The sequence below is a fragment of the Fluviicola sp. genome, assembly GCF_039596395.1.
GTDB lineage: Bacteria > Bacteroidota > Bacteroidia > Flavobacteriales_D > Crocinitomicaceae > Fluviicola.
On sequence record NZ_JBCNJT010000001.1, the window covers coordinates 1,439,912 to 1,555,254 of the forward strand.

Here is a 115,343-nt window from a genome sequence, read left to right on the forward strand (position 1 = left end):
GGTTTACAACTCCCCGGGAAGGATCTTACATTCAATCGCTGATTGAAAAGGGATTGTCTAAGATTGCTCAGAAAGTAGGTGAAGAAGGAGTGGAAGTGGTGATTGAAGCGATGCGGAACGAACCGGAACTATTCAAAGAAGAAGCTGCTGATTTGTTGTTTCACTATTTGGTTTTGTTGCGGGCGAAGGAGGTGGATTTTAGAGAGGTGCTGGGTGTTTTGGATGGAAGACAAAAGTAATCATACTTTTATTTCCCGCAGACCCCGAATGTTAAGGACAGGCGAGTACGGAGAAAACGGAAGCTCATTTTTTATTGATCACAAGGCTCTTCCGCCCACAAATCATGGATCAATTCCAGTTCGTCAAGAGTTTCGATAGATTCGCAGCAGGTTCTCATTTTGGAACGCCAGTCGTTTGTGTCAAATGAACTCACATCCGCATTTTCCCAGGTTTGTTTGTCGGGCCACTGAGCGATACCGATGTAAGAAGTTTCAGAGGATTTATAAAGGCGTGAGCCCAGACTGCCGCAGCGCCGGTAAATGAGTTTAGTGACTTCTTTCCAGGATTCTTCGAAAGCCTCGTTTTGATGTGGATGGATGATGAAGCGGTAACTGATGGTGAACATATCAATAGATTATTAATAATTAGCTGAGATCAGTATTCTCTTTATAACTGATTCGTACATCCCAAATATTTCTTAGATCTCTGTAGAATAGGTTATCTTCTTTATCAATCCAGACGATACCATGATCCTTTATAATTTCCTGTTCGATCAATTCATCAATGATACGATCTGTTACTTCTGTAAAATCCCTTAAATATTCAAAGCTAAATTCCTCTCCACAAATGATTTCGGGAACATCCGGCAAGGAAATATCACTAATAAATCCGATCCTGTCCCCGGCGTTTTTTATTAGATAATAAGTAACAATGGTTGACGCAATGACCGTTCCGGGGATTTCCCTGAAATGAGTTCCTGTATCCACGCCGTAAAAATCAATAATCTCTTTTTTATCAACGTTTACCAATGAATAATCCAGGCCCATTTGTGGAATGTTTAGATGAATATCTACCAGTGCTTTTCAAAATAAGCCTTATCGAATACTTTTTCGTTGTGTTTGAACAACGTAGAAGCGGTGTTTTTCAGATGCATGGGGTCTTTCTTTCCGAACAGGCGTGTAAGCATGGCAATCGGGAAGAGGAAGAGGTAGAAAATGAGGCTCAGAACGATATTCGGAACAATGTAACTCAGAACAAGCGTTAGTTTCATCCAGGCAAAATCGATCCACTTTGCAATGAAATCAGAAAGTACGCCCGCCAAACCAACAAAGAATGCCACGGACAAACTCCATTTCCATTTGGTCATCAAATAGATCAGCACAAAGCCAACTACGATCGTCAGGACTGTTTTAGCCGGGTTGGAAGCTTTTTGTTTCGGAGCACTCATGCGGACAAGAACTTAGAACAAGGAATAAATAAAAGGTGCAATGGCACTGGTACCACCGAAAACAATCAGGATCCCGATCAATAGCAGGATGATGATAACAGGTGCTAACCAAAATTTCTTTCGCTCTTTCATAAAGCGCCATAAGTCGCGTAAAAATTCCATTTAGTTATTTTAAATTTTAATTCTTCTTTTCCTTTATCTGTCCGTCTTTCCAGAGGGAACTTCTGTCTTTTTCGTAAGGTGGACTATCACTGTCCGTAATGCTTAGCTTTTTGCGAAAGCTGCATTCCGTCTTCAGTAGCTTCGCTACTTCTTCTGAAGAAGGTATTTTGCCATTAATTTGTTTGTTTCCGAATTCGGATGGGAATCACCGTCAAGCGTATATTTCCCGTAATACTTAATCGTATGGGACAAATCTATAAACTTAATCTTCTTCTTGTTCAAATAAGATTTAAAAATGCGCATTTCTTCAGGAGTATATGCGATGTAATTCGGGTAGAAGACCAGGTAGAACTTGTCATTCCCGAATTGTTTCTGATAGGCTTTCTTGCTTTCCAGGATCATTTCCGTAACCAGGTCGAAATGGGAATCATTCAGTTTCAAAGGAAGATCTGCTTCGAAATATTTCACAATATTGGTTTGATACAAACGCTCATACCACCCGGAAACAAACGGCCGGCCGTCTTTAAACAACTTGTTGCGGACCAGTTTTCCACCTTTCATTTCGTAATAAGGAGCTAAGTGCAGCCATTCCGTATAGCGGTGCATGGTACCGATAGCTCGGTAAATGTGGTCCCAAAAGAAAATGTAGTAGGCACACCCGTCTTTTTCGGCAACCTGTTTTGATAAATCGCGGTATTGGAACTGTGCCAGCATGTGGTTTGTTCCGGTGGCAGAAATACAAAAGTTATAGGAATTTGCTTCCGGAGATTGTTCCTGTACGTGATAAGCCAGCGTTTGATTGTCTTCCAACCCGTAACCGAACCCGATGGAACAACCGAAGAACAGGTTGTATTTTGTTTTCGTGGAATCGAAGCCAGGAGTGATGCGCTTATTCATGCTGTCTATGGCAAAATGCACATCAAATACCGTATCATTATTACCGATGACTTTCACTTCGTGGTAAACGCTGTCCGGGTAGTAAGTAGCACCAACCTGGCGCGCGATGTGATTTTCCGGCAAATTCGGAATACTGAAGTCTTTTTTAAATGCAGAAGGCATTCCCAAAACAAAGAACAAAATAGTCTCGAGCAGGAACAGGAGCAAGGCTATCAGGGTAATATTCGCCAGGATTACTTTTTTTCCTTTCAGGAAGAGCAGGTAAAAACATGTCAGGATGAATAACAGGGACAGGTATTTCCACAATCTCAACCAGCCGAAGATCTCATAACCGATCCCGTTTTTGGTGACGTTGTATGCGAACAAGCTGATAATCGCCAGGACCAAAACAATGCATGTCCGTTTATTTGCTTTGACGAAGGATTTGAATTTCTGCATCATTTCGCTTAGTCCATTTTAAATTTGACCATCCATTTCTCCTTGTTTTCCCAATCTTCCTGTTCGGTTTTGGTATATACAAAATCACCGACCACCAGGTAATCCATTTCCGTACTCATGAAGCAACGGAACGCATCGTAAGGAGTACAAACAATGGGTTCGCCTCTCACGTTGAAGCTCGTATTTACTACCAATCCGTATGAAGTCTGGTTTTTAAATTCCTGAATAAGCGCGTGATATCTCGGGTTTGTTTCCTTGTAAACAGATTGAACACGTGCGGAAAAATCTAAATGAGTGATGGACTGCAGGTCGCTTCTTTGATGGTACAAGCGTTCCCAAAGCGGCAAATCGTTGTAATTATCAGGCAATTTCAGCCTCCTGCTTTCTTTCACAGGCGCAACTACAAGCATATACGGAGAATCTGCCTGTAAATCGAAGTATTCGCGTGCATCTTCAGCCAGAACAGAAGGAGCAAAAGGCCGGAAGCCTTCGCGGTACTTGATCTTCAGGTTTAATTTTTTCTGCATTTCCGGGTTGCGGGCATCGCCCAGGATACTCCTGTTACCAAGTGCACGCGGACCGAATTCCATTCTTCCCTGGAACCAGCCGACTACATTTCCTTCAGCCAGTTTCGAAGCCACGAAAGTCGTTAGCTCATTGAAATCATCGTACTTTTTATAACGGGCATTCGTGCGTTTGTTCATCGACTGGATTTCCTTTTCCGAATAATCCGGACCTAAATAGGTTCCGTTCATCTGGTCGTAGGAATAATCAATCACACGCGCTTCTTCGAAATACATGTGTGAAACCGCCAATGCGGCTCCCAAAGCTCCTCCGGCATCACCGGAAGCAGCCTGGATATAGATTTCTTTGAAAAGATGCTCTTCCAGCAGTTTCCCGTTTGCCACACAATTCAGCGCAACACCTCCTGCCATGCACAAGTAATCCGAATTGGTCAGTCTTTTGGCCTCCTTCGCCATGAGGATGACAATTTCTTCGGTTACTTTCTGAATAGCAATTGCCAGGTTACAATGCACCTGTTCCAATTCAGATTCACCTTCGCGGCGCGCTACTCCAAACAATTCCTTCCATTTCTGGTCGTGAACCATGCGAAGTCCGGTTGCGTAGTTGAAGTACTTTTGGTTTAACCAAACAGACCCATCTGATTTAATATCAACCAGTTCTGATTTAATTTTCTGGATAAATTCTTTGGTTTGATCGGCATGTTCGTTCCCGTAAGGAGCAAGGCCCATCAATTTATATTCCCCGGAGTTTACGGTGAATCCCAAATAATAGGTGAACGCACTATAGAGCAATCCAACGGAATGCGGGAACTCCATTTCACGGACCAATTCAATTTTTTCACCTTTCCCCAAACCGATGGAGGCCGTACACCATTCTCCCACACCGTCAATCGTCAGGATCGCTGATTCCGGGAATGAAGAAGGGTAGAAGGCACTTGCGGCATGTGACAAATGGTGCTCCGGGAAAAGCATTTTCACCTTTTTCTTATCGTACTTGCCCACCTCTTTTAATCCGTCATGGATCATTTTCTTGAGAAACATTTTCTCGTTGATCCAAACGGGAATTGCTTTTAAGAAGGAGACCAATCCTTTCGGTGAAAAGGAATAATAGGTTTGCAGGAGGCGTTCAAATTTCAGAAGCGGTTTATCGTAGAATACGATTGCGTCCAGGTCATCAATTTCAAGTCCGGCTTCTTCCAGGCAGTATTTCACTGCTTCTACCGGAAAATCCGGAGTATGTTTATCGCGCGTAAATCGTTCTTCCTGTGCTGCGGCAATAATTCTGCCTCCAATAACCAGGGCAGCAGCCGAATCGTGATAGAAGGCAGAAATCCCTAAAACTTTTTTCATTCGCGCAATTTATTCTGTTTCATTAACGTCAAAAATGGTTGTTCATTTTGACGAGGAACAAAAATAATCCATTAATCGCAGGAAGCAAGAGTAGATGAATAATATTCATTAAGAATAGAATGTTAGGAAATACTAGTGTGATGATCAATTACTCTTACACACAGAAGCCTTTCTATTATTCTACTTTTTCCAAAGTAAAAAAAGTAGGCAAAAATGCTTTTGAAATTACACCCGTCAAGCAGTCCTCCCACAATAAGATAGTCCTTAAAACAACAGCTTCATGCTTGTAATTTGAATGTACAAACAAGAAGAATATTCTGCACGCATAAATATTTTGTAACTTTGGTAAAAAAATTGAGCATGGAATTGTTTAACAAAGTAGTATCAATCCGTTGGTCGGACCTGGATCCGAATTACCATGTCAGACACAGCGCATATTACGATTGGGGAGCACAACAGCGTGTAGAAGTATTGAATAATCTGGGGCTTTCACTGAAAGTGATGCAGGAAAATCATTTCGGCCCGATTTTATTCCGTGAAGAATGTGTGTTCCGGAAAGAAATTCACATGCACGATGAAATAACGATCAGTCTGGCTATCAAAACGATTGCAGCAGACGGATCGCGCTGGACGATGCAACACGTATTGACGAACCAGCGAGGAGAATTGTGTGCAACCATTACAATTGACGGAGCGTGGATCGATACTCAAAAGCGCAAATTGGCAAATCCGACACCGGAGATGGTGATTGAAACGATGAGTAAATTCCCGCAATTAGCTTCCAACTAATTACAAGTTCAATAGTTTAAAAGTTCAAAAAGTTTAAACCTTTGAACCTTTTGAACTTTGGAACAATTCATCTGGCGAAGCCGATCTTTTGTTTTTTGCCTTTGATTTTCTTGTCGCGCAATTCCGGAACGACTTCTTCTGCAATATCGCTGCTGATCGCAACGAAAGAGCTGTAATCCATTACGGTAATCAGTCCTATTTCGTCGGGTCTTAATCCGCCGGTTTTGTGTAAAAAACCCACGATATCTACTTTATTGACCTTGTCTTTCTTTCCTGCGCTGATGTAAATCGTTTTCCATTTCGGGCGCTCAGGAAGCGGCTCGTTGGGAATGACTTCGTAGTTGTGATGTTCCGGGATGAAATCCGGAATGGTTTTCTTCGGGTCTAGGAACATGAATACCACTCCGTCGGCGTCTTGCCGGCCGGTACGACCGCTTCTATGAATAAATTCCGCTTCTTTCAGCGACAATTGGTAATGAATCACGTGTTCCACGGCAGGAATATCCAATCCTCGGGCAGCCAGGTCGGTTGAAACCAGGAAATCAGCACTTCCATTCCTGAAGCGAATGAGTGCACGCTCCCGGTCATCCTGTTCCATTCCACCGTGGTAAGCAACTGCGATCACCCCGTTTTCCTTTAAAAAATCGACAATCTCAACAACCGGTTCGCGGTGATTGCAAAAGATGATCGTTTTCCCTTCCGGAAGATTGCACAATAGTTCCAGCAATAATCCCAATTTATCCGCTTCTGTTGTTTGTACCGCAAAGTAATTGATCTGGTGGCTTTTTTCTACCAGGAAATCGATTACCACCGGGTTTTTGATTCCTGTAAATGCCGGAATCGTTTGCAGTTTAGTGGCTGAAACGAGGTATTTGTTCTGAAGTGCGTATAATTCGTTGATAATTTCCGTCATATCCGACTCGAATCCCATTTGAAGCGACTTATCGAATTCATCCAAAACGAGGGTATGTACTCCTGATAAATCCAGGTTATTTCTCCGGATATGATCCGCAAGCCTTCCGGGAGTTCCGATCAATACTGCAGGCGGAACAGACAGATTATTTTCCTCCACGCGCATGGAATGCCCACCGTAGCAGGTGTTTACTTTAAAGCCGGTACCCAGCTTTTTGAATACTTCTTCGATTTGAATGGAAAGTTCACGGGTAGGAGAGATGATCAACAATTGAACACCTGATTGTTCCTTATTCAATTTCCCCAGTGCCGTCAACAAAAACGCTACTGTTTTCCCGGAACCTGTAGGGGAATGCAGGATGATCTCGGAATTTGCAGCAGAAGATTCGAGCATTTGCTGCTGCATTTCATTCAGGGAAGAAATACCGAGTTTTTCGAGGGAGAAATTGGGGTGAGAACTGTTCATTTGCCAAAGATAACCGTAATTCCGCAATATTACGTCCGATAAAATCCGATACACAAATTAGCAAAATTGCCAATATCCAAATTTGCCTGTTTGCCAAATTACGAACCGTAGTAAAACCAAAGGTTAGCGCTCGATTTTCTGGTAACTCGTTACGATTCCTTTGATCAATGCAGAACTGAATCCGCTGTGTTCCATCTCGTTCAGTCCAACGATGGTACATCCTTTCGGGGTGGTTACTTTATCAATTTCCTCTTCCGGGTGCAATCCGTTTTGGATCAGAAGCTGCGCTGCACCTTTTACGGTCTGGCTCACAATTTTATTGGCTGTTTTCGCATCAAATCCCACTTCAATTCCGCCCTGGATCATGGCGCGGATAAAACGAAGCACATAAGCGATACCGCAAGCTCCCAGGATGGTAGCCGATTCCATTAATTGCTCATCGATCCAGACAATATCGCCAATTGCCCGGAAGAGGCCGCTTACATGGTCTTTCCGGTTTAAAGGATCCGGTAAACCGCTCAAAGCCGTCATACTTTCCTGTACATCTGCTGCCGTATTGGGCATTCCGCGGTAAATGGATAGCTCTGAAAGAGCCAGAGCATTCTTAATTTCCTCCAAAGTGATTCCTGTAGCAACAGAAATAATGGTGTGTTTTTTGGAGTCGAAAAACTCCTTGTGCTCTTCGAGAAAAGATAAAATGGTATATGGTTTCAGAGCTATGATCAAATAATCGCACTGCCGGATCACTTCCCGGTTATTCGCTGTAAAATGCGTTTTGTCATCTTCATAACCAGCCAATTCCGATACATTTCTCCTGGTACCATATAATTGAGCATCGGGGTATTGTTTGCGAAATCCTTTCAATAATGACAATCCCAAATTTCCGCATCCAATAATTCCGATCTTTTCCATTTTAACAATTTTGGCGTAAAAATAAAATTTATTTAACAAGGCGACTTCGACTCCCGCAGCCACCTTTGTTAAATTTCGTAGAAACTACTCTCAAGTTTTTGAATGTGGTAACAGAATTTGTATCTTTAAAATGTTATTCGTCGGCAGAGGCCGAGTGTAAATAACTGTTCGATTTATTCGAACTAAACCCATGCAGTGAGATTGTTGACGTCTAACATTTTTTACTACGAACGGGGAGTCTTAGTTTTTTAATGGCGGGCTGCAACCTTCGGGTTTCGCATGACGCGATCGGCAGATTACAAAGAAAAACAGCGAACCAAATCGTGCTTTCTGAGGCGTTCAGAATTTTCCCGTCATTGGCGGGACGCTGTATGGGTTTTTAATTGGGAAAATCAAAAAAATAATAATTTGAAACACGTAGGCCCGCGATAATCGCGGGCCTACGTGTTTTATTTTTTTCCGTAAGTTCTGTAGACGGTTTTTTTCTTGTTGGAGCGTTCTGTAACCAGTTCGTTCCCGTCACAACGGATTACTTTGAAATCTTCTGCAAAAGATGTGTCTTTGTCCTCATGCATCATGGTGAGAAGCGAATCCTGCAATTTCCATTGTCCGGAAGTTCTTTCCTGGATTAATGGCAATCCTTTTTTGCGCCATTTCGGATCAACCAGCGTATCGTAGACAATAAAGAACCCGTTTTTTTGAATATTCAGAATAACATCGGAAGGCTGATTCTGATGATCTGTTTTCCTTGAATCCGAATCTTCTGATTTGATTAATACCCATCTTCCGATGATAGACATCTCTTTTTGTTCTGTAGCATTTTCAACCTCTTGTGTATCTGTTGAACAGGATGCAAAAAGTAGTAGTATGGAAAATGATAAAAGATTAAATACCGATCGCTTCATGTTCTAAATATAAACGAATATTTCAAACAATCCGCATTAACTGAACTTAAAGTGACTTTCTGTAAATTTTACAGTGAACCGCCCGGTGGTCGGAAAACGGCACCGATTGAATGTCAAAGTCGTAAGCTCCCAACTCCCCGGAATGAAAAATATAGTCGATCCTTCCTGCTGGAACACGCCCCACGTAAGTCACCCCGATACCAGTAGTAGTTTCCCGGTAAGAATCCACTAAAAGGGTGTTGAACTGGTTGTACACATAAGACATCGGGGTGTCATTGAAATCTCCGCACACCACAACCGGGTAGGGCGAGGTCTTCATGTGTTCCACGACTTTTTCAGCTTGTTCGGCCCTTGCAGGATATGCGATCAGCAATTTATCTATCAAAAGGCGAACGGTCGATTTTTTCGATCCGGCCTGTTTGTTCTTTTCGCCGAATAATTCATAATCCTGCTGCTGCAGTTTAATGGATTGCAGGTGAATGTCGTAGAAGCGGATCGTATCCTTTCCTTTCACGATGTCCGCGTAAATACAGTAATTATCCGTTGTTTTAAAATTCTCGAACATCACATCTCCCTTGGCAATGATCGGGTATTTCGATAACATGCAGATCCCGAAATTTTGCCGGTTCCGGATACGGTGCGAGTACCGTTCGTGATAATTACTGTAGCCCATCAAACTAATCAGCGTATCCTTCGTGGAAAACGCAGAAGGTTTATCCTGGTGGAAAAATTCCTGGAAACAAACCACATCCGGGTTCACGCGCTGAATATAACTGACAATGCTGTCGCGCGACTTATTGCGTTCTTCAATCGATTCGTTGTATACATCAAAGAGTCGCACGTTGTAACTCATGACACTCCAGGAAGAAACTTCGTTTCCGGGTTTCGGATCGGAAAATGTCACGGAAAGTGTCCTGAAATGCAGGTTCCCACCGAATAAAATAGCGATCAGGATATAGAAGAACCACCTTGACCGGGCAAATGCCCAATAGATCATCAGGATTAAAGCCAGGCAAATAAAAATGGGATACATCAACCCGAAAAAGGGCAGAATGCGTATGGAGGAAGGGTGTACGTAAGGAGTTAAGTAGGCCAGTAGAAGGCAGCAGATAGACGTGACAGAGAGAATCTTTATCACGGTGGAAAATCGCGCTATCTTTTTAAACCAACTCACTTGTTACTTTGCGAAAATAAAAAGTCTTTTTCGGCTTTGGTCAATGATTCGTAACCGGATTTTGAAATTTTATCCAAAATCTTATCAATGCGTTCCTGTTTTGCCTTCGCATCCATGTTGTATTCTTCGTCGGATTTCACGACTCTTCCGCCACCTTTCTGAGCTTTCATTCTCGGCTTACGGTTCCTGTTCCCGAAGAAACCTAAGATCCGCTGATGAATGGATTCCGTCCAGTTGATGATATTGGAAGAAGCATAGATATGCTGCACGGAAAGGAACCCGATCAAAGCTCCACCCAAATGCGCGAAATGCGCAACACCATCGTTGTTAATCGTTTGAGCCAAATCACTTACGACATAAATAAGTGCCAACACGTAAATTTTCACCGGAAAAATCCCGAAGAGGCTGATCGTAATATTCGGGCGGTATACGGAAATAGCGATAAACAATGCCATGATCGAACCCGAAGCACCCAAAACAACCGACCCTTTTCCCATAAACTGGTGAGCTATCAATTCACAGAGTCCTCCTACAATTCCGCCTACTACATACACATGCAGCATTCTTCTGTCGGAAAAGAACTGTTTGAACAAACTTCCCGCGAAATACAGGAAGATCATATTGAACAAAAAGTGGAGGAATTCAAAATGAGTAAAAATACTCGTGATCAATCCCAACGGAGCAAACAGAAACCTGTCGGGGTTTGTTTGCAGTGTAAAAAGATTGATCTGTACCCATTCAATCCATTCACTGTGCGAAGCGTTCCAGGCTATTCCCAGGAAAAGCATTGCGAGGAATACCAACGAGTTGATAAAGATCAAACGGATGTGCATTCCCCCGAATTTGAACTGGAATTTCAGTTCTTCTGATAATGTTCTGTCGTTCATCTTAATAAAAGTTTTTACCGGTTCTACGCCAGATCAGGACAATGATTGCCCCAACAATAGCACCTCCGACATGCGCCAGGTGTGCTACGTGGTCTCCCTGATTTTTCTGAAAACTATAATATACTTCAAATAAGAAATACCCACCGATCAACCATTTTGCTTTGATCGGAATCGGCGGGAATATCAGCATGAGCTGCGTATTCGGGAACAGGATTGCGAATGCCGCCATCAACCCGAAAATAGCCCCGGATGCACCCACCATCGGAACGAAACTCTTATTCAAATACGAATGAATAGCTGCTGTCTGAACATCATTGATATTTTGATCGGATAAGAAACGGTTCAGTGCCGCAATACACTCTTCCGATCTTCCGTATTCTTTCAAAATACTGTTCATTCCGCTGATAATGTGTTCGTCACCGATCAGTCTTTTCAATTCCATGACCTGGAAAGCTCCAATACCGCTATACAAGAGATAAGCCCCCAATGCAGAAGCCACATACAGCATGAAAAAGCGTTTTGGTCCCCACAAGCGCTCTAAAAAGCTTCCGAATACCACCAGCACATACATATTCATGAAAATATGCAGGAATCCTCCATTCGGATCAAGGATGCTTTGGTGCATGAAGAAGTGGCTCACCAATTGATAAGGCTCAAAAAGCGGCGTATTAAAATAGTGTGCCCCGAGTAAACTTCCCAAATCAATGGTTCCCTGGGAATCAAAAAAAGCGGTCAATAAAGCCATGGCAATATTGAGCAATAATAAATTCTTGGTTACCGGCTGTATATTTCCAAACATCTTAAAACAGTTGAATTAATTGTTCATTTGTAATCTGTGCAATAATCCGTTTTCCCGAAGGAGAAAACGTGTGTTCATCCGCTTCAAACAGGCGGGCAATGAAATCGGTAATCGCTTCCTGGTTATTTGGTAGTTTAAAAGACATACTTCCACCGAAAGCAATCTGTGACAAAACCGTATGTGCAATCTCTCCCTTATCCAGGGTTCCCATTTGCAGCTGTTCCAGGATTTTATCCACGCATGAAAGCACCGTCGATTCATCCAGAATTTGCGGAATACCGTCAATGTGTAATTCCTGGTCGGACCAGGACCAGTTGAAACCGATACGGGAAAGTGTTTTTTCGTGTTCGTTCCAGGCCAATTGTTCCTGTTTGGACATCACTTTTTCCATCGGGAAGATCAATTGCTGGGACGCCAGCGGATTGATGAAGAATCCGCGCATCAGATCATCGTAGAGCATCCGTTCGTAAGCCCGGCGGTAATGCACCACCAGTAATCCTTCCGGAATAGAACCCACAACAAAAGATCCCTTCAAAATAAAAACCCCGATTGATTTAACGGTTTCCACATCCAGTTCAAGCTGCAGGGATTTTTCTTCATGCTGCGGACTGCTCACTTCCTCACTGATTGCTTCCGAATTCCACAATTCATCCAAACTAGCAGATTGGAATTGCGAACCGAATCCGGCTTTATTCAGCGCATTGGAAAATGCCTTATCTTTTGTTGCGGAAGAGCCTGAGGAGGAATTCCCTCCTGAAAACTGTCCTTCACGCGTGTTTTGCACATGAAAAGGATTGTACGATTTATCCACCCGGATTTCAGGTACAACCGGAGTTTGACTTAACATCGATACCGGCAGGTCAAATTCGGGTTCACGGTCGAAATCCAAAGTAGGAGTGATGTTGAACTTTCCTAAGCCCAAACGCACTGCACTTCTGAGAATACTGTATATGGCTTTGTCTTCCTCGAATTTAATCTCCGTTTTAGTCGGATGGACATTCACATCGATCTGTTTCGGATCTACCTCAAGGAAGAGGAAATAACCCGGGAACAATTTGGATGGAAGCAAATGTTCGAATGCCGTTGCAATGGCGTGATTGAAATACGTATCCTTGAAGAAGCGGTTATTGACAAATAAAAACTGTTCGCCGCGAGATTTTTTGGCAACTTCAGGTTTTCCAACAAAACCATCCAGCGCGACAATATCGGTATGTTCCGTCACCGGCACCAGGTTGTCACCGAATTTCTTCCCGAACACATCTACAATACGTTTTCTCAAAGGAGCGGGTACCAGGTGGTAAATTTCCTGGTCATTATGTACCAGGCGGAAAGCGATATCGTGATGGGGAAGAACTACGCGCTCAAACTCATCAATAATGTGCTTGAATTCCACATTGTCGGACTTCAGGAAATTGCGGCGGGCAGGAACATTGAAAAACAGGTTCTTGATCTCAAAGTTACATCCCACCGGGCATTGAGTCGGTTCCTGGCTCACCACTTCCGTTCCTTCGATCTGGATTTTCGTTCCCAATTCATCTCCGGCGCGTTTCGTTTGAAGCGTTACGTGTGCAATCGCAGCGATGGAGGCCAGTGCTTCCCCTCTGAACCCTTTTGTCTTCAAGGCAAAAAGATCATCCGCATGCGCAATTTTACTGGTTGCGTGCCGTTCGAAACACATTCTTGCATCCATTGGCGACATTCCTTTTCCGTTATCAACGATCTGGATCAGGGTACGGCCGGCATCTTTGATATATAGTTCAATTTTCGTTGCTCCCGCATCGATGCTGTTTTCAACTAATTCCTTCACAACAGAAGCCGGTCTTTGAACCACTTCACCTGCTGCAATCTGGTTAGCGACATGATCGGGAAGTAAACGAATGATATCTGACATAGCAACAAAAATAAGAAAAAGCCTCAGTTTTTAATCCGGCAACCCGCAGTGTTTGCCATTATTTTTCAAAATAATTTACTGGCTTTTTAACAATTCCTGTTCCATTTTTCAAAGGCTGACAGGCTGTCAGTTAATTACCGGTAGGGACGTAAAATTTTATATCCCTACCGATTCGGGTAAATGGCAGACCTACATTTTTACGTAATTTTGTTCTATGAACAAAAAGACATTCCGCAAAGCTTCTTTTATTCTGATCCTGGTTATCGGATCGGGATTGATCACTTCGGCACTTTTAAAGACTCCGGCTCACAAACCGTTGAAAAAACAGTCTAAAAGCCTGACCACTGATAAAGATGAAGACCAATGGATCTCAGCCGAATTGGCCAAACTTTCCACGAAAGAACGCATTGCGCAATCCTTCATGGTGGCTTGCTGGTCGAACAAAGGAAAAGAACATTTGGCAGAAACAGAAATGCTGGTCCGCGAGCAGAAAATCGGTGGTTTGATCTTTTTCCAGGGCGAGCGCGACAACCTGCAGGAAGCCATTCAGCAAATGCAATCCAGCGCGGCACTTCCTCTGTTAATCGGGATGGATGCCGAATGGGGTGTGGCAATGCGCCTTTCCGGAGAACCGCGTTTTCCTTACCAGCAAACGATCGGAGCGGCAAATGACCTTGAACTGATAGAAAAAATCGGATACCACATGGGAGTTGAATGCGACATGCTTGGAATCCACATGAATTTCTCACCGGTTGCAGACGTGAACCTGAACCCGCAAAACCCGGTAATTGGTTTCAGGGCATTTGGCTCGAATCCACAGCAAGTTGCCAGACAAACAGCAGCAATGGTCAAAGGAATTGAAAATGCAGGAGTTATTTCCTGCGTGAAGCATTTTCCAGGACATGGCGATACGGACAAAGATTCCCACAAAGAACTTCCTTCCGTTTCACACAGCGTAAACGAATTCGAATCGAAAGATTTCCTGCCGTTCAAAAGCGGAATTGAAGCAGGGACCCGCTCCGTGATGGTAGCACATTTGAATGTTCCATCGCTGGACCCAAGCGGAACACCCAGCAGTTTATCCAAAGTTGTTATCGAAACTTATCTGCGCAAAAAACTCGGTTTTAAAGGCCTGGTAATTTCCGATGCATTGAATATGAAAGCAGTTTCCGAGAAATACGGAAAATCCGAAGTGGTTGCAAAAGCCTATTTGGCAGGTTGTGACATTTTGTTGTTCCCTGAAAATGTTTCGGACGCCATCAACCTGATCTACAGCAAAGTGGAAAGCGGTGAATTGAGCAAAGAAACTGTCAATGAACATTGCAAACGCATCCTGAAAGCCAAATACGAAGCAATCGTTCACAAACCGATGATCAAACGCAGGGATCCTGCACCTGAACGCAAACTGATCATCAACCAAACCTACGAAAAAGCCTTGCTTTGTATCAAAAACGAAGAAGACCATTTGCCGGTTGACCGGGTAGATAAACCGATCATTCGCATTGCGGTGGGCACACATACTTCTGCTTTCAGAGATCGTTTAAATGATTATGCTAAAATCACTCATTACAAATACTTTACAGCAGAAGAAGCTGTTAAACGATTGAAGACCATCAAACTCGATCCGAATGCAGAATACATCCTGGATTTTCACTCCGATGCACAGCGCGCACGTAACAATTACGGTTTTGGTCCCTGGAAACAAGTATTGGATCTGCTTCCTGAACAGGCAAAAGCAACCCTGGTGTTATTCGGAAATCCCCTGACACTTCAGAATGAAACCGAATTTCCTAAAACTGTAAAATCGGTGTTATGCGGTTATGAAAATACAGCAGCAGCGCAGGAGCGAACCGCACAAGCAATCATGGGAGCATTCGATATCGAAGGAAAACTGGCAACAGACATCAACACCCAATGGAAATCCGGGTTTGGTATCCAGGTGAAGAATAACGGCCGGTTGAAATATTCCCAACCGGAAGAATTGGGCCTGAATCCCGACAAACTGAAAGAAGTAGACGATATCGTGGCAAAAGCCATTGAAGCGAAAGCATTTCCGGGTTGCCAGATCGTTGTGGCTATCGACGGAAAAATTGTCATTCAAAAATCCTATGGAACAACCATCTATGAGAATGGTGACAGCATTACCAACGATCATATTTACGACATTGCATCCATTACCAAAATCGCTTCTTCGACAACTGCTTTGATGCGTTTGAAAACCCTGAACAAGTTTGATGAGAAAACGGACCTGAACGAATTGGTCCCGGAATACGTAAAAGATACGCCTTATGCAGATTTGAAAGCAATCGACCTATTGACGCACCAGGCAGGTTTGACTCCGTGGATCGCCTTCTACAAGCGCACCATGGAAAACGGGGAATTAAATCCGTCGATTTATCAAAAAGAAGACAAAGGAGTTTACAACAGAGCCGTTGCAGACAACATTTTCATCAAAGACGATTACTGGAAAACGATGCTGAAAATCATTGTTGAAACGCCGCTGACAGGAAAGAAATCGTATGAATATTCGGATCTGAGCTACTACTTCTTCAATAAATACATTGAGAAGACAAGTGGAATGGGGCAGAATGAATTTGTAGATAAAGAGATTTATCAGCCTTTGGGATTACAAACTATGACGTATTTACCGTTGAAGAAATTCAACAAGAAACGCATTGTTCCTACGGAATACGATAAAGAATTCCGTAAGCAACTGATCCACGGATACGTACATGATCCGGGCGCAGCCATGATGGGCGGAGTTGCCGGCCACGCGGGATTATTCTCCAACGCAACAGACCTGGCAGCTTTGATGCAGTTCTTATTGAATAAAGGCCAGATAGGAGACCAATCGATCATTAAAAAAGAAATTGTAGATCAGTTTACAGCGTGCCAATTTTGCCCCGGAAACAGAAGGGGAATTGGTTTCGACAAGCCGACCGTAAGCATTAAAAACGGTCCGACCTGTGACCTGGTATCGCCGTCCACATTCGGGCATTCCGGATTTACAGGAACGATTACCTGGGCAGACCCTGAAAACAAGGTAAACTTCGTGTTTTTATCGAACCGCGTTTACCCGGATGCAGACAATTGGAAAATTACAAAGATGAGCGTGCGCACAGAGATCCAGCGAGTAATCTACGAAGCACTTTTTGAAGCACGCCGGAAAAAGACAGACAACAAATGAAAATCGGAATTGTACTATATCCCACATTCGGAGGGAGTGGAGTGGTAGCCACAGAACTTGGAAAAGCCTTAGCTCAAAAAGGGCATTTGGTCCATTTTATCACGTATTCCCAGCCTGTTCGTTTGGGAAGTTTTCGTGAGAATATTTTTTACCACGAAGTACAGCTTTCGGATTACCCACTTTTTGAGTACCAGCCTTACGAAACAGAATTGGCCAGTAAAGTAGTGGACGTTGTAAAATACGAAGGTTTGGACCTGTTGCACGTGCATTACGCCATTCCGCATGCATCTGCGGCTTTTATGGCACAACAAATCCTGAAAGCACAGGGAATCAACATTCCGTTTATCACGACACTTCACGGAACAGATATTACACTAGTCGGAAAAGACCCTTCATTCGAACCGGTTATTTCCTTTTGTATCAATGCATCAGACGCCGTGACAGCCGTTTCGGAGAGCTTAAAGAAAGATACATATACACATTTCGAGACCAGGCGCGAAATTCACGTAATCCCGAATTTCATTCAACCGAAAGCAGAATTACCGGTGATTAATATGGAAAAACGCCGGCATTATGCCAAAGACGAAGAATTGATCCTGTGTCACATTTCAAATTTCCGACCAGTGAAACGCATTACAGACGTGGTTCGCATCTTTGAAAAAGTACAGGAAAAACTTCCGGCTAAATTATTGTTGGCAGGAGATGGCCCAGACCGCGCCATTGTAGAGCGTTTGGCCCGCGACCTTGGAATTTGCAACAAAATCCTTTTCATCGGGAAAGTGCGCGAAACAGGCCCGATCCTAGAGTTGAGTGATTTATTCCTGTTACCATCCGAAACGGAAAGCTTCGGTTTGGCAGCTTTGGAAGCCATGGCAGAAGGAGTTCCGGTGGTTTCATCCAATACCGGTGGAATTCCGGAAGTAAACATCGACGGCTATTCCGGGTTCACATCCGATGTGGGCGATGTGGAATCGATGGCACAAAATGCTATTCGCATCCTGGAAAATAAAGAAACACATCAGATTTTCCGGAAAAATGCACTGGAACAGGCGAAACGCTTCGAATTGTCGGAAGTCCTTCCGTTGTATGAAGAATTGTACGAATCGGTATTAAAAGGACATCCGGATACCATCAAAGCTTAGTTTTTTCAATAGAAAAGAGATCGATCGCCGGAAAATTACCGGCGATTTTTGTTTCATTTATTTGGTTTTCATACTTTTCAAAAACGAAACCCAATTATACGAATGATGAAACAGACCTTTGCCACAGCTTTATTATCCATTTTCTCAGCCCTGAACAGCTATTCACAAACAAGTAAGTCGGTCGATCATTTTTACATCAATGATGAAATCGCCGAAGGCAATTTGTTTAATCCTGTGGATAGTAAAATGATTGACACCAACTCCATACGTTTTTTAGCTGCAAAAGAAAATGTCCTGGATTATTGTAATAAACATCTGTCATTCCGGATGGATTCCGCAGCAAGCTATTATTCCTGCAGGGAATACTTTCAGGCAAATCCATACACTAGTGAAAGCAACCGAAAGCGGATGCAAAAAAAGCAATTGAAATATGAATTCTTCATCACCTTCAGTGTCAATCCTACAATTGATTATCACCTCTATTTTTATCTGGACAGCTTAATGCAAGTAAAGGATGCATCGGAAGACCTTTTCAAGATCAAAAAAGAGCGTATCCAGAACATCCTTCCATGGAACCAGATATCAGATCAGGTGTTGGAAAAAGAAAAGGATTACATTATTCCGCTCGGAGAAATCGATCTGGAATATGATCCAACATATAAACGGTTCGTGTATATGCTGATTCAGCTAAAAACAGAAAAGACCAACATTCACAAAACATCTGACTATACTGGTGATTATGATTTAAATATGCTGATTGTCGATTCAGAGACCGGAACCGTTTTGGAAAAGACAAAAGCACACTATAGTTACATTTCTGAACCTTCCTGGTAATTTTTTTGTTTTCCAATAATTAATTCGATAACTTGGGTATCTCTGCCACTCACGAAAACTGACTTACTATGAGATATCTGGTCCGACAAAATATTGTCTTCTTCATCGTTTCACTGATTATTTACTACTACAATCCTTCACTGGGATTAGTACTGATTTCGCTTTCTGCAGGCTTGTTTATTTGGGAAATCACCCGTAAAAAAGTCCGGTTTTCTCCCATCATTGCTGCTCTTTCGTGCATTTCACTGTTTTTGTTACTGGAAGATTATTCTACCAAAAGACAGGCTAAGATCATTGTAGCGGAAGTATTTGATTATTACAGGCATAACCACACCACTCCCAAAGACCTGGACCAGGTTTTTGTATCGACAACCATGATGCGGACCGCCGTTTTCGGAGGGTTCAATTACGGAATGAAAATCCTTTCTAGCCATCGCTGCGAGTGGAAACTGGAGTTTTCCAATATGTGGGGAACCCGTTACTTTTACAATGATCGCCGGGGAATTTTCGAGCAAACAGAGCATTTGCAGGGAACCAATAAGCACTGGAACCTGTTTTGGAAAGTGGAGCCTCATTTGGAAGTGAAAGATCATCACCTGATGCCCGAATAACTGATATTGGTTGCAGAAAGGCATGCTTTACCGATCGAAATCAAAAAGGATAAACAGGTTTCCGGATTGTGAATACATTGTTACCTTTTTTTCTTAACCGGCCTTCACGGTATTTTTACTGCATTTTTTCTTGTTTTCGGTCATTATAAGTACTACCTTCATTACATGCTTATGAAGACTATTTTTGATGAGTCAACTCGCAATGAGTTGATTGACCGCATTCACGCCATTCCAGATAATGCGCAGGCTCAATGGGGGAAAATGAATCTTTACCAAATGCTAACTCATTGCACCACGTGGGAAGAATGGATGCAGGGAAAGAACAATCCGGTTTACAAACAGGTTTTTATCGGCAAGATCTTCGGTAAAATGGGATTGAGACGCATGATCCGCGACGACAAGCCGATCGATAAAGGAGTTCCGACCTCAGAACCCTTCAAAATCAAAGAAACAAGCGGAGATATCCAGGAAAAGAAAGCATACTGGGTTCAGCTGATCCGATCTTATGAAACTTATTCGAATCCGGCATTTATTCATGATTTCTTTGGAAAAATGACCGAAGAGCAAATTGGTTTATTGGCCTACAAACACACCGATCATCATTTAAGACAATTTAATAGTTAAGTTATGAAAAAGAGCGCTACCCTTTTTTTAGTCTTGATGGTGTTTACATCGTCCTCACTATTCAGTCAAACAAGAAAAGAAACCATCGTCAAACTGGAATGGCGGGAACAGGGTTTCGTCCATTTTTACAGCCCGGAATATTCCGTATATGTGAGTAAACCGGAATTTCTCAACATCCAGAACGAACTCTTGATCGGACTTTTTGATGAGTACGCTCAAAACCTCGATTCAATCAGCCTGGAAAACCCGTTTTCTGCGTTTAAATCGGACCAGCAAGACCTTCTTTGGGCACAGTTAAAGGAATGTGCTACAGACGGACAAATGCTTATTCTGCCCACTGTTTCCAAAAAGAAATTGAAAAACGTAGTAATCGTAGATGAAACAAAGGTTTATGGAAACGGAACAGAAGTTTGGGAATGCCGTGATCCTAAAACAGACCGTGTCATTTTTGCGCGTTATCAGAAAACACATGTGGCTCCGGATTTTTAACAGGCAACTTATTGGATAACAGTTAAATTTGTTCCATGAATAAATTATTAGCCTGGTTTACACCTGAAAATGATCGAAAAAGGAAATTCATCGCAATTGCTTTTACGCTTGTTATTTCCTTATTATTTACCGTCATGTGCATTTATTGGTGGGGAGATTATGGATTTGCCTTATTCGTAATCACTCCTCTTTTCATGGGAATTTGCCCCGTAATCATTTATGGTAAAAAGAAATCCATTACCAGGGCACAAGCCTTCAATGTTGCTGCCTTAACGCTTTTATTTTACTGTTTAACACTGGTTTTCCTGGCTATAGAAGGAGTCATTTGCATCATTATGGCTCTTCCTTTGGGATTAATCGTAGTTTGGCTCGGATCTGTTATCGGATATGAGATAATCAAGCGGAAACCAAACAGCGGAACTCCTACACTCATTACCTTGTTATTCATTATTCCCATTTTCAGCTTTGTAGAAAAAGATTCCAGGCCATCCGTTACTTCTGTAACGACGAGTATAGACATTGATGCCAATCCTTCGGTAGTTTGGAAAAATGTTGTGGAATTTCCGCAATTAAACGAGCCTACTGAATTCATTTTCAAAACCGGGATTGCTTATCCAATCAATGCAAAGATTCATGGAAACGGGGTAGGAGCTATTCGTTATTGTAATTTCACGACCGGAAGCTTTGTGGAACCGATTACTGTTTGGGATCAACCAAAACTCCTGTCTTTCGACGTGCTTGAACAGCCCGAACCTATGAAGGAAATTAGTTTTTGGGACATTGATGCGCCTCACCTGCACGATTATTTTGTTTCCAAAAAGGGACAATTCCGGTTAATTCCTCTTCCGAATGGAAAAACGCGCCTGGAAGGAACAACGTGGTATTACCACCGGATAAAACCGGAATTTTATTGGAGAATGTGGAGTAATTACATTGTTCATTCGATTCATAACAGAGTCCTGGAGCACATTAAAACCAACTCTGAAAAGAATTAACCAATTAGTACTGAACTGATAAGAATTATGAAAGCTGTTGAAATCATTATGATTCCCGTTGCCGACCAGCAAAAAGCAAAAGCATTTTATTTGAAGCTGGGATTTGAATTATTGATGGAAGCTCCTGCAGAGCATGGTGAAACCTGGATTCAAATGGGATTACCCGGTCAGAATGTAACGATCTCATTGGCGAAATTTCATGGAATTATCATCGAAACAGAAGATATCACTGCAAAGATGGAAGCCTTGAAGGAAGAAAACATACTGGTTGAACAAATGCATGAAACTCCCTGGGGGAAATTTGCATGGCTGAAAGATCCGGACGGAAACAGTTTATGCCTCCATCAGAAATAAACCGGATCATTAACATCATTTACCACAATCCGCCGGGAAAACTAAACAGTGATCCTTAACTTTGAGTCACTTAATTTCCTGTCCGTTGAACAGGCGGGAATAATTGATTTATTATGGCATCTTTTTCTGAAATCATCAACTCCGAAAAACCCGTTCTGGTCGACTTCTTTGCAACCTGGTGCGGCCCTTGTAAAACCATGCAGCCAATCCTGGATGACCTGAAATCCAAAGTCGGGAATTCAGCTTCCGTGCTGAAAGTAGATGTGGATAAAAATCCGCACGCTGCCGAAAAATACCAGGTGAGGAGTGTTCCGACTTTGATCTTGTTTAAAAATGGGAAAGTAGTGTGGAGACAATCAGGCGTGATGCAGGCAGGCCAATTGGCACAAATCATCAAACAGCATCAATAAGCAAAAAATGCATTTCTATTTGACGTAAATATTACGTCAAGTATTCGAAAAAAAAGAGCCCGCCGTGCCGCAACGGACTCTTTTCTTTGAGTTGAGTTGGTTATTGCAGGCTAGTTTAAAGTAATAGTCAATTCGTCCAAAGGAACACGTACTTTCTTCGCTTTTGCAAGGAAATCCGCTTCTTCATCCCTGTATCCCAAAGCAAGGATCACAGCAGACTGAAGTCCTTTTTCTTTCAATCCCAAAATTTCATCGAAAGCAGCATTGTCAAAACCTTCCATCGGTGTAGAATCCACTTTCAGGTTTGCAGCCGCAACAATAGCAGTTCCCAAGGCAATGTAAGCCTGTCTTGCTGCCCAGTTCTTTACAAATTCTTCCGGCATGCTTGCAAATCCTGACAATTTCTCTTTAAAGTCGTTTAAGCTTTCTACCGGAATGCCACGAGTTTTTGCAACCAGTTCAATATATTCGTCTACGTGAGTTTGTGAAACGTGTGTATAGGAAGCAAAAACCAATAGGTGAGAAGATTCCTTCACCTGCGGGTTAAATGATGCCGCCTGTAATTTTTCCTTGATCTCCGGATTGGAAACAACCAATACTCTGAAAGGCTGCATTCCTGCAGAAGTTGCTGTTAAATTGATTGCTTCCAGGATCTCTGTTACTTTCTCGTCTGATACTTTCTCAGATGTCATGCGTTTTACGGCGTATCGCCAGTTTAATGTGTCTATTAAATTCATCTTTCTGTGTTTTGAGGCAAAGGTACAATCGAATAGTTTCAAAAAGATATCGATATACTAAACGAAACTAGTTTCCACGGGTAAACCACCTTGTTTGTAATATGGCAAATTTGCGAATTTGAAATATCGAAGCAGGATTTGTTTTAGGCTAAATAGAATCGAAACAAATGTAAAGTATCCATCCGATTCGGTTTCATTGCTTAAATTTGAAAGAATAAAGACCTGGAATTGCGGGAAAATCCAAGTCTTGAAATCTTGCAGTCTTAATGTGCTAATATCCAAAACATGAAACTCCACGAAGGAAAAACATTCAATAAAGTTAATTACGCGAACAAACAGCTGATCAACAACGAGTTCAGCAATTGCCGGTTTGTGGATTGTGATTTCACCAAAAGCAACTTCAGCAGTATTGATTTCATTGACTGTGAATTTGTAAGCTGTAATTTCTCCCTAACCATTTTGAAACATTCCGGGATCAAAGACATTCATTTCAAGGATTGCAAGATCGTAGGAGTAGATTTCAGTGCCTGCAACGACTTTTTATTCTCCGTGAAATTCACAGACTGCAGCCTGGATTACGCCACTTTTCATTCCCGGAAGATGAAAAGCACCCAGTTTACCAACTGCGTGATCAAAGAAGTTGATTTTTCGGAAGCAGATCTGACACAAGCCGTATTCCGGAATTGTGATCTTACCAGAAGCATTTTCGACCGCAGCATCCTGGATAAAGCAGATTTCAGTTCGGCAATCAATTTTGAGATCAATCCGGAGCGCAACAGGTTGAAGAAGGCGATTTTCTCTTCCAATGGATTACTGGGATTGCTTACGAAATATGATTTGGTAGTGAAAGATTGACTCAGATTTCATTCATTATTCTTTCTCCCACAGAGGACACAGAGAGGTTCGCAGATATTCATTTTTATGAATAAATTAAAGTCTTGAAGATAGAGTAAGTTTTATTAGCTTCAAATACACCTAATTGTTCAAATATTTAAAATAACTCTTTTGATTCCATCGCCTGAAGGAACTTACAATAAAATAAGTTCCTCCTAATAAGAGAAATATTGAAAAAAACATATCAATCAGATCTGAATCCCACACTCGCCTATAAAAAACATCAATTCGTATTTCTTTTTTTGATTTAATATCTCTACAAACTAACTTATATGTTTTTGATTTTGAAAAGAACAGCTTATACCCTATATAATCATCATTAAGTTTTTCAAGAATAGAGTCATTGCATTCTGAGTGAATAATTTCGACACTACTAATTTTATTTCCAGTTCTTGAATTAAACATTTCTGAGTTATATGCTGTCATTTCGGGACCGTCATAAAATGTAAAAAGTCCAAACAACATAGTAAATGATCCCATTACTAAACGGCTGATAATATCCTTTGTCTTTGATTTATCAAATTCGGTAATTTTTGGCAGGTTAGGAATACGATGGAAAAAACTTAGTTTAATGTCATCTCTTTTTTGACCAACAAAAGAATTGTTATTGTTGATGATTCCCTCGAATTCAACCCATTCTTTGTCTTTTAATAATCCAAATTCAAGTATTACCTTTTCTTTTTTTATAGTACTTGTAATTTCAACGCCCTTACTAGTATTTGTTATCTTAAAATCCAACCAGATAATTTCATCAGCAGAAATCTCAATTTTATTTACTTTTTCAGTCAGATCTTTGTTGCCAAGACATAACACATGTCCTTTTATAAAAGTAATCTTATCATTTATCTCTACATCATTGTATTTAATTGTAAGATTTTCAAAATTTTTAAGTAAGTCATCTTGAAGGTTGATTTGCTTATCCTTTATGAAATAAAGTTTAGTTTTTTTACTCCTAACAAAAATAATAACACCAGGAATTCCAAGTAGTACAGTAATTATTAACGTGATTATCTCCATCTGATTAGTTTCTGATTTTCAATGAATTTAGTGCCACAAACTTAATGATCAATTTTACCAGTAACAAGTGACAAAGAACAGTAATTATTAACAAAAGCAAACAATTATGATCTTCTGCGAAATCTGTGCCCTCTGCGGGGAAACAAAAATTTCAGAGCGGGCCGCCCACTAACTAATAGCACATCACTCTCAAATCTCAGTTCTCACACTGAAAGAAAAGATGAGGCAAGAGTGAGTTTGAGTGTGAGAGAAGAGGGAAAAGAAAAAGGTGTAAACACTACCGCGTTTACACCTTTTCTTTTTGTAGCGAGACCGAGAGTTGAACTCGGGACCTCAGGGTTATGAATCCTGCGCTCTAACCAACTGAGCTATCTCGCCAGGTTTTCTTTTGCGCCTATTCCTGAAAGGCGAGTGCAAAGATAGTTACTTTTTTCATCTGTGCAAGCCTATGAACGGTCTTCTTCGTATAAAACTTTTGTGTTATGTTTTAGGAGCTTGAAAATCAAGCTAAAAAGCAATGCACCAACAATCCAATAAACATAACAAAGCCAGTTTTCAAGGGTCTTAGTCATGAAATATTCACGGATTCCGGCTACAAAAACAAAGCCCAATACCGTTGCAGAGATACCTGAATATTCCCGGCGAAGGATGGTTTTCATGGAAAAAGGAATAGTTCCTTTGATGTAATTCTTCATGCTTGGCCAGAAAGCCGGAACGGAGTTCGACCAGTTTACATAGCTCTCACCGAATTTACGCTCCAGGAAACGTTCTTCTGCAAACATGATACGCTCGTAATAGATCCAGAATAGCAAGCTCACGATGATAATAAAGTAAATATTGAATGTGAAGCATACGATCCCGATCCACATGAAATAATTCCCCAGATAAAGCGGGTGACGAACCGTTGAGTAGATTCCTTTTGTATTCAAAGCCTCGGCAACCTGTTCCTGTGTATTTCTTCCGGAAGTGTTCTTATTACTCGTTCCGATAGCAATAGCGCGGATTACCTGTCCTAAGATTGACATAGCAATAGCCGCTCCGGTACAAATGTAATACCAGCGCGCATCGTCCATAATGCATTGAACGTCTGTAAAATAAATTACAGGAACTGCTAAAACGAATAAAATAACTGGAATTTGTCCTCTGTACTTGAAGAGCTTGTTTCCGTTTTTTTCAAATGAATGTACTAACGCCATGAAAGAAATGTGTATATTTCGAAAATGATTTTTCGGCGCGAAGTTAACATTATTAAACTACTATGACAAATAAGGAACAATTCGAATTAGAATATGTATTAAAAACCTCACCACGGGTGCTGGATAAATTACTGTCAACACCTGACGGATTGAGCGAATGGTTTGCCGATGATGTTATTGTAAAAGACGATATGTACACCTTCCATTGGGATGGGAGTGAAGAACAAGCGCGATTAATTTCCAAAAAAGCAGGGGAGTCCATTAAATGGCAATGGCTGAATGACGAAGAAGACGAACTCGAAACGTACTTCGAAATGAAATACACCATTGATCCGATGACGAAAGTGGTAATCCTTACTGTTTCCGATTTTGCAGAACGCACTGAAAAAGATGAGATTGTCCGTCTCTGGGAATCACAAATCAGTGATTTACGCAGAGTAATCGGAGCATAACAAAACGTAGGCGCGCGATTAATCGCGCGCCTACGTTTTGTTTTTTATTTTATTTGACTTTTAATTCAATGCATTAATCGAATCCATCAGGTTCTTACTGATATCTTCCAGTGCAGCCTGTGAAAAATCAAATTTCAATCCGGCTGTTTCGTAAATTTCAGGAATGGATTTCGTATATCCCAGTGAAAGCGCGTTCTTGTAATCAGTCAATGCTTTCGCCGGATTCTTCTTGTAGTTGCTCCAAACACCCAGAGCACCCAACTGTGCAATTCCGTATTCAATATAGTAGAACGGCACTTCGAACAAGTGCAACTGTTTTTGCCAGGAACTTTCCAGAACAGCTTCGTATCCGTCGTAATCAACCAACCCTGTTCCGAAACGCTTACTCAATCTCAGCCATTCCTGCGTTCTTTCTGCTGTGGAATGGTTCGGATGCGTATAGATCCAATGCTGGAAAGCATCAATGGTAGCAATCCACGGCAATACTTTCACAACCGATTCCAATTGCTCCAGTTTGGCGCGTCTCAAATCATTTTCATCGGTGTAGAATTCGTTCCACAACTCCATGGTCAGTAATTCCATGGACATGGAAGCCAATTCCGCTACTTCAGAAGGTAAGGATTTAAATCCGGTCAATTCCAGGTCGCGGCTCAGGAATGAATGAACAGCGTGCCCGCCTTCGTGCACCATCGTTGTTAAATCGCGTTGCGCTCCGGCAGCATTCATGAAAATAAACGGAATACCGGATTCGTAAAGCGGGTAGTTGTATCCTCCCGGAGCTTTCCCGGCTTTCGAATCCAAGTCCAGGAACCCGCCCGTTTTCATGGTTTTCAGGCAATCTCCGAAATAAATATCCAGCTTTTGGAAAACTGCAATGGATTTATCCAGTAATTCTTCCCCGTTTTGGAACGGTTTCAAAGGAGCCAATCCATCCGGATCTACTTCCGAATCCCATGGCTTCAATTTGGACTTGCCTAATTTCTCCAGCTTTTTCAGGTTCAATTGTCTTACGATCGGAACTATCAGTTTCTCAATTGCTTCATGGAAAGCCAAACAATCTTCCACCGTATAATCGAACCGGCCCAATGCTTTGAACTTGTATTCGCGGTAATCTTTGCAATCTGCATTCTTCGCAACCTGGTTCCGTAATTGGATCAACTGATTGAATAAATCATCCAATGCATCTCGGTCCTGCAGTCTGCGGGCTGAAATCAATTCATAAACTTCTTTTCTGACGCTTTCATCCGGATCTTTCAGGAAATTGGCTGCCTGTGGCATGGTCCATTCTTTCCCTTTGTAAGTAATCATCTGCTTACCTGAAATAGCGCCAAACTGCTGGCTCAAGGTGCTCAATTCGGTTTCCAATGCAATATTCTCTTCACGGAACAATTCCAGTGCAGACTGAACTCCTCTGAAATAAATGGCATATGCTTTATCTTCGGCCAATTCCTTCACAAAAGGAGAAGCCATCATTTTTTGGTTCAACGAATCCTCGAAAGGAGCCAGGTTCGGCTGGATCTCAGTCACGAAAAACTGGTACGATTCCGTTAATTTTTCATCCAGCGTATTGATCGTCATTTTGATATAGCGCCAGGCCATATTTTCTTCCAGTACAGCTTCCAGTTCGCTCTTGTCGGAAAGCCAGCGCTTAAATGATTCTTTGGAAGATATATCCCTGTTTTGAAGGTCTAAAAGATAAGATTCTACGGATTTCCAACTTTCGCAGGTGAAGTCGGCTGAAACAAATTTTCTCATAACACAAAAATAAAAAAAGGGATAAAAAAAAGTAGGGACACGAAGCTTCGCGTCCCTACTTTTTGTGAATATTTTGGAATAATTACTTTCCTCTGGAAGAACCTGTTTTAGGCGCAGCCACTTTTTTAGCGCTGGTAGCTTTAGCAGACGCTTTTGCCGGAGCCTTTGCAGCAGGAGTTTTAGCAGTAGTTGCTGCTTTTGGGGCTGCTTTCTTGGCTGGAGCTTTTTTCGCAGGTGCTTTTTCTTCTTTTGCTTCTTTAGCTTCTCCGTCTTCTTTCTTAGCTGCTGTTTTTGGTGCTTTTTTCTCTTTTGCAGGAGCCGCTTCTTTTTCTTCTTCTTTTTCCTCAGGTACCAATGCACCTGCTTTCAATAACAAGTTATACCACTGGAAGATTTTCTTGATATCGGAAGCATAAACACGCTCCTGGTCGAAATTAGGAAGAACTTCAATCAAATAAGCCTTCAACTTATTTTGATCTTCTTTGTGAGAAATGGTTTCCTTTCCTTTCTCTTTTTCAAAAATCGAAGTGAAGATTTCTTTCAACGGTTTGTCATCATCGTATGTGTAGATAGAAATGTCATCCAAAGCGGAAATTCTGTCTGAAGCATACGCAGGAACGCGTTTTTTATCTTCCAGCGATTCTACAATGATGTTGTTTTTACCTTGTGCCAACACTTTATAAAGTCCTGGTTTTCCTGAAATAGCAATGATACCTGTTAAATTCATTCGATTAATTTATTTGCGCCAAAAATACGGCTTCTTTTTAATTCTTCACAATTTTCACCTGAAAGTATTGAACATCGGTGTGGATAACTAAATAATATGTTCCATTTTTCAACTCCGAAATGGAAATTTCGTGCTTTGCTTCAGAAATTGTTTTTACCACTCTTCCCTGAACATCAATCACTTGCAATCCCGTTACGGGAACAGTTGCATCAATTGTGAGGTTACCCGCTGTAGGATTCGGGTATACCTGAATTTGATTCGCCAGTTCTTCAATTCCTAACGAAGGATTGTAAGGTTGTGAAAAAACTTCACATCCGTCGGTGCTTGTACGGGAAACCGTGAAGTTGGAAGAAGTCGGTAAAGTGATTGTATAAATGGTGTTTGTCGCCCCGGGAATCGCAACTCCGTTTTCATACCACTGCAGGCTCGGGTAAGGATCTGTTGAAAGCAAAGTTCCGTTCACATAAACTACCGGAGCGGGTGGAGCAGAAAGGGCTACAACGGAAAGCGTATCGGAGTAGGAAACACATCCGTTTTGATCGTAAGCCATAAAATATACATCTCCGGAAGCTGTTAAGGCGGAACTCAAAGTGGTATCTCCATTCATCCATTCAATCGAGTATCCCGGAATAGAAGCCGTTGAAACAGCCAGGTCTCCCGGACAAAACAGCGAATCTGCAGTAATTGTAGTAGTAAAGTTTGATTGCAACATCGTATTTAAAGCGTGAATTTTACCATATCCATAAGCATTGTTCGGAATGGTTCCGGTGAATGCATCGGTAAATGCGGTTGAATGAATCGCATCCAGGAAGCTCTGGTAATTTCCTTTCGAACATTTTTCCAGGTAAAGTGCCGCAATTCCCGCTACCATCGGAGAAGCCATGGAAGTTCCACCGTTACGCACGTGCAAACCGTCATCAGACATGGAAGCGTTCCATCCCGGATCGTTCAGCAACCAAAACGGACCTGCACTCAAAGTCACGTCGCCGCAAGCCACCAAATCCGGCTTGATGTGTCCGCGTCTGGTAGGCCCTTTCGAAGAATTCGGGGATAATTCACCCACTGCCGCCGTGTAGGAAGGAGCAGGAGTGTAGTAGTTCCCGTTTTTGTCCAAATGCCCGAAGCGGTTGCGGATATTTCCCACGGTCACCACTTTCGGGGAACAGTTCCAGGAAGAAACGATTGTTTGCAACGTATCTGCCATATTATAATGTACAATATTCGGATAAACCGCCGCTGAAGGAAGCCCCGTTGTCAGCATGTCGTTCAGGGAAATGGAAACGGAACCGCTCCATGCATCGTAATTCCCTGTACCGGTTGTTTTCAGTGCATATAAATAGCTGGTAGAATCGACGTTATTGAGGTAAAACTCCAGATGCAGGTTCGGACCTACAATTTCCGGGTAAATTTCCATGGTTGCAATGCGATTCGATCCATTCCACAAGGTGTCGCGGATCACTGTTCCAATTCCGGTATTTGCTGCCCGGTAGATGGTTTGAGCCCGCTGCTGGAAACTTCCGCTTCCCTGGTTTGCTGCCCAGGCATAGTTCCATCCGGCATCCGAAAGGTCTGTCCATAAATCCAGGTAAACGGTATTCGCTCCCAGCTGGCTTGCCGGATTCGGTTTTACCCAAACGAAGGAAGTGTCCGCATCGATATCGTCGTGAACGTGGTATTTTCCCCAGGAACCCGAGTTTCCGGCTGCACAGACAATGATTCGCCCGCTTTTTTCATCCAGTAAATTATCCATCAAAACTGCAGCTGGGTCTGTTCCGTCATGACTTCCCAAATAGCTTCCTACCGATAGATTCACTACAGCAGGAAGTCCAAGCTGGTCTGCTGTCTTGAATACAAAATCACAGGCATCTGCCACGGTCATGGTCCAGTTGGGTAAATTAAAGTTCGTTTCAATAACAATAATCTTTGCTTCGGGAGCCATTCCGGTTTCCCGTCCGCTTGCCAGTCCGTTGGAAACACCCGCTCCTGCAACGGATGTACCGTGAGCCGAAGATTCTTCCATACTTCCGCAGGTTCCGGCCTGGATCTGGGCTCCGGTCCATAATTGCCCGTATCCGTAAGGCTGCGGTGTATTTGAAGCAACCGGTAAAGTGTGGTCCCAATAATAAAGTACACGTGTATTTCCGTTTGCATCTCTGAAATCCGGGTGATTGTAATCCAATCCCTGATCCACAAATGCCACAATGACATCTTTTCCTTTAAAGGATGTTTGCAATCCTCCCAATCCCTGGTGAACGGGTTTTACATAATGCTTCACCAAACTGGAATCGTTTAGCGGTTTCGGCATGGAAAATTCCAGGTAAAAGGATTTGATGAGTTTGGAATCCATTGCCTGGCGGATCCATTCCGGCGTTGCCTGAATATAAATCCATTCGCGGGTGACCTGTTTCACAGAAATTTCCTTCACAGCCAGCAAAGCATCCAGGTTACCTGTATTCGTAACAGCAAAGGCAGCAGGAACAGTCCCTTGTTCGGCCACTAATTTCTTAAACCGGAAATTATCTGTTTGTGCAAAACCTTGTGCCGAATTAATCAAAATTAATCCTGCTATGAATAATATTTTATTTATTTTCACCGCTTGTCGTAGTAGTTTTCCTATGAACATATTTTTAAACCTTTAATAAAGAATACTCAGAATATCTTTTCGCAAATTAAGATATTTGTTTAAAAGGAATTGTATTCCTCTCAAAAAAAGAATTATATAGTCATGAAGAAAAGAATCCTCACATTGTCATTGGCCCTGTTCTCCGTAGGTGTAATGAACTTTATTTACGGTCAGAAATCAGAAGAAGTTAAAAACTGGTACAATGGCCCGACTCCAGGGATGAATACGGAAAAAGCTTATTCAGCGTTGAAAAAGCAGCAATCTACAACCGTTATTGTAGCGGTAATTGATTCAGGAATTGATATTGAGCACAAAGACTTACAGGGAAAGATCTGGACCAATGAAGATGAAATTCCGAACAACGGAATTGACGATGATAAGAACGGATACATTGATGACGTTCACGGATGGAATTTCCTTGGAAACCCGAACGGACAGAACCAGAACTATGCACGTTTGGAAAAAACACGTATCTGTGCCGAACTGCATGCAAAATTCAAAGATAAGTCAGAAGCGGATATCGCCGCAGCAGATAAAGCAGATTACGCTCAATACCAGAAGCTTTTAAAAGAGATCGAAGCAGAGCGCCAGGAAAACCTGGGAGCTTTGGAGCAATATACGCAGTTGGCAGAAATGTTCCCGACTTTGAAAGCAAAACTGATCGAGAAATTAGGTGCTAATTTTACAGAGAAAGACGTAGATGCATGGAAACCGGAATCTCCGCAGGATATGCAATTAAAGCAAATCGGTAAGTACATTGCAAACGGCCAGTTGTCTGAAGATGCTATTAAAGAAGGCATTCAGCATTTGAACGGAAGTGCTAACTACCAATTGAATATGGAATACAACGACCGCGAGTTTATCGGTGACAACCCAGATGATTTCAGTGATGTTCATTACGGAAACAGCGACGTGGAAGGGCCGGATGCTTTGCACGGTACACACGTTGGGGGTATCATCGGTGCTACACGACACAATGACCTGGGAGGTGACGGTGTTGCTGAAAATGTTCGTTTGATGTCAGTTCGCGCAGTTCCGGATGGAGATGAGCAGGATAAAGATGTGGCTTTGGCCATTCGCTATGCAGTAGATAACGGAGCTTCCGTGATCAACATGTCATTCGGTAAAGCTTATTCCAAGCACCAGAAAGAAGTTTACGATGCATTGGCATATGCCGATTCAAAAGGAGTTTTGTTGGTTCACGCAGCAGGAAACGACGGGGTGAACTTAGACGAGAACCCGAATTTCCCAACGAATGAATATTCATTCCAATCCAAGCCATTGGATATGTACATCTGTGTAGGAGCATCTACGAGAGATAAAAAACATTTGGCTGCTGATTTCTCCAACTACAGCTCCCGCCAGGTAAATATCTTTGCTCCGGGATTTGAGATCTACAACACCGTTCCGCAAAGCGATTATAAAATCCTTCAGGGAACTTCCATGGCTGCGCCGATGGTTTCCGGTGTTGCTGCATTGCTGAAGTCTTATTTCCCTTCTTTAAGTATGAAGGAAATTAAAGACATTATGCTGGCTTCAGCGAAACAATACAAAGGAACAATGATCCCTGCACCGGGAACAGGTTCTTCCGTAGATTTCGGAACACTTTCTTCAACGGGCGGAGTTATTGACATCTCTGCTGCTGTGAAAATGTGCCAGGCAAAAGTTAAAAAGTAACTCGATTACACAATTATTATAAGTTATGCCGTCTGAACAAGCGTTTGGACGGCTTTTTTTATCGCTTATGAAAACACTGAAATTCATTCCGGTTTTACTGATGGGGCTTTATTTCCTTACAGGCTTCACCGGTCCGAAACCGACGGAGAAAGAAACGATCGATCGCCTGATGGACGAATGGCATTCGGCTGCGGCACAGGCAAACTACGCCAACTACTTCGCGTTTATGTCCGACAATTTCATCTACCTGGGAACAGACCCGGGCGAACGTTGGGATAAAGACGCATTCGGCAGATTCTGCAAACCGTATTTCGATAAAGGAAAAGGCTGGGATTTCCGGAAAATCGAACGCCACATTGAAATTTCCAAAGACGGGAAATTTGCCTGGTTTGATGAAAAGATCAGCACCTGGATGAAAGATTGCCGGGGAAGCGGTGTGCTAATGAAAGTAGGAAAAGAATGGAAGATCTGCCAGTACAACCTGGCTGTTCTGATCGAAAACGATAAAATCCAAGACTTTATTCGACTCCGTGAGTTGATAAAGGAATAAAGATTAGATACTTACATTAACTTTTTTTAGCTCAGATAAAATTAATCCTCGTACGGTTTTTGGTATCTTAAAGAAAACCAAAGTCATGAAACGATTAGTTTATTTGGGGTTGATCATGTTGGCCGGGCCAACATTCAGCACATTCGCTCAGGAAAGTGACAGTACCGGCATGCCGGGAGATAATTTCGATTTACAGGGAGCCTTAAACCTTTTTAAAGAATCCAAAAACCTGGAAGACTTCGAGAAGAAGTTAAATACAGAGGCGAACCATGTAAACAACCTGGATTTGGACGGAGATAACAAGATTGATTACATCCGTGTCATCGATAAAAAAGATGGGAATAGCCACGCCGTTTTGCTCCAAATCCCTGTCAACAAAAAAGAAAACCAGGATATCGCAGCCATTGCGATTGAGAAACGCTCCGATAAGGAAGCGCAGCTTCAGATTATCGGGAACGAAACGATCTACGGGGAAGAAACCATCATGGAGCCGATTGATGAAAAGGAAATCAAACGGTCAAGCGGTCCTGCAACACTTTCAGCGCCGGTAGTTGTTTTCGTCAATGTTTGGTATTGGCCTTGTGTGCAATACATGTACGATCCTTTTTACGATCCGTGGTATTCACCGTATTACTGGGACTATTATCCTTCCTGGTGGTATCCGTGGAGACCGGTTTATTACACCGTTTATTACCAGCAAATGTATTACTACCACGGTTGGTGCCAATACACTCCGTATTATCACGTTCCGCAAGCACATGCTATTTACGTATCGAATCATTCCAACAGTAACACTGTTCGAAAAAGATATGAACCGCAGCGTACCGCATACCGGGGAAGATCAGTTTACAATCAGTCGGCTAACGGGTCCAAAGGACGTGTAGAAACCGGAACACCGCAAACAACAAACGGAAGGGTAAACGGAACCAAAGCAGAACCGGTTCGTCCGACAGCAAATCCGGAACGTCAGACCATCAATAGGGATGCTCCGAGACCGATGCGTGAAAACGGAAACAACGGCGGAACGATACGAAATGAAAATAACGGGAATCAAAGAACCATTGATCCTCCGAGAAGAAATCCAACTACAGCGCCGCAGCCGCGACCTGTAGAAAGACCACAACGGATAGAACCGCAGCCAAGACCCATTGAAAGAAGTCCGCAGCGGGTAAATCCTCAGCCACAACGACAAACACAACCTGCTCCAGTAAGACAGGCTCCGGTAAACAGACCGGTGATCAGACCTGGCGGTGGAGGCGGAAGACGTTAAAATAGTAGTAACATAAAACAAGCAGGGCCGTCCCGGATAATCCGGGACGGCCCATTTTATTGAAAGCAATGCTTATGACCGCGCTAACGCTTGTCTTATCGAAAGCAGTGCTTTCTCTTATTTTTTCTTTCTATTCTTAGCTTGCTCCAACTGAGCTTTTTGCGCATCTTCCAAACGCTGCATGAAGCTCGATTTCTTTTTAGGGGCTGCTGCTCCTTTTTTAGCAGAATTCACCTGCGCTTCAGCCATTTTCGCTTTCAATTTCTCTTCGTCTACGAAGAAACGCTTGATCACAAACATCAGGATGATGGTCATCAACGTAGAAATGAAGTAATAATAACTCAAACCGGAAGAGTAATTGTTGAAGAAGAAGATCATCATAATCGGGAACATGTACATAATGATTTTCATGTTCGGCATTCCCGGCTGTTGCTGCTGCGTCATGTTTGACGAATTCAAATGCGTATATGCCAGCGTTGTTACCGCCATCAATAAGGTAAACAAAGAGATGTGATTACCATATAGCGGAATGTACGTTCCGAAATCCCAGATCGAGTCGAATGAAGACAAATCTTCCGCCCAAAGGAATCCGCGTTGTCTCAGATCAAAAGTTGCAGGGAAGAAACGGAATACTGCCAGCAAAATCGGCATCTGGAATAACATCGGAACACAACCGGCAAGGGGAGAAGCTCCCGAAGCACGGTAAAGCGCCATCATATCCATTTGCTTTTTCATAGCATCTTCCTTATTCGGATACTTCGCATTGATCTCGTCGATTTGCGGTTTCAGAATACGCATCTTGGCAGATGAGACGAACATCTTCCACTGAACCGGCATCAACACCAATTTCAGGATAATCGTCAGCAATAAGATCGCCAAACCTGCATTTACACCTAAATTCAGGAAGAAAGTAAACACCGGCTGAACTGCATACAGGTTGATCCATCGGAAAACACCCCAACCTAAGTTCAGGATATCGTCGTAATCTTTATCGTAAGCAGCTAACGTATGGTAATCGTTTGGCCCGAAATACCAGGAGAAACTGGCTTTTCCGTCTTTCACGGACTGCATTCCCAGGTTCAAACGTGAACGGTATTTGCGAATGTGTGTAAAGAAATGGTCGGAACCTTCTTTGTAATTGGTCGATGTAAATTTCGTTCCTTTTACTTTGAATCCATTATCTGCATCCAGGATAGAGGAGAAGTAGCTTTGTTTGTAAGCCACCCATTTTTTATCGGTTTCAGCTACTTTGTAGCTTTCTGCCACTTCGCTGTTCCAATCCAGCTTGCCATCCATTCCTTCGTAACAAATCGTGGAAACTTTACGCTGCTCGGAAAGCAAACGCTCTGAACGAAGCATTTCCATTTGCCAGTCAAGCATCACCGAATTCGGCAACACTTTTCCGTTCAGGTCTTTCATTTCGATCGTATAACCTACATCGTATCCGCCTTTCAGGTTGTACGTATAAATGATCGATCCGTCGGCAACGTCGTGTTTCAAAACAACTTTGGTCTTTGATTTCGAAACGATCTCAAACTCCTTGTTTCCTGTTACGTATTTGTTTCCTGCAATGTTGAAGATCAATTGGTTGGTATGGTCTCCGTCTTTGAACAGGTAAAGCGGTGTAATCTTGTTGTCTTTTTTCGCGAAGTTTACGTACGATTCGTATTCTTTCAACTGCACGGCAGAAACAATTCCACCTCTGGTAGAAAGGTCAACGATCAGCTTTTCGGACTCCAACCGAACGATTTCCCCTTTAACCAGGACATTCGAAGGAACTTTTGCTTTAGCAGCAATGATCGTATCTTTCTTTGTCTTTTCATTGACATACACCAAACCTCCTTTTTCGTCCTTGATCTGGTTTCCATCTTTGTCTTTCTTAGCAACCAGAACCGGTTTGTTCTTGTTTGCCTTCTCTGTAGAATCAGCATCTTTCTTTGCTTGTTCTGCTAATTCTCTTTGCTCTTTTTGCTTGGCTTTAACCTCTTTTTCACTTGGCTGGCTCATGTATGTGAACACCACCAATAAGGCACCGATAAGCGTAAGACCAATAACTGTATTCCTATCCATTCGTGTTTATTTGTTTTAAATTAATCGACCAGTGTTCGATTAATTATTTTTCAGTTTAACATCTTGTTATCCGCCACCGCGGATGTATTTTCGATAAATGCTCATGACTGCACTACCGTTTTCTCATTATTCGCTACCGCGAATATCTTTTTCGATAAAGTGCTCATGACTGCACTACCATTTTCTCATTATTCGCTACCGCGAATATCTTTTTCGATAAGCCCACCGGGCTTATCTCTTATTCTCAATAGCCGCTTTTACAAACGCTACAAATAACGGGTGCGGATTATCCACGGTACTCTTGTATTCCGGGTGGTATTGCGCACCAACGAACCAAGGATGTTCCGGGATTTCAACCACTTCCACCAATCCTGTTTCCGGGTTTTTTCCCGTAGCGATCATTCCCGCTTTTTCGAAAGCCTCCAAATATTCGTTATTGAATTCATAACGGTGACGGTGTCTCTCTTCGATAGATTCGGTGTTGTATGCGGAAGCAACTTGTGTATCCGGTTTCAACTGGCATTTGTACGAACCTAAACGCATGGTTCCGCCCATGTTGGAAATACTTTTTTGTTCAGCCATCATGGAAATTACCGGGTATTTGGAATCTTCGGCGATCTCCGTTGTATGCGCATCTTCGTATTTCAGGACGTGACGGGCAAATTCAATCACTGCGCACTGCATTCCCAGACAAATTCCGAAGAACGGAACTTTGTTCTCACGTGCATAGCGAACGGCTTCGATCTTTCCGCTGATTCCTCTTGAACCAAATCCCGGAGCAACCAAAATCCCGTCCAAACCATCCAATTCGGATGCAATGTTTTGTTTGGTCAATGATTCCGAATGAATCCATTTCAGGTTTACGCGAGCTTCGTTCGCCACTCCACCATGAATAAATGCTTCAGAAATGGATTTGTAGGAATCTTTCAATTCCACATATTTCCCTACCAAACCGATATTTACTTCCTGGATCGGGTTTTTCAAACGCGTTAAGAACTCTTTCCATTTGGACAATTCCGGAGAATTTTTGGAAGGCAATCCCAATTTCTCCAGGACTACTTTATCCAACTCTTCTGCCTGCATCAATAAAGGAACGTCGTAAATGGATTCCGCATCACGCGATTCAATTACCGCATTCATACTAACGTTACAGAACTTCGCAATTTTCTTACGGATCGTTAAATCCAGTTCATGCTCTGTTCTGCAGCATAAAATATCCGGCTGAACTCCCAATTCAAGCAATTGCTTTACGGAGTGTTGTGTCGGTTTTGTTTTTAATTCACCAGCAGCGGATAAATAAGGAATCAATGTCAGGTGAACCACCAAACAATCGCTTTCAAATTCCCACATCATCTGGCGAACAGCCTCCACGAAAGGCAATGATTCGATATCACCGACCGTTCCACCGATCTCCGTAATTACGATGTCAAATTTCCCTGTTTTTCCAAGGATCTGAATGCGTTCTTTGATTTCATCTGTGATGTGAGGAATAATCTGAACCGTTTTCCCCAAATATTCTCCTTTGCGTTCTTTTTCGATTACGCTTTGGTAAATTCTTCCGGTAGTTACGTTGTTTGCCTGAGAAGTAGGAACATTCAGGAAACGTTCGTAATGTCCCAAATCCAAATCTGTTTCTGCACCATCGTCCGTCACGAAACACTCCCCATGTTCATAAGGATTCAATGTTCCCGGATCAATATTGATGTATGGATCTAATTTTTGGATTGTCGTAGAGTAACCGCGTGCCTGAAGCAATTTTGCCAAAGAAGCTGAGATAATTCCTTTACCCAAGGATGATGTTACCCCCCCGGTTACAAATACGTATTTTGTTGAATTGGACATATATAAAAATTGTAACTACGGGGCGCAAAATTACATCAAATAAATGAATATACGAGCATGTTTGAATCGGTTTTTGAGAAATAAAGGCGAATGGTAGAATTTGTCGGTGAACGGGACTTCGGCTCCGCTCAGCCACCTTTCACCGGTCTTCCGGTAAATTCAAAGACGACTGAGCGGAGTCGAAGGCATATTTGGTTTTGTAATTAATACGGCAATCCGTCATTCAAAAATGTCGAAAAATAAAACCGTGGTTTTCGTGCTTCTTTTCGGGTAAAAACATTATTCCCGGATTCATCCAAACGCGGGTAATGCGGCGTATTCCTAACCATTTTCTTTGGAAACAAGATCAAATCGTGGCTGAGCTTATTCTGAAAGACATGACGGATTTGTTCGCTATCCCAGCCTAAACGCGCTCCCGCAGTTTGTACTCCCACGAAACGATGTTTCAATTCCCCGTATAAAATTCCATGATTCAGCTTTCCGAAAGGTTTGGAGGTCAAATCCCTGTAACCGTTCGGGGCTCCCGGAAGCGCCGTTCGGTCCCAGGTTGTTCCGGCAGTTTCGCCGGTCCAGATCGTCAGGCCGATACTTGCTTTGTACAAACTATCGCGATAGGAAACGATAACACCACCTGTACGAAACCGGTCTTTTGCCTGGCCTCCGAACACATCGTTTTCCATAACAATATCAATCCGCTGAATTCCCAGGTTCCACGCTCCCGATCGTTGTGAAGTTCCGCGCCGATCGAGGTACCAGTAATGTGCATAACCGATGGAATATTCCGACTTTGACTGGTGCAGCGGGCCGTCCCAATCCATATTCACGGGATTCTTTCCTTTTCCGAACATCAGCACTCCGCCGGCACTCAACCGCAGTTCCCCGAAATCGGAGCGGTTCCCCAGATTGGTGAGGAAATAACGGCTGGTTACTCCTGCATTTAGTTGCACGAAATCATTTCCGAGGTACGAATCCAGCTTGATTCCGAGTGAATTTTGATGAGAACCGAATGTTACCAGAAGCGTTGCTTTTATTCCCGCACCGGGTTTCCACCGATTTTGGCAGAACACCACAACCGGAAGCCAGAAGAAGAACAGGAATAAGAAGCGATTCATGAAAAACGAATTTACAATTTTCAGACCGAAATCGCTTGTCTTCACGAAATACATCCAATCAAACGCATAAAATGCCGTTTATTCCAAACGGATGTGTTTCGCTGCGGAATTCGTTTAACTTTGGTTTATGTTTAAAGCAAGAAGGACGTATTGGATGGCACAGATAGGAGGGTGGGCATTGCTTTCCCTGCTGATTTTTTCGGCATCGACCTTTTCGAACCAAAGCATCGACCTGAAAACGATCGTTATTTCAACCAGTTGTTTCTTTGTGCTCGGGATCATGCTGACTCACCTGATGCGTTACTTCTTTATCGCGATGGGCTGGCTGAATATGCGTTTGACCAACCTGATTCCGCGCGTTTTGATCACTTCGATTGTTGTTGCGGCGATCATGTCGTTTTTAAACATGCTCGTTTCTCATTTTGTATCGAAAATCCCGTTTAAGTTCTCCGTCGTAGAATTTTCGCTGGATGTTTCTGCAACCCTGATTTTCTTCGTATTGTGGAACAGTGTTTACTTTACCTTCCACTTCTTCCAGCGATCACGGGAACAGGAGGTGAATAACCTGCAATTAACGGCAAGCCACAACGAGATTGAACTGAAAAACCTGCGTTCACAGCTAAATCCGCACTTTTTGTTCAACTCCCTGAATTCCATCCGTGCGCTGATCGATATCGAACCTTACCGGGCGCAGGAAAACATTACCAAGCTTTCCAACCTGCTTCGGAAATCATTGATTATCGGAAGTGAACAATTGGTTCCGTTGGAAGAAGAACTGGCTATCGTACAGGATTATCTCGACCTGGAAAAAGTACGTTTCGAAGAGCGACTCGAGATAGTGCAGGAATTAGACAAGAGTGTTATGCACTTCCTGATTCCGCCGTTTATCCTTCAAACATTGGTTGAAAACGCTTTAAAACACGGCGTTTCACAATTAATTGAAGGCGGGACCGTTTGGATACGTGCAAAAAAGCGCGGTGAATCGATCATCCTGGAAGTTGAAAATAACGGAAGCCTGCGTTCAACACGCAAAGATTCTACCGGGATCGGGATTGCCAATACGCTTAGAAGGCTTGAACTACAATATAAAGGAAAAGCACATTTTCAGATTAAACAGAACACCCCGAATACTGTTATTGCAACGATAGAAATTAAAGATATATGAAGACAATAATCATTGACGATGAGAGACTTGCACGAGAAGAGTTAAAGAAACTCTTGAAGGATTATCACGAAATTGAGATCATCGACGAAGCAAAGAATCCGGAAGAAGGAATTGAAAAAATCAAGGCCCTGAAACCCGATTTGATTTTCCTGGATATCCAGATGCCGGGAATGACCGGTTTCGACATGTTAAAAAAACTGGATGAAATTCCACAAGTGGTTTTCGTAACGGCCTTTGATGATTTCGCGTTGAAAGCTTTCGAGGTCAACGCTCTGGATTACGTTTTGAAGCCGGTAGATCCTGCGCGTTTGGATGAAACCGTTAAGAAACTGCTCAATAATTCCGAAGCGGATTTTCAGTCTACGGCAAAAGCTCCGAAAATCGATCGTTCTTCGCGTCCGTTAACTATTTCGGATTCCATCTTCATCAAAGACGGTGAAAAATGCTTTTACATTTCCCTGGAAAAGGTACGCATGTTTGAAAGCGACGGGAACTATGTGAAAGTGTACTTTGAAAAGAGCAGGCCGTTGATCTTAAGATCGCTGAACAGCCTGGAAGAACGTTTGGAACCGCAGCATTTTTTCCGTGCCAACCGCAAATACATCATCAACCTGAATTGGATCCAGAAAGTGGAAAACTGGTTCAATGGAGGGTTGCAGGTGGAATTAAAACCCGTAATCATCAAAACCGCTGCCGGAGAAGAGATCCGTGAAGGGGAGAAGATTGAAATCTCAAGACGCCAGGCAATTAAGTTTAAGGAGCTCTTTTCTATTTAATTGAAAATGTAAAATGGAGAATTGAAAAGAAGGGAATTTTCTTTAAAATATCGATTCTCCTTCGTAAGATTATTTGTGATTGACAATTGAGAGTCTTTAAACTTTTCAATTTACAATTCTCAATTTTCAATTAACGTGATTCCATTTTCGTGCAAGCTGATCAGTCTTTGTTTGTAAAGGTTTCCAACCACTTGTTTGAAGACTTTTTTCGACCAGCCTGTTCTGTATTGGATTTCTTCGGGTGAAGATTTATCCGTTAAATCCAGAAATCCCTCGTTATCGTGCAACATTGCCAGTAATTTACGGGAATGTGCGTCAATCTTGTCGTAACCCGGTTTTTCCAGAACAATATCCAGCTTTCCGTCGGGACGTACTTTTTTCACGTAACCCTTCAGGTTTTCGCCCATGCGTACACGCCGGTGTAATTCGTTTTTGAAGATTAATCCCTGGAATTTATTGTTTACGATAACTTTCAATCCCAGGTCGGTAAATTCCCAAACCATCAGGTCTACCAGGTCATTTTCCTGAAGCTCATCTTTCACAGGCTCCATATACATCCCGATTCGTGAAGTTCCCACCAAACGCTCTGTAGCTTCATCAATGTACATGTAAATGAAGTAGTGTTTTCCTTCTTCCAGAGGTTTTGGCTGTTCCCGATAAGGAATCAAGAGGTGTTTTTCAACGCCCCATTCGGCAAAAGCACCGTATTGGTTCACTTCCGCAATTTTCAGGAAAGCAAACTGGTTAACAAGCACTTTCGGAGTCAGTGTTGTAGCAATGATTCTTCCTTCCGAATCTTTGTACAGGAACACTTTTACCATATCATCTATCTGGAAAGACGGATCCACATATTTTGTCGGCAACAATACATCGTTCCCTTCCTCATCTTCCAGGTAAGCTCCCGGACTCGTAAAACGGTCAAGGCGCAATTCGTTATAAACTCCTAATTCCACAGCGCAAAGGTAGTTAAAAGAATTGCCAATTACGAATTGCGAATGATATCCGATGCTCTTGAAGGGAGGCTAGACTCTTTCGTATCTTACCAAATTCCCCGGGTAATGATATTATAGCAATAATCTTCATAGTCAAATTCCTTCAACTCTCGAATATAATTCTGTAATAAAAGGAATGATTCTTTCTCTACGAAAACGCCATCACAATACTCTAAATCATCCTCCATTTCGGGGGACATAACTTATTAATCGTTGCTAAGTCGTAATTGGAAATGTCAATTTCCCCAATAAAACTATCGTTATCAATAGCATAATACTCGATCAGTAATTGGGTTGAACTATAATTGACCACCTAGAAATACAAATTCCCGGATTGCTTCGCTGCAATGATCATACAAGGCAGTTTCAGGTCATTCGTGATCAATGACTGGGCAAAATTATCGAACTGAGGAAGCAAACTTTCCGAGTGATAAGCAATTGCGATCATATCGATTTTCTTCTCACTCACGTATCCCATGACTTTTTTGGAATAACCGCCGCTGGATGGAAGCAGGTTTACTTCACATTTAGCGCCCTTTTCGTCGTATTTGTTGCGGATCAGCAAAACGCGGTTCTTGGTCTGCTGCGATAACCCTTCATCCGTGTGTTTTTCCCCGATTACGTGAACGGTTGCATCAAAAATGCGGGCCAAATCTCCGGCCGGGCTTACAATCTGAAGACTTTCTTTCGTTAGATCGATCGGAACAACGATGTTCTTGATTTCTACGTGCTTGGTTTCTTTTTGTACAATGATAAAAGGAACATCACAACTCGTAATCACCTTCATGGCAAAACTTCCTGTTAACTTCTGGAAGCCTTTTGCACCGTGGGTTCCCATCAAAATCAACTGGGCATGTTCCCTGTTGGCAATTTTATTGATATCCGTGAAAATATCGCCGACGGTTACCAGTACAAACATTTCTACATTGGAAGGAATCGTTTTTGTTTTCACAATATCCCACAACCTGGCTTCGATGGTAGCGATTTTGGATTTATTGTCCACTAAATGAAGGAGCATAATGTCCGTTCTTACGTGTGTACCTAAGAATAAAGCATAGTCTAATGCAGTGTTTCCAACCTCCGTAAGATCATGGGGCACAATGTACAAATTTCGACTCATAGCGATCAATTTAAGACCAAAATAGCCAAAAAAACGATTCAGTAAGTGTATTTATTTTTAACAACTCAATGTTGATCAAATATTTCGCCGATTATTTCACCGATTTTAACGAAGATTAGCTAAAGAGTCGCTCGGACCTGTCTAATTTTACCTTTTCTTAAAAATATCCGCAATGTTTGGAATTATTCTTTTACTCATTCTTTTAGCCCAGGCTACACTTTCCTACGCACTTTTCGAATTTCAGAATCCTTTCGTTATTATTCTGGGAATCTTACAACTGACATTATTCTTCGGGAGTATGATCGTCATGATGCGTATGTTCCGGAACCGCAAAACAACCGATTACCGAAAAGGTTTCAACGCATTTGGCGTCATGATCGCAACAGGTGTTCCGGCCCTGGGCTTCTTTCTTTTCGGGATCATCTACCTGATTACGGGAATTGCTTTTGTCGAATACATAGGATTCGGGATCGCCATTGCTTTACTCGTTGCTATTTTGGTTGGAATTATTTGGGGAAGATGGAACTGGAAAACGCATACCATCGACTTGCCTTTTGAAAACCTGCCGGCAGATTCCGACGGATTGAAAATTGTTCAGATCAGCGATGTCCATGTGGGAAGCTTCTTTAATAAATACGACAAAGTCGAAAAAGCCATTCAGCAAATCAATCGGCTGGAAGCTGATTTTGTGTTCTTTACCGGCGATTTGGTCAATAACATTGCTGAAGAAATGCTTGGCTGGGAACCGGTTTTTTCAAAAATCCAGGCGAAAAGAGGAAAATACAGCATTCTTGGGAACCACGATTATGGTGATTATGTACCATGGGAACGGGAAGAAACCAAAAATGCCAACCTGACGAAATTGATTGCTATTCATAAGGAAATCGGATTCACACCGCTCTTGAATGATGCTGTGGAAATCAAACCGGGATTCTGGCTGCTCGGCGTTGAGAATTGGGGGACAGCGCCTTTTCGTCAGAGCGGGAAACTGGATGAAACCCTGGAAAAAGTTCCTGCAGACTCCTTTAAATTATTGCTTTCCCACGATCCGAGCCATTTTGACGAGCAGGTGGTTGCCAAAACAGATATCGATCTGACCTTGTCCGGACACACGCACGGCATGCAATTCGGCATTGAACGCTTCGGAATCAAATGGAGCCCCGTTTCGTTCCGCTATAAAAAATGGGCGGGATTGTACCATGTCGGGAAACAATTCCTGTATGTAAACCGCGGATTCGGCTACCTGGGCTTTCCGGGAAGAGTAGGGATTTACCCGGAGATTACGCTGATTAAATTACACCGAAAATAATTGAAAATTGAAAATTGAAAATGTAAAATTGAAAAGCTTTTTGAATCTTAGTACTCTTTTCAATCATGAATTATCCATTTTCAAGGGGATCGAATTCTTTCTTCAGGGCGTGAATCTGCAATTCCACTTCATTCACGATTTCTTCAGCGGTTTTTCCTTTCGGGAAGACAGGTTTTCCGATATACATGTAGCTATCAAAAGGAACCGGAACAGGATCGCCTTTGGGTAAGATTTTCCCCAGGCCTTTCATGTAAACAGGAATGAAGGGAATATCCGGGCATTGTTCCAGCACCAATCCGACTCCGCGTTTGAATTTCTGGAATTTCTCCGGTTCACCTCTCGATCCTTCCGGAAACAGCAACAAGGATTCTCCTTTTTGAAGCACTTCTATCATGAGCTGAATCGGATCCGGGCCGGTTTCGCCTTCTTTCGGGCGTGAACGCGGAATCAGTATTGCATTCACAAAAAAGCGCGTCAACGCGGCTTTAAAAGGAGATTTCCCGAAATAATCACCAGCCGCAATGGGATGTGTTTTAGCAAGCTGATGAAAGGACAAATGAGCCATGATTGAAATCGTATCCAAATGTGAATTGTGATTTCCCACGATGATACACGGACCTTTATAGACTAAATTCTCCTTATGGATCAGTTTGGTACCCGAAAAAAGCTTGAGTACCATCCGCATAATGACGGAATAAACGACGAATAGAACGACCTTTTTCACTTCAGGTAATACAAGTTGTAAACGATGTGGAAAAATACCGGCGCCGTGAGTGCCAGGGAATCAATCCGGTCCAGAATTCCTCCGTGGCCCGGAATCGTATTCCCGGTATCTTTCATCCCGATATCGCGTTTGATGGCCGAAACCACGACATCTCCGATAAAGCCGGTAATGGCTACGGACAAACAGATCAGGATGGCCTCCATTCCGGAAAAAGGGGTGAGAAACCGGAGAAAATAACCGACAACGGTGGTAGTGATAATTCCACCGATGAATCCTTCCCAGGTTTTATTCGGGCTGATCTTGGGAATAATTTTATACCGACCGAACATTTTTCCCCAGGTAAACTGGAATACATCATTCATTTCGGTAATAAAGACCACAAAAAGCAACAAACCGCGACCGCCTGCTTTGAACCCTTCCAATTCCGGCAAACTGAGCAAAAATGCCAGGTGACTCACGCCAAAAACCGTCAGCATCAATTGAGTGGGCAGCACCGACATGGCCCGGCCGATATTTTCTGTTACTCCACGTAAAACCAACATAAATGGTATCCACAAGTGCATAAAAATCGGGATGAATGTCAGGAACAAACTGTATTGCTTGTAATACGCGAAGAGGTACTGAACCGGAATTGCCAGGTAACACCAAATCAGGATCTTGCGGTCCTCGTCGCGCATATTTTTACTGATTGAGGCAATTTCACGAAGCGCCATAAATGAAAGCGCACCGATTGCCACGAATGAAATAGCGGGATCCAAAACGGTTGCAACCACAAAAATCGTCGCCATCATCCACCAGGATTTCGTACGCATTTTCAATTCTGCAATATTTGCGTTGGGCTTCACCAATCCCATAATCCAGAACAGAAGTGTGGCAAAAACGAGAATACCAAAGATCAAACCGATCACAATCAGGGTTTCTTTATTCTCTACAAAAGCAACTAAATCAAAGGCTAAAATCATGCGAGTGTTTTTTTAATGCGAATGGCTGTACTAATTACCAACAGCAGGCTTCCCGTTCCGAAAATATAATTCAATGCAACTTTTATTTCCGGGAAGAAGTAGAGCAGGAGCTGTGTCAAACCAACGAGCAGAGCACGGTCACTTTTCCCCATCGGGCCATCGTAGCGGCGCTGACCGGTCATTGCTTTTGCCAGAACTCCTGTAAATTCGTTTACCACTCCCAAAATCACAAATGCAAACAATACCAAAGGATGCATTCCCGGAAGCAGTACCAAAGGCAGGAACATCGCAATATCGGCTAAAACATCTCCCAATTCATTCAGTAATTCGCCTTTTTTGCTCTGCATGTTGTATTCGCGCGCCATCATTCCGTCGAGTGCGTTCAGAGCCATTCTTACCAACAAAGAAACCGGTAAAACAATCAGCATAAATCCGGAAGGTTTCCAGTAGAATAATCCACCGACAGCAAAAGAAAGCACAATTGCAGCCCAGGTAATTCCGTTTGCAGTGATTCCCATTGCATGCAATCTGACCAATACCGGACGCAGGAGCTTTTGAAATTTGGGCTTGATGTTGTAGACAGAAATCATATGCTATTTTTGAATGAGCGGATCAGCACCGGGAGCTTTCCGGTTTACCTGTTCTCCAAATTTCCCGTTTTTCATAAAACCCAACACTTCAGCCCCTGTTTTTTCAATGTCTGTGTACATTTCGTCGTGATTGACCGGTGCGTAAAAATAATCGGAACAGTATTGGCGCAACGAATCAACCGACCATTGGACAGGCCCCAAAGAAGCGGCAGTTTTCCGGTGCCTCAGAATGAGTTTGGTAGGAACTGTTTCGATCAGAAGCCCAATGTTTCCCTTGAAATTTGTCAGTGGAGGATAAGGAGTAGTTGCCAGTTCATGATTTATTTTTCCAATGACCAGGCGGGCAATAAACCTGCTGTCTTTCATCAGGACATAGGGCGCCCGTTCCTGCAACGGACTTCTGTCGTAAACAATTGTAGCAATATTCGTAAGGTTTGATTTAGGATACCAGCGATTGAACGTCCAGCTACCGATGATGTAGCAGAAGAAATGGACTTTTTTATAGGTGTTCAGTTCGTGCTTTTTGGAAAACCTATCCAATTTATCAACGCCTTTATCCATTCCTTTCCGGTAAATGTAAGAGGGCTGGTAAACGTCGTATCCTTTATTTTTAAAATACCGGGCTATTTTTGCTTCATTGTGTACTTTGGATCCTAATCCTGCCAGGATAACAATGGCCTCGCGTTCACTTTTGGGTTGCGGCCCGGATTGCAGGAAAATACGATCTCTGCCAAAAGAAATCAGGCTCATGAGCAAGAAGGTTATGACCAGGTAAAAAGGTTTCATCAAAACGAATATATTGATTTCCACCGAACAATCAAACATGCAGGAGCGAATCCCGCATGTACGGATCGCCCCTGCATGTTTCTGCTATTAGTGGGAAACCACTATTCTTCCTGATCCGGAATTCCCGGTTTCAGTGATTAACAGGAACTGATAAGCTCCGTTTGACCAGTTTTTTACCGGAATAATCACTTGTTCTGTTTCTTGTGTGAGAGATGATTGATAAACTGTTCTTCCACTTAAATCCAGGATGATCAATTCTTTTGATCCGGCCAAAACACTTGAAAACACCAGTTGAACCGATTCTGACGCTGGATTCGGAAAAACAGTCCATACAAAGGATGTTTCTTCACCCAAACCGGCTGTGGAAGAAATCACCAGGCAACTATCCGTCGTGCAGTTATTGGCATCGGTAACGGTCACACAATAAGTTCCTGGAACTCCGATAATCTGGCTGGAAGCAGCGTTGTTTGACCACCAATAGGAGTAAGGCGCATTTCCACCGCTTACATGCAGATCAATCGACCCAAAGCACGATGCACAAAGCGCATTGCTGATAGTAGCCGACACATTGAAAGCGGGAACAGGAAGGATCTGGAAAGAAGAATCTGCCGAACAACCCGCCTGATCCGTTACCAAAACAGCCACATTTCCTCCCGGAAGGTTGGCCACATCTTCTGTCGTTTGCCCGGTCGACCAATCGTATTGAATGATTCCCGTTCCTCCTGAAAGTTCCAGGTCGATTTCACCGGTATTATCGGGGCAAGCCGGCTGAAGGACCGAAGCCGTTAAAACAATCCCGGAATTTATTAATAAACCGGTTGTGTCTAACCCGGTAACTGCCGGATTGCTGGATCTCACTCTTAAACGATAGGACGCACTGGAAGTTCCTGACGGAATAAATCCATGGATCGTACCGCTGTTCGATGAACTATTCAACGAACCGATTGCCAATGGAGTGGAAAATGATCCGGAAGCATCTGACAATTCAAGTGTATAGCTGTTCCCGCCGTCAAATGTCCCGGTGGTATTGAATATCACCTGAACGCTGTCGCCTTTTATGGCAGATACGCACAGCGCATCTGTGATTTGTACATTGGGTGCTTCAATGGTATTTAACGGAATGGCCCGGCCATACACTGCGGTGTTGTTGACCATTCTCATTTTTCCCAGCGAACTGCTCGCATGCCATGCCACCAACCGGAAAACAATGCTGTCGGAAGCGGGGACCATCAAAGGCATCGCCGGAACAACTGAAATGGAAGTCGTAGGATCTGTTGAAGGATTTAAAATGGTGTAAGTATCCGGAGCCACGGGAACAAAATTGTAACCGGTAGCCGGCGATTTATATTGAAGGATGCACGAATCAGGACCGGCGCTTGTTCTGGCAAGAATCAGTAAAAGGCTGTCGACCTGGATGGATGTACTCGAATTGGCTGTTATTGAAAAAACAAAATACCGGTTGGCTGCAATTGCGTCGGAAGAACTGGTATTTTGCCATTGACCGGAATTAATCCCGTCGGCTGCAGTTGAAAATTGATTACCGGCTCCTCTTGCCGGCTGACTGAATGTAACTCCGGATGCTGCAGGAAGGTTTGCAAAATAATTGTTCGGGGTAGTCATCCATCCCGAATAGGTTGTTGGGTTAAAAGGTGTTTGAGCTTTTACAGGATTTATTCCTAATCCAAAAACACTCACTAAAAGGAACATTAATTTTCTTTTCATGCTAAACATTATAAATGATTAAAAGAGTCCCTCTGCCGAAACAGAAGGACTCTTTCCTTAAGAATCCGAAATTCTTATTTTTCTGCTTTAACTACACGAAATGTTTGGTTTTCAGTAGCAGAAGAAATTTTGATCAGGTAAGTTCCAGGAGCAAGGCTCGACAAGTCAGCTTGCATTCTGTGAGTTCCTTTTGACAATAATCCGTTTTGGATAGTCATTTGTTCTTTTCCGGAAAGATCAACCAATACGATGGAAACTTCTTCTTCTGAAGCAGTATTGAAGTTAATCATTACAGAACCTGTTGTAGGGTTAGGGAACAAATCTGCAGTTGGAGTAGATTTTGAACTGTTAACACGTGCTCCGCAGTTGATCACGTTTACGTTAATCTTTCCTGGCGCAGCATTACAGTTGTTGAATGTACAGAACGATCCCGTAACATCAATCACAGAATTCACTGACCCAACTTCGATATCCACACAGTTTCCAATAACTCCTGCAACACTTGCATTACCTGAAGAAGGTGTAAAGTTGAAAGAAGAAGGACCGAATGTGTGAGATCCCAAACCAGTTACATCATCTTTAGCAAGTGTATCCCACTCCGTGAATAGCGTAGGGAAACCTCCGATTCCCGGTAAACCTGGATTTACAGTAATTCCGGAGTAAACACATGGTTTTCTAACCAAGGTTTTGTCCTCAGTAGTCCAGTGGTAAGTAGTGCTGGTAGAATCGTTGTCTCTCCAGGAAGATCCCGGATCATTTCCTACGGAACCGAAGATATCAACTACAGCAGATGTGTTTGTGTTATACAATACCAAAGCATCGTCACCGTTGAACTGAAGGTTTGCCGAGAAAATGTTTGGTGTACCGCTCCAGATAGTTGCAGACGGATTCGCAATAACAATTGTTCCGTTTGCAGCAATCGTTCCTGAAAGCGCAATTGTAAATGAAGGTGTTCCTGTCATAGGCGTTCCGTTGTGGTAAGCACGCACCTGGTAACCTGTAAGGTTAATTGCAGAACAAGTTCCGTTGTAAATCTCCAGGTATTTGTTCAATCCGCTTCCTTCTACGTACTGAGAGAAGATCAATTCTGGTGCTTTCACGCTTATACAAGCTGAAACGATTTCTGTAGCACAACCTTCCACGATATCGATCGGGCAGTATTGAACCTGCGGGTAAACCAACACATACACTTCTTCAGAAATAGCTTCACATCCGTCTTCGCTGCTAACAACTACATGGTAAGTTCCTGAAGTTGCAGGAGTGTAAACATCCTGATCAGCTCCTGTGATCATTCCGTCCTGGTTGTACCATTGGTAGAAAGGATCGATGATTCCTGTTGTAGCAGTCAGTTGTGGCATAGTCGCTCCCGCACACAATACTGTTGCACCTGAAGGAGAAATGGATGCTGCTGCATCTCCGCAAGAGGTAGTTGATCCACACTTGAACCGGATGTCATCGATACGGTACTGCGGATTAGATGAAGCCGTTCCTACCAACGTATTTGTGAAACGGATTCTCAGGTTCGCAACATGAGCACCAGCTGGCAAAACAACTCCTCTTAAATACCATTTTGCAGTTCCCGACCCTGTTGGCAATGCATTGTAAGTAAGCGGATTCCAGGTAATCCCATTGTCGTTACTGTATTCCAGTGTTAAATAATCGATCCCGGTAGCGGCATTCGTGTTTTTGTAGATACCGAATGTCAAAGAGTCTGTGCTTCTGCATCCTACAGCGTTTACTCCCTGCATTTCGAAGTACTTTTGGGCGGCAATAAATGTGTTGTAACCTCCCGATGCACCCGTGTAACCTGTTGAGATAGTAGTTGTTCGCATGTCTGCAGTACCAACATAAGTAAGCGCAGTTTGGTCAAAGCTTCCTGCTGCTTCTCTGGCAGCGATAGTTTGAGTACCTGTACCCAAAGCGGTTGTACCCATCGTTTCCAATACTTGTCCGTTAGTGGCAAAACCTGTAAGTGCCAACACACTTGTCAGGAATAGTGATCTTACTACTGTGTTTCTTTTTTTCATAATTGAAATTTTTAACGTGAATAGATGGTTTCGAAACCGGAGCTAAGTTACAACGGACTGATTTTAAAGGTTTAAAGCAAATAATAAGAATGCTTTAAGTTTTCCCGGAAATGGAAACCAATATTAATTTTCAATGAGTTAACAAAACTGGAAAATCGATTTAGACCTGCAAAAAATGCATTCGGGATGTTTACTATTTTTTAAATAGATTCCAATAAAGAAATTGCGGACTGATTTTTGATTTATATAAGGTGCTTAAAAAGAACCTATTGCTTGTTTAACGATTGTTATTTTTTTCGTTAAAACCTGTGACAAAACAGCAGTTTTTAACCTTTTTCCGAAAGCAAATACTTGCGTAACACCGAATTCACATGCTATTTCCAACTCGAATTCAGGAGAACATTTTTACGAAAGAATAGGGTTGTAGCAGTACACCGAAACGGCTTTAGCCCAATAGAACAGTAAAAGCATCCAAAAAGTGCTTCAACTCGGACCGCGTTTGGGTATCCACATTTCCCGAACGGTCGATTTTTCCTTTAACTCCGGGAATCAACAAGGTAGTTTCCGCTGTGAATCTGGCCGTCAGCGTTTTCATCAGTAATTGCAATTCTTCATGGCCTTTTTCTCCCTGTGCCGAAGCAGTAATCAATCCACAGAGTTTATCCGAGAAAACAGTTGTGGAAACGCACCATTCAATGGCATTTTTCAATCCGGCGGGAATACTGAACACATATTCCGGAGTGCAGATTATAACTCCGTCTGCCTGTTCAATCTGTTTTCTGAAAGCTGCAATTTCGGCTGGCGTGTTGTTTACCGATAATTCCGGATCGAAATGCGGCAGGGATTTCAATGAATTGAAAATGGTCCAACGGATTGTATCGCCTGTTGAATTTGCCAGGAATTGAACCAATCGTTCATTGGTGGAGTTTTCACTCGCGCTGCCTATGATTGCCAGGATTGTTTTCATGCGTTTACCGGTTTTTTATTCAGTCTGTTATACATCCAGCTCTTCACTTTTTTGGTAAGAACAACCTCCGTATATCTTCCAACCAACATGCTTATTGCGTTTGAAAGTATGAAACCTATCACAAATAACAGATACGGATTGTACTTATTAAAGTAGTGCGAATACATAAAATCCAAAATATTGTAATGGAACAAATACAGCGTATAGGAATAACTTGCGTTAAACCGGATCAACTGTTTTAATCTTTCCGGGAAATGCACATCTTTAAACAGATCAATGATCAACCACAACGCAACCGCCATCATAAATGCAAAAACGGCATCATAAGCTTTCATTAAGTAATAAATGCGAATGAATGCCAGCAAAACAATTGCTAATACGGCTATAACCTTGAATTTTCGTTCCACATTTTTTAGCAAATCGGTGGTTGAAATAACATAGATGAACACTCCGAAAAACCAAAAAACGGTCAATCCGCTTCCTCTTCCTCCGATGATATTAATTATCGGGAAATAAGAGAATAAAAGCAGGAGCGGAATCATAAAGACAGTACTCTTTCTTTTAAGTACTACGAGTAAAATAAATCCGAAAAGCATGTAAAGCCACCATTCGACGGCCAACGACCAAAACGAATTTGCAGAACCAAAACTGGTAATATTATCGAAAGGAATCGAACTGAACGCTTTAAAATCCTGGAACATAAACAGGTTTACCACGAACGTTTTCAGATTAAACGAATGCTCATGATTATAGGCACTTATATTTACATACCTGCTGATAAGATCGACAATAAACACAAATACCAAGGCTGGAATAAATGTCGTGTAAATGCGTGAAAAACGATCTGCAAAATAATGACGAAAGGTATAACCAGAATCATTTTCAAGCTTTTTCACCGTAGCATAAGTAACCAGGTATCCGGAAAGCAAAAAGAAAATAAGTACCGCAATGTGCTGGATCCAGGGAAAATTCGGTTCGTGCAACGATTTAAATACGTCGAAAAAGGACATTGCGTGCCCAATCACTACTGCCTGGGCACTCAATCCTCTAATCAAATCCAGGATGACCGAAGAGCCCTCCCTTAAGTGGTATGCATTCATAAAATAAATTCAGGTGGTTTTGCCTTATCAATTTCCGCTTTCCAAACGCTTCTGACGCTGCATCGGGTTTTCGTTGCTTTGTTTTTGCTGGAATAACTGGAAACGTGTCGGTTTGGAAGCAGGAGGGAAGGAATTGTTATTCATATCGCAATCTGCAGTTTCCAGGAACGGATCCAATTGGAAAGACACGGCAGGTTTGTCAAAGATCAGTACTTTCGTTACCGTGATGTCATCCATTCTCCAGATCTCAGCCGGAATGCGCACTTCCTGTGTAGTACCGTCTTCAAAAGTTGCCTGGATGATCAACGGGGTTACCAAACCGCCTTTGTTCGTGAATGACAATTCGTAAAACTGTTTTTTGGAATCCAGTAATTTCTTTTGTTCCGGGGTTAATTTCGCCTGGAATTCTTCGTATTCCTTTTTATCCAAACGGTCTACCTGGTAAATATCCCTTTTTGCGTAGAAATCATCGATTGCCGGATCTTTTTCGTTCACTGTTTGCTTGATCGATTCTTTGTTGCGGATATCTCCGATAAACTGGGGCTTCGCATCAGAAGCTTTCTTATTTTCTGCTTTTTCGATTTCCGGATTGTTCGAATTCAATTCAAACTGTTTCACATAATCCAGGGAAACATCCACGTATTCGGTTGTGTAGAACCAGCCTCTCCAAAACCAGTCCAGATCCACTCCGGAAGCATCTTCCATGGTGCGGAACAAATCAGCCGGAGTAGGGTGCTTGAACTTCCAGCGCTCACAATATGTTTTGAACGCAAAGTCGAACAATTCTCTTCCCATCACGGTTTCACGCAGGATGTTCAAGGCTGTAGCCGGTTTTCCGTAAGCATTGTTCCCGAATTGCCAGATTGATTCGGAGTTGGTCATGATCGGAGAAATGAATTTTTTGTCGCCGCCCATGTAATCAGTGATCATAGATGCCGGACCTCTTCTGGAAGGATAACCGCGTTCCCATTCCTGTTCAGTCAAATATTGTACGAAGGTGTTCAATCCTTCATCCATCCACGACCACTGGCGTTCGTCGGAGTTGATAATCATCGGGAAGAAGTTGTGCCCGACTTCGTGGATAATCACACCCCACATCCCGTATTTCGTTTGCTCCGAATACGTACCGTCTTCATTCGGTCTTCCGCCGTTGAAGCAGATCATCGGGTATTCCATCCCGATTTGATTGGAGTGAACAGAAATCGCAACCGGGTACGGATAATCGATCGTGTATTTCGAATAAGTTTGGATCGTATGTGCGACTAATTTGGTGGAATAACGCTCCCAAAGCGGATTTCCTTCTTTCGGGTAAAAAGACATGCACAGGATGTTTTTTCCTTTCACGACCGTATTTTGTGCATCCCACATGAACTTACGGGAAGTGGCAAAGGCAAAATCGCGCACGTTTTTCGCTTTAAAAGTCCAGGTTTTCGTTCCTGTAGCTTTGTTTTTCTCTGCATTTTCAGCTTCGGCCTGTGTTACGATCAAAACAGGTGTGTTGGAAGATTTCGCTTTATCCATACGCTGTCTTTGCTCGGCAGTCATTACGGAAGCTCCGTTTTGCAATTCTCCTGTACCTGCCACAATGTGATCGGAAGGAACGGTAATGGAAACTTCGTAATCCCCGAACGGAAGCGTAAATTCACCTTTTCCAAGGAATTGCTTGTTCTGCCAGCCTTCTACATCGTTATAAACACACATTCTCGGGAAAAACTGTGCGATGGTGTAGAGGTAATTGTTGTCTTTTTCGAAATACTCGTAACCGGATCTTCCTCCGAATTTCATGCGGTCGTTGATGTTGTACCACCATTTGATCTTGAAAGAAATACTTTGTTTTGGCCCTAAAGGTTTCGCCGGATCAATACGCATCATTGTTTTGTTGATCGCATAATGCATTTTTTCACCGTTTACCGTGGCTACCATTTCGATGTTGAAGCCTCCGTCAAACGTCATTAATTTGCGTTCTACGTCTTTGATGGACTGAAAATCTTCCATTTTCTCCACGGCGATCAATTTGCTGTCGGAATCCGGTTTGAAGATGTTTTGATCCAATTGCAGCCACAGGTATTCCAATACATCCGGGGAATTGTTGGTATACGTGATCACTTCTTCTCCGTGAATGGTTTGTTTGGTATCATCCAGAGTCAGATTCATTTTGTAATCTGCTTTTTGCTGGTAATAATTATGCCCGGGAGCTCCTGCAGCCGTACGGTATTCGTTCGGAGTAGGAAGTTCAATGTCCAATTGAGCAAATTTCGTTTGTGCCGAAAGATTCAGGGCAAACAAAACAGTTGAGAGAGAGAGGATTTTTTTCATAATTACAGGGTTATAACTTCTGTAGGTTTAGCAGGTAAAAAAACGGCTGTTTGTTTTTGGCTGTTTCGAATAAAGGTGATTTTGTTTTGCTGATCGGGAAAGGATTCCATCAGTAAGTCAAATTTAAAGCGGATCGATTTTGTCAGTTCAAGAACTCCGCTTTCCAGGTAAACGTACAGCAAACCGGTCGGCAACACATCGAATCCGACTACCGAAAGCGGAACAGGGGAGTCGTTCACTGAAATGCTGAATCCTTTGGCAAGATGCGTTTCCAATTGTTTTTTGAAATCTGCATTCCCGGTTTGGTTCTCAATGTGATTATCCAGTGTAATTCCCGATTTCTTCATGTCGAACTCCAGGTCGTGTGCGCTTATTTCGAGCGTGATTTCCAGCTTTTTGGTCGACACGTTGTATTCTACCTCGCCGAAAGCAAAGTAATACTCGTGTGCATTTGCTGAAAACAAAACAGAAAAAAATGCAAAGACTGCAATGAGTTTCTTCATAAATAGATTGTTACCACAAAAATAACAGAATGGTTAAAGAAGCAAGCCGATTTTTGACCAAAGGGAGAATAATCAGGTTGAAAGTTGGAATTCTTCTGATAAATGAACAAACTGCCTTGCGCGGTTAAAGTTCATCTGTATATTGTTCAAAAGATCAAAAGGTTCAAAAAGTTCAAGTATCATCCATTGAACTTTTTGAACACTTGAACTTTTTTACTTATTCCCCTTCGCGTGATCTGCCAGGAATTGAGCCAATCCGTTATCAGTCAGCGGATGTTTTGCAAGAGCTACAATTGCGCTCAATGGACCAGTCATTACGTCGGAACCGATTTCTGCACACTGAATGATATGCATCGGGTGACGAATGGAGGCTGCCAGGATTTCTGTTTCAAACCCGTAATTGTCGTAAATAATGCGGATTTGCTGGATCAGGTCCAATCCGTTTGTAGAAACATCGTCCAAACGGCCCACAAACGGCGAAACGTAACTTGCTCCGGCTTTAGCAGCCAACAATGCTTGTCCGGCACTGAAGATCAGGGTACAATTCGTTCGGATTCCCTTCGAAGAGAAGTATTTGATCGCTTTAATTCCTTCCGGGATCATCGGGATCTTTACCACAATATTTTTATGCAATTCAGCCAAAGCTTCTCCTTCACGGATCATTCCTTCGAAATCAGTTGCAATCACTTCCGCACTTACAGGTCCGTCTACAATTTTGCAGATGTCCACATAATGCTTCAAAATATTGTTTTGCCCGGTGATTCCTTCTTTAGCCATCAAAGACGGGTTGGTGGTTACTCCATCCAAAATCCCTAAATCGTTGGCTTCGCGAATGTCGTTCAGATTTGCTGTATCAATGAAAAATTTCATATTTCTTTTATTTGGTGACAAAGATAAAAGCATTTAGTAGAAATTGCATAATGGGCTGCCGCTGACTGACATTTCAACACTGAAAAAATTTCAGAAAGACAGAAATTTTGTCATTTTTTCATGAAAAATTTTCAGGAAATTTCGAATGGCATTTCGCTTGATAATGAGGGAACAAGGCAAAGCCTTATTTAAGTTCTTTAATTATTGTTTAACTAAAAAAAGAGGTTATGAATCCAGCAAAAAGGAATGGGAACAGATTCCCGGTAATTTCCCCGTTGTTCGACGATTTTTTTGGCCGCGAACTTTTTAACTGGGGAAACAACAATTTTTCATCGACACGCACCACGATGCCTTCGGTAAACATTCGTGAAACCGGCGATAACTACGAAGTAGAAGTTGCGGCACCGGGTATGGAAAAAAAGGACTTCAAGATTACGCTTGACGGTAATTTATTAACGATTTCTTCCTTCAAACAGCAAAGCAACGAGGAAAATAACGACCGTTATACGCGCAGAGAGTTCAGCTATCAATCCTTCCAGCGAAGTTTCGAGCTTCCGAAAGATGTGGTTGACCAGGAGAATATCAATGCCCGATACGAAAACGGATTGTTGTACTTAACTATTCCCAAGAAAGAAGAAGTGCGTCGGAAAGAGCCCAAATTAATAGAAATTTCATAAAATAAGCACACTTCTGTTTTTTAATGGCTGTCTTCAAGGCAGCCATTTTTTATTGATGGTCAACAAGATGCGCTATTCAAAGAATTCTTAAAAGAAAAATTCGAAGAGGAAAAGAAAGCTAGAGAAAAGAAAATTCAGGGCAAAAAAAGAGGGGTAAGCTACTCTTATCGCACCGCTACAACCTCTTACCTTTGCTACGTTCCCGTCCTGGAGGAATTAGAGGGAGCTGGTCGTAAAAGACTTACCCCGCCGCAAAATTAGTTATTTATTGGAGATTCGGTATAGAAAAACTGTTTTTTTCTAAAGATTGGATGAAAAAGGGACTTAAACTTTTCTGTTTCAGGGAAAAAGGTGTAAACTGTTTTAAAAGGTTCCAATAGTTCCAGGAGTTTAAAGGGTTCAAGAGGTTCAAAAATGAACTTTAGAAATCATTTCCTGTAAATCCTTCCAACATGTGACATTTGAACATTTGAACAATTCATAGAACCTTCACGTAAACAAACTTCAAATACTTTCCTTCCGGTTTCTTTTCAGCGCGAAATCCATTCCGGCTCAATACTGCAATCGCTTTTTCATTGTCGGGCTTTGTAAACGCTGTAACACCTTTCAGTTTCATTTCGTTTAGGCCAAATTCCGTAGCCAGAACAAGTGCAGGCGACATGAATCCCAGACCGCGGAATGCTGCTTTCAAGATAAATCCTATTTCACCGATACCGTTCCCGAAACCGCGATAATACCCCACAAAGCCCATCAATTCATGAGTCTCCGGGTTTTCAATGACCCAATTCACAGAGTTGCCATCGAGGTAGTTTTGATGGATCTGGTTCACAATGTGAGTTCCCCCTGTCAGCGTTTCAGCAGGTTTTCCATCGTAGGTCAGAATCTCCAGCAGGTTGGGAATGTCTTCCGGCCGGACTTCTCTCAACCGTATTCTTTCGGAACTCAATTCGGGAAAGGATTTGTATGGAGGAAGATTCATGCTTTTTTAGCTTAAAATTAATCAAAAGGTCAACGGATGTATTATCAAAAGGTCAATGAGCGGAGTCGAAGTGCCCTTTTTAATCCACTATTTGAGTCAGACCAACTCGCGTCTTTTGGCATTTCTCCAGCTTAAGCGGTTCTTTTTCAAGAGGTAGAACTGTTTGATTTTCCCGTATTGATGTCCGTCTTTTTGTTTCATCCGGATCTTTTTCCCTTTGTTTTTTTCGATGAAATAACGGGTATTTTTGATATAACACAATTCAAAGCCATCCTCGTAGATGGTTCCGTACCAACTGTTTCCGCCCCTTCTTTCCAGGGGAATAAACAAGTCGAAATCGCGGTGATAATAACCCACTTTATCGATGTTCTTCTTTTTGACTTTCAATTCAATTTCTACTTTCGGTGAAGCAACCAGGTAATCTGATTCATAGATCGTTGCATAGTTAGGAGAAAGAGAATCGCGATTGATGTATAACCTGCGGATTTTTTGCGCGGGCTGCAGGAAAAGATGCCAATCCCGGCCCACGGCATAATAACTGATCACCTGGTGAACATCTGAAGGAAAGTCAAGCGTATCATTCGCTAATTTCAAAACGGGCCTTTCGGGCAGGAAAGTGAAAAATGATTTCCCGGTGGTTGAAGCTTCCGGCAGGATCAACCCGATCTTTCTTTTCCGGACATCCAGGTTTATTCTTCCGGACCGTGAACAGAAACGCACGGTTTCCCGGATGGAATCACGTTCCCATGAGTCGTTCAGGAGGCGCCAAACATCATTTCCCGGCTGTTCAACCAATTCAAATAATTCTACCCGACGATTCCATTTTGAAGCGGGCATCTGCATACAGGTCCTCATGTTCCTGCGCTCTTCCGGCGAAAGGGAAGAACAGGTATCGATATCAAACAGCGCCATGCCATAAGTTTCCAGGGGTTCTTCCCGGTCTGTAAACAAGTCGATGCCATTTGCTTTTGCGTCCGCTTCATTTTGCAGGTACCGGATCTTCGGTTTGAGCGCACAAATCCCGCAATCGCCGAATGTGGCCAGGTCTCTTTTGACAATTACACCGGAAGAGGATTTGAAAACTACGTCGTTTCCTTCCATCGGAGTCAGGTAAATATCCACGCGACGCTGAAAACCGGCATGTTTACTTTGTTGGCTGGAATTGAAATCTTCTCCTTCGTTGAACGTCCGGATTTCTTTCGGAACGACCTGTGTTGATTTCAAATGATTCAAAACCGATTCAATCCGGCTCTGGGATAGCTTCCGATTGTAATCTGCCGTGTTCGATGTATCGGTATAGCCGTAAACTTCCAGGATAAACTCCGATCCGTTCATGGATTTCACCAGGCTGTCGATGGTGATGATTCCAGCGGGTTTTAATTCGGATCTGTTCAGGTCGAAAAATACGCTGCTTGCTTTGCAAAAATCCTGGGCTTGCAGGTAGGAAAGGCTTAAAGACAGCAAGAGAAAAGAAAATAGGTACTTCATGGAAGAAGATGTCTGAGAAGACGGAAGGTAAACAGTTCAGAGTTCAAAGAGTTCAAGGGTTCAAAGGGTTTAATCGTTCAATTTGAACTTTTGAACTTTTGAACTTTTGAACTTTTGAACAATCATTCTACTTTCAAAAGCGTTTCATCCAATTCCTCCAAGCCATGTTGTGCCACCAGCAATTTCAATTGTCCGATGTATTGTGCACTTTCATGCAACGATTTGAACAGGAGAGGAGTGAGCCATTCGATATTATCCTGGAGTCCCTGGTTGTACTGCAGAAAGACATTCATCCATTGCTTGTAATTGTCGCGTTCGAGCGATTCCCAGTGCATTTCCGGTAATACGTCGTTCAGATCGGACTCTGCTTCCTGGTCGAGAATACTGCAAACGGCAATGTGCTGCGAATTGATCAGCAGGGAAACCGCCACTTTAATATCCCAGGGAATATTGCGATCATCTCTCGTTAAATGAGCGATCCAGCTCAAATTCAATTGATGGATGTAAGAAAATCGTTGCTGGAAAAAATCGAGCATTCAGAGTTGTTTCAGGGAAGAAATGGTTGCTTTCGGATCCGGGCTGTTGAAAACAAAACTTCCGGCTACTAAGGCCTGGGCTCCGGCATCTACCAATAATTTTCCGGTTTCGGTATTCACACCTCCGTCGACCTCTATGATTGCTTTAGAACCTGTTTTAGCGATTAGTTCCTTAGTTTGTTTCACTTTTTCAATCGCCTGGTGGATGAATTTCTGTCCACCGAATCCCGGATTTACCGACATGATCAAGACCAAATCCAGATCCGCAATCACATTTTCCAGAACGGAAACAGGTGTATGCGGATTCAAAGCAACTCCGGCTTTCATTCCTGCTTCGTGAATGGCTGAAATGGTGCGATGCAAGTGGGTACAAGCTTCGTAATGAACCGTCAGGATATCTACTCCGGCTTTCGCAAAATCCGAAATATACTGATCCGGGTTTACGATCATAATATGACAGTCGATTGTTTTCTTCGCTACCTTTTTCAATGCTGAAATAATCGGGAAACCAAAGGAAATGTTCGGAACGAAGACCCCGTCCATCACATCCACATGGAACCAATCGGCTTCACTTTGATTAATTAATTCGAAATCGCGTTCCAAATTCCCGAAGTCGCAGGATAGAATAGAAGGAGCAATAATCACTGACATATCTTTAATTTTTTTTGCAAAAGTACTTTTTAAATTATGAATTAAGTAATTATCAATTATTAAGTGAAAAGCCTGTTGATAATTACCGCATTCATAATTGATAATTTTAATTCACCTTCGGATAGATTTTCATCATTTTCAAATACTTCTCATCGCGGTCGTAAACATCCGGGAAGAAAAGCAGGTTTCCTTTTTCATTGACCACCACGGTGATGTAATCAACCTGGATCGGGATGGGTTTTCTCAACGGAATGGAAAAATGCTCGGCCCTTGCAATCAATGTATCCAGGGAATCACGGGTCATTTTCTGTTTATCGTCACGAGTCAGGATAAAACGCGCCAGTGAATCCGGCATGTCACAACGCATACAGCCGTGAGAATACGCGCGAATGTCTTTGTTGAAAAATCCTTTGGACGGCGTATCGTGAATGTAGACTCCGTATTTGTTATTGAATTCGAATTTCACCAAACCAAGCGCATTGTCGTTTCCGGGCTCCTGTCTGACTCTGAACGGGAAATTCTTTTCCTTGTAGCGTTTCCAGTTAATGGTAGTCGGGTCTACTTCCGTATCACCACGATAAACTTTGTAGTGATTCTTTGCCGCGTAATTGGAATTTCGCTGGATAGCCGGCAGGAATTCCTTGCTGGCAATGGATTGCGGCTGTGTCCAGTACGGCAAGGAAACGATCGCTCTCAATTTGGAGCTTAGCTGCGGCGTTTGGTTTTCCGGTTTTCCAACTACCACCCGGTGTTCTGAAAGCAAACTGTCGTTATAGAACAGGCGTAGTTTGTATTCCGGGATATTCACCCAAAGATATCTTTCCACCGGGAAAGGCGCGCGCCATCTCCAGCGTTCCATCGACAAAATAGCCCGGTGACATTTGTAACGCTCCGATTCATCCAGGGCTTTTCGTGTGTAAATCCCGATGACACCATCTGCCTTCAACCCATTATCTGCCTGCAAACGGCTCATGGCATCCCAGAACGATTCGTCATCGGTCTTTTTGGGGTCCAGGTATCCTTTATCGATCAGGGATTCTTCCGCCAATTCCAAACAACGAATGGAATCCTCCACCAAAGCAGGAACTTCAAAATGAATGGTCGACAATTGTTTTTTATACGCGTAACGGAACAATCCTTTTGCCAAAGCACGGTATTCCGGTCGTGCAGGCCCCATTTTAGCAAGCCAGTTTCCCCAATCCTGCACAGTGTCCATTTGTTGAATGGATCTGTTGAGTGATTTCAAATCAATCGATACGATTGGGCGGTAAGCACTGACTGCCGTATCCAAAAAACCCACTTTCAGGTCTTGCTGCAACTGCGCCAAACGTGCTGTCAGAACAAATTCCTGGATAATGGATGTAGTTGACAAGGAATCTTCCTTAAACTTAAAAGGCCTGTTGTCCGGCAATCCCAAAGCACATGGAAAATCAAGCAATTCTTTCCATTTCGTTCCTTTTTCCAGCAACATGGAGTCGTTTGCCCAAACCGGTCTGAAATCACGTGATTTATAAAAAGCGTAAACCGAATCTCTGATTCCTTCCGGAAGTTTCAACTTTGTTAATAAATCGGATTCGATAGCCAATGCAATCCGTTTTTTCAACGAAACTTTCTGGTCAAAAACAGGATCCGTTTGATCGATGTCTGAAGAACACCGGATTAGGGTGAAAGTGGCTGCAAATACAAGAAATAGTGCGAAAAGTCTGCTAATTTTCATGCGTGTATCAAAAAATAATAAGCAATTTTACTGCAAGATACTTATTCCCCCGAACATGGAGTCTCAATTTTATTCAACATACATTATTCTTGGTATCACGGTCATCGTTTCGTTAATCGGATTTAATAATCCCAATTTCCTGGATAAATTCCTCTTCCAGCCTTACAAAGTGCGAGAGGAAAAACAATACTACCGGTTTGTGACCAGCGTATTCCTTCACGGAGATATGCAGCACCTGATTTTCAACTGCCTGACCTTTTTCATCTTCGGGAAATACCTGGAACAGGAACTCCTGATCATTTACCGCGACCCGATAATGGTACAGGTAGTTTACTGGACACTGATTTTTGGTTCGATGATTACTTCCAGCATTTTCTCGTATTACCAGCACCGGTTCAATTATTCCTACCGTTCACTGGGATTGTCGGGAGTTGCCTGTGCGGTACTTTTCGCCATGTTTACACTGAAACCGGATATGGAACTCCGCAATTTGTTCCTTCCGATTCCGATCAAAGCATGGATTTACGGGATTCTTTACCTGGCATTCGAAATTTATTCCAATCGCAACCGGAGAACAAATATTGCACACGATGCACATATATCCGGTGCAGTTTTCGGGATTATTTTCATTTTAATTACTAATATTGAACAAGTGATTAAGGCATTTCAAAACCTACTTTAAATGAGCGATCAGGAATTATTCGTAAACAATAACGGTAAAATCATCAGTAACACAGGACATTCCATCACTGCGGGAAACCGTGGTTACACTTACGGAGACGGTCTTTTTGAAAGTATCCGGGTGATGAACGGCAAAGTATTGAACCTTTCCCATCATTTTTCCAGGTTGGCGGAAGGAGCAAAAGTCCTAAAAATGCGTTTGCCGGCTTTTTATACCACCGAATTTTTCCAGCAACAAATCGATGAACTGATCCAGCTGTCCAAAATTACGGAAGGTGCGCGCGTAAGGCTTTCAATTGACCGTTTAGGTGGAGGAACTTATCTTCCTGACACCAATGAAGTTAGCTATTTCATCGAAATCTATCCGATCGAGCACAATTTATTCGGGTTGAACGCCAAAGGACTGGAAGTAGACCTTTACCAGGACATCAAGAAAAACAAGAACATTCTTTCGAATTACAAAACAAAGAATGGCATTCTATACGTACTGGCCGCTATTTCTGCAAAGGAAAAAGGGCTGGACGATATGCTGATTACCAATGAGAACGGCCAGATCCTGGAAAGTTCGCACAGTAATATTTTCGTTGTCAGCAACGGCGTTTTATATACACCAAGTCTTTCAGACGGTTGTTTGGCCGGAACAATGCGCATGCAGGTGATTAACCTCGCATTGAAAAACGGTTTAAAAGTGTACGAATGCCCAATCCTGCCTTCCAATTTGCTGGTGGCGGATGAAGTATTCCTGACGAATGCCGTTCGCGGAATTACCTGGGTCGGCGGATACCGTACGAAACGTTATTTCAATACTACCGCCCGCAAAATCGTTGCTTTCCTGAACGAAGAATGGGACGTTTGATCCCGGCTTATTTTAACTGGAGCGGCGGTAAAGACAGCACATTGGCACTTTACAAAATTCTTCAGTCGGGGCAATTCGACATCCGGTATTTACTAACGACGTTAAACGCTGAAGCAGATCGTATTTCGATGCATGGCGTTCGCAGTGAATTGCTGGAAGCGCAGGCAGAATCACTGGGTATTCCAGCGAAAAAAGTTCATTTACCGGCCAGTCCGGATATGCAGGCTTACGAAGCTGCTATGAACACGGCAATCGGCGAATTGAAATCAGAAGGAATAGCTGACTGCATTTTCGGAGATATTTTCCTGGAAGACCTGAGAAATTACCGCGAGGAAAAACTGCGTGAAGTTTCCATTTCCGCTCATTTTCCGCTGTGGAAACAAGATACTACTGCGCTTGTGCGTGAGTTTATTGACCTGGGATTCAAAACCATCGTAGTTTGCGTGGATTCTTCCAAACTGGACGAATCATTTGCGGGAAGAACCATCGACCATCAATTCCTTGCGGATTTACCCGATCATGTAGATCCATGCGGCGAAAACGGTGAATTCCATACGTTTGTTTTCGACGGACCGATTTTTCAGAAGCCTGTTTCTTTTGAAAGCGGGGAGAAGGTATTGAAAACGTATACCGCTCAAAACAAAGAAGGCGAAACCACAGATTACGGATTTTGCTTCCAGGAACTTATCCCGGTTTAGGGTCTATTTCAAATTTAAAACAATTGTTTTCCCTGCTTATCAATGAAGAGCCAGTAGCCATTTTTTTTCACCAAAGCGGCTCCATCACTGAAACCGTATAAATTCTCATAGACTTCCGGAAACAGTTGTTTTCCTTTTAAATCTAAAAACTGTCCTTTCCCGCCAGCGATAACACCAAGAATTCCTTCACCGACCTGAATTTCATCGTAAATTGCCGGAATGATCAGTTCGCCTTTCTGATTGATGCAACCCCATTTACCTGCAATCCGAACCCGTGCCAGGCCATTGTAAAAACTATAGACATTCGGGTACTTCGGTTCAATAACCATCTTGCCTTTCTTATCAAGAAATCCAAAATTATCACCAACGATTACCGCTGCCAATCCTTCTTTAAAATTCGGATAGCCGTCATATACCAAGGGAACAACTTCTTGTCCCTTTGTATTGATGAACCCATACTTTCTGTTCAATTCAACCAAAGCCAGTCCTTCGCTGAAATAAAATATCTGGTCATATTTTGGCTGAAGGACTATATTTCCCTGCTTATCTATAAATCCTGTTTTTCCTTCAACCCTGATAGCTGCAAGTCCTTCATTAAAGGAGCCGATATGTTCACAGTTATGTAGAACAGGTTTTCGGTTATTCATTTTATCGACGATAAACCATTGGCCATTATCTTGAACGGTTGTTGTTTCCTCTAAAAACTCGTTGACCTGATCACATGTCACCGGAATAATCTCGTATCCTCTTTCATCAATAAAGCCCCATTTCCGGTTCAACTTCACCAATGCTCTTCCGTTTTGGAAATCACCTGCAAAATCATATCTGAATGAGGTAATTGCTCTGCCGGAAGAATCAATAAAAGCGATTTTTTCGCCATTTTTCACCTGTGCAAATCCATGGATAAAATCATGTGCATAATCGTATTGACAGGGGATGATATTGTTTCCTTTTTTGTCAATGACCCCGTACTTTTTATTGATCACCACCAATGCCCGTCCCTCCTTAAAGGAATACACATATTGATAGGACGCTAGTGGCCGCAGACTGTCGTATTCCGGAGCACACTCTATTTCATTGTTTTTGTTTGAAGCACCGTAAACAACGCTTTGAAACAGCACTAATAAAAAAAGCAGAAAGCCGGTTTTTCGGTATGAAAGCGTATACATCAGTTCGTTTAAAGTTTAGGGTTCTTTTTGCAAAACAAACAAAAAATAACGAACCATTACGTACAAACTTTATTCCGGTTTAGGCTTCTGTCTTGTACCGGTTCCTGTTTCCGGTTTGTCCGGTTTCGGATTTTTGATCTGTTCTTTCACAATTTTATTGGTGACTTCTTTCTTTTTCGTCCAGAATACCTTTTTCGGCAATTCATCACCCAACAAGAAGCCATAAGGCTCCAGGTTCGGAATGGCATCAAAAACAACTTTTATAATCGCGGTAATCGGAATAGCCAGGAACATCCCGGGAACTCCGGCAAGAGAGCCACCCACGATCACACACAAAATAGAAGCCAAAGCGTTGATTCGCACTTTTGAACCCACAATGCGCGGCAGAAGAATATTGTTGTCGATCAACTGCACCACACCGATTACGGCTATTACTCCTAAAACAGATTGCTGGATATCCGGGTTATTGGAAAGCGAGATCAAACAACTTAGTGCGTTGGCTACCAGGATACCCACATACGGGATAAGGTTCAGTAAAGCAACCAATAATCCCAAGAACAAAGCGTATTTCACCCCGATGATCCAAAGTCCCAGCGTTGTCAATGCGGCCACAATAGCAATTTCCAGCAACAATCCCAGGATATACATGCGGATAATGACTTTGATATCATTCACTACAATCTGCATTCTTTCCGCACTTTTAGCGGGAACCAGTTTCATGAGGAATGCCAGCAATAATTCGCGGTAGAATAAAAACAGGAATAAATAGAGTGGTACCAGAATAAAATTCACCAGCGCACCCGTAATTGTTCCGAAACTCTCCAGGGAAAACATGCTCCGGTTTTTCATGAGGTTTTCTTTGACAATCTTTTCCTGTTTGACGTTTGAAACATCGAATGTTTTAGCAATCCAATCACCAATATCGTGAATGACTTTCATCATATTCTTTTCCAAAGTGGGAAGATCACTGAAGAAATCCTTCAGCTGAAGGCCCAGCAGGAATATGATCCCGGCAAAAACAACAATGGCTATCGCGACAGTAAGAATCACCGAAAGTATTTTTGGAAAGTGCCATTTCTTTTGCAGGAAAGCGTCTATGGGCCGGATGAGCACTCCGAAAATAAAAGCTAAAATAACCGGGAATAAAATATCGCTTCCCAGGAAGATAATGGCGGCTATCACTACCAACAGCAGAATAGTGAAGATGCGTTTTTGGTAATTTACCTGCGTATTTTCCATAAAATGATCTTTACTTAAATATAGGCATATTCGGTTAGGGTGTACGATTAAAACCGGCGATAATCGATAACTTTATGATTCGTTATCATTTCAACTATGAAAAACCTGATTTTTATTTTGCTTTTAACACTGATTATTCATCGGGCGGGAGCACAAACCGATCCGTCTGATAAGATTGCCGCTATTTACTGTGAATGCAGCGAGGGAAAAGACCTGGACCCCGGAATCAAACTTCTCAAAAAATATGGAAAGGACATGCCTATTAAGGAGTTCGATGTTTTATCCGTTATGTATTATGATATCCAAGAGTGTGCAAGAAGAAAAATGGAGAAGCTGGGTCCTGAAATCGAACCATCTAACGAGAAAAAAATTTCCAGGCGTCTGAAAGCAACTTGTCCTAAAACGCGTGAATTTATGGAAGGTCTCAGACCAATCGCACGTGCCCGGGATTAGCCAATAGACTACGTGCTTATTTCAAGCGCAAGTGCATGGATATCTCGTCGTGGTAACGGCCGTTCTGCTTGAAAAAATCCGGAATTCTTCCATGCTCTTTGAAGCCCATTTTCCGGTACAGCGCCAATCCGGCTTCGTTTTCAGCATAAACCTGTAAAAACAGGATTTCCAATTCGGGATTGTTCCGTCCCCAATCGATTGCAGCGCCCAAGATGGCTGTTCCCAAACCGCAGGATTGCCATTCTTTGTGCATACCCATTCCGAAAACGGCCGTGTGACGCAGGATTTTTCGCTGATTGCCGTCCAGATTGATATTCGCCACCAGTTTTCCTTCATATTCCGCTACCAGGAACAAGCAATTGGAGCGCTCCACGTAGTTGGACAGAATCTGTTCTTCTTCCGCCATCGTTGGGTTGAACTCTCCTTCACTTAATGGAACGAACTCCGAGTCGTAGACAAATCCGTGCACAAATTCGATTACCCGCGGAGCATCGGCAACTTCAACATGGCGCAGCAGGACTTCCCGTCCGTCTTTCAATACAACTATGCGTGGTGAGAACTTCATGTTTTAAAATTACGAATTCCTGCTTACGAATTGCGAATCAGGACCCGGATGTAGAAGGATATGCATTTTTAATCAGGTATTCTCCCAGGAAGTAAGCACCGAAAGCTGTTGAAACGTGCCACAGCCAATGCGTTCCCCAGGGCATGAATGTTATTTCTATTTTTTCATCCAGGAAACGGAAGAGCAGGGCCAGAATGAAGAAACCGATTGCAGTGAACAAACGTCCGGAATTGCGGAATTTTGTTTTGCGCAGGAATAAGTAACAAGGCAGTAAAAGCATCCATCCACGGAAGAAATAACCGGCAGAAATGCGGTCCTGGCCTTCCAGTAACAACATGGACAGGAATGTGAGACCGAAGAATATGAGCAGTATCCAAAGCAACTGAATCTTTTTGGGAAGCACTTTCAGCCACATCCAGATGCTGATGCCCAACACCAAAACGATGATCGGAACGGCATCCATTAACAGCAACCACTTGGAAGCACGAAAAGCATGAAAAAACGTACTTCCTAGTCCGCCGATAACCAGCAAGGGACAGCAAAACCAGACAATGAATGCATATTGCGCATGTTTTCCGCGAAGCTGCCACAAAAAAATGAGCACCGGAACCAAAAAGGTCAGGGAAGACCAGGCGTTCCAGGGTTCAACGATAAACAACGACAGATCAACCGTTTCCCGGTAAACCGGGCCGTTATCCGGCACAGAAGTAATCGCTGCTAAAAAGGAATCAAACAAAATCAGAAGCTGACAATCAGCTTGGTAGATTCACAAGGTGTTTTTTGGCTCATCATGAAAGTACCCGAAAAAATCAGGCTGTCTGATTCGTCCAAAATACGGTAGGAATGCGTTTTGTTCTCTTTTTTGAACATTTGGTCCGTGTAAACGAAGTTTCCGCTTCCACAACCCGGATCGGCAGTATAGTGATCGTATGCATCGATGGTAGCAATTTCAACTTCATCCACGTACAATGTCAGTTCGTTGACACCATAAGCTAATAAATCATCGGCAGTTTCAGTATTGTACCAAAAGGAGTGCGTACCTGTGAATTTTTCCTTGGTACAACCAAGAACAGATACGACAAGGATGGATAGGAAAATTCCTTTTTTCATGTTTTAGAAGTTTTGTACAAATTAAACAAAAAGTTCTCAAAATGAATCAATTTTGTCCTTCGAATGAAAGATCCCTGGCCTGAATCGAATAAACCAAGTCATTCTGCGACTGATCATTCGTGACGTTTTCGGCTTAAAATCTTACATTAGCATTCCTAAAGAACCGAAACATGTGTCTAAACTTCCGATCAGTACTACTTTTTTGTAGAATTGCTGTTTCCAGTATGTGCTAACCGTTTGCTGATTGCGCCTATCATGAAAAGCCGTTCGAAGATATTGACCTTTATTTGTTTTGGAATCATCCTCATTTCCTTATTCCTGCCATTTTTTGAAGGCCTGGGAAGAAACGGAATTATTCCAACCGGATCGTTCTCCACGCTAAAGGTTTACGATTCGCCCGAATTTGGCCTTCGAATAACTGTTTTCAATGGTTTCGGATCTTTGTTTGCGCTTACAAATACATTTATAGCCATTATTCTGGTACTATCCCGGCTCTTCTTTCCAAAATCACTTCCGACCGCTGTTATTACGGCTTTGATATTCGCTGCTTCCGTGATTTTGCTCATGCGGAGTAACTCGGAAGAACAGGGAGTTGTGCTCACCGATGAAATGCTGATCGGTTTTTACCTGATGCTGATTTCACAGGTCATTCTCATTGCCCAATCCTTTACAACTGCCATTACCGAAGCACCGAAAGACCGGAGAGCCGATTCCGACATCCTGGATTTTTGAGGAAGGTGAGGATTAAGAGCTCAATGACTTAAGGGTTTAAGGGATCAAAGAGTTCAAATAAAGTAGTGATCAGTCACGACTGATCACTACGTTCAAATGGTTTAAAGGTCCAAACGTTTAAACCGGGCAAATTGTTGTTCCGGTGCACGTTCCCTGCATGTACCGGTATCCGCAGCTTGCATGGTGTGCATCACCGATAGCTGATAAATCAAAGGTTACGATCTTTTCAGTGATCTCTGCCATGCGGACAGGCAATAAAAGTTCTGCTTCAATAGCTGTGTATGGTTTCGCTACTGCACTTGAATCGATGTACATGAGACTTCCTACCGGCTGGTAATCGTATGCTTTCATCTCATTGAGCTTGTTTACGAAGGAAACAGGTAAGTCCGGAATGGTCTCCAAAATATCAATAAACTCGCTGTCGGGCGGCAAAAGCGGTACAATGTCCAGATAATTTTCATAGCGTACATCATTCGGGAACGTAGCATTATATACATTCACAAATTCGGTATTTCCGCAATTCGGGCCTGCAAAGGTGATTGTCTGAGTAATATTCAAACCGTAAGCATTCTTAAAATACATGGCTGCTATCGGGGCAATTCCACCACCTTTACTATGTCCTGTGATATAAATCGGCAGTGTTCCTTCCGGATCGAGCGCCTTGATCGCATCAACAATTCCACCTCTCAGTAAACCTAAAGCAAACAAAAATCCTTCATGCACTTCACCCGGAAGTTCTATATTACTGGTAGTAGGTGCCATGAAGTCTTCCAGCCAATCAAAAAAGGAGTCCCAATTTAAAGCAGGAGGAAGGGTTCCCCGAAATGCGACAATAATACTGTTTGCTGTTTGTCCGACAAGAGCCGCTTCGATCTGCTCTGCGGTTACCACATAAGGATCTACGACGAAACCAATGGCATCGTACTGATTTTGAAAAGGAGAATCCGTTCCCAGCGGATTGTACTGTCCGCTAGGATCAGTGGGAGTGATGGCATACGTGGATGCTGCGGCGCACAGCAGTTGGCATGGTAGCGATAATGTACTCATAATCAATAGTGTTTAGTTTGAACTGTTTTTTGAGGTAAAAGTAGCATCAAAGCCGAACATGGAACCAGATAAAAATATCTGATTTTTAAGACCAGCTCAGATTCGCATCTCCCGGGTTCTGAAACTTATCTTCCTCTTAAAACTCCCATGACGGCCAGGAACATTTCGGGATCTTTAATAGCTATCCGATACGCTTTATCCCGATCGTGGAATACTTCAAATGCGGTGGAAACCACTTCTGTGCTTCCGTGCTCATAATACTTGACGTTATAGCCGAAATAACCACCCATTTCTCCGGAAGCCGGCAAGTCGGTATCATAGCGCATTTCATCGCTTGAAATAACATAAGGAATCGTGAACGGGAAAATACGTTTCAAATCTTTGCCCTGTGACCTGTTGCGCATCAATTGCTGCAATTTGATCCAGCGCGGAGCTTCCGAATTGTTTTCCAGGTGGTGCCCGAATTCATGCATAATAATCCCTTTCGTTGCAACATATTTCCCCAGGTGGATCACTCCGCTGTTCTGATGAGCGCGCGTAAACCATCCGTCAACCTGCACATGGGCAGGGCCGGCGTGATTTAAAACAGCCGGTGATACGATGTCCCTGATCTGGGTCCAGGCATCCCTTACTTTCGGACGAATCCAGGTATCATCTTCATCGAAATCATTTTCCTGAGCGTCTAAAATTCCATCGTTGAGTGTTCTGCCGTTCCACACATCTTCATCATCCATTTGTTCCGCAAGGGGAATGCGGTAAATGAAATTCATCAGTTTTGGCTTGAGGTAGTTTTCCAAAATCCGCGAGGCGATATCCAAACTTACATTCGGGCTGTTCATTGTTTCCCGGATTGCCACCGCCAGCCTGAAATAGATTTCTTCCTGGGAAGCAGACTGGAAAGCTTCACTCAGTACCCGGTTCGCAATACTCGTCCCGATATCCAGGTCTGTTTGATCCGGCCCCAGCAAACCGGCTTTCGGAGTTTCATACTGAACACCTTCATCGCCTTCAAAACCAAAATCGAAATTCTGATCCTGATGAACCAGGTTTTTCAGGTATTCTTCGGCTTTTGCCTGATTCAGGACTTTCTGGTAAAAATATTTGGCTACGTTGGCCGCATTACTGTTTCCCCTAAGCTTTTTCTTAATTACCGAATCAAAGTACCCCGCCTCTTCAGCTTCAATGCTTTTTCCCAGTACCTTAGATTCGTTCACCGCTTCCCGAACCAATGCGATAGCGCCGTTTACTGCATTATTCAGACCGTCATTAAACGCAGGAAGTTGCTGTATCCCGAAATCGTGATCGCGCGCCTGCCGGTATAATCTCAACGCTATTACATCCGGATCAACAGCCTCTTCTATATCACTCTTGGTTTCCCGTCCGTGATCGGTATCCTTGCCAGCACGGTCAACGAGCATTTCCGACAAGGGCTTGGGTTTTACAAATTGAACAGGAGCAGTCTGTGCCGAATCCTGCAGTTTTTTCAGCTGAAGTGTTTCAGAGCGATTATCTTCAAACGAAACTGCTCCGTCTTTCTTTTTTTTAGAACCAAAAGAACTTTCCTGAACAGGAGCGGCAGTGCGTGTTTTTCGTTGTTTCGAGTGCATAGTTTACAGGTTTGTCAGTCTAAATATAACCAAAAAAGCACATGAAAAACGTTCAACATGCTGAATAAAAAGGAATTAAATCTTTCGTTCAAAAGCGTTTAATTTTTGATCGTAAAAATGTTATTTTTGTTTAGAAACGCTTTTTACAACAGGTTTTGAACAACTACATCAAAGATATCGACAGGCTCAAAGCTTTACTGGCTTATTCTGTCATTGATACTCCTTCGGAGGAATTTTACGATACGTTGAACAGTTTGGTGGCCACCATCTGTAATACACCCATATCGCTGATTTCTTTCATTGATGACAAAAGGCAATGGTATAAATCGAAGACGGGAATGGACATTGACGAACTTCCGATCGAAGAAACCATTTGCCAGTATTCCCTGCTGGAAGAAGACATCCTGGAAATTCCCGACACGCTGGAAGATGGCCGGTTAACGAATATTCCTGCGGTACAAGCCGAAAACGGAATCCGTTTTTACGCCGGGATTCCGCTTCGTTCTCCGGGCGGCTATGCCATCGGTTCTGTTTGTGCGGCCGACTATAAACCGCAGCAACTGGACGAAACCCAAAGACAAACCTTGCGGGACGTGGCCAAAATGGTGATGATCCACCTGGAAGCGAAGAAACGCAACGAAGAAATGGAAGCGGGGCTGAAAGACCTTCTTACGGAAAAGATCCAGGCTTCCGAAAGACAGATACGGATCCAGGAACGTGTTTACAACAACCTGTTTGAAGCCATTTCCCAATCCAATGCCATTATTGAATTCTCTATCGACGGGACCATTCTGAACCTGAACGAGCGGTTTGCCGAAATGATGGGATATTCCGTAGAAGAACTGACCGGTCAGAAACACACGATCCTGATGACAGAATCACTAACAGAGAACAACGATTTTGTGTGGGAAAAGATCGCTGCCGGACAACCTTATTCGGGCAAGTTCAGACGCCGGCACAAGGACGGGAAAACAATCTGGATCCAGGCTTCCTACAGCCCGGTAATCAATATCAAAGGTGAGGTGACCAAAATCACCAATATTTCCATTGACATCACCAATGATATCCTGGCAATTAATTCCCTGGAAGCCCTGAGTAATCAAAAAGATAATTTCATTGCCAATATCAGCCACGAATTGCGCTCTCCGCTTCATGCGATCCTTGGTTTTACGGAACTTTTGATCGAAGAGGAGGCAAACGGGCAGAAACGGAAACAATTGCAATCCGTGAAAACTGCCGGAGACACCTTACTTTACCTGGTAAACGGGATTTTAGACCTCAGTAAGATCGAAGCCGGGTTGTTCCAGTTTGATTTGCGGGATTTTAACCTGCACGACACGGTGGAGAACGTATTCTCCATTTTGAACGGAAAAGCACAGCATAAAAAACTTTCACTCAGTTACGAGATCGCACCGAATATTCCGAACACACTGAACGGAGATCCGCACCGCCTGGAACAAGTACTGATCAATTTACTGGACAATGCCTTGAAATTTACCGCTGAAGGATCCGTGAAACTCCACATTTCAGCAGAACAAAGCGATCCGGGATCAGCAACGCTGACCTTTGTTGTTTCCGATACAGGAATCGGGATACCGGAAGAGAAACTGGAAAGCGTTTTCGGCCGGTTTACACAGGCCGAGGAAAACACTACCCGTAAATACGGCGGGACCGGTTTGGGCCTGAATATTTGCAAATTGCTGGTTGAGAAACAGGGCGGAAACATCTCTGTGAGCAGTAAACCCGGAGAGTACACAAAATTCACCTTCCAGCTGACTTACGCTGTTTCCGAAAAACAGGAGCAGCAGGAATCCGCTGCTACCCACAAAGATTACAGCTTTTTAACGGGAAAAGTATTGATGTGCGAAGACAACGAGGCCAACCGCATTCTTGCACAGCATTTGTTCGATTCCACCAATATAGAACTGGACATGGCGGAAAACGGCAAAATAGGAGTGGAGTTGTTCCGGGAAAAGAACTACGACGTGGTGCTGATGGACATCCAGATGCCGGAAATGGACGGATACCAAGCCACAGCTTATATCCGCAACGAACTGAAATCGGAAACACCGATCGTTGCACTGACAGCCCATTCAATTGGCAAAGAGAAAGAAAAATGTGTGGCTGCCGGCATGAATGGTTATTTATCGAAACCCTTCAAAAAAAGCGAGTTACTGGACCTGATCGGACACTGGCTGAAAGAAGAAAAAGAAGTGCAGGAGAAAGAAGAGTTTGCATTTTCACTGGAAATCATCCGGGAAGCTTCTTTGGGAAATACTGATTTCGAGAACCAAATGCTCCGGCTTTTCCTGGACCAATCGAACGAATCGCTGGAAAAAATGAAGAACTGGTATACCGAACAGGATTGGGATGCGATCTGCAAACAGGCCCATCAATTGAAATCTACTTTCGGCATGTTCTTAATGGACACTGCTCTTTTGGACCGGATCGAGAAAAGGATCGGCCAGGATGAGCTGGATCAGCAGCTGAAGACACTTGAACAACAGATTATGCGTGCGCATGCACATATTCACCAATTAATGCATTCGGACAAATGAATATCTTATTGATCGAAGACGAAGATTTGCTTCGTAAATCACTGGCTTTTTTCCTGCGATCCAATGGTTACGAAGTAGAGGAATTTGACAACGGAGCGGATGCCATTGAATACATCCAGGCAAAGCATGAACACATAGACCTGGTTATTACGGACCTGAATCTTCCTTTTGCAGGAGGAAAACAAGTGCTTCATTCCACCAATCCTTATAAAAACATTAAGAAAATTGTTTTGACCTCCCAATCTCATGAATCAACAGAGGTAGAAGTTTTTGAAATAGGTTCGGACGACTTCATTTCCAAGCCGTTCAGTCCGGCAGCATTACTTAAACGTATCGAAAAACTGATTCCCCAAACCTGATCATCCTTTAGAAATAAACCGCCGTTGACCAGTTTACATTTGGAATTTTTCTCCCGGATACTTATCTTTTAATCCTAATAAAAAAAGAAGATGCCAATTTGAGCCGATTAATAGCTTGAAAAAGCAGAAAAAATCAAACACACAATTGACAGCACTATTCACAAATGAATAACCGGAAACAGATGAATATCGTATTGATTGAAGACGAAGACCTGCTTAGAAAATCACTGGCTTATTTCCTGCGCTCTCATGATCACCAGGTAGAAGAATTCGATAACGGGGCCGATGCCATTGTTTACATTCACAAAAACCATGAGGCCATTGACCTGATCATTACGGATCTGAATTTACCGTTCGCAGGAGGAAAACAGGTGTTGCATTCCAGTAATCCTTATAAACAGATCAAAAAGATCGTCCTCACATCTTATTCCATGGAATCCAACGAATTGGAAGTATTCGACCTGGGAGGCGATGATTTTATTGCGAAACCTTTTAGTCCACAGGTATTGCTCAAGCGCATTGAAAAATTATTTTCTCCCATGTAACGGTTTTTAATTGCAAACCTGCTACATTTATTTCTACTAATTATTCACTCATACGATTGCATGAACCCTGCTAATACTTCTTCAGACAATCACATCCTGTTGTATTTCGGATTGACCATTTCGCTTATTCTCATAGGGATCGCGGTTGCTATGTTCGTCAGAAGACGTATGCGTTCCCAGCTTGTTAAAAACGCTGAAGTTTATCAGGAAATTATCGAAGACATTTTATTCCGTTTGATGTTCGGGAAACTAAGCATGGAAGAAAGCCTGAAACTTTTCCGGGCGTTGAAACAAAGCAATCTGCTGAGTAAAGTCACCACGCAATCCATTATTTTCCTGCACGAGAATTATTCGGGCAAACAACGGGAGATCCTGGAAGATTTCTTTGTATTGTCGGATCTTACGGCTTATTCCTTCAAAAAGATCCGGTCCCGAAAAGCTGCCGATATTATCTCCGGTATTCGTTATTTATCCACCATGAATGTCCGCGAGGCATTTGAATTCATGAAACTGGAACTGGAACACCCGAATGACGATGTCAAAAAAGAAGCATTTATCGGCCTGGTAGCCTTACAGGGAATGGAAGGACTGTCTTTTTTCAAGCTTCCCGTTTTCCCGATTGATGATATTACGCAGGAACGTATTCTCAACCAGTTAAAGAACAAACGGTTTACTTCATTCGCAGGTGTTCACCTGTTGCTTTATGCCGAAAATCCAAGTTTGATCCTCCTGGGAGCACGCATTACGGAACAATTTCAGCTACATGCTTACTACGAATACATCCTTTCATTTGATAAAGAGCTTCAGCCAAGGTATGCTGTTCCGTTGGAAGCCATTCGGGAACGGATCGGAAAGGAAACCCGTCATTAATCGGGTATCTCAAATTTCTGTAAAGATTTTTGCCGCTTTTTGTAGTAATTTCACTGCTGATTATGGTATTTGAGAAAGAATTCAAGGAAGCAATCGTCAATTTGTCTATCAAGGAAAAAGACCGGCTTTTGCTGCGCCTGCTAAAACGGGATATTCCGCTGGCAAACCAGTTGTATTTTGAATTGGTGAGTACACAAACGGTAGAAGAGCGCCGCACGGAACTGGAGGAGATGGTGGTGAAACGTGTTGCGACTATGAGTAAACACAGTTCGTCGATCCAGGATTTGCTGCAGAAAACGCGTTCATTGAGCGGCGATATTACCGAGCAGGTAAAGATTACCAAAGACAAGTTCGGTGAAGTAAGCCTGAATTTATTAATGATGATTGAACTGCTGAAATCCAATAATCCGAAAATTTCCTTCTTTTCACGGGGAAAGCCACAAAAATTTGCTGTTTACCTGGTTGCAAGGGCTTTTAAGGTGTTGGTGCTCATCGGAGCGATGCATGAAGATTATCTGGTTGATTTTAAGTCAGACCTGGAGCGCCTGGGAGAACTGATTTCACAAAATGATCTATTGAATAAGACTGCGAAACATCATGGACTGGAAGTGGAGTGGTTGCTTTCGGGGGAAATCCCGGAGAACATCAAAGAACGGCAGGATGCGCTGCGGAAGAGGGGGTTGTTGAAGTGAAGGGCAACTGCGTTGCTGATTTTTCCCACAGAAGAGCATAGAGGAAACGCAGATGTTATTTGTAATCCCGGGTGGTAACTGAGTGGTTGGTTTACCACAAGGAACACAAAGACATAGCAGATCAGCCGCGGCTGACCGCTATATCCTTCAGAGCACGAAGTTTTTCACTTATTCCAATGGCAACTGCGCTGCTTTTTTATTCCGAAGTATGTCATGTTACAAGAAATTTTACCCGGGATTTATCAGCAACCGCGAGGCTTTCACATTTGTTAACAAACAAAAATCAATAGCTGCTGTAACATATCAGCGATGAGTTGGTCTTACGACAAACCAATTCAAAATATCAGATATGAAAACAGTAATCCTTTTTATCGCATTAATCTTAACAACCGGTTCATTTGCCCTGGCAGGAAACGGTGAAACTTTACTGGACCGCATCATGCACCGCAAAATCTCTTACCCGGAATCTTTACGTGAGAAGGGAATTGAGACAACAGTTCGTGTGAAGGTGCGCGTTTTGGCGGAAAATCAACTGGAAATCATCGAAATAGATTCGGATTCCAAAGAAATGAAAGCAGCAATCGAAAAACAAGTGCAGCAAATAAAGATCAGAGTGCCCCAAAATCTGATCGGAAACACATTCAATTACACCTATAAATTCCAGGTACAAAAGTAATTCACTATTCAATCACTGAACACCTAAATCTAAATGTGAGAGCGGCTAAAGCCGCTTTTTTTGTTACTACCAGGAGTTCGAAGAGCACGAAGTTTATTTTATGGGTAACAGCATGACTTATTATCCATTCAGGGCAATTTTCATGTATTTTCTCACTTCTTCGTTCAAATCTTCTTTTTGGAGCATTCGGAAATGGTGATTAAATTGATTGCTGCCCGGAACCTGTCCTACTTTTTGGAAACACAGGTTGTCGTAGTAGGGTTCTTTGAGCGGGAAGACCACATGGATGAAATTCTTTCCCAGTTGGGTAATCCAGGCAATGCGTTTTTGGCCGTTGTCAATGGCAATCATGGTTTTGGTGGGATGCAGGGTAATGGTTCCCGCCGCGACGGATTCAAATTCGGCAACAAAATAGTCGAACAAACTCAGGGTATGTTCTGATTTTCCTGCAAGAAAACTGGCTATGGAAGGATTTCCGGTTTCACTCATTGTTCTCCATTCATTATTCGTTTGCAATATAAAGAAATTGTGTAATTTACCTGGAGTTTTTACATGGGTAAACTCCAATTACAAACTAAACAGAACACTTCTATGCCTGATATTTCCTTGAAAAGCGCTACCGGCCGATGGGTCCTGTTTTCAACCATATTGGCAACATCGATGGTATTCATTGACGGAAGCGCGCTGAATGTTGTTCTGCCATCCTTACAAAAAGACCTGAACGCTTCCGGAGCGGATATTTTCTGGGTGTTGAATGCGTATTTGCTTGTTTTGGCAGCAATGATGTTGCCCGGAGGTTCGTTCGGGGATAAATTCGGCCGGAAGAAAATCTTCGGTCTGGGAATTGTCATTTTTATCATCGGTTCTTTGCTTTGCGGCATTTCACCGACTGTCAATTTTTTAATTGTTTCCAGATCCATACAAGGGTTGGGAGGCGCATTCATGGTTCCGGGAAGTTTATCGCTCATTACATCTCTTATCCGGGAGCAGGAGCGGGGAAAGGCAATCGGAACCTGGTCGGCAGTGACGACTATTGTAAGTATCGGAGGTCCGATTATCGGCGGCGTTTTGGGTGATCATGGCTTGTGGCGCTATATTTTCTTTATCAATATTCCCATCGGCGTTATTTCGCTGATTGCGCTCTGGTCAAAGGTACCGGAAACCTCCAATGAAGACGATCAAAGCAAGGTAGATCTTCCAGGAGCTTTCCTGCTGGTAGCCGGCCTGGCTTCCATTACGTATAGTTTTTTGAAGTTTCCCTCGACCGGGTTGCAGGATTGGAAAGTCAACGCGATCCTGGTTTTTGGCATTGTGAGCCTGATTTTATTCCTGATCGTTGAAAAACGAAGCGCAAGTCCCATGATCCGGTTAGAACTTTTTTCAAACAAGAACTTCAGCGGGTTGAACCTGCTTACTTTTTTCCTCTACGGCGCACTGGGTGCAGGTTTCCTGTTCTTAAGCCTGAATTACGTCCAGATCCAGGGATATACCCAAACAGAATCCGGGCTGACCTTTTTGCCATTTACATTCATACTGGGATTATTTTCCCGGTACATTGGCACGCTTTCAGACCGGTTCGGGACCAAACTGTTTCTCATCGCCGGACCTTTTACAACCGGTTTAGGATTTTTATGGATGTCTTTCATTCAGCAAACCAGCGGTTTTCATGCATACTGGACGACCTATTTTCCCGGAATGATAATTATCAGTATCGGCATGCTTTTAACGGTTGTACCGCTTACAACGGCGGTTATGAATTCGATCAGTCAAAAACAGTCGGGGATTTCTTCCGGTGTTAATAATGCCGTTTCACGCATAGCGGGTATTTTCGCAAACGCTGCTTTCGGGGCGCTGGCTTTGTTCCTGTTTACGAACATCGTGCTACAAAAACTGGATGGATCGGAGTTCAGTGCAAACCAAAAAGCCAAAATTGTTGCGGAAACCGTGAATTTAGGCAATGCGCAGGTTCCTTCCGGCAATTTTACTCCCACTCAGAAAACAACCATCCATCAACTTTACCGCGGTGCCTTCTTAAATTCCTATCAATCCGTATTGTGGTGTTGTACTGCTATGTGCTTTACCAGTTCGGCAATGGCTTATTTCCTGGTTAGGAACAGGGCCGGAAAATCGTCGGATCAATTAAAAGCCTGACGGAACTGCAAAGGCGACAGATTCGTTTTCGATTTAAACAATTTGCTGAAGGACTGTATGTGTTCAAATCCCAGTTCGTAGGCAATTTCACTCACGGTTAAACCGGTGGTCGATAATTTTTCCTTGGCTAGTTCTATCAACTTCCCATGAATGTGCTGTTGTGTATTCTGACCTGTGAGCATGCGCAATAAACTGCTCAGATATCCCGGCGAAACATGCAGGGAATCGGCCAGATACTGAACGGTGGGTAAACCTTTCGAAACCAGGTCGTCGCTTTTAAAATAATCGGAAAGCAGGTGTTCCAGGCGGTCCAACACCTGGTGATTGGCTTGTTCGCGTGTAATAAACTGCCGGTTGTAAAAGCGCTCGGAGTAATTCAACAAGCTTTCCAGCTGCGAAACAATGATCTGTTTGCTGAATTTATCGATATTGGAATGATATTCCTGGCGGATGTTCCCAATGATCCCGTTCAGGGTATTTTCCTCTTTTTCCGATAAAAACAGGGCTTCATTCACTGCATAGTCGAAAAATTCGTACTGTTTGATCGTTTTTGCAAGCGGTGTATTCCACAAAAAATCGGGATGTATCAATAACATCCATCCCGATCTTTCCGTTGTTGCGTCTTTTTCGGCAGCGATGCCAAAAACCTGGTTCGGCGAAATGAAGAACAGAACACCTTCATCAAAATCATATTCCTGTTGCCCGTATTTCAATTTGGCACTGATTCCTCTTTTCAGGGAAATTTGGTAGAAATCAAACATCCAGTTCACCTCACCGATATCAGCCGGGCGTTGAATGGCATTGAAATCAATGACACTGATCAGAGGATGTTCCGGTTTGGGCAAGCCTCTCAAACGGTGAAATTCGGTAATGGTGCTGATCTTTGTTATTTTCTTTTGTTCCATGGGGAGAAAATGTTCAAAATGTTTAAACAGGTTCAAAAAGTTTAAAAGGTGACTGAGCGAAGTCGAAGCCACCTTTGTTCAATTACCAATTTAGAAATAATTTTTCGTCAGGTCTTCCAATAAACCGATTTCTGTAGGTTTCCAGCCTAATACTTCCTGTGTTTGCAGGTTTGTTGCCGGGCTATCGAAGGAAATGAAATGGCTCATCCATTGGAAATGGGTTGCCGTTTCTTCTTCTGACAAGGATTTTACGGGAACATTCAGTTTTTCACCGATCAATTCCGCGATTTTCTTTAATTCGATCCCGTTATCGTCAATGGCATTGTATAAAGCGCCTTTAGCACCTTTCTCCACTGCCAACCGGAATAATTTTGCCGCATCCTTGCGGTGAACTCCCGGCCAGCGGTTGTTTCCTTCTCCCGGAAACCCGGATACACCGTGAGTACGCGCCTGGTGAATAATGAAAGGCATAAATCCTTTGTCACCTTTATCGTGCGTGGAAGGAGCCAAACGAACCACCGAAGCGTGCACGCCTTTTTCAGCCAAAGCCAAAGCAGCAGGCTCGGAAGTGCGAAGCGGGATTTGCAGGGTGCTTTCTTCCGTAACAACCCCATTAATATGCGGCAAGCCCAAAATTCCTGCGGTTACAACAATCGGTTTTTTCGTTCCCATCAATACTTCACCCATGGCGTTAATGGCTGTTTTTTCCACCTCATTGGACTTCGCGAAGTTTGCAAAATCGTGGATAAAGCCTGTATGAATGACTCCGTCGGCCTCTGAAGCACCTTTTTTCAAAGCACTCAAATCTTCCAAATCTCCCATCAATACTTCTGCGCCTGCCTGACGGATTGTCTGTGCGGATTCTTCCGACCGTGCCAAACCAACTACATGGTGTCCGGCTCTCAATAATTCTCTCACAACTTCCGAACCTACAAAGCCGGAAGCTCCTGTTACAAATACTTTCATCTGATCTTTTTTAGTTGATACAAAGTTCTGTATTCAGCTTCAGGGGAATTTAGCCGAATCGGCTGATCGTTTAGCCGAATTGAAGAAAACAGAATCAGAATGAGAATCCAAAGCAAATCAGCCTCGGCTGATCGCTTCGGATTAACGAGAATGAGAGGAGAAGATTCGATCTCAAGCGGAAAATCATCATTTCTTAAACCAGTTTAAGTTTATTCAAATCGTCAATGAGCAGCTTTGTAGTATCGATATTATATGGCAGCGATTAAAAAACAAATCAACAGTTCGGTAGGAAAGAAGATCAAAATGGCCTTGACCGGTTTGTTCCTGGTTAGCTTTTTAATAGTACACGCTTCTGTGAATGCACTTATTTTTTACAACGATCAGGGAAAAACCTTTACAATCGGGGCACATTTCATGGCTACCAACCCGATTATACGAACCCTTGAAATTGTATTGATTATCGCGTTTGTTGTTCACATGGTGCAGGGTTTGAAACTCTGGTGGGAAAACCGAAAAGCCCGGCCCATTGCTTATGCTTATAAGAAGAACTGTACTCCTGATGTGAAGTGGTATAGCAAAAGCATGACATTATTCGGCACATTGATTTTGCTGTTCCTGGTTATTCACACACAAAACTTCTGGATTCCCAATCGGGTGCATCAATTTCAAGCCTGCGAGGAGCTTGACTTGTACCGGATGATGGTCTCTAAATTTCAGAACCCTATTGAAGTAATTATTTACCTCTTAGGCTGTATTTCACTCAGCTGGCATTTGTTACACGGTTTCAAAAGCGCTTTTCAATCCCTGGGACTGAACCATCGGAAATACAATCCGATGATATTGAAAACCGGTTATTTCTTTGCAATTGTGCTTCCACTAACACTCGCCATGATGCCGGTTTCGATTTATTTGGGGTGGCTGAAGTGAGACAGAATCAGAATCAGAATGAGAATAAGTCCCGATCTGCTTATTTCAGTTTGGTCTTTACGATTTCGATACGTGCAACGATGCGTTCGTGTCCGGGAGCCAGTTTCAATCCTTCTTCGAGAATTTTCAAAGCGGCCTTATAGTCATTTTCCCGGTATAGATAAGCCCCGGCTTCTGCGTAGAGCCAACCGATATTGTCCTGGTCCAGCACTTCTTTGTCTTCCATATCGTTCATGGCCTGCACGGCCAGATCGAAGTACTTTTTTCCTTTGGTTCCATCATTATCCACATAGAATTTATTGGAAAGTTCGGCATAGGCATAAAAATATCCTACCAGGTACAGGTTGTGCTTGCGCAGAAAGGGATACTTATCCGCATAGGCATCCAATTTGGCTAATATTTCTTCTTCGTCTTCATTCGTTTTACTAATGGACAGCATAATGCATCGCACCAACCACAATTGAATGCCCGGAGTTTCTACAGATGTATTGTAGGATAATTCGGCATACTCCAATTGTTTTTTAAGGTTGTATGCGTTGGAATAATAATCCGAAACACAAAAGTAGTACAGGGCTCCCATTCGCTTCAGAGTAGCTGTATCCTGCAAATGGGCTTCGATATAGGTATAACTCGAATCTGCCAACGCCTTGTTTCCTTTTGTGAGCAATTGTGCATTGAGGAATTTCGCGTATTGGTAATAAACCTTTGTCTGGTCGGCTTTTTTAATATTCGCATACCCCACCAGGTAACCAATATCATCCATACTGCTGAAGTCCGCATCAGCCATCAGTGTCACTAAAAGTTCTGCTTTTAATAACCTGGCTTTATCCACATCGTACCATTTTTCAGCCTTTGAAATCTGTTCAAAAGCAAGCAGCAGTTGATTTTCATTGACTGCAACAATTGCTTCATTGTAGTATTGAATCCCGGCCAATTGTTTTAAATTGACCACACTATTCGTATTGAAAAATGCATTGTAAACCTGGAGTTCTCCCTGCTGACGGATTTTTTCAGGAGTTGACAAACCAAATTCCACCAGTGTGCGGACCGCTTTCGAGACATCTTTTCTTGCCGGAATGTAAGAAGCATCTTTCAAAGCAGTCATTTCTACCGAAATTGCTTTGGTATCCGGATAAGCCATGATGTAAACATGCGTAGGCATTTCCTGGATATTGTATGGAATATCCAATTCCTCAAGTACAAGGGCAAAAAGTGCTGTACCCGAAACGCAATTGTATTGACCGGTTTTAAATATCTCGTTGAAAGGGGAAACGTACTTGTATCTTCTCAGGAAACGCTCGTGTATCTTTTTATGGAGTTCCTTCATCAATTTTGCCTCAGACATGCGCATCATTCCCGAAGATTTTACTTCGTTCACAAATTCATCGAGTTGCTTTTTTACCGCAAGTGTCTTTTCAGCAGAAGCATCATCGCCCAAAGCCATTAGCATTTCCAGGTGGGTTGCATGCTTATTCAGCAACACTTCCCGTTCATAATCCGACCGGTACTTTTCGAGTTCGAAACCGCTGGTTTGGGAATATGTAAGAAAAAAACATCCTGTAAAACAGAAGATAAATAAGAGGTATTTCATTGTTTTTGAAGCTTGCCGGTCGATTGATTTTTCATTTGAAGCTTCAAAGATACAACAGAAAATTATTCACCGGATGAATTCTCAACGCTTTTGACGGAATGTTCGTTCATTCCATCAAACCTTTATCAATCATTTATGAAAACAGTTCTTACTCTTTGCATTCTTTTCAGCGGATTTAGTGTCTTTTCGCAGTCGGAAAGATATGGAATAGACCTGCATACCGGCGGTTACCAATTCAACAAAACCATTGTGAAAGATTACGGCACACACCAGTTGACAGGTGGTAGCGACAGATTCCCGGACGGAACTCCTTATTTCTGGTTTGCGAAAATGAACGGCGACCAGGTAAGCTGGTCAAAATCCATCCCGGCACACAACCTTTGGGCAGAAATGGATATTTGCCCGCAGGATATTGCCGAATGCCCGAACGGCGATATTATTTTTATTGCCCGGGGCAACAATTCCGGTGATTACAGTACCAAAGTGGTCAAAGTATCTTCATCCGGTCAGTTAATCTGGACCAAAGAAATATTGGCTCAGCACAACACTTATTCCCAAACGGTTTATGAAAACAATCCCATGATCGTGGAAAATGACGGGATTATCATTACCATGGCAGGATACAATCATTTGCAGGTTACCAAGATCAATTTCGACGGTGAAGTACTTTATTCGAAACAACTAAAGGTACAGGGAACGCTCACTCCTGTAAATCCCGGGTATCTTTTCATTCCGAATAATGCCGGAGGATATTACGCGGGGCTTGAATGCGACAACTCTCCTGCAATTGTAAGCCTGGATAATTCGTTAAACATCCTGTGGTCGCGCAAAATTGAAAGTGATGAAGAAACCAAACTTCGTTCACTGCTTGAACTTCCGGGCGGAGAATTGCTCATAGGCGGAATGTCCGATAGTAACGCTTTTGTTGCTAAACTACATGCAGACGGAACTCTTCAGGATTATCATCGTTTTAATCAATCTGCATTATTGTATTCGGCAGACCAGTTATTCCTCTTCGATAGTAATACTGTTTTGGTAAACGGCCGCACCAGCTATGGATTTATCAACACAGCTAACTGGACTTTTCATGAGATGGTTCACAATGTTCCTTTTTGTGCTTTTTATCCGTCAGCAAACGGCTGGAGTTTCGGCAGTCACTGGTCTAACGACTACTACCTGGATTTCAATCCGGGAGTACCGGAGTGTTTTAGCGGTTTAAACGTGATGCCGTTTCCCATGCCGGCAATTAGTGCAACCGATACAGCCATCCAGGCAATGATTACCGACATGGGCGAAGTGATGGATGTAGTGATTCCGATAACTGATCTGCAGGCAACAGTGATACAAGATTGTTCACTTGGACTGGATGAAGCGGAGCAGGGAAGTTTCCGGGCAGCACCGAATCCGACCACTGGATTGATCAGCATCGAACACCCGGAAAGTGTCGAAGAACTATTCGTATACGACATTTTCGGGAAACTGGTACTAAGCAGCAAAACGCAGCAGGCCAAAGAGACAATTATCGATCTTAGCGGGGAAGCTCCGGGAGTTTATTTGATCCGGATAAACGGGAAAGGTGTGAAACGAGTTGTGAGAGAATAAGAAACCACGATTCCGTTCGTATCATCATTTGGGCTATCTTTAGCGCCAATGAATTGGACCTTACTTTTGATCGCCCTTGGAATGATGATCGGTTTTTTTATCCGTTTTTCCGGTTACAGCTTAGGAAAAAACCGCACTAAAAAGAACCCGGAACGTCCGTTCCCGCAACAGTGGAGAGATTTGTTGGTGAAGCATGTAGCTTTTTACAATCGGCTCACGCCACCGCAAAAGACGAGATTCGAGCACCGTGTACACACTTTTTTGCTGAATGTTCAAATCGTTGGTATTGATACGGAGGTAACACACCTGGATCGTATCCTGGTTGCTTCCGGCGCCATCATCCCGATTTTCGGCTTTGATTCCTGGCATTATTCAAACCTGGACGTCGTGGAAATCCATCCCGATAAATTCCTGATCCCGAATACCCTGCAATATGCCAACGGACTAGTTGGCTGGGGAAAAATGGAGGGAAAAGTCAAACTTTCCCGGAAAGCACTTGTACACGGATTTTACGACAATAACGACCAGAAAAATGTGGCCATTCATGAATTTGTTCACGTACTGGATATGCAGGATGGAAAAATCGACGGACGAATGGCCCGTATCATCAAAGAAATCGACATCAAGCCCTGGCTGCAGATTATCAACAACAAAATGACCGAAATGCAGCGGGGAAATTCCAGCATCCGGGATTACGGATCCACCAGCAATGCTGAATTCTTGGCGGTAGTCAGTGAATTCTTCTTTGAAAGCCCGGAAAAAATGAAAACCGAGCACCCGGAACTTTACCGCATGCTGGACCATTTTTACAATCCGAAAAACCAGCCGCCGAACCCGGCAAAAAGCCAACCGAAGAATCCTCCGCGCAATCCGCCTAAAAATCAATCGTCTGGTCCGCAGGAAGTAAAATCGGCGTTGATTAATTAAAGGAAACGCTGTTAAAAACATTCTTTTTTAACAGCCCGTTTCGTTTATAGTTACAAGTAATTAGTTACCATTCATCATTTTTCGGGGCAATGCTGATTTGCCCTTTTTACGGGCTATTCATTCACTTATATTCGTGGTGTTTAATTTTTAATACACACCACATTTATGAAGAAAAAATCAGTATTGCTATGCCTTTTACTAGGCTTGTTTTTTAATCTGTTGGGTCAATCAACTCCACCGTTAAAAATCACACTTGAACCATCCAAATCTTTTGGTTTCCTGGGATGGACCGCTCAGCCTAATTCAACTTACATCATCAACATCACTCAAAAAAGAGTTGTTTCAGGCCAGGTTACTTATTCACCTGTTTCCACTCTCAGATCATCCACCAATTACCTGAAGATGGATAAGACGCTCTTAAAACAGCCGGATCTCTATTACAGCGTTTCTGCAATGGCTGCTAACGGAACTACCATAGGACAAACGGAACCGGCAGCGTTTTGTCCGGAATGTACACCGAACACCTGGACCTGTTCCAAAACCTGTAATGGAACCACTTATGCTTACACCCTGAATATCACCGCAGAAGATTTAGGGGTCGGTCAGACTTCCATGGGACGAGTTTGGATCTCCGATGCGTATTCAGCGGTTGCTCCGAATGCCAATGCTGGAAATTACTATTACGAAGCCATCACACCAACGGAATTTACTATTCGCGGAGCTTATATTACGGCTCATAATCTGGATTGGTATGTGATGTCCAACGTTGTTTCTACCGATCAAATACGCGACGCAAACAACAATGTGCTTACAGGAACGGTTTACTTCGTTCAAAAGACACTCGGGCAGTTTTCATGGGCAGATGGTAACAGGACAACGGATTTCCTGGTTGATCAATCAAATTGTTCCCTAAACTTCATGATCAACAGAATGAACCAATTCCCAAGCCCTGACAACAACAATACGGGTATTTTACAATGTTTCCCGGCCTGGCCGTCACAAGCCGGAGCAGGAGGAGGACTTGTCAACAAACCTTACAACGGACCAGGATCTCTTGCAGATGTACTGGTAACTTACTATACGCTTAGTTATTATATTATAGATTGTAATGATGATCTTTCAGAAGAACTTTGCGTCCATTTTGGCTGCAGTGAACCATGGGAGCCAGAGCCAGGTGAAGGAACAGGAGGAAACCTGCCTACCGCTCCGGATTTCGGTGATGGAAAATTGCTGTACGTAAAAGTTTCCAACGTAAACGATCCGGACATGTCGATTACTTTGACACCGGACCAGATTTTTGACTACGGCAGGGAATACATTGCACCGTCATTGAAGGATTTAGAATCCGGATTGTACCGCATGACTTTTGTTTTTGACGATTTTTCAGCGGCGCAATTTTTGGCAGAGCATCATGCAGATACCTATGAGCCGATCACCAATTCAGATTTTGCTACTCTGACAGTTTCACCAAACCCGATCCAAAATGAGACATTGATCTATGACGTAACTGTGAACAGAAATATGTCTTTTGATATAGAGGTTTATTCACTGGCCGGAGATTTTATTTCTACTGAACACGTGAAATTATTGGCAGGAGAAAGCCTTCGCCGTCAAAAGAGCCTTCCAAAAAAGAATTATCCTTATTCGCAGGTGCGGGTAAAATTGGTTTTTGCTGATGGTTCGGTTCAGGAACAAATCGTTGAATTGCCACAATAAGAATTTCAGACACCTCCAAACCTGAAACAAAAGGCTGCCAGGAAACGGGCAGCCTTTGTTTTTATAGGTTGGACCTATTCCACATTCCACTCCGAAACATGGTTGTTTTCGAGATCCTTCAACTCCATGAAATCATTTTCCAGTTGCAGGATTTCGTACTCGTCCGTCTGGGTATCACCCTGAAAGTTAGACGGCGTGCGTACAATCGTTAAATGATCGGCACTGCTTGAAATGCTGTAGGTAATCGTCCATTGCAAATCCTGGTCGTATTGCGGGATTTGGTATACGAAGGTTCCCGGGCACGGCTGGTCGTTCTTTTTGCACTTTTCAAACGTAAAAGCTCTGCGGATTCCCGATAAATCTTCATTTCCGGTGTCTTCATAGGTTGATTTGGTCATCACCCAGGTTTCCCCGCCAATACTTTTCAGGGCTTTCTTTTCTTTGCTGCAGCTCATCAACAGCACAACTGCAAGTAATAGGTATAAACTGTGTTTCATGATTATTATTTTTTTTTCAGCAAAGTAAAGGCGGGGAAGAAGGAGTTTCAATAGGACAGATGTCGTATTATCAAAGCTCAAACAACCTTCCTATGCGAATCTACCTACCGAAAGAAAGAATTAGGAACCACTCCTAACAATTTCCGTTCTGATTGAACTGAAAAGATTTAAGTGTTAATTTGAATTTTCTTGATTCATAAGCACGTAATTGCGTATTAGCTACTAGATAAATTTGATTTTATATTCTGAAATTCATTCCCTGCAATAGCGGTTCCTTTATCTTTTTTTGTTAAATTTTACCTACAACTTGTTTCGTACGAAAAATTTCCTACCTTTGAAACATGAAAGCAAAAGACACTGAAAATAATCCGCAATCGGAACCGACGAAATCAGAATTGGAGATCTTACAGGTTTTATGGAAAAACGGCCCTTCAACGGTTCGTTTCGTAAACGATTACCTGAACGAGCAGAAACGTGCCGTGCAATATACATCCACACTGAAGCTGATGCAGATCATGACGGAGAAAGAAATGTTACTGCGTGATGCTTCGAGTATGAAACATATCTACAGCGCTGCCATCGAAGAGAACCAAACAAAGACCGTTTTATTGGACAAGTTTATCGATACCATGTTCAACGGTTCAAGTACCAACCTGATGATGCAGTTGCTCGGAAATAAAAAGACCTCGCAGGAAGAATTGGATGCAATCCGTGCCATGCTGGACCAACTCGACAAGAAATAATAACTTCTAAAACCCAATACTATGAACTTTTTAGTGAACGACGCCATTATCAAAGCAGTCAGCTGGACGCTGGTACATTCGCTTTGGCTGGGACTTGCAGCGGCTATCCTGGCAGGACTTACTCTTTTGCTGACCAAAAAAGCAACTTCGGCAACCCGTTATAACCTGCTTGCAGGATTGAGCGTTGCATTTTTAATGGCAATCGGTTTCATTTTCTACAACGAATTCGAAACGCAGGCATCCGTTTTACACGCAGACAAAGTGGTAAAAACCAGTCTTCAAACAGAACAGGTTGTTTCATCTTCTCCCACATTTATAAGAGAAGAGGGGAGCGGGCCACTTTCAATCATCACGGCATTCGTCAGTAAATCCGGTTCCTGGATTGTTTTGATCTGGTTTGTTATTTTCCTGTTCAAATGCATCCGCATGACGGGCGATATCCGGCTGGTATACCGCGCACGCAATTATCAAACGATTACTCCGCCGCAACAATGGATGAACCGCGTATCGGAATTGAAAATTTCATTGCGCATCAAACGCAGCGTTCAATTGCTGGAATCCCGCTTAGTATCGGTTCCATCGGTGACAGGATTTTTCAAGCCGGTTATCCTGATGCCGGTCGGATTATTGAACAACATTCCCCAGGAACAGGTAGAAGCAATTTTGTTGCACGAACTGGCGCACATCCGCCGCAGTGATTATGCAGTCAATCTCATGCAAACCTTCATTGAGATCCTGTTCTTCTTTAACCCGGGAATTCTCTGGATTTCCTCTTTGCTGAGAGACGAACGTGAAAATTGCTGCGATGACCTGGCAATCAGTGTTACCAACAATAAAAAAGAATTTGTCAACGCCCTGATTTCCTTCCAGGAATACAACATGCACAACCAGCGTTTCGCCCTGCAGTTCGGTGATCAGAAAATGAAGCTGGCGGACCGTGCCAAACGGATTCTTTTCAACACCAATAAGATGCTCAGCATCCGCGAAAAGTACTTCCTTTCTGTTTGTGCAGGACTAAGTGTGATTCTCTTCCTGGTAATTTTGAACGTGAATTCCTCTACCGCACAGGAAATCAAATCCCCTAAAGCAGATACATTGAGTACTGAAAAATACAATCCGAAAGACGTTCCGGAAGGAACTGCAATCAAGTATTTGGATGATGCGAAAGGGAAGTCTCACGTATATCTTTTCAAGAGTGGAGGAGTGCTTTACCAGGTTCCTGAGAATTTGAAAAAATTCAAGGTCGACGGCAAACTCATTACCGGAAAGGAACGGGAAAAATACCTTCCTCAAATCAAGCAGTTGATCGACGGGTATGAACATGCCATTGCTTCCGAAGACGTAGATGTGTTCACGGGAGTTGAGTACCCGGAAGTGGACCTGTCAGAAGAAGAACGCATCATTGATGAAGCATCCAAAATCATTGATGGTCATTCGGCAATCATTGACAAGCATTCTGCAGTTATTGATCAACACGTTGCGGTGATCGACGAGCAGGTAAAGATCATTGATGCGGAAACCAGCAAAAAAGTCGGAGAAATGGACCGAAAAAAACACAATGAAGCTCAGCGCATCATCGAAGAAGAGCAGCTTAAGATCGAGGCAGAATCGAAAAAGATTGACATTGAAGCCCGTAAGATTGACGAACAGGCACGCAAAATTGATGAGCAATCGCGCAAGATCGAAGCCAAGCTGAAGCTGCAGGAAAAAGAATTGAAAAAATTACCCGAATTGAATTCGCTTCCGCCTGAAAAAGACATCACGCTTACAGTGATAGAAGAATTGAAAAAAGCGGGGTACCATGGAAAGATCAACTCCTTCGAACTAAGTCAGAAAGCCTTAATAATTAACGGAAAAACCCAATCCGAGCCACTTTTGCAAAAAGTCAAGCATTACACCAAACCCGGCATGCGCATCTTATATAACATTGATACGCATTAAAGCATGTCTCAAACAAAGCCTAAGTAGCAGACATCAGTACAGTTAAAGATGCAAGCCCCGACGATAAATGTCGGGGCTTTGTTTCTTATAACAGCCTCAGTGTTGGGTAATGTGCATTAACAACTAGCGTCAATCCAAAGAACTAAATCTTTATTCGTTTCCTTCACAAATCTTCTTCAATGTATTCAGTGCCATTGGCCAGGTTTCCTCGAAGTAGGAAACATACTCGTCCAGGGTATCCACGTCTACCGTTAAGCGCGTTCCATCAGCCGTGCTTTCGAACCGGTAATTTTCATGAGCGCCTTTCCAGCTGTCCAATTTTTCGCCTTCCGTTACTTCCACGCCTTTTTCCAACATGCCGTAATGTTCGATGGACACATATTTCCCCGGATCATTTTCAACAATCCGCGCTACCATTCCTTCCTTGCTGCCATTTTCCGAAATTCCGGTAAAAAGGATTTTATCCCCTTTGTTCCAGCCGCCTTCCCACGAAGAAGTAGGATTGAAAGCAGCACACCATTTTTCGTAGGTATGTTTGTCACTAAGCCCGAGCATTACGTCGTAAACATGCTCCGGCGAAGCAGAAATTTCCTGGGTATAACTGAGTTTTTTCATGTGAAATCGTTTTTAGATGCTATAAGTTACGGAAGATTTGGCTGGGAGGCAAGATCAAATCAGGAGATACAACGAAAATGTAATTCTTTCAGGCAAAATTGTAAGTAAATGCCTGACAAATACGCTTTAATTTATCATTCCGGCTAAATATGGCTGAAATCCTTTTCAACCTGGGATCGATCACGGAATAAAATAGTTTGTCATGGGGCTTGAAAAATATAAAGAAAAAAGATCACAGGAAAAGACACCGGAACCCTTCGGCGGCAATCCGGATGAAGACGTACTGAGATTTGTGATACAAAAACACGCAGCATCACATCTCCACTACGATTTCAGACTTGAAATGGCCGGTGTATTGAAAAGCTGGGCGGTGCCCAAAGGGCCGTCCGTCAATCCGAAAGACAAGCGCCTGGCCATGATGGTAGAAGACCACCCTTACGATTACAGGACTTTCGAAGGAATCATTCCGAAAGGCCAATACGGGGGAGGAACTGTGATCGTATGGGATGAGGGAACGTATACATCGCTTGAACCGGAAGGATCCAAAAAAGAACAGGAAAAATCACTTTTGAAGCAGTTGTACTCAGGTTCGCTAAAATTCAGACTGAATGGAAAAAAGCTCAAAGGTGAATTCGCACTGGTGAAGATGCACGGCAAGGAGGAAAATGCCTGGTTGCTCATCAAACACGATGATAAGTATGCGAAAGCCATTGATATCACCACGAAAGATAAGTCCGTTGTATCCAAAAAGACCCTGGAGCAGGTTGCGAAGACATCCACCAACATTTACAGACAAAAAACCGGAAAAAAAAAGCAGGAGGAAGCCGATGAGCCCGGTAATGTGAAGGAAAATAAAACCGTTGAGAGTAAAATCGGAACGGAACTGGTGAAAGGAACACCGAAAAAACGCTTCTATCAAACCCTGGAACCCATGCTTGCTACCCTGGTTGACAAGCCTTTCGACAAAAAAGGCTGGATCTATGAAGTGAAATGGGACGGTTACCGGGCGGTTGCGTTTATGAAAGGAAAAACCATTGAGCTAAAATCGCGCAATGATAAATCGTTCAGCGAAAAATTCTATCCTGTTTATGAGGCCCTGAAATCCTGGAAGATCGATGCGGTTGTAGACGGTGAAATCGTTGTATTGGATGAAAACGGAAAGGCAAATTTCGGTGCGCTGCAGAACTGGCGGAGTGAAGCCGATGGTGAACTGGCTTACTATGTCTTTGACATCCTGTGGTTCCAGGGGCACGATTTAACGGAACTTCCACTAATCAAACGCAAAGAGATCCTGGAAGCAGTGATGCCCGAAAGTCCGACGATCCTCCTGAGTGATCACTTTGAAACCTCCGGCATTGAATTCCTGGAGACCGCCAAAAAGATGGGACTCGAAGGAATTATGGCAAAAGAAGCAAACAGTCCGTATTCCGAAGGATTCCGGTCTAAAAGCTGGCTGAAAATCAAAGCAAATCGCAGGCAGGAGGTGGTAATCGGCGGGTATACGCACAATGACGACAGCCGGAAACCGTTCAGTTCGCTTTTGGTAGGAGTTTTCGAAGGTAAAAAATTGGTTTATACCGGAAAAGTCGGAACCGGCTTCAATGTAAAAACACAGAAAGAAATGCTGGAGTTGTTCAAACCGCTGATAACCGATAAAGTTCCTTTCAAAGAAGAGCCTGATATCAATAAACCCAGCAGGTTTCGCCCCGACCCGCCACACGCAACAGCCACGTGGCTGAAACCCACATTGATCTGCGAAGTCAGCTTTACGGAAATGACCTCCGACGGAGTCATGCGGCATCCGACATTCGAAGGAATGAGAGACGACAAAAACCCGGCAAGCGTGGTCCTGGAAGAAACGAAAGCAACCGAAAAGATCGTGAAAGGAGGAAAAACAGGCGAGGAGAGGACCGAATACATCAAGCCCCGTGCAAAGGGCAAAAGAAAATCGTTATTGAACCCGACTGATGAAACACAGGTCCGGAAAATCAACGGGCACGAAGTAAAGTTTACCAATCTGAGTAAGATTTACTGGCCGGATGTGAAGGTTACCAAACGGGACATGATCAACTATTATTACCAGGCAGCACCATTCATTCTTCCGTACCTGAAGGACCGGCCGCAGTCTCTCAACCGGTTTCCCGACGGGATAAAGGGTTTTAGCTTCTATCAAAAAGATGTCACCGGAAAAGTACCGGATTGGGCTGAAACCTATCTCTATCATTCGGATGACGAAGAAAAAGACATTGACAAGCACTTTTTACTGGGGAACAACGAAGAAACCTTGCTGCTAATGGCGGGAATGGGGTGCATCGAAATACATCCGTGGAACAGCACCACTAAAAAGCCCGATCATCCGACCTGGTGCATCATGGACCTTGACCCGGACAAAAATTCCTTTGACCAGGTGATCGAAGCCGCACAGGTTACCCGGCAAGTGCTGCTCGATATGGGAGTAGAAAGCTATTGCAAGACCAGCGGTTCAACGGGCCTTCACATTTACATCCCTCTGGGCGCTAAATACACGTACGAGCATTCCAAGGAATTTGGACGTTTGATCGCAACGCTGGTTCACAACGAATTGCCGGAGTTTACCAGCATCGAGCGGATTATTTCCAACCGAAAAGGCAAAATGTACATCGATTTCCTTCAAAACAGGCCGCATGCCACTATTGCAGCGCCGTATTCACTTCGTCCGAAGTCGGGAGCCCCGGTATCGATGCCTTTGCATTGGGACGAAGTCAAAAAAGGATTGAAGATAACCGATTTCAACATTTTCAATGCCATGGAACGGATGCAAAGTGAGGGCGATATCTTCAAGCCGGTACTTGGCAAAGGAATAGACCTGCTGAAGGTCCTTGAAAAGATGAATGAAAAATAAAAGCAACCAATTAAATTCTATAACATGTCAGATAACAAAGAAAAGCAGGATGAAAGAGACCGCAGCAGAGTCTCAGCCGGTGACGGGTACGAGCTCGCTTACCTGGAAGAAAAGCTGGGAGTATCCCGGGATGAAGTGAGAGCAGCCATTGAAGCGGTAGGCAATGACCGCGAGAAAGTGGAGGAGTATCTGTCAAATCGGAAATGATTTGCTGTGGCCCAGGAATGAAAGAAAACCGGCGATGGAATATGCGCCGGTTTTTTAATGATTATTACCTGTTCAGGAAACGAAAAAGACCATCCGCAGACAGTCTTTTTCCCTAATATTTTTACTCTTCCTTATTTTGCATTTTCTCAGCAATAACCGCTGCAAGTGCCTGTAATGCCGAAGCACCGACGGTAGTCGCAGCCTGACGAACAATCGACATTTTGTCGGCCTTCCAGTCAGTTGTTCTCCCGAATTCCACCACGGAATTGAGAATGTTGTTATTCGGATCATATTGCTGTACAACCTCTTCGACTTTACCCAAACGATCGGCAACAATAGCTAACACCCAGTGACGGTAATCCGTTTCATGGTATTTCGCTGCCAAGCCGCGCAGTTCCTCGCTCAAGTCTGCTTCACCGCCCGTTTGCCCTTCTTTCGCTGAAGTGGCCTGCGAATTCCTGCCGGTGGATTGCTGTTCTTGTTTTCCTGCCGAAGCTCCGGAGTTGCCGTTCGTAGTTTGTTCCTCTTTTCCTCCGGAAGCTTTGGAAGTTCTGCTGGTTGACTTCTCTTCCGTTGCTGTTGCAGCTTTGGATTTTCCGTTCGTTGTCTGTTCCTCCTTTTCTGCAGAAGCTTTGGAACTGCTGCCGGTTGCTCGCTCTTTCGATCCTGTCGCAGTTTTGGATTTTCCAGCCGCTGTCTTTTTGTCTTTACCTGCCGTAGCTTTGGCATTGCTACCGGTTGACTTATTTCCCTTTTCCATAATGCATTATTTTGATGTGCTAATAAGATGTGCTAATAAACAGCCTTAAGCTTCTATTAAAAATAGGGAAGAGGGAACTAAACTGCCGGCGATTTTAAGATACATTTGGATTTTTAGCATGTCTTTTAAGAAAGATTGGGAAAATGGGTTGGTAGGTGGATGTGTTTGGGAGTTGCTGTGTCTAATAAAATCAACAGATTTCAATAGGAGGGAAGGTGTTAGATTATTTTGAGAAAAGCGCAACAGTTTTATTCTTGTTTAAGTGCACTTCATTTATTTTCACCTTGTTTTCTCAAGATATTACCTAAATTAATTATAGTATAAACAAGGTCAACGACAATTAGTTGAATAAGGAGTAATATAGCTATAGGAACAAAAAAGTAGTAGTATAAAACAGTTGGTATACCAAATGTTTGCATATAACCATGGGCATTAAAACTTCCAATAAATGCTACATATAATCCATATGAAGGAACACCATAAAGAACTGACATACTCAAAGCCTTTAAAATAAGGTAGTATATAGCATGAAGCCACTTCATGAATCTACAAATAGAATTACTTTCTGGTAAGAACTTTTTACCCTGTAACATTTGTGCAATTGGTGCAACTCGATTAATTGAAGATACCACCATGGCGTCAACATAATCACGAATACTAATATTCTCGATTTTATATTGATCATCTTCAGGAATATTTTTTGATATCCTAGTAATTAGTAATCTAGTTCGAATTAGTTGACTATTTGATGAAGTAAAGGCAATTAGAAAAACTATTATCAATATAGTTGCCAGAGCGAAGTATGTATCACTATGTATTGAAAACCCAAGAATTTCGATCTTGTCAGGTTCAATAATCGGATCACAATTGTTACAACAGGTCGAATCATTTAACACCGAGGTACTCGTGGATGTTTTTTTTGGAAACGAGGTAATCGTTACTATACAAATCAGAGCAAGGGATAACCAGATTTTGTTGACGTTTTTTGATTGATTACTATAACCTTCAAGCAGTTTGTCAATAGTTTCTAATTCGTTTTTATAATCCTTTGGCATGTAGATCTATGAATAGTGATTGCTTAAATATACGAATTTGATTGATTTTTTTTTAATAATTCGTCTTATAATGTTATTGCGTTATGTTAATATAGCTTGGGTACTCAGAGCGAGGAATTTCGCAGAGTAGGAAGGTTATCCGTTTTTATTTTATTTAAAGAGGACGCAAAAGTTTATTTTTTCGAAATCCTATTTAATTCCCCAATTTACTAAAAGCATATTTTTTCCAAGCTTTGAAATTCACCTATATTTTTAGATTGGAGAAGATCGTAAATAGATTATGTTTTTAAACACGAATCTTTGCTTTGTTAATATGTTCGTTGAAAGAACAAAATTCAGCTAAAAAAATGAGGTTGAATATTGTTTAACTTTGAATTTAATAAAGAAAAAATGGGAATACCAATCATAGATTTATTTTCAGGAGCCGGAGGAATCGGAGTAGGTGTAAAAAAAATTAATGCAGATTTAAGGCTTTCTGTTGAAATAGACAAATTGGCATGTGAAACAATGAGCAGTAATCCGAAGTATCATGATGGAAAAGTTCTTCAGGCTGATGTTTGTTCTTTAACAGGTGGCGAACTAAGAGAAAGAGCAGGTTTGAGTTCTCAAGAGCCATTTATTATAGTTGGGGGACCTCCATGTCAACCATTTTCGAAAGCGAGTTACTGGACAGATTCTGGTGAAGATTCTAACTACAGAAAAGCTCGAGCGATGGGAATAGAATTAAAGAAACCATCAATAATTACACAAGCGAAACCTGATGAAAGAAGAAGTTTAGTTTCTGAATATTTTCGATTAATTAAAGAATCTAATCCTGAAGGGTTCTTATTTGAAAATGTACCCAGCATTATGCACCCAAGAAATATCGGTGTATTTGATCATTTTAAAAAATCCGTCGAAGAAATTGGTTATAAAACACTTTATTTAAAAGTCAACAGTCAAGATTATGGGCTTGCTCAAAAAAGGCATAGAGTAATTCTTTTGGGGATGAAATCTGAAACCCCTCCACCACCAATAAAAACTCATAGTGATAGTTTGGTTGAAATTAATTTAGGATTGGATAAATATGTTTCTGTCGGAGAAGCTTTGAGAATGTTTTCAGGGAATGAATACTTTGAACCTGAAGAGGTTATTTCTGGAAAATGGGCAGCTCATTTACACGAAATACCACCCGGAATGAATTATAAAGCTTTAACTGAATGGGCTGGGCATCCTAATCCTACATTTGTTGCTGAAACTAGATTTTGGAATTTTTTGCTAAAACTTCATCCCAACGAAGCTTCTTGGACGATAGCAGCAAATCCGGGTCCTTGGACAGGACCTTTTCACTGGGAAAATAGAAGACTAAGGACCGTAGAACTTGCCATTCTTCAAGGTTTTCCACCAGATTATATTTTTAAAGGAAATCGTAGAGACCGAGTTAAACAAATTGGCAATGCGTTACCATCCAATGTAGCTGCAGCTTGTTTATCTCCAATGATTTCCTTATTGAACGGTCAGTCATTCAAAAAAGAAACATTGCTTGCATTATGAGAAAGATGATTAGTTTATACTCTGGGTGTGGCGGATTAGACAAGGGATTGGAAGATGCTGGTTTCACAACTATTTTTGCTAATGATATTGAACCCTTATGTGGTTTGACATTCGCTAAAAATTTTCCAAATGCCCAGTTTTTTACAGGAAATATATCAGAGTATATTGATTATTTAAAAACTCAGAAAATAAAAAGTCCTGAACTTTTTGAAGATGTTGATTTAGTAGCAGGTGGCCCACCTTGTCCTCCGTTTTCAAAATCAAGGTTCTACTTAAAAGATAAGCCAAGAGCATTAGATGATCCAAAAGCAGAAGAGACAGTTAGTGGTTTTTTTGATGCTGTAGAATTAATATCACCTAAATCATTTCTGTTTGAAAACGTGGCTGGTATTACATTCAAATCTCATCAAGAAGCGTTCGATTATATTATTGAAAGAACAAAAGACTTGGGGTATGAACCTTCTTATAAGATAGTTAACACCGCAGATTATGGCGTACCTCAAATCAGACAACGTTTCTTCTTAGTAGGGACTAAAAAAAACAAGTTCGTTTTCCCCTCTGAAACACACTCGAAAGACCATAAAAATGGGCTTAAAAACTGGGAAGGATGTGGAAAGGTTTTAAAGGATATTGATACAGAAGAAAATGCTTCAGACGAAGGACATCGTGCTGGCGGAAAACATCATCATTTATTGAAAGACATTCCTCCTGGCGATAACTATCTTTTTTTCACTGAGAAGAAGGGACATCCTAATCCTGAATTTGAATGGAGATCTCGATTTTGGTCGTTTCTATTGAAATTAGATCCAGAACTCCCATCTTGGACTATTCAAGCCAGAAGATCAAATAATATGGGACCGTTTCATTGGAGAAATAGAATACTCAGAATTTTGGAGGTTAAACGACTTCAAACATTTCCCGATAATTGGTATCTATCTGGTACAGTAGAGCAGCAATGGCGTCAAGTGGGTAATGCTGTTCCTCCTTTAATGGCTGAGATACTGGGAAAAGAACTTCTTAAGCATATTGATTTAAATACTGAAGAATGCCATATTCGAGACATAGAAAAAATGACTTATTAAATAAGATAATCAATGCATTAAATGATGATGGGTGGAATGTGCTATTTCTCCATGATCCTAGAGATCATCCATTTGATTTGCGAATTTTTAATGAAAACGAAACCCATGACATTAAAATCTACGTTTGGAATTTAACCCATGGAGGAGGAGCCGCTCGTGCAGCTGACGAATATAGAATTCAAATTACTGGAGTTAATCAGTTTGAATCATTTCAAAATGGGAAAGTTCTCATCCTTGGCTGGTGGGATGAAGGGCAAGTTTTTGCGGGTTTTGATTTTAATTTTCATAGAGAAGTACTTGGACATTCTCCTTCTATTCAAATAAAAGAAGAAGCATTAAGAAATGGCTACGTTAACGGTTTTGGAATTTGGCAGAAAGGGAATAATGAAATCGCTATAGCAATCAGACCTGATTTTTTAGGTGAATACATAAAACGCCTAGAAGAGCTTCATTCATTTGGAGAATCGCCCCAAGATCTTGCTCTATTGGATAATGTCATTGAAAACCCTACAATAAATAATGTGCAAATTGAACAAGTAACTATTGAAAGGAGGGAAACTGTTCAGATAATAAGAAAGAAAATACGCGATAACAGCTTTAAGAACAGAGTATTAACTGCTTATTCTGGTTCTTGTGCTTTTTGTGGAGTTCAACTTAAATTGGTAGATGCTGCTCATATTATTCCTGTCGAAAATAATGGAACAGATGAGACTTCGAATGGAATAGCATTGTGTGCACTACATCACCGAGCTTATGATAGACGTTTAATTGCTTTTGATGAAACATATCGGATAATGGTAAATGTAAATCAGATGAATAATCTCACATCTTTAAGTTTAGATGGTGGTCGTGAGAATTTTGAAAACTCACTTAGACCCATAATTATCTTGCCACCAGCAATAAATGATAGACCACACATTGATTTCATTCGTGAAGCAAATAAAATTCGTGGTTGGACACTGAGCTTATAAGTATATGTTTACATGGTTGTCCTATAATTAACATTATGTTAAATAGAATATATAAACCGATAAGATCACCTTCCTTTCCAAGTCTTCTCATTCAAATCAATCCAGCACGATTCGATCCGCATACTCCTCCCAAAATCTTCCCGGGAATTTTACTCTTCTCCATTCCAAAATCTCTTTCCTGATAATTTCTGTAAATTTCATCTATCAGGAATTTCATTCTAACCCCATCAAAAATCTTCTCTCTCAGAATTGCATAGAATTTCTCATTTGCATAATTGATCACAAATTCTTTATTCTGAAGCCTGGAATTTCTCCCGAAAATGTTCTTCACGAGAATCGCGCAGAATTTTTTATCCGGGAATTTGTACAGTATAATCGATTCTGACGCATTTAATTTTTATCATTGCAATAGCTAAATCCTACATCATGAAAAATTTCCTGCTACTGATCCTTACAGCTATCGTATTCTCGGGCTGTGGTTCTCAAGATCAACAAAAGAAACAAGAACTCAAACACGAGATCTATAAACTGGAGCTACATAAGAAACAGTTGCTCGAACAAAAATCCGGATTGAAGGAACAACTGGAAAAAGCAGGAATTGATTATGAACGTGTCGTAAAAAAACAAAATGCAACGGATGCTGATCGCCGGATTGCTCAGGAACGATTAGTTACGAACATTCATCAGATTAAATCCCGGGAAATGAAATTGGAAAAACAACTTATTGAAACCGAATTGAAAATTCAGAAGCTGGAACTGGAATCCGCTAAACTGGAACGGAAAAGTAAATCCGGAACTGACGGTTAGGCTAACCCAATTTGTACCCGGAAATCAACCATCCGGTTACTTATGTTAAATAGACTCTATCTGCCTCGCTTCAGATTTTTTTATTGACTCATCAAACTTTTTGGAAAAATCCGCGTCTATAAAAAACAATAAAAGGCGTTTATTTGATCCGCGAAGAAACTAAGAAGGCTGAGTTATTGCAATCTGCTTAGCGCTTGGTTTCTTTGCGGTATTATTTTAACAACTTATCCTTCAGGCTACTCACCTTTCCAGGTGAGCCTTCAGTCTTCATCAGCCGCGGCTGACTCTTCTTTGCGGTATTATTTTAACGACTGATCCTTCCGGCTGTTGCCTTTTGCAGTTTTTTTGTCCTGGAATCTCCTTTTCGATAATTCATTTCGCGCCAGCTTATTAGCACACAAAACCAGTTCATAATCAGCGATTTCATTGATTCATCAATGAAAAAAAATCCGTTTTCCGCCGAACTTTTCCGCTAAAACCGGAGTCTTCCTACAAACCCAATTACTAAATACGGATTATGAAGAAGATTTTACTCGCTTTTATGACTTGTTCGTCGGTTTTTGCCATGCAGGCAACCGCACAGCACCTCGACTCTACGTTCAATTCGAACGGCTACCTCCCCTACCTCGGTCCAAATTCAAACAGTGAAGGAAACCTGGGATCCGGCATGGGATCTGCGCTGCAGGCCGATGGAAAAATTGTGACTATTCTAAAAAGAGATCCGAATTCGCCGGATCTAATGATGCACGTTTACCGGTATTTGCCCGATGGAATGCCTGATCCGACTTTCGGAACAAACGGTGCAGTTTCTACTTTCTGCGGACAGGCAAGCATCGGTTACGACGTTGCCATTCAACAGGATGGAAAAATTGTATTGGTCGGAGAATCCGAATACTGCATCAACGGGATTTGCGGTGCCAGCCAGTTCATTATGATGCGTTTAAAAACTGACGGAAGCCTGGATTCTACCTTCGGGAACAACGGTCATTTGCTGACAAACAATGTTTTCGCCGGAACTACCGGAACTTATTCCATTCCCAAAAACCTGCACATTCTTCCGGATGGAAAATTCCTGGTCGGAGGAATCGGACCGGGCGGAAAACCGGCAATTGTCCGCCTAAACACCAATGGTTTCCCGGATAATACTTACGGGGTAAACGGCGTGTTTTCACTGACGAATATTACCCGGTCCCAATACAGAAGCATGGCAATTGGTCCGAACGGTGAAGCTTACGGCTTGTTATTCACCGATACCTGGGACCAGACAACGATTTCCTATGATTCAACGAATTATTCGGACGTGACGGTATTTAAACTGACTCCTGACGGACAGCTGGACCAGACTTTCGGCACCAACGGGCTTTTCCGCTTTGATATGGATGTTACCGATCAGCCTTTTTCGATTACTGTTTCCAGTTCCGGAAAAGTACTCATAGCGGGTTACAACATGCCGGACCACTATTATTACTCTCCGCTGGATTTCAACGGTTATGGTGAAACCAACGTAGGGTTTGTTGCTTTCATGAATGCTAACGGAACATTGGACACGAGCATCCCGAACGGATTCAGCACTTTTGATTTCCAGGAAGACACTGCTACTTTCTTCAATAAGATCATTGAGAGAAGCCCGAATGAATTCCTGATCTGTGGATTTACAACCGATTATGTGGGTGGAAATTTCCAGAACAAGGGATTGATCGTGAGCATGAACAACCAGGGACAATTAAACAATGCTTTCAACGGGAACGGATACATGATCTTTGACCACGGAATTGTGGGAACTTCCGGCTGGAACGGGAAACTGGCGAATTTCATGGATGTGGATGTAACCAGCAACAATGATATTTTATTGACCGGATACCGAAACCCGGTTGGTGGCGCTACCAAAGGAAGTATTTACCTTCTGAAGCTTACTTTCGGATCGGGAAGCAACCTGTCTGTCGACGAACCAGCGGAAGCATCCGAATTTTCAGCTTATCCGAACCCGGTTACAAACGGCCGTTTCGAGATCAGCCTGGATGAAGCAGCAAGCATTCAATTGATCTCCATGGACGGAAGAATCCTGTATGAAAGCGAAGTTGCGGAAGGAGTTTCTACGATCTCACACGATTCTTATAAAGGAATTGCAATTCTGAGAGTGCAAACGAAAGACGGGAAAACGGGAACTAAAAAGTTGTTGTTTGAATAATCTGGTAATTATCAAAAGCTAAATTATCAATTATCAAGCTATTGCTTTAATTGATAGAACCGCAAAGATGCGGAGCAGCAAAGTTTTTACGTTCACTTTGCAGGCTTTGCTTCTTTGCGGTTTTTTTTTGACTTTGATTAAAACCCATCAAGCTTCTTTTTGTCCTCAATCTTCTTGCGTTCCTTTAACCTGTCTTCAATCTCATCATCAATTTTATTTACAACTCTGCCAATTGAAAAAGATTCAATTGTCAAAGCACTTACCAATCTTCTTTCACATTTGTCATTATAATATTCAGACAATATGGATACAGCCATAATATCGTCATGATCCCATTTTTGAAAATAAGTTTTTTCAATTAATTTTCGCTCGATTCCTGTAGATCTATTTTTACAAACAACTTCTTTTTCTTTTACTTCAATTTTACCTTCTCCGTATTTAAGCTTAATAGCATTATTTAAATCCGAAGACATATTACAATTCATGTAGTACAAGGTATCATTATAAAATTTAACTGTTAAATCATTTAATTCAATGTCCGCAGCCGAGTAACCGATAATTCTATATGTCTTAACGTTACTAGAATAGCTTGTGTACGAAGGGGAATTATATGTCTTCACTGTATCTGCAAACAACTGAATAATTATCTTATTATTATTGGTTGTAAGATTATATAAGTCAGAGCTAGAATTTGTGCTTTTAATTTTGGTCGAAAATTTCTTAGACAATTCTTCAATTGAAGATACTGTGGTCTTTCCTATTTTAAAAAGGCCGATTCCTTCAATTTTTATGGAATCAGAAATTTGAGAAGATGAATAAATACTGCCTAGTAAGCACAGTATTAAAAGTGAACTTTTCATGTCGTTAAGTTTAATTTAGTGCTCAAATATAATAATCTCAGTGATAAATACTTATGTGTGCTATTAGGAAGTGACAAGTTGTTAAATCGAAAAACCAAAACTTTCATACCTCAATTACAAATGTATCTTTGCTTCAAAGTTTACGGTACATGTTTTCGAAGGAAGAAAAAAAGCAGCTGAAAATCGATTTTTGGAACCAATTCAAGGTCCATATGCAGAAAATCCGTTCCTCCAACGGACGCAGAATGAACTGGCTGGCTTATCCTTCCGAAGTGAAAGACATTTATATCCGTGTTGATGCGGATGAAAAAGGCGCTCGTTTAACCTTTGATATCCAGGGAAAAGACGAAGGTGTGCGCCAGATTTTGTGGGAACAGTTGTACGAACTGAAAATCGTCCTGGAAAGTGAAATGGGAACCGACGGCATCTGGATCGAAAATGCCAGTACTCCCGTTGTTCCGGTATTCAACCGCATTTTGTGGGAACGTTCCGACCTCAATTTTTACAGACCCGGAGATCACCCGGAAATAATAAACTTTTTAGCCGATCGTTTAATTCATTTTGATGCTTTCTACCAGGAATTCAAGGATATCTTGATAAATCTGGCAATGTAGCCAAAGTCTTTGTATTTTTGTCTTATGTTAAAACAAATTGCCCTTATTTCGAGCGTTTTCCTTTCAGCGCTGTCAGTGAATGCTCAAACAACCATTCTGGATCAGGAATTTCAACACGGAATTCCGGCAAGCTGGACAACCGTTAAAAATGATTCGTATACGGAACAGGAACCGCAATTTCTATCGCAAGCTGCCTGGATAGCTGTTCCGGACCCCTTGAATCCTACAGATACGGTTGCTGCTGCAACATCCTGGTTTACGGTTTCGCAAAAAGCAAGCCGCTGGCTGATCTCCCCTCCTGTTACGATCGGAACTTACGGAAATTACCTGAAATGGAATGCCAGATCCATGGATCCAAGCTATCCGGATACTTACCAGGTATTGATCTCCGTGACAGATACCCAGCTTTCCAGCTTTATCGATACGCTTTCACGGGTGGAATTCGAATGGGAAGAATGGACCCAGCACGAAGTAAATATGAGTGAATTGGGCTACAGCGCGAATGAAACGGTTCACATTGCATTCGTTTTGGAAACCCAGGGCGGTTACAATTTGTTTGTGGACAGTGTGAACATCCGCAAAGACGATCCTTTGGCATTACAGGAACAATCCCTTCAACCGGATGTGACTATTTATCCGAATCCGACAAGCAGCAGCATTCATTTTTCCCATGCAAATCTGAAGCAGGTTGCTATTTACAATACGGCAGGAACCCTGATCTATTCCCAGGAAAAAGCAACTCCGATCGCTATGGACGGTTTTGAACAAGGAATGTATCTGGTACGAATGACTGCAAACAACGGGCAAGTGATCACCAAACGCGTCCAGAAGATCTAACAACCGTTCGGTTCGCTAACAAACTGTTTACACTTTGAAAAGACTCACTGTTTTTAGCATAAAATCCTTCGCAGGTCCGTTTGTAGTGACCTTCTTCATCTCGATGGTGATGCTGATCATGCAGTTTACCTGGGTCTACATCGATGATTTGATGGGAAAAGGATTGAGTGTCGGGGTGATTATTGAACTGATGTTTTACGTTTCCGCCGGATTGATTCCGCTGGCTCTTCCGCTGGCAATTCTCCTCAGTTCGATCATGACACTGGGAAACCTGGCAGAAAACAACGAGTTAACGGCCCTGAAATCTTCCGGGTTGTCGCTTTTCCGGATCCTGCGACCACTCACGCAAACAGTGGTATTGATTGCCATTGCAACCTTTTTCTTTTCGAATTACGTGATCCCGGTTGCCAACCTGAAATGGCATACCATAATTTTCGATATCCAGGAAACGAAAGTCGGCATGTTATTAACTCCCGGCTCCTACTCCAAAGAGATCGACGGCTATGCGATCAAGGTAAAATCCGGGAAAGACAATACGTTTTATGGCATTACGATCCACGATTACACCGATCCGAATATCCTGAAAACAGTGAAAGCTGATTCCGGAACGGTTTACAAAGGCGATAACGGGAAATACCTGCTCTTCCATCTTTCGAACGGGATTGTGCACGAAGAATTGCAGGCACAGGCACCGGTCTTCACCAACCAGGGCGAACCTTTTCACAACGGAGATTTCAGGCCGAGCAGGACTACGCAATTTAAGGCGGCTACTTACAAAATGGAACTAATGGGCTTCGACATGAACAAATCCGACGAAGAACTGTTCAAGAATGACTACGAAATGCTTAATGTATTCCAGATCAACGAAGCAAAAGATTCCCTGCAACGCAAGCAGGATAAAATACTCTCCGATTTCGGGAAAACGAACCTGAACAACAGGCCTTTCAGTCAATCCATCAGTTTTGCCAAACTGCCCAAAACCGGCCCGAACAACAAACTCAAGGATGCCAAAGAAATTGAACACCTGCAAACCGTTCCTTCGAAAATCATTAAGCTTTCGGATCTGACAAAACAAGAACGCATTGCAGCTGTAAATGCTGCGATCGTAAGTGCGCGGGGCATGATGGGAAACACCAATGACCAGGAACAATTTGTGGGTGCATTCAAAAGCAATTACGATCAGTTCCAGATCGAATTTCACCGCAAATTCGCACTTTCGGGAGCAATTATCGTCTTATTCTTCGTGGGAGCGCCCCTGGGTGCCATCGTGCGGAAAGGAGGATTCGGAGCGCCGGTGGTGATTGCCGCATTGCTTTTCATGGTTTACTTCGTCTTGTTCAGCGTGGGACAAAACCTGGCGGCAGAATCGGTCCTTTCTCCTTTCTGGGGAATGTGGCTTCCGACAGCAGTTTTAATCCCGATTGCCTGTATTCTAATGGTTGCTGCGGCCAATGACCTCAAAGTCTTTGACAAGAAATTGTGGCGTTACATCCTAACTTTAGGCAGAAGACGATGAGAATTCTCTACATCGCGCCCAAATCCCCTGCCCCGATTATCGACGGCGGATGTTTTGCAATGATGGAATGCCTCAAAGGACTGAGCCGGATAGCAGAAGTGGACGGAATCATCTTTGCCACGCACAAACATCCGTATACAAAGGAATCCGAGCGCATATTGGGCCAATACCTGAAAAAACAAACGGTTGTTCCGATAGATACGGAACTCAAAGCCACCAGTGCACTCGTTAATTTCCTGCGTCGCAAGAATTACAACCTTTCCCGGTTCAGATCGGAGAAGTTGTACCACGAACTGGCTAAAACACTCAGCGAAAAATACGATTACATTGTTTGTGACAGCTTGTTTGCAGCCGCTCAGCTCAGTCATTTCGATTTTAAGGAACTGGCCCCGGTCATTATCCGTTCCCACAACATCGAATCAGAGATCTGGAGATTACACGCCAGCCTGGAAACATCCGTTCTGAAACGTTTTTACCTGCGAAACCTGGAGAAAACGCTGCGCAAGGAAGAAATTGAAATCCTCGATAAAGCAGCAACAATCTGGGCTATTTCCGGCGAAGACCAGGAATGGATAATCAAACACACCCGGCAAAAAAACGCCGTTGTACTACCGGTTTCCGTTACCTTAAACCCGGAGATTCAACCCGATTACACCAACCGCGGATTTTTCCATTTGGGGTCGATGGACTGGAAACCCAACCAGGAAGCAGTCAATCATTTGGTGAAAAAGATCTGGAGTAATCCGAAAGTATCCGAATTTACCTTGAAAATTGCCGGTTCCAAAAGTGAACACTTCGGTTTCCTGGCTACCAATTCCATTGAAGTAGTTGGCTGGGTCAAAGACAGTAATCAATTCATGGCCAAATCCGGAACGCTGGTCACTCCTATTCAATCCGGAAGCGGAATTCGCATCAAGCTGCTCGAAGCCATGGCGCTTGGAGTTCCGTGCATTACTACCAAACTGGGAGCTGCAGGAATTGACATTTCTGAATCCGGGATACAAATCGCTGATACCCAGGAAGCATTCATTGATTGTATTCTCAAATTCCACGAAAACGAAGCATTCCGGCAAGAAGTCGGGAAAAAATCGCGCGATTATATCTCAAAAGTTCATAGTTTTGACACTTGTATCGCATTAATGAAAAATACGTTTGGAGTCTAAAGAAAACATCCTGGTTATCGTTTCCCGCTTTCCGTATCCTTTGGAAAAGGGCGATAAACTGAGGGCTTTCTACCAATTAAAGGAACTTTCCAAACACTTCCATGTCACACTGGTTTGCACCACGGATATTCCGGTTTCTAAGGAACACGAACAAATAGTGCGTCAGTTTTGTAGCCAGATTCACATTTTTCAACTGACCAAAGCCGGATTGATCCTTCAGCTTTTGAAGACGCTATTGGGAACAAAACCCATGCAGGTCCATTATTTCTACCGGAAATCCATTCACCGGAAAATCCGGGAGATTATTGCCGGATTGAAACCGAAGCACATTTATTGCCAGCTGATCCGTGTTTCCGAATATGTCAAAAACGAACACCACATACCGAAAACACTGGATTACATGGACGCTCTTTCCAAAGGAATGGAGCGCAGGATTCAAACCGAAGCGTGGTATAAAAAGTGGTTCTATCGCCTGGAAAGCAAGCGTTTGAAGGAATATGAACGCCGTATTTTCGATTACTTCGAGCACAAAACAATTATTTCCGAGCAGGACCGCAAACTCATCCAGCACCCGGAAAATCACCGGATTGTCATTGTTCCCAACGGAATCGACGAATCCTTTTTTGAAACCTTGCCGATCGAAAAAGATTACGACCTGGTTTTTACCGGGAATTTCTCCTACGCTCCGAATATTGAAGCGGCTGTTTACCTGGCTGAAGAAATCCTGCCGCGACTTCACCGAAAGGGAATTCCGTGTAAACTCCTGCTTTCAGGGGCGAATCCGGCAAAACGCGTGCAGGAACTGCAATCTGAGTTCATAACCGTTACCGGCTGGGTGGATGATATCCGGGAAAGTTATCAGCGTTCACGTATTTTTGTGGCACCTCTTTTCATAGGAACAGGACTCCAAAACAAGCTGCTGGAAGCTATGGCAAGCGGACTACCGTGTATTACTACTCCATTGTCTAACAATGCATTGGGAGGTGTGGACGGGGAAAACATCCTGTTGGCAGAAGATATCGAGTCCTTTGTCGAAAAAATAACCGAAGGTTTAGTTATAGCAGGTACTTTTAGTTCAATTGCAAGGCAAGGTAAATACTACATTGAACTACTCTATTCATGGGAAAAACAAACTTTAAAACTATTACAACTCTTACTTTTGCAATCCTGCTAACTCTGTTCATGCTTCATTCCTGTTCGGACAGAAGCAACTTGCCGGAATGGATTCATGGAAACTGGATCACTTCCCTGGACAATGAAACCATTCATGAAAACTGGAAAGTCCAGCGTAAATGTATTTCGGGTGAAAACTACATGCATTACGAAAACAAATTCCAGAAAGAATTTCTCCGGATCTTTGAAAAAAACAATACACTGCACTACCAAATCGTCATCGAAAAAGACACCCTGGTTTTTACCTGCAAAGACTACCGCGATGCCGACACATTAACATTTGTGAATAACCGGAATCCCTTTCCCAAACGCATCAATTACGTAAGGCCGGTAGCCAACAAAATGTCCGTTTGGATTGAAAACGTGAAAAACGATCCGAATGGTATCTTCTTTACATTTAAAAAAATGAAATAGTATAGCGCTATTGCAGAATTCGAAGTAAATTTGCGGTACATTTATTATACGATATGTCAGGACAATTAAATACAATCGAAGAAGCAATTGAAGATATAAAAGCAGGAAAAGTTATCATTGTTGTAGATGATGAAGATCGCGAAAATGAAGGAGACTTTATAGCAGCAGCTGAAATGGTTACTCCCGAAATGATCAACTTCATGGCAACACACGGAAGAGGATTAATCTGTACTCCGTTAACCGAATCCAGATGTAACGAATTGGAATTGAACCTCATGGTTACCAACAACACCGTACTTCACGAAACACAATTTACAGTTTCCGTTGACTTAATCGGTCACGGATGTACTACCGGAATCTCTGTTTTCGACCGTGCAAAAACGATCAAAGCATTGGTATCCGATGATACAAGGCCGGAAGATTTAGGTCGTCCGGGACACATTTTCCCATTAAGAGCGAAAAAAGGCGGCGTATTGCAGCGCACCGGTCACACGGAAGCAGCTGTTGATTTGGCCCGTTTGGCTGGGTTCAAACCTGCCGGAATCTTAGTAGAAATCCTGAATGAAGACGGTTCCATGTCGCGTTTGCCTCAATTGTTTGAGATCGCGAAGAAGTTCGACCTGAAACTGATCTCAATCGCCGATCTGATCGCTTACCGCATGAAGCACGAATCATTGATTTCCCGTGAAGTGGAAGTAGAAATGCCTACCGAGCACGGAGATTTCAAATTGGTTGCTTTCTCGGTAAAATCAAACGGACAAGAGCATTTGGCTTTGATCAAAGGAAGCTGGGAACCGAATGAACCGGTTTTGGTACGCATGCACTCATCATGTCTGACAGGTGATATTTTCGGTTCATGCCGCTGTGATTGCGGTCCGCAGTTGCATCACTCCATGAAGATGATCGAAGCTGAAGGAAAAGGAGCAATCGTTTATTTGAACCAGGAAGGACGAGGAATCGGACTTTTGAATAAATTAAAAGCATACAAATTACAGGAAGAAGGATACGACACCGTAGAAGCAAACCTGAAATTAGGGTTCAAATCCGACGAACGCGAATATGGTATCGGAGCTCAAATCCTGCACGACCTGGGAATTTCAAAAATCCGCCTGATGTCCAACAACCCGAAAAAACGTACCGGTCTGATCGGTTACGGATTGGAAATCGTGGAAAATGTAGCGATTGAGGTTGGGCGCAATGCTCATAATGAGAGTTATTTGAAGACCAAGGCTACGAAAATGGGGCATTCTTTAAAACTGGATAAATAATGCTTGTAGCAAAGGGAATCCAAAAAAAATACGGACAATTAGATGTATTGAAAGGAATCGACCTGGAAATCCAATCCGGGGAAATCGTTTCAATTGTCGGATCTTCGGGAGCAGGAAAAACAACCCTGCTCCAGATTTTGGGTACTCTTGACAAGCCTGATTCCGGAAGTTTAACCCTGAACGGAGTAAACCCGTTTTCCCTGAACTCAAAAGGTTTGGCGGAATTCAGGAACCAGAAAATCGGGTTTGTATTCCAGTTCCATCAATTATTACCGGAGTTTACCGCTTTGGAAAACGTGGTCATGCCGGCTTTGATCGGCGGAAACGGAATGAACGAATCCAAAGAACGCGCAAAACAGCTGCTGGACAAATTAGGCTTAAGCAGCCGGGAAAATCACCAGCCCTCTGCCCTATCCGGCGGAGAACAACAGCGCGTAGCTGTTGCTCGGGCGCTCATGAACGAACCGGATATTATTTTTGCAGATGAACCTTCCGGGAACTTGGATTCAAAGAATGCGGCAGAATTGCACCAGTTGTTTTTCGACCTGCGCAAAGAATTCGGTCAAACTTTTGTGATCGTAACACACAACAACCAGCTGGCAGAAATGGCCGACAGAAGTATTGTGATGGCTGACGGTTCACTGAAATAACTATGAATAAACAGCAACTCATTGAATACCTGGACAGAAAGGTCGTAGAATACAACAAACCCGATTTTATCCAGTCGGACCCGATCCAAATCCCGAAGCAATTTTCCAGGAAGGAAGACATTGAGATCAGCGCATTTTTAATTTCAACGCTTGCCTGGGGAAACCGCACGGCTATTATCAAAAGCGGTCAGCGCTTGCTGGAAATCATGAACTTTAAGCCATACGAATACGTCCTGAATTACGAAGAACAAAAACACACTTTCGTTCACCGCACATTCAACAGCGACGATCTGAACGCTTTTTTTGTTTCGTTGCAAAAAATCTATCAAAACGGCGGATTGGAAAAGGCTTTCGGCCTTCATCCGGAAATTCCGGGAGTCCAGGGTCGGATTGTTTCGTTCCGGAATGCATTCACACAGGAACCATTTCCCGACAGAACACACAAACACCTGGCAAATCCGTTGAAAGGCTCTTCTGCCAAACGCATCAATATGTTTTTGCGATGGATGGTACGAAAAGACGAATCCGGGGTAGATTTCGGGATCTGGGAAACCATCCCGATGTCGGAGCTTCACCTGCCTTTAGATGTTCATACCGGGAATGTGGCCCGCAAACTGGGAATTCTGACCCGCACACAAAACGATTGGAAAAGCGTAGCGGAAATCCAGGAACAACTGGTACAATTCGATCCGGAAGATCCTTGTAAATACGACTTTGCGCTGTTTGGCCTGGGCGTTTTTGAGGGAGTGAAGTGACTTCCCGAACTTCGGAACTCTGTCACTTTTCACTCTATTATAGAATAAAAACGAAACGGCTTTAACTTCGTTC

General features: G+C 42.7%; 111 protein-coding genes, 1 tRNA gene and 1 other RNA gene (1 of these 113 cut by a window edge). 54 read left to right on the forward strand and 59 right to left on the reverse strand.

Annotated elements, in window-relative coordinates:
- Positions 1–239: the final stretch of a bifunctional phosphoribosyl-AMP cyclohydrolase/phosphoribosyl-ATP diphosphatase HisIE gene (gene hisIE, locus ABDW02_RS06310; RefSeq protein WP_343633236.1), read on the forward strand. It extends 346 nt beyond the left edge of the window; only the last 239 of its 585 coding nucleotides appear in the window; the start codon falls outside the window, past its left edge; the stop codon is at positions 237–239.
- Between the two features lie 71 nt (positions 240–310).
- On the opposite strand, the gene ABDW02_RS06315 is transcribed toward hisIE, so the two are convergent.
- The 6 genes from ABDW02_RS06315 to ABDW02_RS06340 all read right to left on the reverse strand — a co-directional run bounded on the left by ABDW02_RS06315 (position 311) and on the right by ABDW02_RS06340 (position 4,818).
- Complete coding sequence (locus tag ABDW02_RS06315; RefSeq protein ID WP_343633238.1) at positions 311–625, reverse strand: hypothetical protein; 315 nt, start codon at positions 623–625, stop codon at positions 311–313.
- A 19-nt stretch (positions 626–644) separates the two neighbouring features.
- Positions 645–1,046, reverse strand: a complete 402-nt coding sequence (locus ABDW02_RS06320) for a hypothetical protein (RefSeq protein WP_343633240.1) — start codon at positions 1,044–1,046, stop codon at positions 645–647.
- Positions 1,047–1,069: 23 nt separating this feature from the next.
- On the reverse strand, positions 1,070–1,447 hold the full coding sequence (locus ABDW02_RS06325) for a hypothetical protein (RefSeq protein ID WP_343633242.1): 378 nt from the start codon (positions 1,445–1,447) through the stop codon (positions 1,070–1,072).
- 12 nt (positions 1,448–1,459) lie between these two features.
- Positions 1,460–1,609 (reverse strand): DUF5989 family protein, encoded by a 150-nt coding sequence (locus tag ABDW02_RS06330; RefSeq protein ID WP_343633244.1) that lies wholly within the window; start codon positions 1,607–1,609, stop codon positions 1,460–1,462.
- Positions 1,610–1,753: 144 nt separating this feature from the next.
- Positions 1,754–2,947, reverse strand: coding sequence for a hypothetical protein (locus ABDW02_RS06335; RefSeq protein ID WP_343633246.1), 1,194 nt, complete (start codon positions 2,945–2,947; stop codon positions 1,754–1,756).
- Between the two features lie 5 nt (positions 2,948–2,952).
- Entirely contained in the window at positions 2,953–4,818 is a 1,866-nt protein-coding gene (locus tag ABDW02_RS06340) for a carbamoyltransferase (RefSeq protein WP_343633248.1), read from the reverse strand.
- Between the two features lie 360 nt (positions 4,819–5,178).
- On the opposite strand from ABDW02_RS06340, the gene ABDW02_RS06345 reads away from it, so the two are divergent.
- Positions 5,179–5,607 (forward strand): acyl-CoA thioesterase, encoded by a 429-nt coding sequence (locus ABDW02_RS06345; protein WP_343633250.1) that lies wholly within the window; start codon positions 5,179–5,181, stop codon positions 5,605–5,607.
- A gap of 67 nt (positions 5,608–5,674) precedes the next feature.
- Here the strand turns inward: ABDW02_RS06345 and ABDW02_RS06350 are convergent, their stop codons facing one another.
- The 7 genes from ABDW02_RS06350 to mutL form a co-directional block, all read right to left on the reverse strand.
- On the reverse strand, positions 5,675–6,985 hold the full coding sequence (locus ABDW02_RS06350; protein WP_343633252.1) for a DEAD/DEAH box helicase: 1,311 nt from the start codon (positions 6,983–6,985) through the stop codon (positions 5,675–5,677).
- 123 nt (positions 6,986–7,108) lie between these two features.
- A complete protein-coding gene (gene proC, locus ABDW02_RS06355) occupies positions 7,109–7,897 on the reverse strand; it encodes a pyrroline-5-carboxylate reductase (RefSeq protein WP_343633253.1) in 789 nt (262 codons plus the stop codon).
- Positions 7,898–8,346: 449 nt separating this feature from the next.
- Positions 8,347–8,802 (reverse strand): hypothetical protein, encoded by a 456-nt coding sequence (locus ABDW02_RS06360; RefSeq protein WP_343633255.1) that lies wholly within the window; start codon positions 8,800–8,802, stop codon positions 8,347–8,349.
- A gap of 46 nt (positions 8,803–8,848) precedes the next feature.
- Positions 8,849–9,940, reverse strand: a complete 1,092-nt coding sequence (locus ABDW02_RS06365; protein WP_343633257.1) for an endonuclease/exonuclease/phosphatase family protein — start codon at positions 9,938–9,940, stop codon at positions 8,849–8,851.
- Positions 9,941–9,972: 32 nt separating this feature from the next.
- Complete coding sequence (locus ABDW02_RS06370; RefSeq protein WP_343633259.1) at positions 9,973–10,863, reverse strand: rhomboid family intramembrane serine protease; 891 nt, start codon at positions 10,861–10,863, stop codon at positions 9,973–9,975.
- Position 10,864: 1 nt separating this feature from the next.
- Positions 10,865–11,662 (reverse strand): rhomboid family intramembrane serine protease, encoded by a 798-nt coding sequence (locus ABDW02_RS06375; RefSeq protein ID WP_343633261.1) that lies wholly within the window; start codon positions 11,660–11,662, stop codon positions 10,865–10,867.
- 1 nt (position 11,663) lies between these two features.
- Positions 11,664–13,553 (reverse strand): DNA mismatch repair endonuclease MutL, encoded by a 1,890-nt coding sequence (gene mutL, locus ABDW02_RS06380; protein ID WP_343633263.1) that lies wholly within the window; start codon positions 13,551–13,553, stop codon positions 11,664–11,666.
- A 214-nt stretch (positions 13,554–13,767) separates the two neighbouring features.
- Between mutL and ABDW02_RS06385 the strand changes: the two genes are divergently transcribed.
- The 9 genes from ABDW02_RS06385 (at position 13,768) to trxA (ending at position 22,199) form a co-directional block, all read left to right on the forward strand.
- The gene (locus tag ABDW02_RS06385) at positions 13,768–16,740 is read left to right on the forward strand and encodes a glycoside hydrolase family 3 N-terminal domain-containing protein (RefSeq protein ID WP_343633265.1); all 2,973 of its coding nucleotides are present in this window, start codon (positions 13,768–13,770) and stop codon (positions 16,738–16,740) included.
- Positions 16,737–17,882: an N-acetyl-alpha-D-glucosaminyl L-malate synthase BshA gene (bshA, locus tag ABDW02_RS06390; RefSeq protein WP_343633267.1), complete on the forward strand. Its 1,146-nt coding sequence runs from the start codon at positions 16,737–16,739 to the stop codon at positions 17,880–17,882. The genes ABDW02_RS06385 and bshA overlap by 4 nt, the downstream gene beginning before the upstream one ends.
- Before the next feature lie 105 nt (positions 17,883–17,987).
- A complete protein-coding gene (locus ABDW02_RS06395) occupies positions 17,988–18,716 on the forward strand; it encodes a hypothetical protein (RefSeq protein WP_343633269.1) in 729 nt (242 codons plus the stop codon).
- A 68-nt stretch (positions 18,717–18,784) separates the two neighbouring features.
- Positions 18,785–19,327 carry a hypothetical protein gene (locus tag ABDW02_RS06400; protein WP_343633270.1) on the forward strand — a complete coding sequence of 181 codons (543 nt, stop codon included), beginning with the start codon at positions 18,785–18,787 and terminating at the stop codon, positions 19,325–19,327.
- A gap of 171 nt (positions 19,328–19,498) precedes the next feature.
- Positions 19,499–19,951, forward strand: a complete 453-nt coding sequence (locus ABDW02_RS06405; protein WP_343633272.1) for a DinB family protein — start codon at positions 19,499–19,501, stop codon at positions 19,949–19,951.
- A 3-nt stretch (positions 19,952–19,954) separates the two neighbouring features.
- Complete coding sequence (locus ABDW02_RS06410) at positions 19,955–20,440, forward strand: hypothetical protein (RefSeq protein WP_343633274.1); 486 nt, start codon at positions 19,955–19,957, stop codon at positions 20,438–20,440.
- A gap of 35 nt (positions 20,441–20,475) precedes the next feature.
- Positions 20,476–21,435 carry a hypothetical protein gene (locus tag ABDW02_RS06415; protein ID WP_343633276.1) on the forward strand — a complete coding sequence of 320 codons (960 nt, stop codon included), beginning with the start codon at positions 20,476–20,478 and terminating at the stop codon, positions 21,433–21,435.
- A gap of 27 nt (positions 21,436–21,462) precedes the next feature.
- Positions 21,463–21,789: a VOC family protein gene (locus ABDW02_RS06420; RefSeq protein WP_343633278.1), complete on the forward strand. Its 327-nt coding sequence runs from the start codon at positions 21,463–21,465 to the stop codon at positions 21,787–21,789.
- A gap of 113 nt (positions 21,790–21,902) precedes the next feature.
- Entirely contained in the window at positions 21,903–22,199 is a 297-nt protein-coding gene (gene trxA, locus ABDW02_RS06425; RefSeq protein ID WP_343633280.1) for a thioredoxin, read from the forward strand.
- A 110-nt stretch (positions 22,200–22,309) separates the two neighbouring features.
- Here the strand turns inward: trxA and ABDW02_RS06430 are convergent, their stop codons facing one another.
- On the reverse strand, positions 22,310–22,936 hold the full coding sequence (locus ABDW02_RS06430) for an NAD(P)H-dependent oxidoreductase (protein ID WP_343633282.1): 627 nt from the start codon (positions 22,934–22,936) through the stop codon (positions 22,310–22,312).
- 285 nt (positions 22,937–23,221) lie between these two features.
- On the opposite strand from ABDW02_RS06430, the gene ABDW02_RS06435 reads away from it, so the two are divergent.
- Positions 23,222–23,791: a pentapeptide repeat-containing protein gene (locus tag ABDW02_RS06435; protein ID WP_343633284.1), complete on the forward strand. Its 570-nt coding sequence runs from the start codon at positions 23,222–23,224 to the stop codon at positions 23,789–23,791.
- Between the two features lie 120 nt (positions 23,792–23,911).
- On the opposite strand, the gene ABDW02_RS06440 is transcribed toward ABDW02_RS06435, so the two are convergent.
- From ABDW02_RS06440 to ABDW02_RS06450, 3 genes are all read right to left on the reverse strand, one after another.
- On the reverse strand, positions 23,912–24,847 hold the full coding sequence (locus ABDW02_RS06440; protein WP_343633286.1) for a hypothetical protein: 936 nt from the start codon (positions 24,845–24,847) through the stop codon (positions 23,912–23,914).
- 304 nt (positions 24,848–25,151) lie between these two features.
- Positions 25,152–25,225: transfer RNA gene (locus tag ABDW02_RS06445), tRNA-Met, on the reverse strand.
- 68 nt (positions 25,226–25,293) lie between these two features.
- Positions 25,294–26,043: an isoprenylcysteine carboxylmethyltransferase family protein gene (locus ABDW02_RS06450; RefSeq protein WP_343633288.1), complete on the reverse strand. Its 750-nt coding sequence runs from the start codon at positions 26,041–26,043 to the stop codon at positions 25,294–25,296.
- Positions 26,044–26,105: 62 nt separating this feature from the next.
- Here ABDW02_RS06450 and ABDW02_RS06455 point away from each other — a divergent pair, with 62 nt between their 5' ends.
- Positions 26,106–26,495 (forward strand): START-like domain-containing protein, encoded by a 390-nt coding sequence (locus ABDW02_RS06455; RefSeq protein ID WP_343633290.1) that lies wholly within the window; start codon positions 26,106–26,108, stop codon positions 26,493–26,495.
- 60 nt (positions 26,496–26,555) lie between these two features.
- On the opposite strand, the gene ABDW02_RS06460 is transcribed toward ABDW02_RS06455, so the two are convergent.
- The 3 genes from ABDW02_RS06460 to ABDW02_RS06470 all read right to left on the reverse strand — a co-directional run bounded on the left by ABDW02_RS06460 (position 26,556) and on the right by ABDW02_RS06470 (position 31,531).
- Positions 26,556–28,250, reverse strand: coding sequence for a M3 family oligoendopeptidase (locus tag ABDW02_RS06460; protein WP_343633292.1), 1,695 nt, complete (start codon positions 28,248–28,250; stop codon positions 26,556–26,558).
- A gap of 82 nt (positions 28,251–28,332) precedes the next feature.
- Positions 28,333–28,977 (reverse strand): DUF5606 domain-containing protein, encoded by a 645-nt coding sequence (locus ABDW02_RS06465; RefSeq protein ID WP_343633294.1) that lies wholly within the window; start codon positions 28,975–28,977, stop codon positions 28,333–28,335.
- 37 nt (positions 28,978–29,014) lie between these two features.
- Positions 29,015–31,531: a S8/S53 family peptidase gene (locus ABDW02_RS06470; protein ID WP_343633296.1), complete on the reverse strand. Its 2,517-nt coding sequence runs from the start codon at positions 31,529–31,531 to the stop codon at positions 29,015–29,017.
- A gap of 171 nt (positions 31,532–31,702) precedes the next feature.
- Here ABDW02_RS06470 and ABDW02_RS06475 point away from each other — a divergent pair, with 171 nt between their 5' ends.
- The 3 genes from ABDW02_RS06475 to ABDW02_RS06485 all read left to right on the forward strand — a co-directional run bounded on the left by ABDW02_RS06475 (position 31,703) and on the right by ABDW02_RS06485 (position 35,097).
- Entirely contained in the window at positions 31,703–33,277 is a 1,575-nt protein-coding gene (locus tag ABDW02_RS06475) for a S8 family peptidase (RefSeq protein WP_343633298.1), read from the forward strand.
- A 67-nt stretch (positions 33,278–33,344) separates the two neighbouring features.
- Positions 33,345–33,827 carry a nuclear transport factor 2 family protein gene (locus ABDW02_RS06480; protein ID WP_343633300.1) on the forward strand — a complete coding sequence of 161 codons (483 nt, stop codon included), beginning with the start codon at positions 33,345–33,347 and terminating at the stop codon, positions 33,825–33,827.
- Positions 33,828–33,912: 85 nt separating this feature from the next.
- Entirely contained in the window at positions 33,913–35,097 is a 1,185-nt protein-coding gene (locus ABDW02_RS06485) for a hypothetical protein (protein WP_343633302.1), read from the forward strand.
- 117 nt (positions 35,098–35,214) lie between these two features.
- Here ABDW02_RS06485 and yidC read toward each other — a convergent pair whose 3' ends face one another.
- The 3 genes from yidC to ABDW02_RS06500 all read right to left on the reverse strand — a co-directional run bounded on the left by yidC (position 35,215) and on the right by ABDW02_RS06500 (position 40,121).
- The gene (gene yidC / locus ABDW02_RS06490; RefSeq protein WP_343633304.1) at positions 35,215–37,167 is read right to left on the reverse strand and encodes a membrane protein insertase YidC; all 1,953 of its coding nucleotides are present in this window, start codon (positions 37,165–37,167) and stop codon (positions 35,215–35,217) included.
- A 231-nt stretch (positions 37,168–37,398) separates the two neighbouring features.
- Positions 37,399–39,009, reverse strand: a complete 1,611-nt coding sequence (locus ABDW02_RS06495) for a CTP synthase (RefSeq protein ID WP_343633306.1) — start codon at positions 39,007–39,009, stop codon at positions 37,399–37,401.
- A 203-nt stretch (positions 39,010–39,212) separates the two neighbouring features.
- The gene (locus ABDW02_RS06500) at positions 39,213–40,121 is read right to left on the reverse strand and encodes a polymorphic toxin type 23 domain-containing protein (RefSeq protein WP_343633308.1); all 909 of its coding nucleotides are present in this window, start codon (positions 40,119–40,121) and stop codon (positions 39,213–39,215) included.
- 127 nt (positions 40,122–40,248) lie between these two features.
- On the opposite strand from ABDW02_RS06500, the gene ABDW02_RS06505 reads away from it, so the two are divergent.
- Both ABDW02_RS06505 and ABDW02_RS06510 read left to right on the forward strand, forming a co-directional pair.
- Complete coding sequence (locus ABDW02_RS06505; RefSeq protein WP_343633310.1) at positions 40,249–41,286, forward strand: histidine kinase; 1,038 nt, start codon at positions 40,249–40,251, stop codon at positions 41,284–41,286.
- Positions 41,283–42,062, forward strand: coding sequence for a response regulator (locus tag ABDW02_RS06510; RefSeq protein WP_343633312.1), 780 nt, complete (start codon positions 41,283–41,285; stop codon positions 42,060–42,062). Before ABDW02_RS06505 ends, ABDW02_RS06510 begins: the two co-directional genes overlap by 4 nt.
- Positions 42,063–42,181: 119 nt before the next feature.
- On the opposite strand, the gene ABDW02_RS06515 is transcribed toward ABDW02_RS06510, so the two are convergent.
- On the reverse strand, positions 42,182–43,015 hold the full coding sequence (locus ABDW02_RS06515; RefSeq protein WP_343633314.1) for a S1-like domain-containing RNA-binding protein: 834 nt from the start codon (positions 43,013–43,015) through the stop codon (positions 42,182–42,184).
- A 352-nt stretch (positions 43,016–43,367) separates the two neighbouring features.
- The gene (locus ABDW02_RS06520) at positions 43,368–44,174 is read right to left on the reverse strand and encodes a universal stress protein (RefSeq protein WP_343633316.1); all 807 of its coding nucleotides are present in this window, start codon (positions 44,172–44,174) and stop codon (positions 43,368–43,370) included.
- A gap of 172 nt (positions 44,175–44,346) precedes the next feature.
- Between ABDW02_RS06520 and ABDW02_RS06525 the strand changes: the two genes are divergently transcribed.
- Positions 44,347–45,483: a metallophosphoesterase gene (locus ABDW02_RS06525; protein ID WP_343633318.1), complete on the forward strand. Its 1,137-nt coding sequence runs from the start codon at positions 44,347–44,349 to the stop codon at positions 45,481–45,483.
- Positions 45,484–45,553: 70 nt separating this feature from the next.
- Here the strand turns inward: ABDW02_RS06525 and ABDW02_RS06530 are convergent, their stop codons facing one another.
- The 11 genes from ABDW02_RS06530 to fsa all read right to left on the reverse strand — a co-directional run bounded on the left by ABDW02_RS06530 (position 45,554) and on the right by fsa (position 58,050).
- Positions 45,554–46,168, reverse strand: a complete 615-nt coding sequence (locus ABDW02_RS06530) for a lysophospholipid acyltransferase family protein (RefSeq protein WP_343633320.1) — start codon at positions 46,166–46,168, stop codon at positions 45,554–45,556.
- Positions 46,169–46,203: 35 nt separating this feature from the next.
- Positions 46,204–47,169 carry a phosphatidate cytidylyltransferase gene (locus ABDW02_RS06535; RefSeq protein WP_343633322.1) on the reverse strand — a complete coding sequence of 322 codons (966 nt, stop codon included), beginning with the start codon at positions 47,167–47,169 and terminating at the stop codon, positions 46,204–46,206.
- On the reverse strand, positions 47,166–47,759 hold the full coding sequence (locus ABDW02_RS06540; RefSeq protein ID WP_343633324.1) for a CDP-alcohol phosphatidyltransferase family protein: 594 nt from the start codon (positions 47,757–47,759) through the stop codon (positions 47,166–47,168). The genes ABDW02_RS06535 and ABDW02_RS06540 overlap by 4 nt, the downstream gene beginning before the upstream one ends.
- Before the next feature lie 3 nt (positions 47,760–47,762).
- A complete protein-coding gene (locus ABDW02_RS06545; protein ID WP_343633326.1) occupies positions 47,763–48,545 on the reverse strand; it encodes a hypothetical protein in 783 nt (260 codons plus the stop codon).
- Between the two features lie 87 nt (positions 48,546–48,632).
- Complete coding sequence (locus tag ABDW02_RS06550) at positions 48,633–50,267, reverse strand: T9SS type A sorting domain-containing protein (RefSeq protein WP_343633328.1); 1,635 nt, start codon at positions 50,265–50,267, stop codon at positions 48,633–48,635.
- A gap of 74 nt (positions 50,268–50,341) precedes the next feature.
- On the reverse strand, positions 50,342–52,294 hold the full coding sequence (locus ABDW02_RS06555) for a lamin tail domain-containing protein (RefSeq protein ID WP_343633330.1): 1,953 nt from the start codon (positions 52,292–52,294) through the stop codon (positions 50,342–50,344).
- A 445-nt stretch (positions 52,295–52,739) separates the two neighbouring features.
- Positions 52,740–53,261, reverse strand: a complete 522-nt coding sequence (locus ABDW02_RS06560) for an NADPH-dependent FMN reductase (RefSeq protein WP_343633332.1) — start codon at positions 53,259–53,261, stop codon at positions 52,740–52,742.
- Positions 53,258–54,361: an acyltransferase gene (locus ABDW02_RS06565; protein ID WP_343633334.1), complete on the reverse strand. Its 1,104-nt coding sequence runs from the start codon at positions 54,359–54,361 to the stop codon at positions 53,258–53,260. The genes ABDW02_RS06560 and ABDW02_RS06565 overlap by 4 nt, the downstream gene beginning before the upstream one ends.
- A 27-nt stretch (positions 54,362–54,388) precedes the next feature.
- Positions 54,389–56,677 carry a M1 family metallopeptidase gene (locus ABDW02_RS06570; RefSeq protein ID WP_343633336.1) on the reverse strand — a complete coding sequence of 763 codons (2,289 nt, stop codon included), beginning with the start codon at positions 56,675–56,677 and terminating at the stop codon, positions 54,389–54,391.
- 2 nt (positions 56,678–56,679) lie between these two features.
- Positions 56,680–57,180, reverse strand: coding sequence for a DUF6702 family protein (locus tag ABDW02_RS06575; protein ID WP_343633338.1), 501 nt, complete (start codon positions 57,178–57,180; stop codon positions 56,680–56,682).
- Between the two features lie 213 nt (positions 57,181–57,393).
- Complete coding sequence (gene fsa / locus ABDW02_RS06580; RefSeq protein ID WP_343633340.1) at positions 57,394–58,050, reverse strand: fructose-6-phosphate aldolase; 657 nt, start codon at positions 58,048–58,050, stop codon at positions 57,394–57,396.
- Positions 58,051–58,277: 227 nt separating this feature from the next.
- On the opposite strand from fsa, the gene ABDW02_RS06585 reads away from it, so the two are divergent.
- Entirely contained in the window at positions 58,278–58,727 is a 450-nt protein-coding gene (locus tag ABDW02_RS06585; protein WP_343633342.1) for an Hsp20/alpha crystallin family protein, read from the forward strand.
- A gap of 148 nt (positions 58,728–58,875) precedes the next feature.
- Here ABDW02_RS06585 and ffs read toward each other — a convergent pair.
- From ffs to ABDW02_RS06615, 6 genes are all read right to left on the reverse strand, one after another.
- An RNA gene (gene ffs, locus ABDW02_RS06590) (signal recognition particle sRNA small type) lies at positions 58,876–58,974 on the reverse strand.
- Positions 58,975–59,205: 231 nt separating this feature from the next.
- Positions 59,206–59,706 carry a GNAT family N-acetyltransferase gene (locus ABDW02_RS06595; protein ID WP_343633344.1) on the reverse strand — a complete coding sequence of 167 codons (501 nt, stop codon included), beginning with the start codon at positions 59,704–59,706 and terminating at the stop codon, positions 59,206–59,208.
- A gap of 96 nt (positions 59,707–59,802) precedes the next feature.
- Positions 59,803–61,194, reverse strand: a complete 1,392-nt coding sequence (locus ABDW02_RS06600; protein ID WP_343633345.1) for an OmpA family protein — start codon at positions 61,192–61,194, stop codon at positions 59,803–59,805.
- Between the two features lie 122 nt (positions 61,195–61,316).
- Positions 61,317–61,730: a hypothetical protein gene (locus tag ABDW02_RS06605; RefSeq protein ID WP_343633347.1), complete on the reverse strand. Its 414-nt coding sequence runs from the start codon at positions 61,728–61,730 to the stop codon at positions 61,317–61,319.
- Positions 61,731–62,381 (reverse strand): ribulose-phosphate 3-epimerase, encoded by a 651-nt coding sequence (rpe, locus tag ABDW02_RS06610; protein WP_343633349.1) that lies wholly within the window; start codon positions 62,379–62,381, stop codon positions 61,731–61,733.
- 106 nt (positions 62,382–62,487) lie between these two features.
- On the reverse strand, positions 62,488–64,098 hold the full coding sequence (locus tag ABDW02_RS06615; RefSeq protein WP_343633351.1) for a L,D-transpeptidase family protein: 1,611 nt from the start codon (positions 64,096–64,098) through the stop codon (positions 62,488–62,490).
- A 55-nt stretch (positions 64,099–64,153) separates the two neighbouring features.
- Here ABDW02_RS06615 and ABDW02_RS06620 point away from each other — a divergent pair, with 55 nt between their 5' ends.
- The 3 genes from ABDW02_RS06620 to ABDW02_RS06630 are packed head-to-tail and all read left to right on the forward strand — an operon-like array spanning position 64,154 to position 66,333.
- Positions 64,154–64,780, forward strand: a complete 627-nt coding sequence (locus ABDW02_RS06620; protein ID WP_343633353.1) for a rhomboid family intramembrane serine protease — start codon at positions 64,154–64,156, stop codon at positions 64,778–64,780.
- The gene (locus tag ABDW02_RS06625; protein WP_343633355.1) at positions 64,781–65,635 is read left to right on the forward strand and encodes an aminotransferase class IV; all 855 of its coding nucleotides are present in this window, start codon (positions 64,781–64,783) and stop codon (positions 65,633–65,635) included.
- Complete coding sequence (locus ABDW02_RS06630; protein WP_343633357.1) at positions 65,623–66,333, forward strand: diphthine--ammonia ligase; 711 nt, start codon at positions 65,623–65,625, stop codon at positions 66,331–66,333. Before ABDW02_RS06625 ends, ABDW02_RS06630 begins: the two co-directional genes overlap by 13 nt.
- A 14-nt stretch (positions 66,334–66,347) precedes the next feature.
- On the opposite strand, the gene ABDW02_RS06635 is transcribed toward ABDW02_RS06630, so the two are convergent.
- A complete protein-coding gene (locus ABDW02_RS06635) occupies positions 66,348–67,502 on the reverse strand; it encodes a WG repeat-containing protein (protein ID WP_343633359.1) in 1,155 nt (384 codons plus the stop codon).
- A 69-nt stretch (positions 67,503–67,571) separates the two neighbouring features.
- Positions 67,572–68,741 (reverse strand): AI-2E family transporter, encoded by a 1,170-nt coding sequence (locus ABDW02_RS06640; RefSeq protein WP_343633361.1) that lies wholly within the window; start codon positions 68,739–68,741, stop codon positions 67,572–67,574.
- Positions 68,742–68,837: 96 nt separating this feature from the next.
- On the opposite strand from ABDW02_RS06640, the gene ABDW02_RS06645 reads away from it, so the two are divergent.
- Positions 68,838–69,194: a hypothetical protein gene (locus ABDW02_RS06645; RefSeq protein WP_343633363.1), complete on the forward strand. Its 357-nt coding sequence runs from the start codon at positions 68,838–68,840 to the stop codon at positions 69,192–69,194.
- 16 nt (positions 69,195–69,210) lie between these two features.
- On the opposite strand, the gene ABDW02_RS06650 is transcribed toward ABDW02_RS06645, so the two are convergent.
- From ABDW02_RS06650 to ABDW02_RS06660, 3 genes are read right to left on the reverse strand one after another with little or no spacing between them, the layout of a single operon-like run.
- Positions 69,211–69,759: a GNAT family protein gene (locus ABDW02_RS06650; protein WP_343633365.1), complete on the reverse strand. Its 549-nt coding sequence runs from the start codon at positions 69,757–69,759 to the stop codon at positions 69,211–69,213.
- 37 nt (positions 69,760–69,796) lie between these two features.
- A complete protein-coding gene (locus tag ABDW02_RS06655) occupies positions 69,797–70,495 on the reverse strand; it encodes a hypothetical protein (RefSeq protein WP_343633367.1) in 699 nt (232 codons plus the stop codon).
- 2 nt (positions 70,496–70,497) lie between these two features.
- The gene (locus ABDW02_RS06660; RefSeq protein ID WP_343633369.1) at positions 70,498–70,869 is read right to left on the reverse strand and encodes a hypothetical protein; all 372 of its coding nucleotides are present in this window, start codon (positions 70,867–70,869) and stop codon (positions 70,498–70,500) included.
- A gap of 255 nt (positions 70,870–71,124) precedes the next feature.
- On the opposite strand from ABDW02_RS06660, the gene ABDW02_RS06665 reads away from it, so the two are divergent.
- Positions 71,125–71,601 carry a hypothetical protein gene (locus ABDW02_RS06665; protein WP_343633371.1) on the forward strand — a complete coding sequence of 159 codons (477 nt, stop codon included), beginning with the start codon at positions 71,125–71,127 and terminating at the stop codon, positions 71,599–71,601.
- A gap of 117 nt (positions 71,602–71,718) precedes the next feature.
- On the opposite strand, the gene ABDW02_RS06670 is transcribed toward ABDW02_RS06665, so the two are convergent.
- Together ABDW02_RS06670 and ABDW02_RS06675 are read right to left on the reverse strand one after the other, a co-directional pair.
- Positions 71,719–72,648, reverse strand: coding sequence for a lipase family protein (locus ABDW02_RS06670; RefSeq protein ID WP_343633373.1), 930 nt, complete (start codon positions 72,646–72,648; stop codon positions 71,719–71,721).
- Between the two features lie 125 nt (positions 72,649–72,773).
- Positions 72,774–74,255, reverse strand: coding sequence for a hypothetical protein (locus ABDW02_RS06675; RefSeq protein WP_343633375.1), 1,482 nt, complete (start codon positions 74,253–74,255; stop codon positions 72,774–72,776).
- Positions 74,256–74,410: 155 nt separating this feature from the next.
- On the opposite strand from ABDW02_RS06675, the gene ABDW02_RS06680 reads away from it, so the two are divergent.
- The 6 genes from ABDW02_RS06680 to ABDW02_RS06705 all read left to right on the forward strand — a co-directional run bounded on the left by ABDW02_RS06680 (position 74,411) and on the right by ABDW02_RS06705 (position 79,955).
- Complete coding sequence (locus ABDW02_RS06680) at positions 74,411–76,813, forward strand: ATP-binding protein (RefSeq protein ID WP_343633377.1); 2,403 nt, start codon at positions 74,411–74,413, stop codon at positions 76,811–76,813.
- On the forward strand, positions 76,810–77,172 hold the full coding sequence (locus ABDW02_RS06685; RefSeq protein WP_343633379.1) for a response regulator transcription factor: 363 nt from the start codon (positions 76,810–76,812) through the stop codon (positions 77,170–77,172). The genes ABDW02_RS06680 and ABDW02_RS06685 overlap by 4 nt, the downstream gene beginning before the upstream one ends.
- Positions 77,173–77,354: 182 nt before the next feature.
- Positions 77,355–77,717, forward strand: coding sequence for a response regulator (locus ABDW02_RS06690; RefSeq protein ID WP_343633381.1), 363 nt, complete (start codon positions 77,355–77,357; stop codon positions 77,715–77,717).
- 60 nt (positions 77,718–77,777) lie between these two features.
- Entirely contained in the window at positions 77,778–78,587 is an 810-nt protein-coding gene (locus ABDW02_RS06695) for a hypothetical protein (RefSeq protein ID WP_343633383.1), read from the forward strand.
- 62 nt (positions 78,588–78,649) lie between these two features.
- Positions 78,650–79,279 carry a hypothetical protein gene (locus tag ABDW02_RS06700; RefSeq protein WP_343633385.1) on the forward strand — a complete coding sequence of 210 codons (630 nt, stop codon included), beginning with the start codon at positions 78,650–78,652 and terminating at the stop codon, positions 79,277–79,279.
- A gap of 349 nt (positions 79,280–79,628) precedes the next feature.
- A complete protein-coding gene (locus ABDW02_RS06705; protein ID WP_343633386.1) occupies positions 79,629–79,955 on the forward strand; it encodes a hypothetical protein in 327 nt (108 codons plus the stop codon).
- Between the two features lie 120 nt (positions 79,956–80,075).
- On the opposite strand, the gene ABDW02_RS06710 is transcribed toward ABDW02_RS06705, so the two are convergent.
- Positions 80,076–80,444, reverse strand: coding sequence for a hypothetical protein (locus tag ABDW02_RS06710; RefSeq protein ID WP_343633387.1), 369 nt, complete (start codon positions 80,442–80,444; stop codon positions 80,076–80,078).
- A 102-nt stretch (positions 80,445–80,546) separates the two neighbouring features.
- On the opposite strand from ABDW02_RS06710, the gene ABDW02_RS06715 reads away from it, so the two are divergent.
- On the forward strand, positions 80,547–82,106 hold the full coding sequence (locus ABDW02_RS06715; RefSeq protein ID WP_343633389.1) for an MFS transporter: 1,560 nt from the start codon (positions 80,547–80,549) through the stop codon (positions 82,104–82,106).
- Here the strand turns inward: ABDW02_RS06715 and ABDW02_RS06720 are convergent.
- Positions 82,091–83,011, reverse strand: a complete 921-nt coding sequence (locus tag ABDW02_RS06720) for a helix-turn-helix transcriptional regulator (RefSeq protein ID WP_343633391.1) — start codon at positions 83,009–83,011, stop codon at positions 82,091–82,093. The two genes, ABDW02_RS06715 and ABDW02_RS06720, sit on opposite strands and share 16 nt — an antisense overlap.
- 90 nt (positions 83,012–83,101) lie before the next feature.
- Positions 83,102–83,977 (reverse strand): SDR family oxidoreductase, encoded by an 876-nt coding sequence (locus ABDW02_RS06725; protein ID WP_343633393.1) that lies wholly within the window; start codon positions 83,975–83,977, stop codon positions 83,102–83,104.
- A 252-nt stretch (positions 83,978–84,229) separates the two neighbouring features.
- On the opposite strand from ABDW02_RS06725, the gene ABDW02_RS06730 reads away from it, so the two are divergent.
- The gene (locus tag ABDW02_RS06730) at positions 84,230–84,904 is read left to right on the forward strand and encodes a succinate dehydrogenase cytochrome b subunit (RefSeq protein WP_343633395.1); all 675 of its coding nucleotides are present in this window, start codon (positions 84,230–84,232) and stop codon (positions 84,902–84,904) included.
- 40 nt (positions 84,905–84,944) lie between these two features.
- On the opposite strand, the gene ABDW02_RS06735 is transcribed toward ABDW02_RS06730, so the two are convergent.
- Entirely contained in the window at positions 84,945–86,495 is a 1,551-nt protein-coding gene (locus ABDW02_RS06735) for a hypothetical protein (protein WP_343633397.1), read from the reverse strand.
- Between the two features lie 135 nt (positions 86,496–86,630).
- Here ABDW02_RS06735 and ABDW02_RS06740 point away from each other — a divergent pair, with 135 nt between their 5' ends.
- From ABDW02_RS06740 to ABDW02_RS06750, 3 genes are all read left to right on the forward strand, one after another.
- Entirely contained in the window at positions 86,631–88,097 is a 1,467-nt protein-coding gene (locus ABDW02_RS06740; RefSeq protein ID WP_343633399.1) for a T9SS type A sorting domain-containing protein, read from the forward strand.
- 48 nt (positions 88,098–88,145) lie between these two features.
- Positions 88,146–89,024: a M90 family metallopeptidase gene (locus ABDW02_RS06745; RefSeq protein WP_343633401.1), complete on the forward strand. Its 879-nt coding sequence runs from the start codon at positions 88,146–88,148 to the stop codon at positions 89,022–89,024.
- A 165-nt stretch (positions 89,025–89,189) separates the two neighbouring features.
- Positions 89,190–90,740: a hypothetical protein gene (locus tag ABDW02_RS06750; protein WP_343633403.1), complete on the forward strand. Its 1,551-nt coding sequence runs from the start codon at positions 89,190–89,192 to the stop codon at positions 90,738–90,740.
- A 74-nt stretch (positions 90,741–90,814) separates the two neighbouring features.
- Here ABDW02_RS06750 and ABDW02_RS06755 read toward each other — a convergent pair whose 3' ends face one another.
- On the reverse strand, positions 90,815–91,237 hold the full coding sequence (locus ABDW02_RS06755; protein ID WP_343633405.1) for a hypothetical protein: 423 nt from the start codon (positions 91,235–91,237) through the stop codon (positions 90,815–90,817).
- Positions 91,238–91,578: 341 nt separating this feature from the next.
- On the opposite strand from ABDW02_RS06755, the gene ABDW02_RS06760 reads away from it, so the two are divergent.
- Together ABDW02_RS06760 and ABDW02_RS06765 are read left to right on the forward strand one after the other, a co-directional pair.
- Positions 91,579–91,980, forward strand: a complete 402-nt coding sequence (locus ABDW02_RS06760) for a BlaI/MecI/CopY family transcriptional regulator (protein ID WP_343633407.1) — start codon at positions 91,579–91,581, stop codon at positions 91,978–91,980.
- Positions 91,981–92,001: 21 nt separating this feature from the next.
- Positions 92,002–93,921 carry a M56 family metallopeptidase gene (locus ABDW02_RS06765; protein WP_343633409.1) on the forward strand — a complete coding sequence of 640 codons (1,920 nt, stop codon included), beginning with the start codon at positions 92,002–92,004 and terminating at the stop codon, positions 93,919–93,921.
- A gap of 150 nt (positions 93,922–94,071) precedes the next feature.
- On the opposite strand, the gene ABDW02_RS06770 is transcribed toward ABDW02_RS06765, so the two are convergent.
- Complete coding sequence (locus ABDW02_RS06770; protein WP_343633411.1) at positions 94,072–94,536, reverse strand: SRPBCC domain-containing protein; 465 nt, start codon at positions 94,534–94,536, stop codon at positions 94,072–94,074.
- Between the two features lie 202 nt (positions 94,537–94,738).
- Here ABDW02_RS06770 and ligD point away from each other — a divergent pair, with 202 nt between their 5' ends.
- Together ligD and ABDW02_RS06780 are read left to right on the forward strand one after the other, a co-directional pair.
- Positions 94,739–97,417, forward strand: coding sequence for a DNA ligase D (ligD, locus tag ABDW02_RS06775; protein ID WP_343633413.1), 2,679 nt, complete (start codon positions 94,739–94,741; stop codon positions 97,415–97,417).
- Between the two features lie 24 nt (positions 97,418–97,441).
- Complete coding sequence (locus ABDW02_RS06780; RefSeq protein ID WP_343633415.1) at positions 97,442–97,624, forward strand: DUF3606 domain-containing protein; 183 nt, start codon at positions 97,442–97,444, stop codon at positions 97,622–97,624.
- Between the two features lie 121 nt (positions 97,625–97,745).
- On the opposite strand, the gene ABDW02_RS06785 is transcribed toward ABDW02_RS06780, so the two are convergent.
- Together ABDW02_RS06785 and ABDW02_RS06790 are read right to left on the reverse strand one after the other, a co-directional pair.
- Complete coding sequence (locus ABDW02_RS06785; RefSeq protein ID WP_343633417.1) at positions 97,746–98,384, reverse strand: hypothetical protein; 639 nt, start codon at positions 98,382–98,384, stop codon at positions 97,746–97,748.
- A 269-nt stretch (positions 98,385–98,653) separates the two neighbouring features.
- Positions 98,654–99,439: a hypothetical protein gene (locus ABDW02_RS06790; protein ID WP_343633419.1), complete on the reverse strand. Its 786-nt coding sequence runs from the start codon at positions 99,437–99,439 to the stop codon at positions 98,654–98,656.
- Positions 99,440–99,829: 390 nt separating this feature from the next.
- Between ABDW02_RS06790 and ABDW02_RS06795 the strand changes: the two genes are divergently transcribed.
- The 3 genes from ABDW02_RS06795 to ABDW02_RS06805 are packed head-to-tail and all read left to right on the forward strand — an operon-like array spanning position 99,830 to position 103,025.
- Entirely contained in the window at positions 99,830–100,972 is a 1,143-nt protein-coding gene (locus ABDW02_RS06795) for a DNA cytosine methyltransferase (RefSeq protein WP_343633421.1), read from the forward strand.
- Positions 100,969–102,054 carry a DNA cytosine methyltransferase gene (locus ABDW02_RS06800; protein ID WP_343633423.1) on the forward strand — a complete coding sequence of 362 codons (1,086 nt, stop codon included), beginning with the start codon at positions 100,969–100,971 and terminating at the stop codon, positions 102,052–102,054. Before ABDW02_RS06795 ends, ABDW02_RS06800 begins: the two co-directional genes overlap by 4 nt.
- Positions 102,018–103,025, forward strand: a complete 1,008-nt coding sequence (locus ABDW02_RS06805; protein ID WP_343633425.1) for an HNH endonuclease — start codon at positions 102,018–102,020, stop codon at positions 103,023–103,025. The genes ABDW02_RS06800 and ABDW02_RS06805 overlap by 37 nt, the downstream gene beginning before the upstream one ends.
- A gap of 91 nt (positions 103,026–103,116) precedes the next feature.
- Here ABDW02_RS06805 and ABDW02_RS06810 read toward each other — a convergent pair whose 3' ends face one another.
- On the reverse strand, positions 103,117–103,356 hold the full coding sequence (locus ABDW02_RS06810) for a hypothetical protein (RefSeq protein ID WP_343633427.1): 240 nt from the start codon (positions 103,354–103,356) through the stop codon (positions 103,117–103,119).
- 95 nt (positions 103,357–103,451) lie between these two features.
- On the opposite strand from ABDW02_RS06810, the gene ABDW02_RS06815 reads away from it, so the two are divergent.
- Both ABDW02_RS06815 and ABDW02_RS06820 read left to right on the forward strand, forming a co-directional pair.
- Positions 103,452–103,832 (forward strand): hypothetical protein, encoded by a 381-nt coding sequence (locus tag ABDW02_RS06815; RefSeq protein WP_343633429.1) that lies wholly within the window; start codon positions 103,452–103,454, stop codon positions 103,830–103,832.
- A 517-nt stretch (positions 103,833–104,349) separates the two neighbouring features.
- Positions 104,350–106,020 (forward strand): T9SS type A sorting domain-containing protein, encoded by a 1,671-nt coding sequence (locus ABDW02_RS06820; RefSeq protein ID WP_343633431.1) that lies wholly within the window; start codon positions 104,350–104,352, stop codon positions 106,018–106,020.
- A gap of 137 nt (positions 106,021–106,157) precedes the next feature.
- Here the strand turns inward: ABDW02_RS06820 and ABDW02_RS06825 are convergent, their stop codons facing one another.
- The gene (locus tag ABDW02_RS06825; RefSeq protein ID WP_343633433.1) at positions 106,158–106,880 is read right to left on the reverse strand and encodes a hypothetical protein; all 723 of its coding nucleotides are present in this window, start codon (positions 106,878–106,880) and stop codon (positions 106,158–106,160) included.
- A 149-nt stretch (positions 106,881–107,029) separates the two neighbouring features.
- Here ABDW02_RS06825 and ABDW02_RS06830 point away from each other — a divergent pair, with 149 nt between their 5' ends.
- From ABDW02_RS06830 to ABDW02_RS06870, 9 genes are read left to right on the forward strand one after another with little or no spacing between them, the layout of a single operon-like run.
- Positions 107,030–107,494 carry a DUF4268 domain-containing protein gene (locus tag ABDW02_RS06830; RefSeq protein ID WP_343633435.1) on the forward strand — a complete coding sequence of 155 codons (465 nt, stop codon included), beginning with the start codon at positions 107,030–107,032 and terminating at the stop codon, positions 107,492–107,494.
- 24 nt (positions 107,495–107,518) lie between these two features.
- A complete protein-coding gene (locus ABDW02_RS06835) occupies positions 107,519–108,331 on the forward strand; it encodes a choice-of-anchor J domain-containing protein (protein WP_343633437.1) in 813 nt (270 codons plus the stop codon).
- 34 nt (positions 108,332–108,365) lie between these two features.
- Complete coding sequence (locus ABDW02_RS06840; RefSeq protein ID WP_343633439.1) at positions 108,366–109,847, forward strand: LptF/LptG family permease; 1,482 nt, start codon at positions 108,366–108,368, stop codon at positions 109,845–109,847.
- Positions 109,844–111,010 carry a glycosyltransferase family 4 protein gene (locus ABDW02_RS06845; RefSeq protein WP_343633441.1) on the forward strand — a complete coding sequence of 389 codons (1,167 nt, stop codon included), beginning with the start codon at positions 109,844–109,846 and terminating at the stop codon, positions 111,008–111,010. Before ABDW02_RS06840 ends, ABDW02_RS06845 begins: the two co-directional genes overlap by 4 nt.
- The gene (locus tag ABDW02_RS06850) at positions 111,000–112,184 is read left to right on the forward strand and encodes a glycosyltransferase (RefSeq protein ID WP_343633443.1); all 1,185 of its coding nucleotides are present in this window, start codon (positions 111,000–111,002) and stop codon (positions 112,182–112,184) included. Before ABDW02_RS06845 ends, ABDW02_RS06850 begins: the two co-directional genes overlap by 11 nt.
- 8 nt (positions 112,185–112,192) lie before the next feature.
- Positions 112,193–112,597, forward strand: coding sequence for a DUF6265 family protein (locus ABDW02_RS06855; RefSeq protein ID WP_343633445.1), 405 nt, complete (start codon positions 112,193–112,195; stop codon positions 112,595–112,597).
- Positions 112,598–112,650: 53 nt separating this feature from the next.
- On the forward strand, positions 112,651–113,865 hold the full coding sequence (locus ABDW02_RS06860; protein ID WP_343633447.1) for a bifunctional 3,4-dihydroxy-2-butanone-4-phosphate synthase/GTP cyclohydrolase II: 1,215 nt from the start codon (positions 112,651–112,653) through the stop codon (positions 113,863–113,865).
- A complete protein-coding gene (locus tag ABDW02_RS06865) occupies positions 113,865–114,515 on the forward strand; it encodes an ABC transporter ATP-binding protein (RefSeq protein ID WP_343633449.1) in 651 nt (216 codons plus the stop codon). The genes ABDW02_RS06860 and ABDW02_RS06865 overlap by 1 nt, the downstream gene beginning before the upstream one ends.
- 2 nt (positions 114,516–114,517) lie before the next feature.
- A complete protein-coding gene (locus ABDW02_RS06870) occupies positions 114,518–115,270 on the forward strand; it encodes a TIGR02757 family protein (protein ID WP_343633451.1) in 753 nt (250 codons plus the stop codon).
- Positions 115,271–115,343: the final 73 nt, after the last annotated feature.

Bases quoted from the DNA above. Each gene is read 5' to 3' on its own strand.
- ABDW02_RS06315 (WP_343633238.1), bottom strand. From the start codon at position 625: ATGTTCACCATCAGTTACCGCTTCATCATCCATCCACATCAAAACGAG.
- ABDW02_RS06320 (WP_343633240.1), bottom strand. From the start codon at position 1,046: ATGGGCCTGGATTATTCATTGGTAAACGTTGATAAAAAAGAGATTATT.
- ABDW02_RS06325 (WP_343633242.1), bottom strand. From the start codon at position 1,447: ATGAGTGCTCCGAAACAAAAAGCTTCCAACCCGGCTAAAACAGTCCTG.
- ABDW02_RS06330 (WP_343633244.1), bottom strand. From the start codon at position 1,609: ATGGAATTTTTACGCGACTTATGGCGCTTTATGAAAGAGCGAAAGAAA.
- ABDW02_RS06335 (WP_343633246.1), bottom strand. From the start codon at position 2,947: ATGATGCAGAAATTCAAATCCTTCGTCAAAGCAAATAAACGGACATGC.
- ABDW02_RS06340 (WP_343633248.1), bottom strand. From the start codon at position 4,818: ATGAAAAAAGTTTTAGGGATTTCTGCCTTCTATCACGATTCGGCTGCT.
- ABDW02_RS06345 (WP_343633250.1), top strand. From the start codon at position 5,179: ATGGAATTGTTTAACAAAGTAGTATCAATCCGTTGGTCGGACCTGGAT.
- ABDW02_RS06350 (WP_343633252.1), bottom strand. From the start codon at position 6,985: ATGAACAGTTCTCACCCCAATTTCTCCCTCGAAAAACTCGGTATTTCT.
- proC (WP_343633253.1), bottom strand. From the start codon at position 7,897: ATGGAAAAGATCGGAATTATTGGATGCGGAAATTTGGGATTGTCATTA.
- ABDW02_RS06360 (WP_343633255.1), bottom strand. From the start codon at position 8,802: ATGAAGCGATCGGTATTTAATCTTTTATCATTTTCCATACTACTACTT.
- ABDW02_RS06370 (WP_343633259.1), bottom strand. From the start codon at position 10,863: ATGAACGACAGAACATTATCAGAAGAACTGAAATTCCAGTTCAAATTC.
- ABDW02_RS06375 (WP_343633261.1), bottom strand. From the start codon at position 11,662: ATGTTTGGAAATATACAGCCGGTAACCAAGAATTTATTATTGCTCAAT.
- mutL (WP_343633263.1), bottom strand. From the start codon at position 13,553: ATGTCAGATATCATTCGTTTACTTCCCGATCATGTCGCTAACCAGATT.
- ABDW02_RS06385 (WP_343633265.1), top strand. From the start codon at position 13,768: ATGAACAAAAAGACATTCCGCAAAGCTTCTTTTATTCTGATCCTGGTT.
- bshA (WP_343633267.1), top strand. From the start codon at position 16,737: ATGAAAATCGGAATTGTACTATATCCCACATTCGGAGGGAGTGGAGTG.
- ABDW02_RS06395 (WP_343633269.1), top strand. From the start codon at position 17,988: ATGAAACAGACCTTTGCCACAGCTTTATTATCCATTTTCTCAGCCCTG.
- ABDW02_RS06400 (WP_343633270.1), top strand. From the start codon at position 18,785: ATGAGATATCTGGTCCGACAAAATATTGTCTTCTTCATCGTTTCACTG.
- ABDW02_RS06405 (WP_343633272.1), top strand. From the start codon at position 19,499: ATGAAGACTATTTTTGATGAGTCAACTCGCAATGAGTTGATTGACCGC.
- ABDW02_RS06410 (WP_343633274.1), top strand. From the start codon at position 19,955: ATGAAAAAGAGCGCTACCCTTTTTTTAGTCTTGATGGTGTTTACATCG.
- ABDW02_RS06415 (WP_343633276.1), top strand. From the start codon at position 20,476: ATGAATAAATTATTAGCCTGGTTTACACCTGAAAATGATCGAAAAAGG.
- ABDW02_RS06420 (WP_343633278.1), top strand. From the start codon at position 21,463: ATGAAAGCTGTTGAAATCATTATGATTCCCGTTGCCGACCAGCAAAAA.
- trxA (WP_343633280.1), top strand. From the start codon at position 21,903: ATGGCATCTTTTTCTGAAATCATCAACTCCGAAAAACCCGTTCTGGTC.
- ABDW02_RS06430 (WP_343633282.1), bottom strand. From the start codon at position 22,936: ATGAATTTAATAGACACATTAAACTGGCGATACGCCGTAAAACGCATG.
- ABDW02_RS06435 (WP_343633284.1), top strand. From the start codon at position 23,222: ATGAAACTCCACGAAGGAAAAACATTCAATAAAGTTAATTACGCGAAC.
- ABDW02_RS06440 (WP_343633286.1), bottom strand. From the start codon at position 24,847: ATGGAGATAATCACGTTAATAATTACTGTACTACTTGGAATTCCTGGT.
- ABDW02_RS06450 (WP_343633288.1), bottom strand. From the start codon at position 26,043: ATGGCGTTAGTACATTCATTTGAAAAAAACGGAAACAAGCTCTTCAAG.
- ABDW02_RS06455 (WP_343633290.1), top strand. From the start codon at position 26,106: ATGACAAATAAGGAACAATTCGAATTAGAATATGTATTAAAAACCTCA.
- ABDW02_RS06460 (WP_343633292.1), bottom strand. From the start codon at position 28,250: ATGAGAAAATTTGTTTCAGCCGACTTCACCTGCGAAAGTTGGAAATCC.
- ABDW02_RS06465 (WP_343633294.1), bottom strand. From the start codon at position 28,977: ATGAATTTAACAGGTATCATTGCTATTTCAGGAAAACCAGGACTTTAT.
- ABDW02_RS06475 (WP_343633298.1), top strand. From the start codon at position 31,703: ATGAAGAAAAGAATCCTCACATTGTCATTGGCCCTGTTCTCCGTAGGT.
- ABDW02_RS06480 (WP_343633300.1), top strand. From the start codon at position 33,345: ATGAAAACACTGAAATTCATTCCGGTTTTACTGATGGGGCTTTATTTC.
- ABDW02_RS06485 (WP_343633302.1), top strand. From the start codon at position 33,913: ATGAAACGATTAGTTTATTTGGGGTTGATCATGTTGGCCGGGCCAACA.
- yidC (WP_343633304.1), bottom strand. From the start codon at position 37,167: ATGGATAGGAATACAGTTATTGGTCTTACGCTTATCGGTGCCTTATTG.
- ABDW02_RS06495 (WP_343633306.1), bottom strand. From the start codon at position 39,009: ATGTCCAATTCAACAAAATACGTATTTGTAACCGGGGGGGTAACATCA.
- ABDW02_RS06500 (WP_343633308.1), bottom strand. From the start codon at position 40,121: ATGAATCGCTTCTTATTCCTGTTCTTCTTCTGGCTTCCGGTTGTGGTG.
- ABDW02_RS06505 (WP_343633310.1), top strand. From the start codon at position 40,249: ATGTTTAAAGCAAGAAGGACGTATTGGATGGCACAGATAGGAGGGTGG.
- ABDW02_RS06510 (WP_343633312.1), top strand. From the start codon at position 41,283: ATGAAGACAATAATCATTGACGATGAGAGACTTGCACGAGAAGAGTTA.
- ABDW02_RS06520 (WP_343633316.1), bottom strand. From the start codon at position 44,174: ATGAGTCGAAATTTGTACATTGTGCCCCATGATCTTACGGAGGTTGGA.
- ABDW02_RS06525 (WP_343633318.1), top strand. From the start codon at position 44,347: ATGTTTGGAATTATTCTTTTACTCATTCTTTTAGCCCAGGCTACACTT.
- ABDW02_RS06530 (WP_343633320.1), bottom strand. From the start codon at position 46,168: ATGCGGATGGTACTCAAGCTTTTTTCGGGTACCAAACTGATCCATAAG.
- ABDW02_RS06535 (WP_343633322.1), bottom strand. From the start codon at position 47,169: ATGATTTTAGCCTTTGATTTAGTTGCTTTTGTAGAGAATAAAGAAACC.
- ABDW02_RS06540 (WP_343633324.1), bottom strand. From the start codon at position 47,759: ATGATTTCTGTCTACAACATCAAGCCCAAATTTCAAAAGCTCCTGCGT.
- ABDW02_RS06545 (WP_343633326.1), bottom strand. From the start codon at position 48,545: ATGAAACCTTTTTACCTGGTCATAACCTTCTTGCTCATGAGCCTGATT.
- ABDW02_RS06550 (WP_343633328.1), bottom strand. From the start codon at position 50,267: ATGAAAAGAAAATTAATGTTCCTTTTAGTGAGTGTTTTTGGATTAGGA.
- ABDW02_RS06555 (WP_343633330.1), bottom strand. From the start codon at position 52,294: ATGAAAAAAAGAAACACAGTAGTAAGATCACTATTCCTGACAAGTGTG.
- ABDW02_RS06560 (WP_343633332.1), bottom strand. From the start codon at position 53,261: ATGAAAACAATCCTGGCAATCATAGGCAGCGCGAGTGAAAACTCCACC.
- ABDW02_RS06565 (WP_343633334.1), bottom strand. From the start codon at position 54,361: ATGAATGCATACCACTTAAGGGAGGGCTCTTCGGTCATCCTGGATTTG.
- ABDW02_RS06570 (WP_343633336.1), bottom strand. From the start codon at position 56,677: ATGAAAAAAATCCTCTCTCTCTCAACTGTTTTGTTTGCCCTGAATCTT.
- ABDW02_RS06575 (WP_343633338.1), bottom strand. From the start codon at position 57,180: ATGAAGAAACTCATTGCAGTCTTTGCATTTTTTTCTGTTTTGTTTTCA.
- fsa (WP_343633340.1), bottom strand. From the start codon at position 58,050: ATGAAATTTTTCATTGATACAGCAAATCTGAACGACATTCGCGAAGCC.
- ABDW02_RS06585 (WP_343633342.1), top strand. From the start codon at position 58,278: ATGAATCCAGCAAAAAGGAATGGGAACAGATTCCCGGTAATTTCCCCG.
- ABDW02_RS06595 (WP_343633344.1), bottom strand. From the start codon at position 59,706: ATGAATCTTCCTCCATACAAATCCTTTCCCGAATTGAGTTCCGAAAGA.
- ABDW02_RS06600 (WP_343633345.1), bottom strand. From the start codon at position 61,194: ATGAAGTACCTATTTTCTTTTCTCTTGCTGTCTTTAAGCCTTTCCTAC.
- ABDW02_RS06605 (WP_343633347.1), bottom strand. From the start codon at position 61,730: ATGCTCGATTTTTTCCAGCAACGATTTTCTTACATCCATCAATTGAAT.
- rpe (WP_343633349.1), bottom strand. From the start codon at position 62,381: ATGTCAGTGATTATTGCTCCTTCTATTCTATCCTGCGACTTCGGGAAT.
- ABDW02_RS06615 (WP_343633351.1), bottom strand. From the start codon at position 64,098: ATGAAAATTAGCAGACTTTTCGCACTATTTCTTGTATTTGCAGCCACT.
- ABDW02_RS06620 (WP_343633353.1), top strand. From the start codon at position 64,154: ATGGAGTCTCAATTTTATTCAACATACATTATTCTTGGTATCACGGTC.
- ABDW02_RS06625 (WP_343633355.1), top strand. From the start codon at position 64,781: ATGAGCGATCAGGAATTATTCGTAAACAATAACGGTAAAATCATCAGT.
- ABDW02_RS06630 (WP_343633357.1), top strand. From the start codon at position 65,623: ATGGGACGTTTGATCCCGGCTTATTTTAACTGGAGCGGCGGTAAAGAC.
- ABDW02_RS06635 (WP_343633359.1), bottom strand. From the start codon at position 67,502: ATGTATACGCTTTCATACCGAAAAACCGGCTTTCTGCTTTTTTTATTA.
- ABDW02_RS06640 (WP_343633361.1), bottom strand. From the start codon at position 68,741: ATGGAAAATACGCAGGTAAATTACCAAAAACGCATCTTCACTATTCTG.
- ABDW02_RS06645 (WP_343633363.1), top strand. From the start codon at position 68,838: ATGAAAAACCTGATTTTTATTTTGCTTTTAACACTGATTATTCATCGG.
- ABDW02_RS06650 (WP_343633365.1), bottom strand. From the start codon at position 69,759: ATGAAGTTCTCACCACGCATAGTTGTATTGAAAGACGGACGGGAAGTC.
- ABDW02_RS06660 (WP_343633369.1), bottom strand. From the start codon at position 70,869: ATGAAAAAAGGAATTTTCCTATCCATCCTTGTCGTATCTGTTCTTGGT.
- ABDW02_RS06665 (WP_343633371.1), top strand. From the start codon at position 71,125: ATGAAAAGCCGTTCGAAGATATTGACCTTTATTTGTTTTGGAATCATC.
- ABDW02_RS06670 (WP_343633373.1), bottom strand. From the start codon at position 72,648: ATGAGTACATTATCGCTACCATGCCAACTGCTGTGCGCCGCAGCATCC.
- ABDW02_RS06675 (WP_343633375.1), bottom strand. From the start codon at position 74,255: ATGCACTCGAAACAACGAAAAACACGCACTGCCGCTCCTGTTCAGGAA.
- ABDW02_RS06685 (WP_343633379.1), top strand. From the start codon at position 76,810: ATGAATATCTTATTGATCGAAGACGAAGATTTGCTTCGTAAATCACTG.
- ABDW02_RS06690 (WP_343633381.1), top strand. From the start codon at position 77,355: ATGAATATCGTATTGATTGAAGACGAAGACCTGCTTAGAAAATCACTG.
- ABDW02_RS06695 (WP_343633383.1), top strand. From the start codon at position 77,778: ATGAACCCTGCTAATACTTCTTCAGACAATCACATCCTGTTGTATTTC.
- ABDW02_RS06700 (WP_343633385.1), top strand. From the start codon at position 78,650: ATGGTATTTGAGAAAGAATTCAAGGAAGCAATCGTCAATTTGTCTATC.
- ABDW02_RS06705 (WP_343633386.1), top strand. From the start codon at position 79,629: ATGAAAACAGTAATCCTTTTTATCGCATTAATCTTAACAACCGGTTCA.
- ABDW02_RS06710 (WP_343633387.1), bottom strand. From the start codon at position 80,444: ATGAGTGAAACCGGAAATCCTTCCATAGCCAGTTTTCTTGCAGGAAAA.
- ABDW02_RS06715 (WP_343633389.1), top strand. From the start codon at position 80,547: ATGCCTGATATTTCCTTGAAAAGCGCTACCGGCCGATGGGTCCTGTTT.
- ABDW02_RS06720 (WP_343633391.1), bottom strand. From the start codon at position 83,011: ATGGAACAAAAGAAAATAACAAAGATCAGCACCATTACCGAATTTCAC.
- ABDW02_RS06725 (WP_343633393.1), bottom strand. From the start codon at position 83,977: ATGAAAGTATTTGTAACAGGAGCTTCCGGCTTTGTAGGTTCGGAAGTT.
- ABDW02_RS06730 (WP_343633395.1), top strand. From the start codon at position 84,230: ATGGCAGCGATTAAAAAACAAATCAACAGTTCGGTAGGAAAGAAGATC.
- ABDW02_RS06735 (WP_343633397.1), bottom strand. From the start codon at position 86,495: ATGAAATACCTCTTATTTATCTTCTGTTTTACAGGATGTTTTTTTCTT.
- ABDW02_RS06740 (WP_343633399.1), top strand. From the start codon at position 86,631: ATGAAAACAGTTCTTACTCTTTGCATTCTTTTCAGCGGATTTAGTGTC.
- ABDW02_RS06745 (WP_343633401.1), top strand. From the start codon at position 88,146: ATGAATTGGACCTTACTTTTGATCGCCCTTGGAATGATGATCGGTTTT.
- ABDW02_RS06750 (WP_343633403.1), top strand. From the start codon at position 89,190: ATGAAGAAAAAATCAGTATTGCTATGCCTTTTACTAGGCTTGTTTTTT.
- ABDW02_RS06755 (WP_343633405.1), bottom strand. From the start codon at position 91,237: ATGAAACACAGTTTATACCTATTACTTGCAGTTGTGCTGTTGATGAGC.
- ABDW02_RS06760 (WP_343633407.1), top strand. From the start codon at position 91,579: ATGAAAGCAAAAGACACTGAAAATAATCCGCAATCGGAACCGACGAAA.
- ABDW02_RS06765 (WP_343633409.1), top strand. From the start codon at position 92,002: ATGAACTTTTTAGTGAACGACGCCATTATCAAAGCAGTCAGCTGGACG.
- ABDW02_RS06770 (WP_343633411.1), bottom strand. From the start codon at position 94,536: ATGAAAAAACTCAGTTATACCCAGGAAATTTCTGCTTCGCCGGAGCAT.
- ligD (WP_343633413.1), top strand. From the start codon at position 94,739: ATGGGGCTTGAAAAATATAAAGAAAAAAGATCACAGGAAAAGACACCG.
- ABDW02_RS06780 (WP_343633415.1), top strand. From the start codon at position 97,442: ATGTCAGATAACAAAGAAAAGCAGGATGAAAGAGACCGCAGCAGAGTC.
- ABDW02_RS06785 (WP_343633417.1), bottom strand. From the start codon at position 98,384: ATGGAAAAGGGAAATAAGTCAACCGGTAGCAATGCCAAAGCTACGGCA.
- ABDW02_RS06790 (WP_343633419.1), bottom strand. From the start codon at position 99,439: ATGCCAAAGGATTATAAAAACGAATTAGAAACTATTGACAAACTGCTT.
- ABDW02_RS06795 (WP_343633421.1), top strand. From the start codon at position 99,830: ATGGGAATACCAATCATAGATTTATTTTCAGGAGCCGGAGGAATCGGA.
- ABDW02_RS06800 (WP_343633423.1), top strand. From the start codon at position 100,969: ATGAGAAAGATGATTAGTTTATACTCTGGGTGTGGCGGATTAGACAAG.
- ABDW02_RS06805 (WP_343633425.1), top strand. From the start codon at position 102,018: ATGCCATATTCGAGACATAGAAAAAATGACTTATTAAATAAGATAATC.
- ABDW02_RS06815 (WP_343633429.1), top strand. From the start codon at position 103,452: ATGAAAAATTTCCTGCTACTGATCCTTACAGCTATCGTATTCTCGGGC.
- ABDW02_RS06820 (WP_343633431.1), top strand. From the start codon at position 104,350: ATGAAGAAGATTTTACTCGCTTTTATGACTTGTTCGTCGGTTTTTGCC.
- ABDW02_RS06825 (WP_343633433.1), bottom strand. From the start codon at position 106,880: ATGAAAAGTTCACTTTTAATACTGTGCTTACTAGGCAGTATTTATTCA.
- ABDW02_RS06830 (WP_343633435.1), top strand. From the start codon at position 107,030: ATGTTTTCGAAGGAAGAAAAAAAGCAGCTGAAAATCGATTTTTGGAAC.
- ABDW02_RS06835 (WP_343633437.1), top strand. From the start codon at position 107,519: ATGTTAAAACAAATTGCCCTTATTTCGAGCGTTTTCCTTTCAGCGCTG.
- ABDW02_RS06845 (WP_343633441.1), top strand. From the start codon at position 109,844: ATGAGAATTCTCTACATCGCGCCCAAATCCCCTGCCCCGATTATCGAC.
- ABDW02_RS06855 (WP_343633445.1), top strand. From the start codon at position 112,193: ATGCTTCATTCCTGTTCGGACAGAAGCAACTTGCCGGAATGGATTCAT.
- ABDW02_RS06860 (WP_343633447.1), top strand. From the start codon at position 112,651: ATGTCAGGACAATTAAATACAATCGAAGAAGCAATTGAAGATATAAAA.
- ABDW02_RS06865 (WP_343633449.1), top strand. From the start codon at position 113,865: ATGCTTGTAGCAAAGGGAATCCAAAAAAAATACGGACAATTAGATGTA.
- ABDW02_RS06870 (WP_343633451.1), top strand. From the start codon at position 114,518: ATGAATAAACAGCAACTCATTGAATACCTGGACAGAAAGGTCGTAGAA.